The sequence below is a fragment of the uncultured Pontibacter sp. genome, from assembly GCF_947502515.1.
Taxonomy (GTDB): domain Bacteria; phylum Bacteroidota; class Bacteroidia; order Cytophagales; family Hymenobacteraceae; genus Pontibacter.
On sequence record NZ_CANNAI010000003.1, the window covers coordinates 228,881 to 344,223 of the forward strand.

Annotated in this window: 84 protein-coding genes (2 of these 84 running past the window's edge); 30 read left to right on the forward strand and 54 right to left on the reverse strand. The window is 51.0% G+C overall.

The window, feature by feature from the left end:
- The 3 genes from pheT to Q1A54_RS10195 all read right to left on the reverse strand — a co-directional run.
- Nucleotides 1–2,204 carry the 5' portion of a phenylalanine--tRNA ligase subunit beta gene (pheT, locus tag Q1A54_RS10185; protein WP_299987317.1) on the reverse strand. 214 nt of this gene lie to the left of the window's left edge, so 2,204 of the gene's 2,418 nt are visible here — the first part of the coding sequence; the start codon lies at nt 2,202–2,204; its stop codon lies off the left edge, out of view.
- Nucleotides 2,205–2,493: 289 nt separating this feature from the next.
- On the reverse strand, nt 2,494–3,126 hold the full coding sequence (locus Q1A54_RS10190) for a DUF1684 domain-containing protein (RefSeq protein ID WP_299987321.1): 633 nt from the start codon (nt 3,124–3,126) through the stop codon (nt 2,494–2,496).
- 39 nt (nt 3,127–3,165) lie between these two features.
- The gene (locus Q1A54_RS10195) at nt 3,166–4,788 is read right to left on the reverse strand and encodes a glycerol-3-phosphate dehydrogenase/oxidase (RefSeq protein ID WP_299987324.1); all 1,623 of its coding nucleotides are present in this window, start codon (nt 4,786–4,788) and stop codon (nt 3,166–3,168) included.
- Between the two features lie 241 nt (nt 4,789–5,029).
- Between Q1A54_RS10195 and Q1A54_RS10200 the strand changes: the two genes are divergently transcribed.
- From Q1A54_RS10200 to Q1A54_RS10235, 8 genes are all read left to right on the forward strand, one after another.
- Nucleotides 5,030–5,974: a polysaccharide deacetylase family protein gene (locus Q1A54_RS10200; protein WP_299987327.1), complete on the forward strand. Its 945-nt coding sequence runs from the start codon at nt 5,030–5,032 to the stop codon at nt 5,972–5,974.
- A gap of 49 nt (nt 5,975–6,023) precedes the next feature.
- On the forward strand, nt 6,024–7,886 hold the full coding sequence (locus tag Q1A54_RS10205) for a pyruvate kinase (RefSeq protein ID WP_299987331.1): 1,863 nt from the start codon (nt 6,024–6,026) through the stop codon (nt 7,884–7,886).
- Between the two features lie 39 nt (nt 7,887–7,925).
- Nucleotides 7,926–9,617, forward strand: a complete 1,692-nt coding sequence (locus Q1A54_RS10210; protein WP_299987334.1) for a right-handed parallel beta-helix repeat-containing protein — start codon at nt 7,926–7,928, stop codon at nt 9,615–9,617.
- A gap of 140 nt (nt 9,618–9,757) precedes the next feature.
- The gene (locus Q1A54_RS10215; RefSeq protein ID WP_299987337.1) at nt 9,758–9,931 is read left to right on the forward strand and encodes a hypothetical protein; all 174 of its coding nucleotides are present in this window, start codon (nt 9,758–9,760) and stop codon (nt 9,929–9,931) included.
- Nucleotides 9,932–10,022: 91 nt separating this feature from the next.
- Nucleotides 10,023–10,469 carry a hypothetical protein gene (locus Q1A54_RS10220; RefSeq protein WP_299987340.1) on the forward strand — a complete coding sequence of 149 codons (447 nt, stop codon included), beginning with the start codon at nt 10,023–10,025 and terminating at the stop codon, nt 10,467–10,469.
- A gap of 93 nt (nt 10,470–10,562) precedes the next feature.
- Entirely contained in the window at nt 10,563–11,111 is a 549-nt protein-coding gene (locus Q1A54_RS10225) for a GNAT family N-acetyltransferase (RefSeq protein WP_299987343.1), read from the forward strand.
- 73 nt (nt 11,112–11,184) lie between these two features.
- Nucleotides 11,185–11,703, forward strand: a complete 519-nt coding sequence (locus Q1A54_RS10230; protein WP_299987346.1) for a hypothetical protein — start codon at nt 11,185–11,187, stop codon at nt 11,701–11,703.
- Nucleotides 11,704–11,708: 5 nt separating this feature from the next.
- Nucleotides 11,709–11,909, forward strand: coding sequence for a YwbE family protein (locus Q1A54_RS10235; RefSeq protein ID WP_007653953.1), 201 nt, complete (start codon nt 11,709–11,711; stop codon nt 11,907–11,909).
- A gap of 128 nt (nt 11,910–12,037) precedes the next feature.
- Here the strand turns inward: Q1A54_RS10235 and radC are convergent, their stop codons facing one another.
- Nucleotides 12,038–12,736 carry a DNA repair protein RadC gene (gene radC / locus Q1A54_RS10240; RefSeq protein WP_299987350.1) on the reverse strand — a complete coding sequence of 233 codons (699 nt, stop codon included), beginning with the start codon at nt 12,734–12,736 and terminating at the stop codon, nt 12,038–12,040.
- 186 nt (nt 12,737–12,922) lie between these two features.
- Here radC and Q1A54_RS10245 point away from each other — a divergent pair, with 186 nt between their 5' ends.
- The 4 genes from Q1A54_RS10245 to uvsE all read left to right on the forward strand — a co-directional run bounded on the left by Q1A54_RS10245 (nt 12,923) and on the right by uvsE (nt 17,048).
- On the forward strand, nt 12,923–14,158 hold the full coding sequence (locus Q1A54_RS10245) for a metallophosphoesterase (protein ID WP_299987352.1): 1,236 nt from the start codon (nt 12,923–12,925) through the stop codon (nt 14,156–14,158).
- Between the two features lie 367 nt (nt 14,159–14,525).
- Entirely contained in the window at nt 14,526–15,221 is a 696-nt protein-coding gene (locus Q1A54_RS10250; RefSeq protein ID WP_299987354.1) for a hypothetical protein, read from the forward strand.
- Between the two features lie 205 nt (nt 15,222–15,426).
- Nucleotides 15,427–16,074, forward strand: coding sequence for a carboxypeptidase-like regulatory domain-containing protein (locus tag Q1A54_RS10255; protein ID WP_299987356.1), 648 nt, complete (start codon nt 15,427–15,429; stop codon nt 16,072–16,074).
- 80 nt (nt 16,075–16,154) lie between these two features.
- Nucleotides 16,155–17,048, forward strand: coding sequence for a UV DNA damage repair endonuclease UvsE (uvsE, locus tag Q1A54_RS10260; protein ID WP_299987358.1), 894 nt, complete (start codon nt 16,155–16,157; stop codon nt 17,046–17,048).
- A 6-nt stretch (nt 17,049–17,054) separates the two neighbouring features.
- Here uvsE and Q1A54_RS10265 read toward each other — a convergent pair whose 3' ends face one another.
- The 14 genes from Q1A54_RS10265 to Q1A54_RS10330 all read right to left on the reverse strand — a co-directional run bounded on the left by Q1A54_RS10265 (nt 17,055) and on the right by Q1A54_RS10330 (nt 36,912).
- Complete coding sequence (locus Q1A54_RS10265) at nt 17,055–17,552, reverse strand: DUF4112 domain-containing protein (RefSeq protein WP_007653943.1); 498 nt, start codon at nt 17,550–17,552, stop codon at nt 17,055–17,057.
- Between the two features lie 67 nt (nt 17,553–17,619).
- On the reverse strand, nt 17,620–17,850 hold the full coding sequence (locus tag Q1A54_RS10270; protein ID WP_299987362.1) for a hypothetical protein: 231 nt from the start codon (nt 17,848–17,850) through the stop codon (nt 17,620–17,622).
- Nucleotides 17,851–17,997: 147 nt separating this feature from the next.
- A complete protein-coding gene (locus Q1A54_RS10275) occupies nt 17,998–20,844 on the reverse strand; it encodes a M16 family metallopeptidase (protein WP_299987364.1) in 2,847 nt (948 codons plus the stop codon).
- 268 nt (nt 20,845–21,112) lie between these two features.
- Entirely contained in the window at nt 21,113–21,493 is a 381-nt protein-coding gene (locus tag Q1A54_RS10280; protein WP_299987366.1) for a hypothetical protein, read from the reverse strand.
- A gap of 521 nt (nt 21,494–22,014) precedes the next feature.
- A complete protein-coding gene (locus tag Q1A54_RS10285) occupies nt 22,015–23,313 on the reverse strand; it encodes a sugar MFS transporter (protein WP_196117397.1) in 1,299 nt (432 codons plus the stop codon).
- Between the two features lie 123 nt (nt 23,314–23,436).
- Nucleotides 23,437–25,776, reverse strand: coding sequence for a glycoside hydrolase family 20 protein (locus Q1A54_RS10290; RefSeq protein ID WP_299987369.1), 2,340 nt, complete (start codon nt 25,774–25,776; stop codon nt 23,437–23,439).
- Nucleotides 25,777–26,112: 336 nt separating this feature from the next.
- Nucleotides 26,113–28,077 (reverse strand): glucosamine-6-phosphate deaminase, encoded by a 1,965-nt coding sequence (nagB, locus tag Q1A54_RS10295; RefSeq protein ID WP_299987907.1) that lies wholly within the window; start codon nt 28,075–28,077, stop codon nt 26,113–26,115.
- Entirely contained in the window at nt 28,074–29,327 is a 1,254-nt protein-coding gene (locus tag Q1A54_RS10300) for an ROK family transcriptional regulator (RefSeq protein WP_299987371.1), read from the reverse strand. The genes nagB and Q1A54_RS10300 overlap by 4 nt, the downstream gene beginning before the upstream one ends.
- Before the next feature lie 375 nt (nt 29,328–29,702).
- Nucleotides 29,703–30,911, reverse strand: coding sequence for a C40 family peptidase (locus tag Q1A54_RS10305; protein WP_299987373.1), 1,209 nt, complete (start codon nt 30,909–30,911; stop codon nt 29,703–29,705).
- Between the two features lie 83 nt (nt 30,912–30,994).
- A complete protein-coding gene (locus Q1A54_RS10310; RefSeq protein ID WP_196117387.1) occupies nt 30,995–32,254 on the reverse strand; it encodes a DUF819 family protein in 1,260 nt (419 codons plus the stop codon).
- Nucleotides 32,255–32,314: 60 nt separating this feature from the next.
- A complete protein-coding gene (locus Q1A54_RS10315) occupies nt 32,315–33,397 on the reverse strand; it encodes an aminotransferase class I/II-fold pyridoxal phosphate-dependent enzyme (RefSeq protein WP_299987375.1) in 1,083 nt (360 codons plus the stop codon).
- Nucleotides 33,397–34,416, reverse strand: coding sequence for a dipeptide epimerase (locus Q1A54_RS10320; RefSeq protein WP_299987377.1), 1,020 nt, complete (start codon nt 34,414–34,416; stop codon nt 33,397–33,399). Before Q1A54_RS10320 ends, Q1A54_RS10315 begins: the two co-directional genes overlap by 1 nt.
- A 203-nt stretch (nt 34,417–34,619) precedes the next feature.
- Entirely contained in the window at nt 34,620–35,969 is a 1,350-nt protein-coding gene (locus Q1A54_RS10325) for a D-alanyl-D-alanine carboxypeptidase (protein WP_299987379.1), read from the reverse strand.
- A 28-nt stretch (nt 35,970–35,997) separates the two neighbouring features.
- Nucleotides 35,998–36,912 carry an N-acetylmuramoyl-L-alanine amidase gene (locus Q1A54_RS10330; RefSeq protein ID WP_299987381.1) on the reverse strand — a complete coding sequence of 305 codons (915 nt, stop codon included), beginning with the start codon at nt 36,910–36,912 and terminating at the stop codon, nt 35,998–36,000.
- Nucleotides 36,913–37,621: 709 nt separating this feature from the next.
- Between Q1A54_RS10330 and Q1A54_RS10335 the strand changes: the two genes are divergently transcribed.
- The 3 genes from Q1A54_RS10335 to Q1A54_RS10345 all read left to right on the forward strand — a co-directional run bounded on the left by Q1A54_RS10335 (nt 37,622) and on the right by Q1A54_RS10345 (nt 43,161).
- Nucleotides 37,622–40,669: a glycoside hydrolase family 3 N-terminal domain-containing protein gene (locus tag Q1A54_RS10335; RefSeq protein ID WP_299987383.1), complete on the forward strand. Its 3,048-nt coding sequence runs from the start codon at nt 37,622–37,624 to the stop codon at nt 40,667–40,669.
- Between the two features lie 51 nt (nt 40,670–40,720).
- Nucleotides 40,721–41,896 (forward strand): DUF5009 domain-containing protein, encoded by a 1,176-nt coding sequence (locus tag Q1A54_RS10340; RefSeq protein ID WP_299987385.1) that lies wholly within the window; start codon nt 40,721–40,723, stop codon nt 41,894–41,896.
- 521 nt (nt 41,897–42,417) lie between these two features.
- The gene (locus Q1A54_RS10345; RefSeq protein ID WP_007653912.1) at nt 42,418–43,161 is read left to right on the forward strand and encodes a DeoR/GlpR family DNA-binding transcription regulator; all 744 of its coding nucleotides are present in this window, start codon (nt 42,418–42,420) and stop codon (nt 43,159–43,161) included.
- 74 nt (nt 43,162–43,235) lie between these two features.
- Here Q1A54_RS10345 and Q1A54_RS10350 read toward each other — a convergent pair whose 3' ends face one another.
- The 15 genes from Q1A54_RS10350 to Q1A54_RS10420 all read right to left on the reverse strand — a co-directional run bounded on the left by Q1A54_RS10350 (nt 43,236) and on the right by Q1A54_RS10420 (nt 67,479).
- Nucleotides 43,236–46,043 carry an FAD-binding and (Fe-S)-binding domain-containing protein gene (locus Q1A54_RS10350; RefSeq protein WP_299987388.1) on the reverse strand — a complete coding sequence of 936 codons (2,808 nt, stop codon included), beginning with the start codon at nt 46,041–46,043 and terminating at the stop codon, nt 43,236–43,238.
- A 94-nt stretch (nt 46,044–46,137) separates the two neighbouring features.
- Nucleotides 46,138–47,664, reverse strand: coding sequence for a sodium:solute symporter (locus Q1A54_RS10355; RefSeq protein WP_299987390.1), 1,527 nt, complete (start codon nt 47,662–47,664; stop codon nt 46,138–46,140).
- 121 nt (nt 47,665–47,785) lie between these two features.
- Nucleotides 47,786–48,598, reverse strand: coding sequence for an N-acetylmuramic acid 6-phosphate etherase (murQ, locus tag Q1A54_RS10360; protein WP_196117368.1), 813 nt, complete (start codon nt 48,596–48,598; stop codon nt 47,786–47,788).
- Nucleotides 48,599–48,651: 53 nt separating this feature from the next.
- Nucleotides 48,652–50,514, reverse strand: a complete 1,863-nt coding sequence (locus Q1A54_RS10365; RefSeq protein WP_299987393.1) for a PQQ-binding-like beta-propeller repeat protein — start codon at nt 50,512–50,514, stop codon at nt 48,652–48,654.
- A 294-nt stretch (nt 50,515–50,808) separates the two neighbouring features.
- A complete protein-coding gene (locus tag Q1A54_RS10370; protein WP_299987396.1) occupies nt 50,809–51,426 on the reverse strand; it encodes a peptidoglycan recognition family protein in 618 nt (205 codons plus the stop codon).
- A gap of 34 nt (nt 51,427–51,460) precedes the next feature.
- Nucleotides 51,461–52,168 (reverse strand): polysaccharide deacetylase family protein, encoded by a 708-nt coding sequence (locus tag Q1A54_RS10375; protein ID WP_299987399.1) that lies wholly within the window; start codon nt 52,166–52,168, stop codon nt 51,461–51,463.
- A gap of 2 nt (nt 52,169–52,170) precedes the next feature.
- On the reverse strand, nt 52,171–54,030 hold the full coding sequence (locus Q1A54_RS10380; protein ID WP_299987402.1) for a glycoside hydrolase family 9 protein: 1,860 nt from the start codon (nt 54,028–54,030) through the stop codon (nt 52,171–52,173).
- A 4-nt stretch (nt 54,031–54,034) separates the two neighbouring features.
- Entirely contained in the window at nt 54,035–55,576 is a 1,542-nt protein-coding gene (locus Q1A54_RS10385; RefSeq protein ID WP_299987405.1) for a family 10 glycosylhydrolase, read from the reverse strand.
- A gap of 206 nt (nt 55,577–55,782) precedes the next feature.
- Nucleotides 55,783–56,589: a DUF4397 domain-containing protein gene (locus Q1A54_RS10390; RefSeq protein ID WP_299987408.1), complete on the reverse strand. Its 807-nt coding sequence runs from the start codon at nt 56,587–56,589 to the stop codon at nt 55,783–55,785.
- A gap of 15 nt (nt 56,590–56,604) precedes the next feature.
- A complete protein-coding gene (locus tag Q1A54_RS10395) occupies nt 56,605–58,206 on the reverse strand; it encodes a SusD/RagB family nutrient-binding outer membrane lipoprotein (protein WP_299987411.1) in 1,602 nt (533 codons plus the stop codon).
- Between the two features lie 11 nt (nt 58,207–58,217).
- On the reverse strand, nt 58,218–61,325 hold the full coding sequence (locus Q1A54_RS10400) for a SusC/RagA family TonB-linked outer membrane protein (protein WP_299987414.1): 3,108 nt from the start codon (nt 61,323–61,325) through the stop codon (nt 58,218–58,220).
- A gap of 595 nt (nt 61,326–61,920) precedes the next feature.
- Nucleotides 61,921–63,189 (reverse strand): DUF1343 domain-containing protein, encoded by a 1,269-nt coding sequence (locus Q1A54_RS10405; RefSeq protein WP_299987417.1) that lies wholly within the window; start codon nt 63,187–63,189, stop codon nt 61,921–61,923.
- A gap of 278 nt (nt 63,190–63,467) precedes the next feature.
- The gene (locus Q1A54_RS10410; protein ID WP_196117351.1) at nt 63,468–65,045 is read right to left on the reverse strand and encodes a sodium/sugar symporter; all 1,578 of its coding nucleotides are present in this window, start codon (nt 65,043–65,045) and stop codon (nt 63,468–63,470) included.
- Between the two features lie 95 nt (nt 65,046–65,140).
- The gene (locus Q1A54_RS10415) at nt 65,141–66,175 is read right to left on the reverse strand and encodes a UDP-glucose--hexose-1-phosphate uridylyltransferase (protein WP_299987421.1); all 1,035 of its coding nucleotides are present in this window, start codon (nt 66,173–66,175) and stop codon (nt 65,141–65,143) included.
- Between the two features lie 152 nt (nt 66,176–66,327).
- The gene (locus tag Q1A54_RS10420) at nt 66,328–67,479 is read right to left on the reverse strand and encodes a galactokinase (RefSeq protein ID WP_366915801.1); all 1,152 of its coding nucleotides are present in this window, start codon (nt 67,477–67,479) and stop codon (nt 66,328–66,330) included.
- Nucleotides 67,480–68,012: 533 nt separating this feature from the next.
- On the opposite strand from Q1A54_RS10420, the gene Q1A54_RS10425 reads away from it, so the two are divergent.
- The gene (locus tag Q1A54_RS10425; RefSeq protein ID WP_299987427.1) at nt 68,013–69,596 is read left to right on the forward strand and encodes a hypothetical protein; all 1,584 of its coding nucleotides are present in this window, start codon (nt 68,013–68,015) and stop codon (nt 69,594–69,596) included.
- A gap of 70 nt (nt 69,597–69,666) precedes the next feature.
- Here Q1A54_RS10425 and Q1A54_RS10430 read toward each other — a convergent pair whose 3' ends face one another.
- From Q1A54_RS10430 to Q1A54_RS10440, 3 genes are all read right to left on the reverse strand, one after another.
- Nucleotides 69,667–70,296 carry a dienelactone hydrolase family protein gene (locus Q1A54_RS10430; RefSeq protein WP_299987430.1) on the reverse strand — a complete coding sequence of 210 codons (630 nt, stop codon included), beginning with the start codon at nt 70,294–70,296 and terminating at the stop codon, nt 69,667–69,669.
- A 33-nt stretch (nt 70,297–70,329) separates the two neighbouring features.
- Entirely contained in the window at nt 70,330–71,265 is a 936-nt protein-coding gene (locus Q1A54_RS10435) for a ring-cleaving dioxygenase (protein WP_299987432.1), read from the reverse strand.
- A gap of 130 nt (nt 71,266–71,395) precedes the next feature.
- Complete coding sequence (locus Q1A54_RS10440) at nt 71,396–71,932, reverse strand: YceI family protein (protein WP_299987435.1); 537 nt, start codon at nt 71,930–71,932, stop codon at nt 71,396–71,398.
- 889 nt (nt 71,933–72,821) lie between these two features.
- Here Q1A54_RS10440 and Q1A54_RS10445 point away from each other — a divergent pair.
- Nucleotides 72,822–74,468 (forward strand): UxaA family hydrolase, encoded by a 1,647-nt coding sequence (locus Q1A54_RS10445; protein WP_299987438.1) that lies wholly within the window; start codon nt 72,822–72,824, stop codon nt 74,466–74,468.
- Nucleotides 74,469–74,578: 110 nt separating this feature from the next.
- Here Q1A54_RS10445 and Q1A54_RS10450 read toward each other — a convergent pair whose 3' ends face one another.
- The 17 genes from Q1A54_RS10450 to Q1A54_RS10530 all read right to left on the reverse strand — a co-directional run bounded on the left by Q1A54_RS10450 (nt 74,579) and on the right by Q1A54_RS10530 (nt 99,200).
- Nucleotides 74,579–75,277: a LamG-like jellyroll fold domain-containing protein gene (locus Q1A54_RS10450; RefSeq protein ID WP_299987441.1), complete on the reverse strand. Its 699-nt coding sequence runs from the start codon at nt 75,275–75,277 to the stop codon at nt 74,579–74,581.
- A gap of 40 nt (nt 75,278–75,317) precedes the next feature.
- Nucleotides 75,318–76,058: a rhamnogalacturonan acetylesterase gene (locus Q1A54_RS10455; RefSeq protein WP_299987444.1), complete on the reverse strand. Its 741-nt coding sequence runs from the start codon at nt 76,056–76,058 to the stop codon at nt 75,318–75,320.
- A gap of 126 nt (nt 76,059–76,184) precedes the next feature.
- The gene (locus tag Q1A54_RS10460; RefSeq protein ID WP_299987446.1) at nt 76,185–76,595 is read right to left on the reverse strand and encodes a VOC family protein; all 411 of its coding nucleotides are present in this window, start codon (nt 76,593–76,595) and stop codon (nt 76,185–76,187) included.
- A 21-nt stretch (nt 76,596–76,616) separates the two neighbouring features.
- The gene (locus tag Q1A54_RS10465; RefSeq protein ID WP_299987449.1) at nt 76,617–77,858 is read right to left on the reverse strand and encodes an alpha/beta hydrolase family protein; all 1,242 of its coding nucleotides are present in this window, start codon (nt 77,856–77,858) and stop codon (nt 76,617–76,619) included.
- Between the two features lie 37 nt (nt 77,859–77,895).
- The gene (locus Q1A54_RS10470; RefSeq protein ID WP_299987452.1) at nt 77,896–80,379 is read right to left on the reverse strand and encodes a glycoside hydrolase family 95 protein; all 2,484 of its coding nucleotides are present in this window, start codon (nt 80,377–80,379) and stop codon (nt 77,896–77,898) included.
- 77 nt (nt 80,380–80,456) lie between these two features.
- Nucleotides 80,457–81,275: a rhamnogalacturonan acetylesterase gene (locus tag Q1A54_RS10475; protein WP_299987455.1), complete on the reverse strand. Its 819-nt coding sequence runs from the start codon at nt 81,273–81,275 to the stop codon at nt 80,457–80,459.
- Between the two features lie 106 nt (nt 81,276–81,381).
- On the reverse strand, nt 81,382–83,127 hold the full coding sequence (locus Q1A54_RS10480) for a glycoside hydrolase family 28 protein (RefSeq protein WP_299987458.1): 1,746 nt from the start codon (nt 83,125–83,127) through the stop codon (nt 81,382–81,384).
- A 10-nt stretch (nt 83,128–83,137) separates the two neighbouring features.
- Nucleotides 83,138–84,844, reverse strand: a complete 1,707-nt coding sequence (locus Q1A54_RS10485) for a glycoside hydrolase 43 family protein (RefSeq protein ID WP_299987461.1) — start codon at nt 84,842–84,844, stop codon at nt 83,138–83,140.
- A gap of 27 nt (nt 84,845–84,871) precedes the next feature.
- Entirely contained in the window at nt 84,872–85,858 is a 987-nt protein-coding gene (locus Q1A54_RS10490; protein ID WP_299987464.1) for a pectinesterase family protein, read from the reverse strand.
- A gap of 25 nt (nt 85,859–85,883) precedes the next feature.
- Nucleotides 85,884–87,113: a glycoside hydrolase family 88 protein gene (locus Q1A54_RS10495; RefSeq protein WP_299987467.1), complete on the reverse strand. Its 1,230-nt coding sequence runs from the start codon at nt 87,111–87,113 to the stop codon at nt 85,884–85,886.
- 47 nt (nt 87,114–87,160) lie between these two features.
- Nucleotides 87,161–88,129, reverse strand: coding sequence for a pectinesterase family protein (locus Q1A54_RS10500; RefSeq protein WP_299987470.1), 969 nt, complete (start codon nt 88,127–88,129; stop codon nt 87,161–87,163).
- 3 nt (nt 88,130–88,132) lie between these two features.
- Nucleotides 88,133–89,566: a pectate lyase gene (locus Q1A54_RS10505; RefSeq protein ID WP_299987473.1), complete on the reverse strand. Its 1,434-nt coding sequence runs from the start codon at nt 89,564–89,566 to the stop codon at nt 88,133–88,135.
- A 64-nt stretch (nt 89,567–89,630) separates the two neighbouring features.
- Nucleotides 89,631–90,908 carry a DUF4861 domain-containing protein gene (locus tag Q1A54_RS10510; protein ID WP_299987476.1) on the reverse strand — a complete coding sequence of 426 codons (1,278 nt, stop codon included), beginning with the start codon at nt 90,906–90,908 and terminating at the stop codon, nt 89,631–89,633.
- A gap of 17 nt (nt 90,909–90,925) precedes the next feature.
- Nucleotides 90,926–92,416, reverse strand: coding sequence for a pectate lyase (locus Q1A54_RS10515; RefSeq protein ID WP_299987479.1), 1,491 nt, complete (start codon nt 92,414–92,416; stop codon nt 90,926–90,928).
- Nucleotides 92,417–92,475: 59 nt separating this feature from the next.
- Nucleotides 92,476–94,074 (reverse strand): DUF5123 domain-containing protein, encoded by a 1,599-nt coding sequence (locus Q1A54_RS10520; RefSeq protein ID WP_299987482.1) that lies wholly within the window; start codon nt 94,072–94,074, stop codon nt 92,476–92,478.
- A gap of 35 nt (nt 94,075–94,109) precedes the next feature.
- Nucleotides 94,110–95,921: a RagB/SusD family nutrient uptake outer membrane protein gene (locus tag Q1A54_RS10525; RefSeq protein ID WP_299987485.1), complete on the reverse strand. Its 1,812-nt coding sequence runs from the start codon at nt 95,919–95,921 to the stop codon at nt 94,110–94,112.
- A gap of 21 nt (nt 95,922–95,942) precedes the next feature.
- Nucleotides 95,943–99,200, reverse strand: coding sequence for a TonB-dependent receptor (locus Q1A54_RS10530; RefSeq protein WP_299987488.1), 3,258 nt, complete (start codon nt 99,198–99,200; stop codon nt 95,943–95,945).
- Between the two features lie 440 nt (nt 99,201–99,640).
- Here Q1A54_RS10530 and kduI point away from each other — a divergent pair, with 440 nt between their 5' ends.
- From kduI to xylE, 13 genes are all read left to right on the forward strand, one after another.
- Complete coding sequence (gene kduI / locus Q1A54_RS10535) at nt 99,641–100,480, forward strand: 5-dehydro-4-deoxy-D-glucuronate isomerase (protein ID WP_299987491.1); 840 nt, start codon at nt 99,641–99,643, stop codon at nt 100,478–100,480.
- 7 nt (nt 100,481–100,487) lie between these two features.
- Complete coding sequence (locus Q1A54_RS10540) at nt 100,488–101,276, forward strand: gluconate 5-dehydrogenase (RefSeq protein ID WP_299987910.1); 789 nt, start codon at nt 100,488–100,490, stop codon at nt 101,274–101,276.
- A 36-nt stretch (nt 101,277–101,312) separates the two neighbouring features.
- Nucleotides 101,313–102,338 carry a LacI family DNA-binding transcriptional regulator gene (locus Q1A54_RS10545; protein WP_299987494.1) on the forward strand — a complete coding sequence of 342 codons (1,026 nt, stop codon included), beginning with the start codon at nt 101,313–101,315 and terminating at the stop codon, nt 102,336–102,338.
- Nucleotides 102,339–102,511: 173 nt separating this feature from the next.
- The gene (locus tag Q1A54_RS10550; protein WP_299987497.1) at nt 102,512–103,939 is read left to right on the forward strand and encodes a tagaturonate reductase; all 1,428 of its coding nucleotides are present in this window, start codon (nt 102,512–102,514) and stop codon (nt 103,937–103,939) included.
- 126 nt (nt 103,940–104,065) lie between these two features.
- Nucleotides 104,066–105,499 (forward strand): glucuronate isomerase, encoded by a 1,434-nt coding sequence (uxaC, locus tag Q1A54_RS10555; RefSeq protein ID WP_299987499.1) that lies wholly within the window; start codon nt 104,066–104,068, stop codon nt 105,497–105,499.
- A 6-nt stretch (nt 105,500–105,505) separates the two neighbouring features.
- On the forward strand, nt 105,506–106,525 hold the full coding sequence (locus tag Q1A54_RS10560; protein WP_299987502.1) for a sugar kinase: 1,020 nt from the start codon (nt 105,506–105,508) through the stop codon (nt 106,523–106,525).
- Nucleotides 106,515–107,180, forward strand: a complete 666-nt coding sequence (locus Q1A54_RS10565; RefSeq protein WP_299987505.1) for a bifunctional 4-hydroxy-2-oxoglutarate aldolase/2-dehydro-3-deoxy-phosphogluconate aldolase — start codon at nt 106,515–106,517, stop codon at nt 107,178–107,180. The genes Q1A54_RS10560 and Q1A54_RS10565 overlap by 11 nt, the downstream gene beginning before the upstream one ends.
- On the forward strand, nt 107,180–108,241 hold the full coding sequence (locus Q1A54_RS10570; RefSeq protein WP_299987913.1) for a TRAP transporter substrate-binding protein: 1,062 nt from the start codon (nt 107,180–107,182) through the stop codon (nt 108,239–108,241). The genes Q1A54_RS10565 and Q1A54_RS10570 overlap by 1 nt, the downstream gene beginning before the upstream one ends.
- Before the next feature lie 12 nt (nt 108,242–108,253).
- Nucleotides 108,254–108,748, forward strand: coding sequence for a TRAP transporter small permease (locus tag Q1A54_RS10575; protein WP_196117296.1), 495 nt, complete (start codon nt 108,254–108,256; stop codon nt 108,746–108,748).
- A gap of 23 nt (nt 108,749–108,771) precedes the next feature.
- Nucleotides 108,772–110,070, forward strand: coding sequence for a TRAP transporter large permease (locus Q1A54_RS10580; protein ID WP_299987512.1), 1,299 nt, complete (start codon nt 108,772–108,774; stop codon nt 110,068–110,070).
- Between the two features lie 87 nt (nt 110,071–110,157).
- The gene (locus tag Q1A54_RS10585) at nt 110,158–111,642 is read left to right on the forward strand and encodes an FGGY family carbohydrate kinase (RefSeq protein WP_299987515.1); all 1,485 of its coding nucleotides are present in this window, start codon (nt 110,158–110,160) and stop codon (nt 111,640–111,642) included.
- Nucleotides 111,643–111,675: 33 nt separating this feature from the next.
- The gene (xylA, locus tag Q1A54_RS10590) at nt 111,676–113,007 is read left to right on the forward strand and encodes a xylose isomerase (protein WP_299987517.1); all 1,332 of its coding nucleotides are present in this window, start codon (nt 111,676–111,678) and stop codon (nt 113,005–113,007) included.
- A 34-nt stretch (nt 113,008–113,041) separates the two neighbouring features.
- Entirely contained in the window at nt 113,042–114,496 is a 1,455-nt protein-coding gene (xylE, locus tag Q1A54_RS10595; protein WP_299987520.1) for a D-xylose transporter XylE, read from the forward strand.
- A 193-nt stretch (nt 114,497–114,689) separates the two neighbouring features.
- Here the strand turns inward: xylE and Q1A54_RS10600 are convergent, their stop codons facing one another.
- Nucleotides 114,690–115,343: the 3' portion of a rod shape-determining protein gene (locus Q1A54_RS10600; protein ID WP_299987523.1), read on the reverse strand. It continues 369 nt past the right edge of the window; only the last 654 of its 1,023 coding nucleotides appear in the window; its start codon lies beyond the right edge, outside the window — the gene reads right to left on this strand; it ends in the stop codon at nt 114,690–114,692.

A 115,343-nucleotide genomic window follows, 5' to 3' on the forward strand; every position in this document is an offset into this window, starting at 1 on the left:
TGCTTCAGCTGCTCAAAGGTCAGGTTCCTATCCACTACCAGTGACAGGTCGCGGCGCACTTCCGGGAACTTCGGCAGTTCCTCGGCTACGAGTTTGTCTTTGTATTTCTTTAGGAGATAGTCCCAGTTGAGTTCGGCGTACCATACCTGCTCTTTCACATCGACAACTTTGGTCACGGCCGCATCCAGCAAACCAACCTGCGCGATCACGGTGCCGTTCTTCACATAAGCTATACCCTGGCGCATGTAGCGGCTCTGCTCAATGGCCTGCACTTCGTAATCGGCGGCGTTGAGTTTCTGCAGCACATTCTGCACCACACTGGCCAGATCATGGAAAGCCACTTTCTGTGCAGGCTGCTTCCAGCTTTCGGCTGTGGTGTTGCCTACCATATAAAGCGCCAGTTTACGGCTCTCCTTGTAGCCATCTTCCAGCTGCTCGTATACCTTGCCGAGTTCGTATACCTTCAGGTCACGCTGACGGCGGTTGATGTTGTAGCGGAGCACTTCCAGACCCGAGAACACCATGCTTTTGCGCAGCACGTCGAGGTCCTCACTATTGTAATTGAGCACCTTCACCAGTCCGGCCGTCTCCCCGTCTCCGCCAGCGGCATAGTATTTGGAGTTGGTGATGGAGTTAGTGATGATCTCGTGGAAACCGTTTGCCGAGATGTAGTCCAATATCGTCTTGTTGACATCTTCCGGATAAGGTTTCGGGAAGCTAGCCATGTACATAGTGGCCATGTGCTCGCTCACCTCGATGTTGTTGAAGCCGTAAATGCGCAGGATCTCCTCCACCAAGTCAGCTTCGCGGGTCACATCGACTTTAAACGGAGGCACCGATACGTGCAGCTTCTCTTCCGTTTCGCCGGTGATTTCTATACCTAAATCGGTCAGGATAGCTTTCATGCGCTCGGCACCGATGTGCTGGCCGATAAGCGAATGGGCTCGTTCGATGTCCAGCGTCAGTTCTAAGTTTTGAACAGGCTGTGGGTATACATCCACAATTTCAGAGCTGATCTCACCGCCCGCTACTTCCTGCACCAGCAATGCGGCACGTTTCAGAGCAGTGATCACCATGTTTGGATCGGTACCACGCTCGAAGCGGAAAGACGCATCAGTTTTAAGGCCGTGCGCCATACCTGTGCGGCGGATGTAGTCAGGTGAGAAATAGGCACTCTCAATGAAAATGCTTGTCGTTTCGTCTGAAACACCAGACTCCTGTCCACCAAACACGCCGCCAATGGCCATTGGCTCTTCAGCATTGCAGATCATCAGGTCATTAGCCTTGAGCTTACGCTCTACACCATCCAGGGTCACGAACTTGCTGTCAGCCTCGGCGGTCTTCACCACAATCTTATCGCCTTTGATCTTGTCCGTATCGAAAGCATGCAGGGGCTGCCCCAGCTCGTGCAGCACGTAGTTGGTTACGTCCACGATGTTGTTGATCGGAGCCAGGTCGATGGCACGCAAGCGCTTCTGCAACCACTCAGGCGAAGGGCCTACTTTCACGCCGCTCACCGTTACACCAGCATAGCGCGGGCAAGCTTCTATGTTTTCAATCTCCACCTCAATCGGGCGGGACGTGTTGTTCACTGTGAAATCTTCTACCGAAGGCAAGGTATAAGGCACACGTAACAGGGCTTTCAGGTCGCGGGCCACACCCAAATGCGAAGCGGCATCGGCACGGTTTGGCGTCAGGCCGATCTCGAACACCTTGTCAGAGCCCAGCCCGAAGTACTCAGCGGCAGGTGTACCGTTTGGCAGGTCGGTGTCAAGCACCATGATGCCAGCATGCGAGGTCCCTACGCCAATTTCATCTTCGGCACAGATCATCCCCTCGGAAGCGGCACCGCGTATCTTCGACTTCTTGATTTTGAAAGCCTCTCCACCTGTTGGATAGAGTGTGCTGTTCACGGTCGCCACCACCACTTTCTGCCCGGCGGCCACGTTGGGCGCACCGCACACAATTTGGCTCGGCTCACCGGTACCGATGTCCACAGTGGTTACACTCAGACGGTCAGCGTCAGGATGGCGCTCACAGGTCAGTACTTCGCCTATCACGATGCCCTCCAGGCCTCCTTTTACCTGATCGAAGTTATGGATTGCCTCCACCTCCAGACCTGCGCCTGTCAGCAAGGCACCTGTTTCTTCAGCGGTTTTATCTATATGAATGAGTTGTTTCAGCCAGTCGAATGAAATCAGCATGGTTATTTCTGTTGTTCTGTAAGGTATAGCCCCGTTCGGTTGAAGCTAATTCCCAAAATTAAGGATTTTTCTTTGCTCTTCGACAAAAGACATCAGTACAAAAGCCTACATGTGAATAGAATTTTGGCCCAGGGACAGTTTCCGAAGCCATGTCACACGAGATGCACTTCGTAATTAGCCCAATTGCTCTACTCCTGCCGCTCCTCCCAACACTGTTTCGGATTTACAGGTCTTTGTCAGTTCATCGAAGTCAAGCCAGGTGACAAGCTTCATTTCTGGCTAAAAGCCACTACTCCACCACCGGATGTACTTTTTCGTAGTTTTTCTCACCAGCCTCTACCGCAACGCTCAGGCGGTTCTCTTTGGGTGGCACGGGGCAAACGTACTCAGGATTGTAAGCACAGAAAGGGCTGTAGGCGCGGTTAAAGTCGAGCGTAGCCGTTGTAGCCCCTTCCTTGAACGGCACATCCAGGTAGCGGCCGCCGCCATAGGTGTCGAAACCGTTTGTTTTGTCAGTGAAGGGCACAAATAACTTTTCCTCCTGCTCTTTTATTTTCTTATAGAGTGTAAGGCGCTGCGGCTCACCGTGCAGCTCGAAATTGGCAAAAGCGTAACGCAGGTAGGCTTCGGTGCTGCCGTTGGTCATAGGCATGTGAAGCGTGTCTTTGGGCTCAATATCCTCTAGCTTCACCTTCACGCGGTAATCCAGGTTGGGTTCGTAATACACCAGGTTGGTGAACATCCTGCGGTCGGCTTCCTCAAAAGGACTGTTAGTGCGGCTTCGGAACGACAGGTCCTTGTCTTCTCGCTCTTTCTGCAGCGGAATCAGGTAATTGTCGTCACTCATAAAGGACTCACGCACAAAATAAAAAAGTACCAGCGCGATGCCGGCTATGATAATGAGCTTAATAGGTCGTTGCATTGGGTCAGGTGATTTTGCTGCAATTTCGGAAAAATTTCGTCAAAGTGCCCGCACGGCAGGCTTTTCAGTGGCTTGCGGCAGGTAGTACTTCGCCAGCAACTCGAAGGCTGTCACCTGCTCCCGCTGCCATACCTCATCGTGACTGAGTTCCCGAGCCAGAACAGTAGCTACAACAGGCGCTATTTCCAAGGCGGCACGTGCATCCAGAAACAGTACTCTTAATCGCCTCGCCAGCATATCTTCCACGGTGCGGGCCATTTCGTGGCGCACCGCCCAGACTACTTCAGCCAAGGTATAGCTAAAGTCAGGGTGCAGCTTTTGCGCCAACTCAGGCTCAGACTGCGTCAGGGCTTGCAGATCAGGCGCATCGCTGCCGTAAGCAGACAGCCCGGATAGCGGTGAACTGCTCTGACCGCTTTGTTCAGGTATAGCACCATGGATAGGCAGCTTTTTGGTAAGACAAGTTTTATCAGGCAAACCCGCTACCTGAATAGCCGCATTCACGGTTTCTTCGGCCATCTGGCGATACGTGGTCCATTTACCCCCTGTGATAGTGATTAATCCTGAAGATGCCACCAGCAACTTATGACTGCGGGAAATCTCTTTGGTATTGCCTGTTTTGCTGTCGGGAGCAGCCAGCGGGCGCAGTCCGGCATGCACACTTAGCACATCTTGCCGCGTTGGGGCTTTCAGTAGATAAGTACCTGCAGTTTGTAGAATAAAGTTGATCTCGGCATCGAGTGCCACAGGTTCCAGGCTCAGTTCCTGCAGCGGTGTGTCGGTCGTGCCAACCAGCACCTGGCCTTGCCAGGGAATGGCAAAAAGCACGCGACCATCAGGCGTTTCAGGTATCATCAGGGCCGTGTCGCCTGGCAGAAAGGACTTATCGAGCACCACGTGCACGCCCTGACTGGGCATCAGCAGCGGTTTTTGGGCAGGCTGATCAAATTGCAAAATCTTATCCACGTACACGCCTGTGGCATTCACTACCGCTTTGGCCTTCAAGGTATAGAGCTGGCCACTTTCCAAGTCTTGTGCTTCTACCCCGGTCACATTTCCATCAGCACCTTTCATTAAGCCAGTCACACGAACATAATTCAGCACCGTGCCGCCCTGTTCGGCACAGGTTTGGGCGATGTTCAGGGCCAAGCGGGCGTCGTCAAACTGCCCGTCGTAGTACACAATGCCGCCTTTCAGATTTTCGGATTTTATGGTGGGCATCTGCTCCAACACTGTTTTGCGGCTCCACCAGGAGGTGCGACCCAGGCTATACCTGCCCGCCAGCAGATCGTAGAGCGTCAGGCCCGTGCCATAGAAAAAACGTTGCCACCAACTGTAACAGGGGATAACGAAGGGCTGCACCGACACCACATGCGGGGCGTTGCGCAGAAGGAGTCCCCGCTCCCGAAGTGCTTCGAACACCAACCGAATATTGCCCTGCGCCAGGTAACGCACCCCACCATGCACCAGCTTGGTGCTGCGACTCGAGGTGCCCTTGGCAAAGTCGGACTGCTCGAGTAAGAGCGTCTTATACCCACGCGAAGCAGCATCCAGAGCTGTTCCCAAACCTGTGGAGCCGCCGCCGATCACGAGCACATCCCACTCAGGCACCTCAGCAAGTTGCCGCAGCATGGCTTCACGGTTAAAGGGTGTAGCTGGCATTGATTTTTAGGTATAGTAGGTAGATTTTGGAGACATGATAGCTCCATCAAGATAAGTAATTTTCGCTTTATAAACCTTTCTCAATATTAGGTTTTGAAAGGCACTTCGCAATTCAACTGTATACTAAGCCTTCCTGCTTGCAGACATGCATCTCCATCGAACTTCACTATAAATTATCAGAGCGAATGACGTGGAATCAACACAGAAAATCGCTAACATTATACCGCTTACAAATCTTACCATGAACTACCCTTACTCCCGCCTTCGCTTACCAATCATCACCTTTTTATCCACTTTTCTGATCAGTCTGCCATCTTGTATGCAGGGGGGTAAAACTGCCGAGGCTCAGTCGCCAGTTGGAGCCGCTATACCTGTTGATTCCGATGCAGGGAATAATGCTATACCTGCTCCTGACACTCTGACTTTACAGGCAGCTATGCCCGAACAATCGGTCCAACCTGCTGCTGTTGTGACAAGCTCCATAGCCGATGCCGAAACCATCATTGCCCGCAAGCAGGTCCCGATTCTGTGCTACCACCAAGTGCGCGACTGGCGCGAGAAGGATTCCAAGCAAGCCAAAGATTATATCATACCGGAAGAACGCTTCAAAGAACACATCAAAATGCTGGCCGATAGCGGCTACCAGACCGTACTGCCTGACCAACTCATGGCTTACCTGACCACAGGCGCCCCGCTTCCCGAAAAGCCCGTGATGCTCACTTTTGATGACACCAGCCTGGGACAGTATACCGTGGCCGCACCTGAACTCGAGAAGTACGGTTTCAAGGGAGTTTTCTTCATCATGACCGTGTCGCTGGGCCGACCCAACTACATGAGCAAGGCGCAGGTAAAAGAGCTTTCGGACCGCGGGCACGTGATTGGCTCGCATACCTGGGACCACCAGAACGTGAAGAAATACCAAGGCCAGGACTGGGTAACGCAGGTGGAAAAACCGTCACGACAGCTCACCGAGATTACAGGTAAACCAACGGAGTACTTTGCCTACCCTTTTGGGCTTTGGAACCCTGAAGCTATACCTGAACTCAAACAACGGGGCATGGCCGGAGCTTTTCAACTCGCCGGTAAGCGTGATTCGCAGGACCCGCTGCACAGCATCCGCCGCATTATCGCCAGCGGGTATTGGAGTGCGCCATCTTTGCAAAGGGCCATGATCAACAGTTTTTAAAAAACCCTACCCGCCTCTCTTCAGTTTGATAGTATGCCATACCTCTACCATGATGCAGACAGACGAGAAACACCTTCAGGAGATGATCACGCAGCTCGACCAGCTGCACCACGACGCCCTTGAACTGGAAAAGAAATTTGCCAGCGCCATTAAAGGCGTGCATCCGTCTTTCCGTAAAAGTGCCCGCAACCTGCTGCACTACCTGTCGCTGCGGCAGCACGACATTCGGCATTTGCAGGAGAGCCTATCCCGCATGGGCCTGTCATCACTGGGTCGCGCTGAGGGGCATGTGCTGGCAAGCCTGCAGGCTGTGCGCGACATGCTCTGTCAGTTGCAAAGTTGCGAGGTTATCAAGAAGCCTGTTCCTGTTTCATTTGATGAAAGCAGCGAGTTACTTGAGAAGCACACCAACGATTTGCTTGGGCCCTCTCCTAAAAAGCACGGCACCCGCATCATGGTCACCTTCTCGACTGACCTGGCCCATGACCACGAATTGTTGAAGCGCATGCTGCTGGCCGGTATGGACTGCGCCCGCATCAACTGTGCCCACGACAACGAGCAAGTGTGGGAAGCCATGGTGCAATCCGTCAGAAAGGCCGAGAAAGAAACAGGACGAAACTGCAAAATACTGATGGACCTGATGGGGCCGAAACTGCGCACGGGTCCGCTCAAGCCTGGCCCTGCCCTGTTGCCTATCCGCCCCATCCAGAACGAGCTGGGCCAACTCGTATCGCCTGCCAAGGTATGGCTCGCACCGCCCGGCGAAGAAAGTGAAGTACCTGTAGATGCCAGCCTGCCACTCGACGAAGCCTGGGTTGCGCAGCTGCAACAGGGCGACAAACTCAGGTTCAGGGACACCCGTGGTCGCAAGCGCACCCTTACCGTCATGCAGCGCAAAGAAAAAGGTGTGATCGCGCACCTGTTCAAGACCTCCTACATGGGCACAGGCACCGAGCTCACCATCAAAAAAGAAAGTGCCCTGGAACGCTCCGCCAAAGTAGGCCAGTTGCCTGCCAGCGTAGTGCCCATCTACCTGCGTAAAGACGATCTGCTGGTACTCACCAAGGAGCAAACGCCCGGCGAACCCGCCCTCTACGATGCAGAAGGGCACGTCGTGAAGCCTGCACACATAGCATGCACCTTGCCGGAAGTGTTCAGCCGCGTGAAAGCAGGGCACCCGATTTTGTTTGATGACGGCAAAATTGCGGGTACGATCATGGAAGTGAATGAGGACAATCTGCTGGTGAAGATTACGGAAGCAAAAGAATCGGGTAGCCGCCTGCTGTACGACAAGGGCATCAATCTGCCAGAAACTAAGCTGAACCTGGAGAGCCTTACGCAGCAAGACCGCAAAAACCTGGCTTTTGTGGCAAAGCATGCTGATGCCGTGAGTTTGTCGTTCGTGAATCAGCCTGAGATGATTGAGGCACTGCACCAGGAGTTGAAAGAGCTGCAGGCTCCGCAACTGGGCATCATGCTCAAAATAGAAACCAAAGAGGGCTTCCGCAACCTGCCCCGATTGCTGCTCACCGTCATGAAAAACCATCCTGCCGGTGTGATGATAGCCCGTGGCGACCTGGCTGTGGAATGCGGCTGGGAGCGGCTGGCTGAGGTGCAGGAAGAGATTTTATGGCTCAGTGAGGCAGCGCACATACCCGTGGTATGGGCTACGCAGGTGTTGGAGTCGCTCTCTAAAAAGGGACGCCCGTCACGCGCCGAGATTACCGATGCGGCCATGTCGCAACGGGCTGACTGCGTGATGCTCAACAAAGGGCCTTATGTGCTGCGTGCCATCGAACTTTTGGACGATATTCTCAAGCGCATGCAGGAGCACCAGCATAAGAAAACATCCATGTTGCGTTTGTTGCACGTATCGGAGCTGGAGATGCCCTCCAACGATGCTACCAAATAAACCCTGACAGGTATAGCTACTAACCTGCCATACCTGCAATTGAAGAACTTATTAATGAAACAGGCCCTGGCGCTTATTTTTTATACCTGCCTATACCTTTGCACAGCCCCCTATACCTTGGCGCATACCTATTATCTAAGTTCCAAAGGCGACGATGCCAACCCGGGCACCTCGCGTGCTTCCGCCTGGCGCAGCATCGCCAAAGCCAACAGCCACAGATATAGCGCAGGCGACACGCTCTTGCTCGAGGCTGGCCATACCTTTGCAGGCGGGCTTTATTTTCATCCGGACAACTTTCAGGGCAAAGGCGCTCCGTTAGTCATCAGCTCATTTGGTGATGGTCGTGCTACCATCGATGCTGATACGAGTTATGCCTTCTACGCGCATAATGTGGCAGGTATAGAAATCCGCCAGCTCAACTTCAGAGGCAGCGGCCCCGACAGCAACAGCAACAGCGGCATCCTGTTTTACAACAATTTGCCCGGCGACATAAAACTGAAGCACATCGTAATCGACCAGGTAGAAGTGACAGGTTTTCGCAAATCAGGTATTACCATAGGATCATGGAGCGGCAACAGCGGCTTTGAGGAGGTGCGCATTACCCGCGCCGTGGTTCACCACATTGGTTCGGAGGGCATCAACACCTGGGGTGAGTTCGACCAAAACAAAAAAGGCTACGCACATCGCAACGTGTACATCGGCCACTGCCATGTGTACCAGGTATACGGCCTGCCCCTGACCGACAAGCACAGTGGCAGCGGCATTGTGCTCTCGGATGTGGACGGCGGCACGATAGAACACAGTGTGGTGAACAGCTCCGGTATGGGCAACACAAACTGCGGAGGCCCGGTTGGTATCTGGGCCTGGGATGCCAACAAGGTGACCATCCAATACAACGAAGCCTACAACATGAGCGCAGGCAGTGGCTGCGACGGCGGGGGGTTCGACCTGGACGGGGGCGTCACCAACTCTGTTATGCAGTATAACTACTCCCATGACAATGACGGGGCAGGCTTCCTGATCGCCCAGTTTGAGTGGGCACGGCCAATGCACAACAACATCATCAGGTATAACATCTCTGAAAACGACGGCCGCAAAAACGACTACAAGGGCATCACGCTTTGGGTAGCGGACCAGTACCACAAGGGCGGCAACCGCGACTTGTTGGTATACAACAACACCGTATTTGCCGACAAAGCAGTAGCGCCAACGGGAGGAGGCGTGTTTTTCAAAAGCGGTCAGCACCACAACGTGCACTTCTTCAACAACATTTTCTACACCCGCAGCGGCGCTCCACTGCTGCTTGCCGCCGACACGGCAGCACTCGACGTGCATTTTCATAACAACGCCTGGTACAGCGAAGACGGCAGCTATACCTTTGTATGGGGCGATGCCAGGTATACCTCTTTGCAGGACTTCCGTACCGCCACCGGTCAGGAAACTGATCAGAACCAGCCAACAGGTATAACTGCTGACCCAAAGCTTACAGCACCAGGCACAGTAGGCACCTTGGGATACCCGCTCAACCTGCAATCCCTGCAGGACAGGTATGGCTTGCAGAAAAAATCACCCCTTATCGGGCAAGGTATAGCTGTTGCCCTGCCAGCACCATTCATCCCTGCTGAGCAGGACATCCTTGGCCATCCCATTCATGATGCTGCAGCACCCGACATGGGTGCCATAGCCTATACCCGACCAAAGTGGTTAGAGTGGCTAAGAGAGCTTTTTTGAACTCTTGGGATGGAGAGTTGGGAACTAAAGGGGCATAAGGTTTGGAAAGGAATCTTAAAATGGAGGAATTATATAGGTAATTCTATGTATATTTCTGCAAGCAAGCTCTGTATATTGTTTATACCTATACCTGAAAAACAATGAAATCTTTTAACCTGGCAGGCATCGTTGCGGTGGTCCTGGCCATTGCGGGCCTGGTCATCAATGTCGGACATTTTTTCGAGAGCAGGTATATTGGCTGGGCCTTTATAGGAGCCGGTTTAGCCTTGGCTGTAATCAATACATGGCTGAGTATCCGAAAGCATAAACGGTAGGTACGGCAGCTAATTCGCATATCAGAAAATATACTTGCTACATTCCACTCAGCACCTCAAAACATCTCGAACATGAACCAAACTTGCCACCATGCATAGATCAAATGCCTTATATTCGGTCGTGCTGCTTCTGCTGCTGCTCACTTTCACCCATTGTACCACCAGTAGGCAACGTCTGCTCAAGCAGCAATACAAAGAGATTTATGTAGAAGAGTTTAAGTTGATTTATTTTCAGAAACTCCTCCAGGCTGGTTTCAATAACGCAGAAGAAGTGAACAGTCTGATAGCATTTGACAAGAGCGGTTTTACGGAACCAGTCCTTTCGTCCGAAGATTATCAGTTAATTGAGCGTATGGTACAGGCGGACCAGCAACAGATGCGAGCTGACTCTGTAGCGAGGATAGGCCGTGTGGCGGAGGGAGCAGAAGGCAAGCAAGTGTTTAGTTACATGCTTCAAAAACTGGAAGGCAAGTGGCTGGACAGTCCGGCGAAAGAGCGCTACAAGCTTTCTTATTTCCGGCATATGGCTACACCATGAAACATGCTTTTCACGCACTGACAATTACATAAACGAGCGCATATTTAGCATTTTATTACTCCTCAGCCGAAATTTGACCATATTTCAATATAAATGTCATTTAGCACACAACCCACATTAGAAAACGACAAAGCCATCCTTTACCCTTTGCAGGAAAGTGATTTCGAAGCTTTGTATGCAGTGGCGTCTGATCCTAAAATCTGGGAGCAGCATCCCAACAATGACCGCTGGAAGAAAGATGTTTTCCGGATTTTTTTTGACGGCGCCATGAAGAGTAGGGGCGCCTTTAAGATCGTAGATAAAGCAACCGGCAGTATCGCTGGCAGCACTCGCATGTACGATTACAATGCACAAAACAATAGCATACTGATCGGCTATACCTTCTATGCCACCGCCTATTGGGGCAAAGGGATCAACCATGCCGTAAAAGCACTCCTATTGGACTACTTGTTCCAACATGTGATAGAGGTATACTTTCATATTGGCGCAAACAACATTCGTTCTCAGATAGCTATAGGCCGCCTGGGTGCCGAAAAGGTTTCGGAACAACAGGTGGCGTATTTCGGAGAGTTGCCCAAACTAAACTACGTATATAAGATCGCGAAGGAAGATTGGCTCGCCAGAAAACAGTTCGCATCCTGAGCAAAATCTGTTATCTGAAGCTTGTTAAACTCAGGCCTTATGCTGAACACCACATTTAGTTAAACACTTTGTTATGAAAAAACTTATCTTCTCTTTACTATTTGCCGCTTGCAGTCTGCAGGCCTTTGCGCAGCAAGAACTCATCCATCCCAAGGAGCAGCAAAAGCAAGGAATCGTGCAGCAACCACAACCATACATTGAGGTTGATGGCAAGCAGGTAGCGCAAGCAAGTCTGGTGCTTATTGCAGCCAGGCACATTGAAAGCGCCGAAGTACTGAAGGATGAAAAGGCTACAGAAAAGTTCGGCGACAAAGCCAAAGATGGAGCTGTTCTTCTGAAAACTGACCCTACAGCGAAGTGGGTTACCATACAGGATATCTACACCCACTACCGTATACCTGCTACTCAGCAAAACCTGCGTGTGATCATCAATAACCAGTTAGTCAAAGACACCAGTCTGATACTTGCCAACCTGGAACAGATCGAAAAAGTAGAAGTGAAAAAGCAGGACATCATAGCCCCTGTACGCTGGAGCCTGAACGACGAAGAAGAATTTCTACACATCACCTCAAAACCGCAGACCAAGAAATAAATAGCATGGACGGCACCAAACGCAGCAACATCAAGATAGGCTCCCACGTGAACATCGTGCTTAAGGAAGACCAACGCACCGGCGACTTAACCGAGGGTTACGTGGAGGCCATCCTCACCAAGTCTCCCAACCACCCGCATGGCATCAAGGTCAGGCTCGAGACAGGGGAAGTCGGACGCGTCAAAGAAATTTTAGAAGAAGATTAATCAACTCTGTCATTTCGAACGCTAGTGAGAAATCTGTAGTAATGACGCTTTATACCCAGATTTCTCACTAGCGTTCGAAATGAAAGAGTTGTCCGTTCTTAATTTTCAAACTTCTTAAACCTTCTAACTCATAACATTCCCTCATCGGCGAAGCTGTAGTAGTCGTTGTCGGTAAAGATGATGTGATCCAGGATCGGCAGATCGAGGAACTGGCCGGCTTCTTTCATCTTTTTGGTCAGGGCGATGTCGGCGCCGCTTGGCTTGATATTGCCGCTCGGGTGGTTGTGCACCAGTATGATAGAACTTGCCAACTGTTCGATGGCTTTCTTGAAGATCATTTTCGGGTCGGCCACTGTACCCGCTACTCCCCCGCTGCTGATGCTCTCTTTTTTCATGACCACGTTGGCGCGGTTTAGCAAAATCACCCAGAACTCTTCGTGTGGCAGGTCAAGCAGTTGGGGTTTGATGTAGTTGTAGATGTCGGTGGAGCAGGTGATGCGGGTTTTGGCAGCAGAAGCGGTTTCTTTGCGCCGACGGCCCAGTTCCAGCGCACTCACAATCGAAATGGCCTTCGCTTCGCCTATACCTTTTATTTTGGTCAGGTCTTTTACTGTCAGTTTGGCCAGTTCGTTCAGGTCGTTGCCCACAGCCGCCAGTATGAGCTTGGCTACGTCCACAGCAGTCAGTTTTGGGGTACCAGATCCGATCAGGATGGCAATCAGCTCAGCGTCGCTCAGGGCGGACTTGCCTTTGAGCAGGAGCTTCTCGCGCGGACGGTCTTCTTCGGCCCAGGTTTTGATGTTGAGGGTGGCGGTATCGTATGCCAAAAGTGCAGACGTAGCTTCTTCTTTCACTGCGGTACAGATTTTGTTAGAGAAATGATTGCTAAGTGAATCTGTTTCACCTGAAAATAGTTCAGAGTAGGTGGGCGGTTTGCTTACTTTTTTATCATATTATCCAATTTTAAACAAAAGCTGCCACGGTCTGTTCCTAAGCAGCTATTACCATACAACATGCAACGATTCTTTTCAATAGGAATAGTCATTTTCATCCTATTCCTGGTGGACTTTTATGTCTTTCAGGCCATCAAAACAGTCAGTCAGAACCTCTCGGCCAGTACGCAGCGCATTATCTATATTTTGCACTGGGTTGTGTTTGCCATTACGGCTGGCACATTTGCACTGGCTTCATTTACTCGCGGCACGCCGCCAGATGCCTTTAAAACATACCTGGCCAGCACACTTTTCATCATCTTTGCTTCTAAGCTGGTAATTGTGCTTTTCCTGTTCGTGGATGATGCGCTTCGCCTGGGCAAGATGGTGTTCAACAACGTAAACAGCGGAGAAACGACCTTTGACCCTTCGCGAAGCAAGTTCCTAAACCAGATGGGCCTGCTCGTGGCTGCGGTGCCTTTTTCAGCTTTCATTTACGGCATGGTGAAAGGCGCTTATGATTACCGTGTAAAGCGCATTACACTCCGCTTCCCTAACCTGCCGGCGGCTTTTGAAGGCTTCAAGATGCTGCAGATCTCAGATATGCACACAGGCAGCTTTACCTCTACGGAACCGTTGAAAGAGGCTGTGCGCCTTATCAACAAACAAGAGGCGGACCTGGTATTCTTCACGGGCGACCTGGTGAACAATGTGGCCACAGAGCTGATGCCGCATGTAGACACGCTGAAGGAAATCCGGGCGAAACAGGGCGTTTTCTCAGTTCTCGGCAACCACGATTACGGGGACTACGTGAGTTGGGAGAGCCGTGAGGCGAAGACGCAGAACCTGCAAACATTGGTAGACACTCAGCGCCGCATGGGCTGGGACGTGCTGCTGAACGAGAACCGCCGCATCGAAAAAGACGGAGAGCACATCTCGATCCTGGGTGTGGAGAACTGGGGCAACCGGGCGGGCTTTCCGAAATATGGAGACCTGAGTAAGGCCTACACTGGTGCAGAGAGCAGTCCGTTCAAAGTACTGCTTTCGCACGACCCTTCGCATTGGGATGGTGAGATCAATCAGAAGTATGATGACATAGACCTGACTCTTTCGGGTCATACCCATGGCATGCAGTTCGGGGTGAACATACCTGGTTTGAAATGGAGCCCGGTGCAGTATGTGTACGAGCAGTGGGCCGGTCTGTACAAGCGTGGCAGACAGCACCTCTATGTAAATACCGGACTTGGTTTTATCGGCTACCCGGGTCGTGTGGGCTTCCTGCCCGAGATTACAGTTTTTGAACTGAGAAGGGCCTAAGAAATAATTAACTACAATAATCACATAGAAAGAGCCGGCTTAACTGTCGGCTCTTTTTTTATATCAGCAGGTATAGCTCCACGTAAGCCATACCCAAATATATGTTTTATCATATTTCCACCTTTCCCTTCAATTGAATTACCGATCATGGCTTTCCATAGATAACATCTTTTTTAAACAGGCTTCAACCGCACCAAAAAACATCTCCAAACAAATTTTAACAACAGCCATAAGCAGCTATTACAAAGCGCCATATAAACCTATCGAACCATCCGCCGTAAAACACTAGAGCAAGCCATATTTGTTTTATACTATTTCAAAGCAAATACAACAGGCTTTTATAAGTTTAATTTTAGAGTATAAGAAGATGAAAAAGATATTTTATTCGATAGCTGTAGTGAGTGCCATGATGTTTGCGTCTTGTAGTGAAGACAGGGGCAGGACTTATGAAACAGCAGACGCAAACCAGGACGAAAACGTAAACCAAAGCCATATCAGAGGCAATGAAACAGCCATGGGCACCACAACAGATATGTCAAACTCTGATGCCATGTGGCGCAGCAACTCTGAGCGTATAGCCGGCCAGATGGCTACGGATATGCGTCTCGACACGGCGACCCAGAATCAAGTACAGCAAGTACTGTATGAACGTGAGCGTCGCCTGAGTGAGCTGGAGTACAACTACAATGAAACCAACCGTATGGGTGGCCAGGTAGCGGAAGATGTAGACAACACAGCTACTACTAACAAGGACCGTTATGACATGGATGGAGGCACGATGACCGACACCCGAACCAATATGAACACGAACGCACAAAACAATGCGGCTGGTACAACTGGTGCAACAGATTTGGACACGGAGCGTGAGCGCATCATGCAGGATACAGACCGTGAGTTACAATCCATCCTAACCCAGGAGCAATATAACCAATATCAGGAAAAACGCGCCAACTATTGGGGTATGAGCAATGACGGCACTAACCAGCTCGATAACTCAGGCAGCAATAACAACTTGCCTAGAAGCAACTCAAATGCTGGCAATGGCACAGATAATAACCAATAGGTTATCTGGCCGTATAAATAGTATTGAAAGCCCATAGCGCCCGTAGCTATGGGCTTTCGCTTTTAGTGCACGCTTTCCGTTAAATTTTGTAATTTAGCACCATGCCGCAGCGCAGTTATATATTTTGGCGGCGGCATACTTTTTAGCCTTTTCCGGCGTATTGACATTAACCCCTTGCCACCGCTAAAGTGGCCGCAGCTGAAACATGCCCTTATACCTGCTACGACTACTGCTTCTTTCTGCCCTGTTGCTTGTGAGTGCACTCCCGGCACTGGCGCAGCGCAATATACGCGTGAGCGGTACCGTACTCGAACCCGACAAAACCACCCCTATACCTGGCGCAGGAGTTATCCGCTATGGCACGAACTATGGCGTTATTTCTGACGCAGAAGGCAAGTTCCTCATTGATATCAACCAGAGCGATACGCTGCTGATCCGTGCCGTTGGCTTTAAGCCTCTGCTATACCTGCCCCGTAACCTGCCCGTTTCAGAGCTCCGCGTCAACATTGTGTTGCAGCCTGACAGTGTGATGCTCGGTGAAGTGGAGATCACCAGCCGGCCATCCGAGGAAATGATACAGCGGGCGCTGCGCAACATGAAAACGGAAGAGCCAGAGTATGTAAAGCGCAAAGGCTATCGTCCTGAACTAGAGCCTGGTCCTCCACCTCCTCCTGTTGCTCCTACCCCACTCAGCCCTATTTCGCTGTTGTATGATATGTTTTCTAAAGAAGGAAAGCAAAATCAGAAACTGCAGCAATTGCTGCTGATCCAGGAACTGAAGCGCCGCAGAGAGGAAAAAGAGAACTACAACCGCTTCTTTAAGGACAACACCGGCTACGAAATAGACCGGTAAAGTATCTCTTCCTGAAATTAGATTTCACCAAAACCATTTGCTTGTGCGTAGGTTAAGGTATAGCCATACCTCTATACCTTATGAAAATCGGATATCCTTGCATTAACGAGACCCTGGACTGTTCCTCTTCCCGCACATTTCGGTTAGCCTCTTACTCTGAAGAACGTTTAATTCAGACAGTGGAGCAAAACCTGAGCTGTCTGCGCCGCATACTGGAATTCAATGTAGAGCATGGACTGTACTTTTTCAGGCTCACATCCGATCTGGTGCCTTTTGCATCGCACCCTGTCAACACTTACAACTGGCAGGAGCACTTTAAACTGACCCTGCGCCGGCTCGGTGATTACATTAAGCGCCACAACCTGCGTATATCCATGCACCCTGATCAATTTGTGGTGCTTAACTCCCCTACCCCTCAAACAGTGCACAACAGTATAGCCGAACTGGTATACCAGGGTAGCATCCTCGACCTGATGGGACTGGACACTACCGCTAAGTTGCAGATACACGGTGGCGGTGCTTATGGTGACAAGGAATCTGCGCTCAATCGCTTTGCAGAGGTATATCACACCATGCTGCCTGAGACGGTTAAGGCACGCCTCTGCGTAGAGAACGACGACCGCACCTACAGCCTCACCGACTGCCTGGTGCTGCACGAACTAACAGGTATGCCTATCATTTTCGATAACCTGCACCACGAGTGTGTGAACAATGGTGAACCGATGCGGGAGGCAGTGATGCTGGCTGCCCAGACCTGGCAACCCGAACGTGACGGTGTACTGATGGTAGACTATAGTGCCCAATCGCCTGGAGAGCGCAAAGGCAAACATGTACAAAGCATCGGCGAGCAGGCTTTCCACGATTTCCTGGTGGAAACTGAGGGCATCGACATGGATATCATGCTGGAGATAAAAGACAAGGAAGCCAGCGCACACAAGGCAGTAGCTGTGGCAAAGGCGCTTGGCAGAATATAAGTCTGTTTAGAACCAGCCCTGCACCAGCTGGTACACAAAAGCCAGCAGCTCCCAGATGGCCCATATTAGCAGAATGAAGATCACGACAATGCCGATGACAACCCCCAGAATGATGTTTTTGCCACTGCCCTGGTACTTGCCCTCTTCGTAATGCGCCCGGAGCATGCGCACATTACGTTCATTTGCTTTGAAGGCAAAGTCAAAGATATTTCCAAGGATAGGTATACTGCCAAACAGGGCATCCAATGCCACGTTGAGGAGCATCAGGGTGACCATCTTACCACTGGCGCCATAGCGGGCCATGGTGAGGATCAGCATAGCCGACACACTAAACGAAGCCAGGTCGCCCACCACAGGAAAAAGCCCCAGAATGGGGTCCAGCCCAAATCGCCAGTTAGTGCCAGGCAAGCGGAACTGGTTGTCCATCAGGTGGGTGATCCGGTCAACCCATTTCAGGTTTTCGGTGCGGGGTGTGCGTGTATAGTGCGTGTTTGCCGTTTCCATAGCTGCCTATACGCAAGCTGTATATAAATGTATCAGCAACACCTTCTGATAGCTTCTTTTGAAAGATCTACCAGTCAGCATTTCTGCGTGTCGCTACTTTGTTATTCTTGGGCTTGTAAGACGATTTTGCCTTCCACTTTTTGTGCACTCTGTCCGGCTTGCCTTTGATGTAACGCATGCTGCCCCTATCGTCCATCAGAATAGCATTAGAGCTTCTATTTAAAGATGAACAGGAGTAATTAATTGTAGTCCCCGTCAGCATAACTAATAGAACCAGGTATGGAAGTACTCTTTTCATAAGCTTTCCTAATTTTATAACTAATATAATTTATTCATTTTACATGAATAAATTATATTAGTTATAAAATTATACAAAAAAGGTGCTGCATGCAGCAGGTCGAAACCATGCTACATGCAGCACCTTAAGTTTTAGTGATGGACTTGCTTACTGTGCAGGCTCTGGATTCATCACTACTTTAATGTAGTTATTCATTTTCAGATAGCTCTTAGCGGCCTTGCTGATATCTTTGGAATTAAGCTTCTCCACCAGTTCCAACTTATCGTTGATGGCAGTAGGCTGCTCACCGTAATAGTAAGCGTTTTCAAGTGAGCTCAGCCAGGCACGGTTTTCACGCATGCTGGTTTCGATGCTGCGTCTGTCCGCCTCTTTTACTTTGGCCAGATCAGCCTCGATCGCACCGCTCTTCTGCAGCTTCTGGATCTCTTCGAAAGTGGCAGCTACCAGCTTGTCAACATTTTCGGGAGCACAGGTAAAGCTGATGTTGAAGGCGTAGTTCTGGTAAGGTATCCGGCTTGTGCTGGCAGATACGCTGGTTCCATATACGCCGCCAATTTCCTCACGAAGCTTCTCTGTCAGCCTGATCTTCATTACCTCAGACAGGGCAGCCAGATGATAGCTCTTCTCTTTGCTATACTTGGTCTGGTCACGGAAGCTGATCATCACATTGCTCTTCTGATCGGTGCCTTTCACCAGATCTTTGGTAACAACACCTTTTGGCGCACGCTTGCCTACATCCTTGAAGTTCTCTTTGCGGTTAGTAGATGGCAGGCTTCCCAGGTATGTCTGCAGCATCGGCTTCACCTGCTCTACATCAAAGTTGCCCACAAATACAAAGGTAAAGTCGCTGGCATCACTGAAACGATCTTTGTAGATCTCGAAAGCCCTGTCCAGGTTTACTTTCTGCAGATGCTCTACTGTAGGTATACTGCCAGCGCGCAAGTGGTCCTGCGTCATGATGCGGGCTACCTGGTCAGAGAAATAGTTCTGCGGACTGGCCATCAGGTTAGGCAGGATGCCATTATACTGCGTCAGGAACGCCTGGAAATCCTGCTCGCTCTTGCGAGGAGCCGTAAACTTCAGATGTGTCAGCTGCAGCATAGTCTCCAGGTCCTTAGGCGTCGCCATACCTGAGAGTCCTTCGCGCAACTCGGAGATGAAAGCATTGACGTTGGCACTCTTACCAGCCATTACCTTGCGCAGATCCACTGCCGACATATCCTTCAGGCCGCTGCGTGACACGATCTCGGAAGTAAACGTCGCGGTGTGGTAATCGGCGTCGCTGTAAAGCGAGTGACCACCGTGGCTGTAAGCCGACATCAGGATCTCATTGTCTTTGAAATCGGTTGGCTTCAGCACAATACGTACTCCGTTGGAGAGCGTTAGTTCTGTTACGCCAAGTTTCTCGATTTTGCTTTCTTTGGCGATCGTACCGGCCTTAGGTGTTTCTTCCATCAGGGCGGTTGCTGTCATTTTATCTTCGTAAGGCTGCAGGTCAGCGGTAGAGGCTTCTTTCAGGATGGCCAATACCTCCGCTTCTGTTGGCAACTTAACAGTTTCCTTATCAGGTGCGGTGATCACAACCACACGGTTATCCTCTGTGATCCACTGAGCAGCCAGCTGGTTTACTTCTGCCAGCGTGATGCCTTCCAGATGTTTCTTGATGAACTCGTACTGGAACTCTATACCTGTGGCCGGCATGTTGTCAAGGAAGTTGGCTACGTACTGGTTCACGTATACCCCCGAGTTCGTTTTGCTGCGCTCGTTATAGGCCCGTTCGTAAGAAGCAAGCATCTGGGTTTTGTAACGGCTCAGTTCAGAGTCCGTAAAGCCATGGTGTTTAACACGCTCGTTTTCCTCAGCCACTGTTCGTAGACCACGCAGCACGCCCGTTTCGTTTGTGGTTAAGTAAGATGAATAAGCGTCTTTTGCGCTCAGGCCCTGCAGTGACGTATAAGATGTGCTGGCAAACAGGAACGGCGCATCGGCCTGCTGCTGCAGTTCGCTCAGGCGCTGGTTAAGCATGCCGTTGTACATGTCGCGGGCCAGCTTGTTACGCATATCACCCAGTGTCTTCAGCTTCTGAGCGTCTTTCTTATAATGCAGTTGCAAGCCAGGCATGGTTGCTTCCTTGTCGCGTACAATCGCAACAAGTGTTTCTTTGTGACTAGGAATCTCAAAGCTCTTACGCTCTTTTGGATTGGCTGAAGCCTTATACTTGCCGAAGCTCGCTTTTATCTTCTGCTCCATCGCATCCACGTCGATGTCGCCCACTACTACCACGGCCATCAGATCGGGGCGGTACCAGTCTTTGTAGAAACGGCGAATCTCCTCGTGCTTGAAGGTCTTAAGCACCTCGTCAGTGCCGATTGGCAGACGCTGCGCATACTTGGAGTCTTTGAAAAGCACCGGGAAGTACTGGTAAGCCATACGCATACCTGCCTCCTGCCGCGAGCGCTTCTCTTCCACGATCACGCCACGCTCTTTGTCGATCTCCTCGCCTTCGAAAGTCACATTAAAAGCCCAGTCCTCCAGGATCAATAAGCTCTTGTCGATGATCTCCTCCTTATCGGTAGGTATAGGCAGGATGTACACCGTTTCATCGAAGCCGGTATAGGCATTCAGGTGGGCGCCAAACTTTACCCCAACAGACTGCAGGTAGTTGATCAGTTCGTTCTTTTTGAAGTTTTTGGTGCCGTTAAAGGCCATGTGCTCAGCAAAGTGGGCTAGCCCCTGCTGGCTGTCATCTTCCAGAATAGAACCAGCGTTTACAGCCAGTCGCAGCTCGGCGCGCTTCTCAGGTGTACCGTTTTTCTGAATGTAGTAAGTCAAGCCATTGGCGAGCTTACCGGTACGCACATTGGGGTTGAGCGGAATAGGTTGATCCAGTTCTGCTACAGCTGTCGTCACCGGCTTCTGAGCCAGCACAACCTGTTCTACTGACGTCCCCAACAGGATGGCGGTCAGAGCCAGGGTGTAAAACTTCTTGTTCATCTAAAAGATTTTTTAAATTAAGGTTGTTATTCATTGCCTGGAAAAGGCGGCACATATCTATCCTGCACAATGCGTCATAGGATATGTTATAAACATAGTCATTTTAATTTCATAACACAGGATATTTATACCTATTTCCGTTTTCTATATACAAATCCTACTATTCTCACGACCAAACCCTGCCTACAGACTCCTGAGAATAAAAAAAGCAGGTCCGAAACCGGACCTGCCTATACCTGACAGTAGCAGGATGCAAGCGTGCAGCGGCTTATTTCTTGCCGCCTTTTCCTTTACCCTGATTTCCTTTGCCCTGACCACCTTTTCCTTTTCCGCCATTATGGTGATTGCCATTACCCGGCTTTCCTTTGGGAGCGGCCTGCTTCACAGTGGTATTGTTGTTATTGACGATGATCACAGTGTTGCCTCCCTTCCCCTGCTTGTGCTTGGTATGGCCTGGGTTAGTGGTGCGTGGGTGATGCGGGTTATTTGTATTCTTGGTCCAGCCTCTTTTATAGCCTCTATGTCCGGCTTTGCTGTCTTTGATAATAACTACTTGTCCGGTGTTGCTGTTTTTCTTGCGGGAGGTGGTACAAGATGCCATCGTGGCAACAGACAGTACAACCAGGAATAAGAGTTTAAGACGTTGCATATTAAGTTTATTTTATAATTGTGAGAGATAAAACCTATTTGGCAGGTACAAATGTATGTATTCACCTGAATACCTTGTCATGCCTGTGTCTGTATTTAGTGCTATTGTTTTAAAAACTAAACTATCCATAGCTTCCGTCCTATAAAATTAATTTCTTCAGCTTTGGGTACTTCGCCTCAACTAAGCTGCTGCCACCTGCGTACTACTCCAAGTGCCAAACTCCTGGCACTGTAAACTTGAGAAGCCATGCTGAACAGACTATACGGGGTGCTGCTGCTGACCCTACTCATCCTCGCCTTATTCAACTCCTGCGACGATAACAAGGCCCAGGCTGCAGATGCAACTACTGCAACAACAACTGTAGCTGCAGAATCAACAATCTTGCCAAATACTATATAGTAAAACGATATACCTGGGCTATACCTGCTGATATTAAGCATCGCAGCAGATTGCCTATACCTCATAAACAGCGACAGGAGCCTCTTTCGGGGCTCCTGTCGCTGTTTATGAGGTTCTAAAAATTATCTTGTTCTGATCTTATGCCCGGCCATCGCATAGTACAGGATGAACAGGTAGCAAGGCACCATGATCCAGTAAGCCTGCTGCGAATTGATGATATCGGCGAGGGCACCATATACGAGTGGCAGAATAGCACCACCGGCTATACCCATCACCAGCAGCGAAGAAGCGGCTTTGGTAAAGCGGCCCAGGTCAGCCAATGCCAGTGGCCAGATGGCTGGCCACATCAGAGAGTTTGCCAGACCAAGCAGGGCAATGAAGCCTACTGAAACGTAACCTGACGTGAAGATGGCTCCCAGCGAGAACGCTATACCTAAAATGGCACAAAACTTCAGCGCATTCTCCTGCTTGATATACTTTGGAATGGCAATGATACCGATGATGTAACCGACTACCATCGCAACCATGGTCGCGCTGGCAAAGTACTGTGCTGTGGTGAGTGCAATGTCATAAGATACGCCGTAGCTAATAATCGAGTCAACAGCAATTACCTCCACACCCACATATAGGAAGAGTGAGAATACGCCCAACAACAGGTGTGGGAAAGCAAATACGCTCTTCTTGCCGGTGTTGGCAGCTGCTACTGTTTCATCTTCCGCATCGGTGTCTATTTCAGGAAGGCTGGAGCGATAGATCCAGTATCCGAGTATCAACAGCACTACTACAATGCCAATATAAGGAGGTATCACCTGCAGCGCCATTTCATTCAAAGCCGCCTCACGAGCGGCGTCCGTCATACCCAGCACCTCTGACTTCAGCTTATCTGCATCTTCCAGGTTCAGGAAAAAGCCCAGGATAATCGGAGCAGCCGCACCAGCCATTTTGTTGCAAATACCCATGATGCTGATGCGCTTGGCAGCACTTTCGGCAGGACCAAGGATCGTGATATAGGGGTTAGAAGCCGTCTGCAGGATAGCCAGACCACAGCCAATGATGAACAGGCCTGCCAGGAACATCAGGTAAACGCGGGTCATAGCGGCAGGTATGAATAGGGCCGCCCCGACCGCCATCACGACCAAAGCCACCGACATGCCATTCTTAAAACCAAACTTCGTCAGCACTCTGGTAGACAGCGGCGCCATGACCAGGTAAGCGATGTAGAAAGCAAAGGTTACGAAGAAAGACTGGAACTTGGTGAGTTCACAGGCAATCTCCAGGTAGGGAATCAGCAGGGAGTTCAGCCAGGTAACGAAGCCGAAGATAAAGAACAGCGCACCAATAATGATGATCGAGCGCATGTACCCACCAGAAGCATTTTCCTGCCCGGTTTTGCTATTTGTGGAAGGGGCTACTTTAGTCATGATAAGTTTAGGTATAGATAAGGTGCAAAACTGTTCCCGAAGATTAAGCCCGGGAATAAGGGTACAATATAAAATTTATCTCGCTTATATCAGGTGTTATAACCTTTAAATTTGAGCTACAGATTACTCCACCACGATCTCGTCCAGCATCAGCCAGGTTTTCTGTCCGGCTGAAGGGTACTTATCAGGGCTCACGCCTACACTTCGGACCTTCACTTTTACAAAGCGGGCACGGGTAAGTGGCAGTGTGGCAGCGACTTCGTGGGTCGTGATGCCCTCTGCACCCAGTGGGTTTGGATCGTCGATCGTGTCTACGGTCACATACCTGATGCCATCCACTGACAGCGCATACTCTACCTGCACCGGCAGGAAAATACGGTAGCCAATGTTTTGCATAAAGTTCGTGCTTATTCTTTTGATCGGCTGCTCTTTCCCCAGGTCGATGATCGCCTCCACATCTGTGTCCAGGAAGCCAACCCAGTGACCATCGTACTGATCGGTCGAGCCTTTCAGGCCGTCTACCAGTTTTGCTTTCTTAGCGAAATTCTGATGAGCCGGCGTAGTGAGTGTGATGGTCTTGTTAAAGCCTTTGTGCGCCTCAAACGTACGGGTGCTCACCTTGCCCACCAGCTTGCCATTCACAAAAGACCCGGCTTTGATAGTTGAGGTTCTGTTGAGCGAGAACGGTCCTTTGTATACCTGTGATCGAGTGCTTGGCTCCGATCCGTCCAGGGTATAGTGGATGGTCACATCAGCCGCATCCGTATCGAAGGTCACAGTGGCCCGATTGCTTGTCGAGTCTACCTGCAGTTGCTGGTTCACATTGAAAGCACTGCGGGCGTAATTGACTCCCAACGCATCATAACGCTTGTACTGCTGGGTCATGCGGTTCTGGAAACTTTTCCAGTCTTTCAGTTTGGCAGGCGTCCACAGCACTTCACTCAGTGCTGCTATGCGCGGGAACACCATGTACTCTATGTGCTCTTCAGTGGAGACATACTCAGTCCACATGTTGGCTTGCGCACCCAGGATGTACTTTTTCTCCTCAGCAGACAGTTCGCTTGGCGTTGGATCGTAGGCGTATACCTTGGAAAGTGGGTTATACCCGTGTATGGTGGTTGGTTCGAGGTCACGCTCGCCCTGGTAGTAGTCGAAGTAAAGAGGCGTACCCGGCGACATCACGACGTAGTGCTTTTCTTTAGCAGCAGCTATACCTCCTTTGGTGCCGCGCCACGACATCACGTAAGCGTTCGGTGCCAGGCCACCTTCCAGAATCTCGTCCCAGCCGATGATGATGCGGCCGTTCTTGTTAGCGAACTTCTCCATGCGCTGCACAAAATAGCTCTGCAGTTCGTGTTCGTCTTTCAGGCCTTCGTCCTTGATGCGCTTCTGGCATTTCGGACATACTTTCCAGCGGGTTTTTGGAGCTTCGTCTCCTCCTACGTGAATCACTTTGCTCGGGAAGAGCTCCATCACTCCCGTGAGCACATCTTCCAGGAACGCAAACGTCTGCTCGTTACCGGCACAGAAAATATCAGGAAAAATACCCCACTTCGACTCTACTTTGTGCGGACCGCCCGTGCACGAAAGCTCCGGATAAGCAGCCAGCGCCGCCAGCGCGTGACCAGGCATCTCAATCTCCGGCACTACGTTGATAAAGCGGTCCTGCGCATACTTCACCACCTCTTTGATCTGCTCCTGAGTATAGTAACCACCGTGACGGCGCTTGCGGTAAGTCTGCGGCAGGTCCCAGTAGTGCCCGATCAGGGTACTGTCGCGGTAAGCGCCCACCTCAGTCAGCTTTGAGTATTTTTTAATCTCGATGCGCCAGCCTTGGTCGTCCGTCAGGTGCCAGTGGAAGCTGTTTAGCTTGTGCATGGCCAGGTAGTCGATGTACTGCTTCACAAACTCCACCGGGAAGAAATGGCGGGTTACGTCTAGGTGCATGCCGCGCCAGGTATAGCGGGGCTTGTCCACGATCTGGAGCGCAGGTATAAGCGCCGACTCTGACGTTTTCTGAGCTGGCAGCAGTTGACGCACAGTCTGCATACCCAGAAAAGCACCGTGTGCTTCCTTTGCAGCCAGTGTTATGCGGCCTTGGGTAACGCTCAAGGTATACCCCTCCGCACCCAGCGTGTCGTTATCTGTCTTCAGCGTCAGATGAATCAGGTTCGTCTCTTTTTTCTTTGGTTTCTTCTGGATTACCTCGGGCCTATGTCCGATTGCGTCCTCGATGTGCTGCGCCAAAAATTCGCCTACACGCAGCAGATCGTCATTTTTGGGGTCCACATATACCTTGGTGGAGGGCTGCACCAGGAAGCCTCCTTTCTGGGTGGTCAGCTTCACGGGCTGCGGTATCAGTGAGAGCGACTCGGGTTTTACCTGTGCCTGAGAAAGCGTAGCTATACCTGCCGTGCAGAAAATCGAAAGCAAAAGGGTGAGAATGTTTTTTCTGAAAGTCATGTCAGAAACGGGTGTTATGGTTGGGTTGGTTAATGGCGATGTAATAGCTATTTGTATGTTACTGAGACTCGGCTCCAACTTTCATATGGTGATAAAAAGCCGTCTCCAACAAAGATAGACTCTATACCAATGTTAAAAAGCTCAAACCCAGCTCCGTACTCTAAAAATGTGCAACTGCATGATAAGGCTTTAACTTCAAGAATCTAAGCCGATGCCACTTGCCAACAAGATCCTTACGGGATGACAAAAATAGAAGCAGTTACCTCTCTCCGGAATAAAAAAAACAGCTAAAACAAAGCTAAGCAATTTGCTTCGTTTTAGCTGTCATTGATCAAATTAGAATTTCCATTTCACGAAAGCTTCCATCGCTTCGTAGTTGGCAAGGCCCAGGTCATCGTAGCTCTTGGCGGTCTCGCGGTTGCGCTCTTCAGCACGTACCCAGAACTCGCGGGCGTCATCACCCGGGAACACCGGACGGTCTTTCTGCGACTGGTGCTTGAAGATGGCGTTGCGTTTGCGCTCTACTTCCTGCGGCGACAGCGGCACAGCCATCTCGATCTCGTGGGTAGCGAACTCATGCCAGGCGCCGCGGTACATCCACAGCCAGCAATCTTTGGCCCAATCCTCTGTCTCACGAAGGCGAGAGAGAGCCGCTAGCACAATATTGAAGCAAACGATGTGCGTACCGTGCGGGTCAGCAAAGTCGCCGGCGGCAAACACCTGGTGCGGCTTCACCTGCTGCAGCAGTTCCATCGTCAGTTCCACGTCAATATCAGTCACCGGCTTCTTCACGGTCTTGCCTGTTTCATAGAAAGGCAGCGCCATGAAGTGGATGTGATTGTCGTCCAGACCGGCATAACGGGCACCGGCAATAGCTTCGCTTTTTCGAATAAAGCCCTTCACGTCACGAATTTCCTGTGTGTCGAGCTGATTTGGCTGCTTGTTATCAATAAAGCCGCGCATGTCTTCGTAAATGTTTTCCAGGTGATCCGTTTCCTGGCCGATGCTTTTGTTGAAGTCGATGGCAAACTCCATGTAGCGCAGCACATCGTCGTCCCACACGGCGGTGTTGCCAGAAGTCTGGTAGGCTACGTGCACATCATGCCCCTGGTCTACCAGGCGGATAAAGGTACCACCCATCGAGATCACATCATCATCCGGGTGTGGCGAGAAGATCACTACACGCTTGCGGGCAGGCTCGGCACGCTCCGGACGACGCTTGTCATCGGCATTTGGTTTACCGCCTGGCCAGCCGGTGATGGTGCTTTGCAGTTTATTGAAAATATCGATGTTGATTTCGTAGGCAGTGCCTTTCTCGGTGATCAACTGAGCCATGCCGTGGTTGTTGTAATCCTCCTCGGTCAGCTTCAGGATCGGCTTCTTCACCGTCTGTGACAGCCAGATCACCGCTTTTTTGATCAGGGCATCATCCCATACGCAGTCTTTCACTAGCCATGGCGTGTTGAAGCGAGTCAGATCCGAAGCGGCGTCCATATCCAGCACAAACTCCACATTGTCGGACAGTTGCAGGTAAGTAGCCGGCACGTCGCTTGACATCTCGCCTTCCACGGCTTTCTTGATGATCGGTGCTTTCTTTCCGCTCCAGGCCATCAGGATGATCTCGCGGGCTTTGAAGATGGTACCAATACCCATAGTGATGGCTTTGCGCGGCACATTTTCTTTACCACCAAAGTCACGGGAGGCATCGCGACGAGTCAGGTCGTCGAGCGTCACCAGGCGTGTGCCTGAGTTTGGCGCAGAGCCCGGTTCGTTGAAACCGATGTGACCTGTACGGCCTATCCCCAGCAGCTGCAAATCCAGTCCGCCTACGGCTTCGATCTTGCGCTCGTACTCCAGGCAATAGTCATGGATTCTTTCCTGCGGCAGGGTGCCATCCGGTATGTGCACGTTGTTTTTGTTGATGTCAATGTGGTCGAACAGATTCTCGTTCATGAACGTCACGTAGCTCTGCACCGCTGTCGGCTGCATCGGGTAGTACTCGTCCAGGTTGAAGGTGATCACATTGCGGAAGCTCAGGCCTTCTTCGCGGTGCAGGCGCACCAGTTCGGCGTATACCTTCACCGGCGTGGCACCAGTGGCCAGACCGAGCACAGCCTTCTCGTTGCGCCCCTGCTTGTATCGGATCAACTCCGCAATGCGCTGCGCCACTTTTACGGAAGCGACATATTCATCGGAGTAAACAGTAACCGGAAGCTTTTCAAATCGGGTTTCTTCCAGAAGATTTAATCGTGCCATTTTATTTGTGCTATAATGTGATGTTGTGTTTCGTTGTTCTGCTATTTCGTTGATTCAATGCGGTGCTCAAAAATGCGCTCCATTACCGTGGCTACCGGCCCTAGTATACCTGCCTCCTGCCCCAATTTGGAGAGTGCTATTTCAGTGCGTTCGCGCAGCTGCGTCATGCAGTACGTGTTGATCGATTGCTGTATCGGGGTGGTGAGGTACTGCCTGGCTTCGGCCATTTTGCCCCCGATGATGATCAGCTCCGGGTTAAACAGCTGGATCAGCATGGCGATGCCTTTGCCCAGGTTGCGGCCTGTTTCGGCCAATATGTTGATGGCGTACTGGTCCCCTTCGTTTGCCGCCTGTATGATGGCCTGCGGTTCAATCTTCTCCGGCTCGTGGTCAGACAGCGCTTTAAGCAAAGTTCCCTGTCCCGCCTGAAGCCCTTCGCGGGCCATACGTGCCAGCGCACTTCCCGAAGCCACCGTTTCCAGACAGCCCCGCTTGCCGCAGTGGCACAGCACGCCGTTGTCGATAAAAGGAATGTGGCCGAACTCGCCCGCAAAACCGGAGGTGCCCACACGCAGCTTCCCGTCCATGATGATGCCCAGACCGATGCCCCAGTCCAGTGTGAGCACCAGCACGTCGCGTTTGCTCTGCGCTGCCCCAAAGCGGTATTCTGCCAGGGTGATGCTTTTCACGTCATTTTGGATGTAGACTGGCTTGCTGAACTTCAACGCCAGCAGATCCTGCAGGGGCGTTTCGTTCTGCCCCGTGAGCAAATAGGTATAGCTGTCACCTTCGCGTGATGACACAAGGCCTGGCATGCTTAGGCCAATGCCCATCAGTTTGTCAGTATCTATACCTGCCGAAAGCACCAGGCTGTTGGCATGCTGGTACAACTCCTCAATAGCGTTGAGATCTTTTGAGAGAATTAGTGGAAAGGTATGGATACCGGTGATGTTGTTATTGTTCCCATCAAAAATGGCCATGCGGGTACTGAACTTCTCCATTTCAATGCTCAGCACGAAAAGAGAATTATTGCGCAGTCCATACAGCTCCGGCTTTCGCCCTCCTACTGATTCGCCGCGCCCCTGCTTCTCCACCAGCCCTTCAGCCATCAATTCGTTTAGCAAAGCCATGGAGGTTGGCGAACTGATATTGAAGCGGTTACAGATGTCAGCATTAGAGCGAGCGCCCTTTACATACAAATGCCGCACGATCTTGATCTTCTGCAGATGCTTCTTCCGCTCCACGTGGTTCAGCTTCTCCAGATATCCTTCTTCCAGTGCCAGGAATGCGCTCATGCTATCAGTTTTGGTGTTATACTATAAAGTACGAGGATTAAGAGATTATATCCAAAAACTTTTGTTAAATTTTTATTAAAGTATAAATCAATTAAATAAAAAATAATTTAACAACCTGCGCCCAGAGTAATTTTTAATAAAACTCAATCTATTGCCGAGGGTTAAATACATCTCTTACCTAGGTTGAATTCATATTGAAGTAGTCGGCGAGGTTACCCTAGGCGATGTCGCGTACTTGTCCCACCTAGGTTGAACTCCTATCCTGAGACAGGCCCACTCCATCTACAGTCATAAGACTTGCTATTTCAATAAATCACACCACAAAAAAAGGCAGTAGCTCTCGCCACTGCCTTTCTATTGGTCCTATGCTATACCTTATTCATACAGCGGCTTCTGACGCAAATCTACCAGCGTTGCTTCCGGTGATATACGCTTGGCACGCAGGAAGCGAGCCAGTTCGGAAGCATCATGATTTTCAGCCGATGGGTTCATACTGTTGATACGCACACGTCCGGCGGAATGAATGAATTCCTGATTCCCACCAATCCACATACCAACGTGTACCACACGCTCCGGCTTACCGTCTTTGGCAGGTACGCCAAAAAACAACAGGTCACCTGGACGCAATTCATCCCAACCCTTGTCAGTCGGCACCAACTCGCCAATGTGCACCTGCTGCGATGCATCACGCGGCAGCACCAGGCCGTTCATAAAGAAGATGGTTTTGGTAAAGCCGCTGCAGTCCATTCCTTTCACGGAAGTGCCGCCCCACAGGTATGGCATACCCAGCATCTCTTTGCTGGAAGCTACCAGGTTCTCCTCAGTCGGTTTACGGGTGGCTACCCACTCCTTGAAGTCCATGGCTTCGGCAGCAGATACAAATCCGGTTCGGCCATCCGGGAAAGCCACTTCATAGAAATCTTTCGTTTTGTTCTTCAACACCATCACGTCGCCATACACCATATCCGACACAATGGTAGCGTTCTTGTCTCCCGTGGCGTGCGCAAAACCATAGGTTTTGGTGTAAATCAGCTTTTTGCCCTGCTGCCAGTTGTTGAAGGCTGTTTGGTCCATCAGGGCCACGCCACCATAGTCTACCCAGGCCAGGTACTGGTCAGGCGTCTGTACCAGGTACCAGCCATTTTGCTTCTTCCATACCTTGAGCGGAGTACCCATGGTCGCCTGTGTGGCCAGTTCGGCTGAGTGCTTTGGCTGAGAACGCAGGTTGGCAACCGAGATCGTTACGATGGCCTGGTGCTTCCCTTCCAGTTCTGCTTCCGGCAGCACCTGTATACTGTCTACAAACGAAACATTGGCCGCCTGCAGACGCTTGAGCAGATCCGCTTTGGCTTCCGGCATGTTGGTTTCGCCACGTAGCACGTTGCCATTAGGCTCCACATCAAACAGCGCCACACGCTTATCAGGGGCGAACTGCTGACGCACTGCATCAATGTGCACCTTGGCAGGAGAAACAGCGGTAGCAGCGCTTGCGGTAGTTGCATTTTCAGATGTCGTGGTTTGTGTGCCCGCACAGGCCGAAAGCACCAGTGGGAGCAACAACGCAAAAAGACTCTTTCTAATCATAGTATAGGTTTTAAAACGTGGGCAGGCGCCAAAGCCTGACAACAACATTACATACTGAACATTAATACATTAACAATAATTCGCTACTCTGCTACGAGCTGCATGAGTATACCTGAGATATAAGCCCCATAGGTACCCACGGCATAGCCCAGAATAGACAATAGCACGCCAACAGGAGCCAGTGCCGGATGGAAGGCCGCCGCCACAATCGGAGCCGAAGCCGCACCTCCAACATTCGCCTGACTACCCACAGCCAGGAAGAAGAACGGTGCCTTGATGAGCTTGCCCACTATAAAGAGCAGCAACATGTGCATCGAAATCCAGATAAGACCGACCAGGAACAAACCCGGCTGACTCACGATGGCCGTCACATCCATCTGCATACCGATAGTCGCCACCAGGATGTAAAGGAATATACTGGCAACACGCGAAGCACCCGCGCCTTCCAGGTTACGGGCTTTGGTAGTTGAAAGCAGCATACCAAAAGTGGTAGCCAGCACCACCAACCAGAAAAAACCGGAGGTGAGACTGAAACGAGCCAACTCTGGTGCATTCGCCTCAATCCAGGGTGCGATAATATCCGCAAAGAAGTGCGCAAGCCCTGTCAAACCAAAGCCTATACCTGCTATCAGCATCAGATCAGGCATAGTAGGCACCCGCATGATACTCTTGCGGTATTGCTCAATCTTATTTTTAAGGTTAGTTACTGCCGAACTGTCGGCCTTAAAGAAAGCGTCTATTTTTTCTGATCTCCCTGATCCGTACAACAATACTGCCATCCAGATATTAGCCACGATCACATCCACGGCAATCACGGCAGAGAACAGGTTCGGACTAGGCTGGAAGATCTCGTACATCGCCAATTGGTTGGCACCGCCGCCAATCCAGCTGCCTGCAATGGTGGTCAGTCCACGCCAGACGGCATCAGGCCCCGCTCCTCCCACCACATCGGGTGCAAAAGTGGAGACAATAAGGATTGCCAGCGGACCACCAATCACAATACCGACCGTACCGGTAATGAACATAAGTCCCGCTTTGTGGCGCAGTTTCCAGATCTCTTTCAGGTCGAGGCTGATAGTGAAGAGCACTAAACTCGCTGGCAACAGGTAACGTGAGGCCATCCCGTACAGTGCTGAGGTTTCACCAGAGATAATGTTCAGGGAGTTCAGCAAACTCGGAATAAGGTAACACAGCAAGAGCGAAGGCACTACCGAGTAGAATTTCCTGAAGACGGTGCGTTCGCTGGATGATGTCTTGAATATGATCGCTAATATGACGACGAGAATGCCCAGCACGACGGCATCGTTGGTGATAAGAGGTGCTGCGGCGGTAGTTTCTTCCATGCAATGTTTGATTTCCCTTTACAAAAGGAATTAGATTAAAATATTGATAAGCTTAGTGCTTTAGCCATTTGCCTGCTGCTCCACAGAGTAGCGATTGATCAACTCTGCCAGCCGCAACACATCACCTTCTTGGTGCGCACTGCTCAGGATGACTCTGGTGATCGGGTCATCGGCCGGTGTCGGATACCGGAAACTGGAGATAATCACCCCGTGCTCCTGCAGGTACGCTGCTAAGCGATGGTCATGCACCCCGAACACCGGGTATTTTTCAAAGTAACTGAATTGATCCGGTCGCTCCAAATGCTGCAGGAAAAGGGCAATGTTTGAAAAGAGCTTTTGACGTGCTGCTTTGAACAAAGACTCGCACTGCAGAAAGGCATACAGGTAGGCAGGTATAGCCGGTGACGCTCCACCGAAATAGTGACTGTGTCGCAGCTTATCCACCAGCTCCTTGTTACCCAACACGACTCCCGCAGGTATACCCAAAGCTTTGCCCATCGAACTCGCCACCACCAGTTGCACATTAGCCTGCAGACGGGCTTTCAGCTGTGCGAATACGCCTGTACCATCTTCTCCCGTTACCCCAAAACCATGCGAATCATCCACGATCAGTGTGATTTGCTTGTCAATCGGCAAAGCAGATAGCCAGCTGAAACCGTGGTTGCGGGCTTTGAGCGGGTCGAGGGAGTTGCAGACTAATATAATGTGCTTTTCCTTCGAATCCTTTACCTGCTGTAGCATAGGCCCCACCCACGCGTCATAATCGCCGGTGACTTCATCGGAGGTGCTGCGCCAGAGGGCTGGATGTGTGTTGGGAGCATAGATGAAATGGCCACTCCCATGCAGAGTCTGCACCAGCGCCTGCCCGGCAAGATAGCCTGACGACATGGTGAAAGCTGCTTCGGCTCCCGTATACCTGGCCAGATACACTTCCACATCCCCGAACACCCGCAGTTGCAGGTTGGAGTTGCGGGAGCTTGAGTAGTTAGTGCCATAGCGGGCCATCCCCTCCAGCACGCAGTTTCTGAAAGCCTCGTTGACAGGTATACCAAGGTAGGAGGTCCCGCTAAAGAACAGGAACTCCTCACCGTCTACCACCAGGGTGCGGCCCGGCAGCTGATCTGTGTATACCTTGTTTGCCATTATGCTATAAGAGCGGCGCCCGTGCCGTTCACATTTTCGCTATAGCTCACCTTGCCTTGCTCGATGGTCACGCCAGTGGCAATGTCCTTGCTCAGCAGCAGGGCTCCGTCCATGTCCACATAGTCGAGCATCGGGAGCAGCTGCGCAATGGCCGATATACCTACACTGGATTCGGTCATGCAGCCTACCATTACTTTCATGCCCAGGCTCTTGGCCTCGGCAATCATACGACGGGCAGGCGTCAGGCCGCCACATTTCACCAGCTTGATGTTCACGCCATGGAACAAACCGTGGCATTTGGCTACGTCAGACTCGGTAATGCAGCTTTCGTCGGCGATCAGGGGTAGTTCGGAGCGTTCGTATACCTGCTTCATTCCTTCCAGATCGTCGGCTTTCATGGGCTGCTCGATAAACTGCACGCCGAGTTCCTTCAGTTGCTTTGAGTTCTCGATCGTCTCTTCCACACCCCAGGCACAATTAGCATCTACACGGAAAATGGCATCAGTGTGCTTGCGCAGCTCCTTGATGATGGCCACGTCCTCTTTTGTACCCAGCTTGATCTTATAGAGCGGCCACGGCATTTCCTGCAGCTTTTTCACCATGTTATCCACCGAATCGATACCGATAGTATAGTTGGTGAGCGGCATGTTCTTCGCCTCTAAACCCCACAGTTTATAGAGCGGCTGGCCTTTCATCTTGCCGAACAAATCATTGGCAGCCAGGTCCAGTGCGCAAAGAGCAAAAGGGTTGTCAGCCAGATGTGGCTGCATCTGCGCCCAGAATTCTTCCGGTGAAGTCAGCTCGGTCGATTCAATTTGCTCACGGATATTCTCCAGCGCTGCGGTCATGCTCTCGATGGTGAAGCCGTAGTACGGATTGCTGGTCGCCTCGCCATAGCCTTTGTGCTCACCGTGCTGCAGCTCCACGATCATGGTTGGCTGCACATCGCGTGAATCGTAGGAAATGGTGAAGGTATGCCGTAGCGGCAGGTCAAAAGAGCGTATCGTTAGTTTCAACATAGTATTGGTTTGTTTATGTGGTCAGGTATGGGTTGATTGTTGTTGATTGCTTGTTATTAATTGTCATTTTTAAGCCCTTGCTCGTACCCCGCAGGTGGAAGCTATCGAGCGGACTCTGGCCCCTTTTTTCTGTGCCTGGTGGCACAAGTGCCCGGACGCCACTGAATAGCGTACACTCGCGGGACGCGAGCGAGAGCTATTAATTAATACTTTTCATGCACCTCCGTCATAATACGCTCCATGGCGCTTCTTATTTCTGAGGATGATGTTTTAAAGTTGTTGTTCATAAAGCTGTACATCAACAGTTTGCCGCTCTTCGTAATGATATAGCCGCTTTGGTTGTGTACGTGCGAGAGCGTACCGGATTTACCGAACACGAAGGGCACATCCGCTTTGTAGATGTTCCGGAAAGTACCGGGTCTGCCTCCGACCGCCAGCATGGGGAGCAACTTTTCTCTTGGACGCTCAGCATGCAGCTTCTGCAACAGCGCAATTATGCTGCGTGGTGTGAACATGTTCATGGAAGACAGGCCCGAGCCATCAATCCATACCGGCGCATCCTGTAAATCGGACAAGTAAGTTTTCACGGCATATCGGATAGCCCGTTCTACTGACAGGGTATCCGAAAAAGTACCGGAGCTCAGCATCATCAATTGCTCGGCCATTAGATTGTCGCTCACCTGCAGCATACGTTTGAACACGGTATCGGCGGGCAGGCCGTATAGAATTTGTCCCCCCGCAGGTATAGATCGCTTCACCAGTTTCACAGGACGTTTCAGGGTGTCAGCCAGTAGCTGTACCGTCAGCTCAGGCGAAGTGATAAAAGGCACTTCCTGTGAGAAAGCGATTGCAGCACGCTTTGGGTTGTAGGCGATGTCGTTGCTGCGCCATGCCCTGCGGAAGGTGTCGCGGTGGGCATTCCTGGAAGTATCGGGCTTTACTTGCCCCTTAAAAAAAGCTGGTGTAACGGTATAGGCTGAGGTGCTGTCCTTTTTAAACTTTATGATGTTGCCGTGAATCGGGAAAGGGCTGCGCTCCGGTTGGTAATAGTAGTTGTAGTCGTCCCAGCCCCAGTTGGTGGCGTAGGGCGTGCTGGTCATGGGCGCCTCGATGTAGTAAAGTTTCTCTTTGCGGTTCTTCAGGAAATCGTAGGCGATGTTATTTTGCAGGTCCATGTGCGTAAAGGTCGGGTCGCCGGTACCCCAGAAAATCAGTGAGTCGCCCTTGGCCACATACTTGAGCGCAGGTATAGAGTCGCCCAGCATTTTGGAAGCCGCATAAAAGGTAAACAGTTTCGTGTTGGAAGCCGGCACGAAGTACTTGTCAGCATTGTGCTCCACCACCGCTTTGCCCAGTTCAGGGTCATACAGCACAAAGCCCACAAAGCTCTGTTGCAATGCCGCCACTTCCATTACCTGCCGCTGTATCTCCGCCGGTCCGTAAGGCGCAGTCGTTTCCGCTACGGGTTTCGCAGCGCTACAGCCAAGCAGAAAGAGCAAGCTGAGACAAGGTATAAGGCGCAGGGTATAGCGGGTGAGTAATGGTTTGGTCATAGGGTGGGTGTGGTTTGATTATCCCAATTTACAAATACTTCTGATACAGGTTATACAGAATCAGTTTCTCATCCTCTGTCAAGGGAGCATTTACATCCGTCTGGATAAAGTGAATTTTGAAAGCACGTACAGCAGCCTCCGGATTACGCACATCATAACCGATGATACGCAAGGCGTCGAGTGGGTTGAAGTGCTCCGGCAATACATATTTGGGCACCGTATCCATCACCAGCAATGGACTTTGATCGCCTTCACCACCTACTGGCACTTCGCGCAACACCTGTTCTTTTTCCAGCACGTCCTCATCAAACCATAAACCAAATCCATTATCAGCAAGCGTCTTCCACGGGAAAAGCGGACTTGGGTCTACCTTACGCACCGGAGCGATGTCAGCGTGACCGATGAAGTTTTCCGCAGGTATACCATGCTCTTTTTTGAGCTTACCCAGCACGGCGATCAAACTATTAATCATTTCCTCCGGGAACGGTTCAGAGCCGTTGTTATCAAGCTCTATACCTATCGAAGATGAGTTGAGATCGGTGTTGCTTCCCCACTTGCTGTTGCCGCCATGCCAGGCGCGCATGTGGTCGTGTAACATCTGGTATACCTTGCCGTCGCGTCCAATCACATAATGCGAACTCACCTTCGTGGAGGGCATCGTGAAGGTTTTCAGGGTATGCTCCGTGGAGTTCTGCGCCGTATGGTGGATGATCACGAAATTCGGCTTGCGCAGGTTAAAGTTCGTCGTGCCTACCCAGTAGTCGCCCTGCGGATAGGTGTGCTCGCCTTCCGGTGCCGCAGGTATAGCTCGCAGCGACTTGGCGTAGGCTCTGGCCTGTTTTTTATACGATTTGTTGGTTGTGGCATAAGGGTTAGTGGCGCAGCCTGCCAGTAGGCTGGTGCACAGCAGTAGGCCGAATGCCTGAGTGAAAATTCTTTTCATTTTTACTTATCCAGTAAAGTTGTTTGTTCGATTTGGCTATACCTGTTAGTTAATGGGAATAACTTATCTATACTTCTTTATACTTATTTGTACTGCAAGCTTAGCGTCAGCGCAAATGTGGTGACGCATGGGGCCGGTTTTTAACTGGCGTACCGGCGGCATTTGCAGGCATAGCAACCTGACCTGTTCTATAGCTTCGCCTATGCGGCGGGCACGGTATGCCCTGGCCGGGCGGGCCTTACTTTTTGTCTTGACACAAAAAGTAAGCAAAAAAGTCAAGACGCTCCAAACTCGCTGAACGCTCAAACAGTGGAGCGCCGAAAAGCGCACTTGGCGCTGTGGTCTGTTTCATGGCCAGCGTGCGAGTTAACCTTGCTATACCTGCCAGTGGTGTGTAACAAATACTACAGAGCTTATACCTGCTAAACTTTTGATGCGTAGATTCCCCTCTCGAGAAGGGCAGGGGCGTGTTAATCGTTCATAAGAATCCTGTCATCCTTTAATCCTGAAAATCCTGATTCTGACAACACCTCCAACTTATAGGTATACCCGCCGCAACATCGTATATTTGACTTTAGCCTTTTATAAATTGACGCCCCTAATATTGCTTTTATTTGCAGGAATTTAAAAAATTACCGCAAATAAAAATACATATACCTGAAAACTGTTAAATTGCAGTATATCTGATATTACAAAAACCTATATCACCTTGAAACCATCCTATTACTTCTCGTTGGCCTTTGTTCTGGTGCTGATTTTCGGCACAAACAACCTGCAAGGCCAGACCAACAAAGCAAAAACAGGCAAGGCTGCCGCTAAGAAAGCAACTGCTGCCAGCTATACGCCGGGCCGTGATGCTGAATTCCTGCAGTACGTGAACAGCCGTTGGGTTGATTCTGTCATGAAAACCCTGACGCCGGAAGAGCGCATCGCGCAATTGATCTCGATTCCGGTGTACTCCAACAAGAACCAGGCGCACATCGACTCGATCAGCAATATCGTGAAGACCTATAAAGTCGGCGGTATGATTTTCTTTCAAGGTGGTCCGGTGCGTCAGGCCAAGATGACCAACCGCTACCAGCAGGAAAGCAAGGTGCCATTGATGATATCCATTGACGGGGAGTGGGGTCTGGCCATGCGCCTGGATAGCACCATCCGCTTCCCTTACCAGATGGCGCTTGGCGGTATCGATAACGAGCGCCTTATCTATGAGATGGGTGCAGAGATTGCCCGTCAGTGCCAGCGTCTGGGCGTGCATGTAAACTTTGCACCAACTGTTGATATTAACAACAACGCCAACAACCCCGTGATCGGCTTCCGCTCTTTCGGTGAAGAAAAACACAATGTGGCCAGCAAGTCACTGGCTTACATGAAAGGCATGCAGGACAACCACGTGCTGGCCAGTGCCAAGCACTTCCCGGGCCACGGCGACACCAACGTGGACTCGCATTACGGTCTGCCGCTGATCAACTTCTCCCGCATCCGCCTCGACTCTATCGAACTGCACCCTTTCCGTGCACTGATGGACAAAGGCCTGGGCAGCGTAATGGTCGCGCATATGAACATTCCAGTGCTCGATAATACACCAAACCTCGCCTCTACTCTTTCCAAGCCGATTGTAACGGACCTTCTTAAAAACGAGCTTAACTACAAAGGACTGGTGTTTACAGACGCTCTTAACATGCAGGGTGTAGCTAAGTTCTATCCTCCGGGGGTGGTAGATGTAAAAGCCCTGGTAGCTGGTAACGATGTGATGCTGAACACAATGGATGTAAAAACAACCATTCAGGAAGTAAAAAAGGCCATCGCTAACAAAGAAATCACGCAGGAAGAGATTGACTTCCGCGTTCGCAAAGTGCTGGCCGCCAAGCAATGGGTAGGACTGGACAAGTGGAAGCCGATCGAAACCAAAAACCTGATCGCCGACCTTAACAATCCGCATGCGCAATACCTGAACCGTCAGTTGACTGAGGCTTCGCTCACGCTTTTGCGCAACAAAAACCACATCCTGCCGATCCAGACGCTTGACACGCTCAAAGTGGCGGCACTGGCAATTGGTACAAAAAAAGAAACTGCTTTCCAGCGTGACCTGGCCCGCTATACGCAAGTAGACACCTTCTTCCTGCAGCCGACCAACTCTATTGAAGAACTGTTGGCTATGAAGGAAAAACTAAAGGACTACAACCTGATCATCGCAGGTGTGCACTCCCTGCAGCTCAAGGCGGGCAGTAGCAATTTTGGTATCACAGCCGAAATGAACCTGTTCCTGAAAGAGCTTATCCGTAACAAGAAAACAATCGTGAGTGTGTTTGGCAACGTGTATAGCCTTGCCGAGATGGAGAGCCTCGACAAAGCTGACGCCGTTATTGCTGCTTATCAGGAGAATGCCACCACGCAGGACCTTGTTTCACAGATGATTTTCGGGGGGATAGGTGCTACAGGCAAATTGCCGGTGACAGTAAGCAATGCCTTTAAGATTGACGACGGTTTGCTGACACGCGGCGGCTGGCGCATGGCTTACTCCATGCCGGAAGCGGTAGGTATAAAATCGCAGGATCTGGCAGGTATAGACTCGCTTGTGCACCAGGCTATCCGTGAAGAGGCTGCCCCAGGTGCGCAGGTACTCGTGGCCAAAGACGGCAAAGTGATCTATCACAAAGCTTTCGGATACCATACCTACGACAAGGAGCAACCGGTTCGTGTAGACGATATCTACGATCTTGCTTCTGTGACTAAGATCAGTACCTCCATGGCTGCACTGATGCGCCTGAAAGGGGAAGGCCGCTTTGACGAAAACCAGACGCTAGGCACCTACCTGCCAATGGCTGCAGGCACGAACAAAGCCGACCTCAACTACCGCGACATCCTCACGCACCAAGCCAGGCTTAAGTCCTGGATCCCGTTCTGGAAAGAGACCGTAAAGAAAAGCGGTAACTTCAAATGGCGTACGTTTAAGGCGGATTCTACAAGAAGATTCCCTATCAAAGTAGCCAACAATCTGTACATCCACCGCAAGTACGCCGACAGGATTTACAAGGAGATCATGGAGTCGCCGCTGAACGAAAAACCAGGCTATGTATACAGCGACCTATCGTTTATCCTGGCTCCGAAAGTAGTAGAGAACATCACAGGCGTGGGCTTTGAAACCTATCTGCAGAACATGATCTACAAGCCAATCGGTGCGACAACTTTGACATTCAATCCATACAAATATTATCCTGCCTCTCGTGTAGTACCAACCGAATTTGAACCGCACTTCCGCAAGCAGCTTCTGCATGCCACTGTGCACGACGAAGGTGCTGCTATGCTGGGTGGTGTGAGTGGCCATGCTGGTTTGTTCGGCAACTCCAATGACGTAGCCAAACTGATGCACTTATACCTGAACGACGGCCTGTATGCCAACAAGCAAATTATTGTGGATGGTGTAGTAAGCCAGTATAGCAAGTGCCAGTTCTGCGACCAAGGCAACTACCGTGCACTTGGCTTCGACCGTCCGGCCAAACCGGGTGCCCCGAACAGCAATGCCGCTCCAAGTGCTCCGGCAGAAAGTTTCGGTCACTCAGGCTTTACCGGTACTTATACCTGGGTTGACCCGGTGAACAACCTGGTGTATGTGTTCCTGAGCAACCGCGTGAACCCTACCCGCGAGAATAACAAACTGAGCAAACTCAATACCCGCACCGGTGTGCTGCAAGTGGTGTATGACGCTATGGGCAAGAGCAAAGAGAAACAGCCTGCAGAAGCTTCCGCGAATTAATTTATAGGTATAGCCGTCCCTCAATAGGGGACGGCATTATTTTTAGAACCCATGACTAAACTCTCGACCGCCCCTCCCCTGACAGACGCTGGTTTACTCAGACCGCAAACGTATGAGCGTTACCTTTCACTTGATGTGCTCCGTGGCCTCACCATCGCCTTGATGGTCGTGGTGAACAATCCCGGCAGTTGGGGTAGCATCTACGCGCCTTTCAAGCATGCTGCCTGGCACGGCTTTACGCTGACAGACCTGGTGTTTCCGTCCTTCCTGTTTGTGGTAGGCAACGCCATGAGCTTCAGTATGCGCAAGTTCGAAAGGCAGTCCGACAGTGTGTTCCTGCGCAAGGTGTTCAAGCGCACGGCCCTTATTTTCCTGATCGGTCTGTTCCTGAATCTCTTTCCATTTGTAATGCGCAATCCGGAAGGCGCCATCGTAATGAAAGATTTCACGGCGGTTCGAATTATGGGTGTGTTACAGCGTATAGCGCTTTGCTATTTCATCGCTTCGCTGGCGGTGCACTACCTCAAGTTCAAGGGGGCTGCCATTTTCAGTGTGGTGGTACTGTTGGGCTACTGGGCTGTGATGTACTTCTTCGGCGATGCTGCTGATCCGTACAGTCTCGCTGGCAATGCCGCCCGCAAGTTCGATGACCTGATCATACCTGAAACAAACCTCTACAAAGGCTTCGGTATACCTTTTGACCCGGAAGGATTGCTGAGCACACTGCCAGCCACCGTGAATGTGATAGCGGGTTACTTTGCAGGTCTGTTTATCCAGAAAAACGGCAATAACCTGAGCACCGTCTTCAAACTCAACCTGGCTGGGGCTGCCCTAGTGGCCATCGCTTTTGTGTGGGATTTTGCTTTCCCAATCAACAAGCCGATCTGGACAAGTTCTTATGTGCTACACTCAGTGGGTCTAAGTGTGATGTTGATCGGTGCGCTGATGCTGGTGATCGAAGTATTAGGCTTAGTGAAATGGTCGTATTTCTTCGAGGCCTTCGGCAAAAATCCGCTCTTCATCTTCGCTTTTGCGACACTGGTCATCAAGCTGCTTAACTTCATCCGAATAGATGATATGAGCTTACAGAAGTGGCTCTATACCCATCTTTTCCTGAGTTGGTCTGAAGGGAAAACAGCATCTCTCCTGTTCGCACTAGCCTATATGTTAACCATGTGGGTAATCGGATTCTGGATGGATAAGAAGAAGATCTATGTGAAGGTATAAGGTATAGCTTGCCTTTTTTGAAAGCCTGTCCCATTAGTGGGGCAGGCTTTTTAATTTGTCTGAATCAGGATTTACAGGATTAAAAAGGATACACAAGATTTATATACCGTAGGGACAGGTCGCGACCTGTCCGCGCGATGACTGTGCAATGAAACAGGATTGTTATATACAGTGAACTACAGCTGACTCGGACATCCTTGTCCGAATCCTATTCTGCTGCGGACTTTCTAGTCCGCGTTTACAAGCACATGGGGACCAGGAAGTCCCCTACAGTGGGGATAGGGCCCCTGTATAAAGCTTCGGGACATGGATGTCCCGAAGACCATTTGTAATCATCAAGTTTTTTGCTGGTGCACGATTGGACAGGTCACGACCTGTCCCTACACATTAAACATTCCATTCCATAAATCCTGTCAATCCGTGGGGATAGAGGCCCTCTTGAATCCTGAAAATCCTGATTCAGACAAAATAATATCAGAAAAAAATCTATATTTGATTTTTACTGATTAAATACGTCCAGAATGCTTAAGGAAGAACGGCAGGCTTTTATCATAAAGCAGATCAATCTGCACAACAAGGTGCTTTCATCAGATTTGAGTTTGAAGCTCAATGTATCGGAAGATACGGTTAGAAGAGACTTGAACGAACTGGCAGAAAGCGGTCAGATTCTGAAGGTACATGGTGGTGCTTTGTCGAAATCCTTCCATTATCCATTCAGTCAGTCGGAGGTATACGCCAAGGAGTCGAAGAAGGAAATTGCCCGCAAGGTAATTGACCTGCTAAAAGACGGCATGAGTATACTGGTAGGTGGTGGTACCACCATGATCGAAGTAGCCCGTATGATTCCGGATACCCTGCGCTGTACCTTCTTTACGGTGAGTCCGCTGGTAGCACTGGAGTTGGCCGAACGCCCAAATATCAACGTGATCCTGCTGGGCGGTCAGCTTTCGAAGAACTCCCACATCATGATCGGTGCTCAGGTGGTAAACCAGCTTTCTGAGATCAAAGTGGATCTCTGTATATTGGGCACCAACTCCCTATCCGTAGAAGACGGCCTCACCGATTCTGACTGGGAAGTAGTGCAGGTAAAGAAAGCGATGATCCGATCTGCCAAGAAAACCGCCATCATGAGTATCGCCGAAAAACTTGGCTCCGACCAGAATATGAAGGTATGCGATCTCAACTCAATCCACTACCTGGTGACAGATCTGAACCCTGAAGATGCAAGTCTGAGAGAGTATGCAGCCGTAGTCGAAACAGTCTAAAAAATCATACACAGCATAAACAAAGAGGCCCGTCACTTGAACGGGCCTCTTTGTTTTATTATGAATTAGACTTTCTACAAACACTCATCCAGCAGATAAACGATCGACTCGTAGTTACGACCAACTGCTTCTGTCATGGCCATTTCACAGGTCTTGCCTGAAGAGTAATATCCATCATACTCCCGCTGCTTCACCTCTGCTGCTTCAGGGGCAGTAGCAGACGCAGTAAGCTCCGGCACCAGGAAACCACGGTCGCCGGCCATACCGCAGCAACCGGCGTGCATCGGCACGGTTACTTCCTCGGCCAGTTGCCTGGCTATACTTACAAAACGCCCTTCAAGCCCCATTTTCTGCAGGGAGCAAACGGGGTGTAGCACCACATTTGCTTTCTTGCGCTGCACAGTGGCATTCGGTAGTATAAAATCAGCGATGTAGTCGATGCTGTCGATGATCTTGATGCTGTCGAACTTCTGCTTGTTCTCAGCGGTGAGTACCGGACGGCAGCTTTGCAGGGTTTGGGTGCAGGAGGTGATATCGAGCACTAGCGGCAGGCGGCCTTTATCGGTCCATTGCCATACCTTCTCTATTGTTTCATTGGCAGTGTAGGCGAATGCCTTGCTGTATCCTTTCGAAGAGAAGATTTGTCCGCAGCAGGCGCCTTGCACATCCTGCGGGATCATGAACTTCAGCCCTACCTTGTCTGATACACTTCTGAATGTGTCAATGATGTTTTTCTTACCCGGCTCAGCGGCACCCATCGTACGTGAGATACAGGTAGGGAAGTAAACCACAGCAGCTTCTGCCACAGGAGCCGTCCCATAGGCAATGGATTTGGCTATACCAGGGGCCGGGGCCAGTTGCTTTGTCCAGAGCGGGAAAGAAGGGATCATATCTTTCACTTCCTCTGTCAGCCTGGAGATTGTATTGGCACCCAGGACCTTGTTCACACCTGCTCCTGCCTGCAGTCCGAACTTCACGGTCGCAGCAACGGGTTTGAAGTTCTTGGCCACCATCAGCGCCACTTGGTTGGCCAGTTCGCTGTGGTTCTCACGGCGCAGGCGCTTCACCAGATCACCGGTATTGATATCAACCGGGCAGGCAGTGGCGCAGAGACCGTCAACAGCGCAGGTATCCAAGCCGTCGTACTGGTACTGGTTCAGCAGTTCTTTGTGCTCTTTCTTCTTGCCTCTGCGTTGCAGATTCAATAATTCCCGGCGCACTACAATACGCTGACGCGGCGTCAGTGTGAGGTTGCGGCTCGGACACTTATGCTCACAGAAGCCACATTCCATGCAGCGGTCCACTTCCTCTTCCACCTTCGGCAGGTCCTTCAGGTTCTGGATGTGTGCGTTCTGGTCGTGATTGATAATCACGCCGGGATTGAGCAGGTTCTCCGGATCCACCACCTGTTTCAGCGCCTTCATGATGCGGTATACCTCCGGTCCCCATTCGGTCTCCACAAACGGCGCCATGTTGCGGCCCGTGCCGTGCTCGGCTTTCAGGGCACCTTCGTATTTCTTCACCACCAGCTTCACCACCTCTTTCAGGAAGCGGTCGTAGCGGGTTACTTCTTCCGATGTGTCGAAGGCCTGCGTGACTACAAAGTGGATGTTGCCATCCTTGGCATGACCAAAAATGATGGCGTTTAGATAACCATGTTTGCGGAAGAGCTCCTGCAGGTCGAGGATGGCATCGCCAAGTTGTGCAACCGGTACAGCTATGTCTTCAAGCAACACAGTGCTACCGCTGGCCCGTACAGCACCTACCGCCGGGAACATACCCTTGCGCACCTTCCATAACAAGCCTTGTTCGATTGGGTTGGTTGTGAACACAGGTTGCTCCAGCAAAGCCAGCTCCGGCGACAGCGTCATAAATTTCAGGATCTTCTCCTGCACCTCTTCGTGCGTGTTCGCCTGGAACTCTACAAGCAAAGACGCCGCGGTGTCAGGTAAGGTCTTGATCACAGCCGGCACGCCCGCCATGTGCTCAATAGAGCGCAACGAGGCGCGGTCCATCAGCTCGACCGCCTCGGCACCCGCCTCTGTGAGTGGCACGATGGCCTGACAAGCGGCATAGATATCAGGAAAATAGAGTAGCGCAGTCGACTTAGCCGGATAATCGGGCACAGTTTGCAGTACAGCCTCAGCAATAAAGCCGAGCGTACCTTCTGCTCCTATCAGCAAATGCGCCATGATGTCGAGCGGATGCTCGTAGTCAATGAAAGCGTTGACAGAGTAGCCAACCGTATTCTTAGTCTTATACTTGTGCCGGATCAGGTAGTGCAGTTCCGGGTTGTTGCGAATCTGCTGCTTAATCTTTTGCAGGGTCAGGTATAGCTCCGGGCACTCCTCGCTGAAGCGTAGGTAGTCGATCTGTTTTTCGGTGGTGAAGCACTGGCCGCTGGGCAGCACAAAGCTGATATACTTCGTGGTGTGGTAGGAGTTCTTGCTCACGCCGCAGCACATGCCGCTGGCGTTATTCGAGAGAATGCCGCCCATCATGGCCGAGTTGATGCTGGCCGGATCCGGACCGATCTTGCGCTTGAACGGACGTAGATGCGCATTCACGATGGCACCGATCACACCGGGCTGCACCCGTACCTGCGCCCCCTCCTTCTCTACCTGTACCTTGTTCCAGTACTGACTCAGGTCAACCAGTATGCCATCTGTTATCGATTGCCCTGAAAGGCTGGTCCCGGCTGTCCGGAAGGTCAAAGGCACCTTGTGCTGGTGCGAAAAAGCGAATAACTGTTTGATCTCCTCCTCCGACACCGGCTGCACCACGGCCTTCGGCCTGAGGTAGTAAAAGCCCGCGTCAGAAGCGTAGGACACGACATCGATCAGGCGTGCCCGTATGCGCGCTTTTGGTAAAACACTCTCCAAAAGCAATGCTATATTCATAAGCATGAGGACAAAAGAACTTTAGATAAAGGACAAATACTGTCCCACTCACTGTATACCCGTTACAGGTATAAGCTTAATAAGTTGTCTGTTTTACTTTAGGGCCGCGTTCAGCTTCTTCCAAAGCATCCATCATCATGCCGCCGCCTGGTTTGCTTGTTACCAGCAGCAGGATAAATGTAATCGCGGCATTGATCACGATCAGTTCAAAACCCATCGCATAGCCTGTCCAATCTACAGAATTGCTGTCCAGAATATAAGTCAGCACTGGCGAGATCACGCAGATGTACGGCACTAGTTTGTCTGCCACGGCGCGTTTGTTAGCCATACCGAAAGCAAACAAGCCCAGCAACGGACCATAGGTATAGCCGGCCGCTTTGAAGATGGCGTTCACCACGGAGTCGTCGTTGATGATCTTGAACACGAGGATAACCAGCAGCATGACTACCGAGAAGCCAATGTGTACCATGTGGCGGGTACGGATCAGTTTAATGTCGTCGTGGTTGGCTTTTTTGGTGAAGTTCAGGAAGTCCACGCAGAAAGACGTAGTAAGTGCTGTCAGTGCTGAGTCAGTGGTGGCAAAGGTAGCTGCCGTAAGGCCGAGCATAAAGATGATGGCCGGAATCATAGCCATGTGGTTCAGGGCGATTTCCGGGAACAGGTGGTCAGGCGTCGCAAGGGCCGTTACGTCGATGCCGTTCGCTTCTGCATAAATGTACAACAGGGCTCCCACGCTCAGGAAGAAGATGTTGATCGACACGAAAACACCCGTAAACGTCAGCATGTTTTTCTGCGCTTCGCCGATGTTTTTGCAACTTAGGTTCTTCTGCATCAGGTCCTGATCCAGGCCCGTCATCGCAATAGTCACAAAAATACCGCCGATGAAATGCTTCAGGAAGTGGCTCTTCGTACCCAGGAAATCCTCCCAGAAGAACATCTTGGAGTAAGAGCTGTTTTTCACCGCCTCAAAGGTCTGCACCACGTTCAGGTCGAGGCTGCTGGCGATAAAGATGATCGAGAAAATAACCGAAGACACAATGAAGAGCGTCTGCAGGGTATCCGTGATTACGATCGTTTTAAGGCCGCCCTTGTGGGTATAGAGCCAAATAAGAATCAAACAAATCGCCACAGTCGCCACAAAAGGCACGTTCCAGGCATCGAAGATAAAACGCTGCAGCACAATGGCAACCAGGTACAGACGGAAAGCGGAGCCAATGGTGCGCGACACCAGGAAGATCATGGCACCCGATTTATAGCTCCAGTAGCCGAAGCGCTTCTCCAGGTAGGTATAAATGGAGATCAGGTTCATGCGGTAGTAAAGCGGCAGGAGCACAAAGGCGATCAGTACAAAGCCGACCGTGTTACCGAGCACAAACTGGAAATAGCCGAAACTACTGTTCACCACCGCTCCCGGCACCGAAATGAAGGTTACGCCCGACAAAGCGGTACCGATCATACCAAAGGCTACGAAGTACCACTTTGAGTTGCGGTTCGCGATGAAGAAACTGGAGTTGTCTGATGATCCTTTCGAAGTAAAGTAGGATATACCTATCAGCACCGCGAAGTAGCCTATCAGAAACGATAAAAGAACGATTGGAGACATAATAAGTTAATTAACCATCAGAGGGTTAGAAAGAAAAGCAGCAATCGCTCTCCTTTCTTGACCACATAGGATGGTAAGTTACACAGATTTGCCGAATTGGCGGCAATATTGGCTGGCGGTACTACTTCGACACCAGCACACTGGCTACAGCCTTGCGTACACTGCCATGTTTCTCCAGCAGTGCAGCCGCTGTTGTTTCGTCAGCACCTGTCTCAGACATGACCATGCGCACGCCGCGGTGGTAAAGCTTGTGATTCGTCAGCTGCATGTCCACCATCTTGTTGCCACGCACGCGACCCAGTTGGATCATCACGGTGGTGCTGAGCATGTTGAGCACCAGTTTCTGAGCCGTACCGGCTTTCATGCGGGTGCTGCCTGTCACAAACTCTGGGCCCACCACTACCTCTACCGGATATTGCGCCTCTGCCGCTACCGGGCTGCCGGTGTTGCACACGATACAGCCTGTCGCCAGACCGTATTCATTGGCCATGCGCAAACCACCGATCACGTAAGGTGTCGTGCCAGAGGCGGCTATACCTACAATGACATCGTGCTCGTCAAGGCCGTATTCTTTCAGGTCTTCCCATGCCTGCTCCATGTCGTCTTCGGCAAACTCAACGGCTTTGCGAATGGCTGTGTCACCACCGGCGATCAGGCCAACTACCATATCAAAGGGCACACCAAAGGTCGGTGGGCACTCAGAGGCATCCACTACACCCAGACGGCCGCTGGTGCCGGCGCCGATGTAGAATAACCGACCGCCTTTTTTCATGCGATCTGCTACTACTTCAGCCAGTTTTTCAATTTGTGGAATTGCCTTTTCAACGGCAAGGGGTACGCTTTTGTCTTCACGGTTGATGTTCTCCAGCACTTCCCTCACCGACATCTTTTCCAGGTTGTTATAGTTCGAGTCTTTCTCGGTTGTAATCTCCATGTTGTGTTTTAAATAATTCCTTCTAAATCAATCGCTATACCTGTCCCTATACCTTATTTGGCAGGCACATACTCCAGGCAGGCGATCTTCCCATCCATTGTGCTCACAACCACTCTGTTTTTGCCGAGCGGCATCACCGGGTTCATGAGACTGTTTGAACTCTTGTATTTCCAAAGTACTTCCCCACTCTGTCGGTCCAATGCGCTGACCAGACCTGAGTGCGAAGGCACCAGTACGACATTCTTATGCTCGATTATGGCTGAAGGGGCCAGCTCGTAAGGCAGCTGCAACGTCGATTTCCAGTCTACCTGCAGGGCATTTGCTGAGGTAGAGACGCCGTATACCTGCCCGTCCATGGTCTTCACGTATGCCAGCTTGCCGTCATTAGATATCCCCATCGACTCGCGCACGCGGCCTTCTTTCATTTGTTCACGCCACACTACTTCACCTGTGTTGGCGTCCAGTGAGGTCATAAAGCGGTCAGGGGCCACAATAAAGATGCGGCCATTGGCGGCTACCGGGTAGCAGGCAGCCGGTGAGAACATCCGGTTGCTGGAGCCGTTGCTCCACTTCCAGTCCAGCTGACCAGTTTTGGCGTCGAGGGCGTAAAACTCATTTCCCCAGCTACCGAAGTATACCTTGCCCTGGTAAAGCAGCGGTTTGGTCACTACGAAATTGTTCACCTGGTCAAAATCCCACAGCAGCTTGCCAGTCTTCAGTTGCAGTGCCCGGAAATGCCCATCCGAAGCACCTACGTAGACTACCCCTTTCTCGATAAGAGGCGAACCCAGCACAGGTCTGTTGGCTTTAAACTTCCAGGCCAACTTGCCTGTAGCGGCAGAGAGGCAGTAAATATGGTCATCCGAGGAGCCTACCACCACATAGCCATTCGCCACAGCCGGAGTAGAGTAGATTTTGCCATTGGTGCGGTAAGTCCACCTGCGCTTTCCGGTTTTACTATCCAGCGCATATACCTGGCCAGTCGTGTTTGTGGCAATGATCAGATCTTTATAAACAGCCGTACCTGCCCCGACATCGCTATCATCCTGGTATTCCCATACCAGTTTCACATTTGGGTATAACTTGTTTACGGCAAAAGACGGACGGTGGTGCTTTGTCGGGTCGTTGGCGAAATCATGCTTTACCAACGGCACTTCTATCCATCTCGGCAAGGATGCTATACCTGGCTTCCGGATTTCAAAACTGGCTTTTCCATCGGCGAAGGTCACGATATTATACCCTCCCACTTCTTCTTTTGCACGCAGATTAGAGCGTCCCATCACGGCAGGGATACCGTCGTAGCGGTATTCGCGGTTGTTGTGGCCATGGCCGTGCAGGATCAGCTGGGTGTTGTAGGAACGTAGCTTGTCTGTTACGTCGTACCAGTTGTTCAGCGAAGAGTCCTGTGGGTAGTGGTTGAGGAAAATGACCGGCATTTCCGGATCGGGCATGTGCTTGAGCACCGAGTCCAGCCACACGATGTTCTCGCGCGGAATCTGCCCCGGCCCCATTCGCATGTTTGGTCCTGAACCAGTGCCGGCAAAGAGGTAACCTTTGTGAGTAAATGCAAAAGTCTCTGCTCCGAAAACCACCCGAAAGCTATTGCTGCCGCTTTCTGACCAGTTCGTATCGTGATTGCCGGGCACAATGTACCAGGGCTTTTGAAGGGTATCAAACAGCTTTTCAGCCAATTTTAGTTCTTCATCGGAACCAAACTCGGTGATATCGCCGGTGATCACTACAAACTCAAGATTGGGGTTAGCGTTAATGTCAGCGATTGTACGCTCAAGGTCTTCCTGTGCAGTGGGATTGCCGATGTGGGTATCGGATACAAAAGCAAATTGGAAAGACTGACTATAGCCAAGGTTGGCGATTAGAAACAGTGCTAACAAAGCGGCATACTTCCGTAAATTCATCTGTTTATTTCCTCTTGAAGCAAAAAGACCGATGGCAGCACTTAGAGTAGTTGTACCCATTCTGCTCATGCTGCCTTTTGTTTGGTAAACTAGCGCAGAAACCGCACAAAAGCGCACGAGCAAAACGAATACTGTCCCTTTATTTTGTATAAAACTAAGCACTTGTTCGTAAAGTTCAAACTATTTCGCAAGTTTTTTTCTAAAACCGGCAAAAACACGCAAAAAACCTCTTTTTATTAATCTGTACATTCCGGTACTTACCCCGGGCTTGTGTTTAGCTATTGATGCCGGCATTTAATTGCCTTTCACTAATTGCCTGAATCGTGGCAGCTCCGCATACAAGCCAGCGCCCGGACAGCTGGTTTCAGCAAAATCCTTGTGCGCCCCCAGGCTATCGGCAGGTATACCGAAGCGCTTCGCCAGGGCTGGCACTAGTTTTTCGAGCGTTTTCAGCTGTGCCTCCGTGATCGCCTCTTTTTCAAAATTACCCTCTACCACTACCAGCAGGTGTCCGGCCGGATCGTAACTGGTGTTCGAATCACCGGCATAGTTGAGGTCCCGTGCCTCCCCTACAGCCCCATGCACATCCACATACAGGTGGTAAGGCACATCCGCCCAGGCCGGTTTCATGCGACCATCCGCCAAGGGGCTATCTTCCTGTGAGAACTTCTGCAGATTGCGCAGCTTGTCCATCAGGCTACGGTCAAACAACTGCGGCACACCGGTATGATGGATCGTCAGCCTTGTCAGCTTATGCGGTCGCATCGGCAGCACAGGGGCATTAGCCCCCCACTCCTCCCGCGACAAGTAGGTTATACCTTCCGGTATTAGCGGTGTATCCGAGGTGGTAGCAGGTTGCTGGCAACCAACAAAGCCGGCAAGGGCGCACACCAGTATCAGTATCTTTTTCATTTGTCTCTAATCTTTAAAGCGCAGGTATAGCGCCTTATTTTTTCCCCTCCAGCAAGTCATCCAACCGCACGAATTGATAGTTTTTCTCTTTCAGCTTCGTGAGCATTTCGTCCAGCCGATTGTAAAATTTGTCCGTTCGTCTCGGGTCAGTGCCAATGTGCAGGAGCAGCATAAAGCCGTTCAACCCGTTCCTGTCTTTCGCCTCGTACCTCATGATCGACTGCAGCACCGTTTCCGAGTCCACATACCGGTTGCCCATTTCGGGGTAGGTATAGTCGGCGGCAGAACGGGTACCGGGCGAAAAATTAACCAGTTGCAAACCTTCCTCCGATGTCCAGTTGCTGATGCTGCGGTTATACCATTCGTATGGCGGCAGAAAGTAAGGCGCGTCTTTCATCTTCACACCAAAGGCCTCCATGCGCTGGTAATTTTTCCGCAGGTCTTCCCTGAACTCTTCCCGCGTCACCAACAGACTGTCCCGTTTTGTCCAGTCGCAATAGAGCAGGTGCTCGTCGGAATGCGCTCCCAGGTAGTGGCCCTCTTTCTTCAGCTCCCTGATCAAGGGCCTGAAAGCGGGATTGCGGTAAAAGCGCCCCGTTAGAAAGAAGGAAGCTTTGGCCCGGTGCTTTTTCAGCACATGGCTGATCACTTCTCCTCCGTCCGCAAACTCATCCCCGGTGAAGATTAGCGCGATCTGCCGGACTGTCGTGTCACCCCGGATGATCGCTCCGTGGCTATCCACTATTACTTTTTTGCCTGGCTCCCCTCCCGTGAGCTATACTCTTTGGATGCCAGCAGGTAGATCAGCGAAGCGGTACCGTCCATGGTCGGCTCGTTGGTGCTGTAGTCGCCGAAGTCATCGTGGTATACAGCCAAGTCAGACTGAAACTCGGCATAGGCATCCTCGCTGTATAGCTTCAGATGTTGCAGGTTGTTGAAGATGCTGCCATACACCGGACCATCCACCAGCCCTCCATCAATCGGGTACTTGTTCAGTCTGGTGAAGGCAGAGTGCGGGTCTGTTGGCGTATCGCCGTGTGCTGGCAGGCCATATACCATGCTCGTCCCCCAAGGGTTCGTGCCGAACAACCAGTCTAAGTTTGCCTGCTCCAGCTCAGCGTACGTCTGGTCACCGGATAACTGGCGGTACAGGAAGCTTTGGATAGCAAAAGAGGTGGTCAGATTGTTAGAGCACCAGATGAACGGCACGCCACGGTAAAAGGCATTCTTCTTTGCCTTGGCGTATACCTTTTCTATACCTTCCTTGTAGAATCCGATCAACTCCACCTTCGTCTTGTCGTCAGATTTTTTGGCCAGCTCAAAGTGACCGAAGTTGTGGAACGGGTACCACTGGTAATGGCGGGCTGTATCGGCCCCCATCCAGGGCGTTACTTTTTCCTGAACTCCATAGTTGTAGGCTTGCTTGAAGAATTCCTGCTTGCCGGTCAGCTGGTAAAGCGCCGCTGCACCCAGTTGCATGTCGTCTACCCAGTTGTCTTCCTCATAGAAATAAGGCGCCCTGTTAGGAGCGGTCTGTGCAACGCCTGGTTTGGCTAGGCCCAGTTTGTAGGCAGACTGTGCTTTTTGGCCAAAGAGATTAGAAAGGCTCTGATCTTTGGCGCTGTAAATCTGAGCGGCCAACCCGAAAGCACTTGTGAACTTCCCGGCAATAGAGGCAACGCCAGTCGCACGGTTCTGGTACTTGCCCAGACCTTGCGGCTCCCCGGAGGCAAAGTATACCGGTCGCGGACCTCCATTGCCCATGCCATAGTCAACAGGGTCATTCGTTGGGAGCCGCATGCCCTGGTGATCGCGGTCGTCAGCTAGTTGGTTGAAGAGCCAGTCTTCACGTGGGTGCATCTTCACAAGCCAGTCCAGTCCCCACTTTGCCTCGTCAAGCACGTCGGCTACACCGTTCGTACCTTCGAGTCCATTGGCCTGGTGCTTGTCAGTGAACACTCCCGGGAAGTCGCGGTAGGCAGCTAGCAGGTGGTAAGTCGCATTGGCTGAAGTAGTGGCATACTGCAGGTAATCCGAAGCGTCGTGCCAGCCACCCGACACGTCGATGATGGTGCTGTCGGGCATCGGGCCATACATGGTATAGCCGTCCTGGGTATGGCAGGAGTCTTGCAGGTAAGGGTTGAAGCCGCTGCGTTGCTGGCGCATATAACGCAGCGCAAAATCAGCGGTACCTTTGTACACGTCGGCGTCAATCCGGAACTCGGGCGACTTAGCACTGCCGGCCTGCAGGTAGTAAGTACCCGGCTTGTTATAATCGGTGAAGTTCAGGCGGTAAGATTCCTCAAACGGTCCGTAAGCACCAAAAGCATCACCAGCTTTGCCTTTGAAGACTACTTTGCCAGTACTAGCGTCCACCAGCTGAAAGCGGCGAAGCTTTTCTTTAGATTTACTTCCCCATACGGCTACTTTTATACCTTGAGGGGTATAGCCTAGCTGGTTAATGCGGATCCAGGCAGGACCTTTGGCGACTATACCTGCCTCCTCGATAGCAGGAGTAGCTTTGTTCGAGAACGCAATGGCGTTGGCCGCCACGATCATCGTCGTCAGCACCAGCGCCAGTATGGTCTTTTTCCTGTTCTTCATAAGGCTAGCGTAGTTTTTTTAAGTAAACATTAGAAGGCTTACTCTCATTTTTCAACCTGTCGATGGATGTCACCACATACTTGTAGGTCTTTCCGCGTTCGGCTGTCTCGTCATGGAATCCCAGTTCGTAATCGTTGAATTGGATGTGGCGAATGTTGCGGGCATGTTCCAGGTTGATCGGTTCGTTTTCGTCGAAGCGGTATACCACAAAACCATACACATCCTCTTCCTGATCCGGGTAATCCCATTTAATGATTGCCTTGCGAAGTCGCGGTAAGAAGAGCAGGAACTTGTCTTCGCGCAGACTAACTGGCTTGGCAGGTTTGGCCATACCTAACCAAGGCATAATCGGCTGCAGGGCTGGATAGCGGTACAGGTCGTGTTGCAGGGAATCGCGGAAACCAGCCAGGTTGTTGGTAAGGGAGCGTGAGCTGAAATACACACTGCCCTGCACGCGCGGGTTTTCGCGCAGGTAGCGCACCTGGTTTGGCAGCTGTTGCCTGTCGCGCCAGCCTTCGCGGTCTTCCATGGCACGGTATGCACCCTGGCCTATGTATACGTGCTTGCCGCTGGCATTGTCGGCCCACCAGTCCAACAGTTTTTCGTAAGGTGCCGGGGTATAGCCAAAGGGGAAGTACAGCTGCGGGTTGATATAATCTATCCAGCCTTCCTGCACCCATTTGCGGGCATCGGCATACAAGGCGCTATACCCTGACAAGCCATTGCTCTCAGAGCCCTGCGGGTCCTGTGACTTGTTGCGCCAGATACCAAACGGGCTGATACCGAACTTCACATGTTTCTTCTCTTTCTTGATCGCCTCTGAGAGGTCTTTGATCAGCTGGTCCACATTGTTGCGGCGCCAGTCTTCAATGTTCTTAATGCCTTGCTCATGCAACATATAAGTGATGGAGTCTGGCAGGGCAGTTTTGCCCGGATAAGGGTAAAAGTAGTCGTCGAAGTGGATGCCGTCGATGTCGTAGTTGCGCACCACATCCATGATCACATCCACGAGGTAGTGACGCACCTCAGGTATGCCGGGGTTAAAGTATTTTTTGTCGCCGTAGGTAAAAAACCAGTCCGGCTGGATACGGGATATGTGCTCGGTGCTTACCAGCGAGTCTACGAGGCTGGTGGAAGCCCGGTAGGGGTTGATCCAGGCATGCAGTTCCATGCCGCGTTTATGCGCCTCTTCAATGGCAAACTCCAGCGGATCGTAAAATGGCTCCGGCAGCGTGCCTTGCTTGCCGGTCAGGAACATGCTCCACTGCTCACGGCCTTTGGCATAGAACGCGTCGGCCGAAGGACGCACTTGCAGCATCACAGCATTTATACCTGTTTTCTGATGGGTGTCGAAGATGTCGACCAGTTCCTGCATCTGCTGCTGGGAGTCTACCCCCTGCTTTGGCTTGGAAGGCCAGTCGATGTTCTGCACCGTGGCAATCCACACGCCTCTGAACTCACGCTTGGGAGGATCTTTTGAAACCTGTGCAAACAGGCTGACTGAACTGAGTAGCAGGGCGGCTAAAAGTGTAAAGTTTCTAATCATTGTTCCGGTTGGGTATAGGGTGGCTAAAAAAAAGCCCTCCAATAGGTTTAGTAAAGGAGGGGCTCTTTCATGTTGATAAAACTATTCGTAAGCTAATCTATCACTATTTGTACTAGGATGCAAGCCAGGGCTGAAACCTACTTGCCTTATGCAGAAAGGAAAAGTGGGAAATAACCCGGGACCAGCGCTGCCCCGGGTTTACCACCTTATCTCTCTCTCCAGTAATCAATGTTGCTGGTTGCAGGCTTCTCGGTGTAAGTGCCTCTGATCTGGGTCGAATATACACGACCTAAACTTGCCAATGTTACTGAGTTTTGAATGAATGCTGGCGTAGTAGCCGGATCATACTCAGTGCCTGATGGAAATACCTTGAAAGTATAAACACCTCTCTTCAATTCTACATACTGGCTATAACCTTTGAAGTCGATATTCTTACCTAGCTCAACTATTTCCATAGGTTCAGCAGGGGAGTTATCTGTTGCTGGAATTGCCGCACGCACGGCGTAGGCGTCTACTGCAAAAGGGATGTTAGCCATGGTATTTACAAACCTCCACCAAATTTTGGTGTTGTCAGCTGGTGGCAGTTCATCTTCAATCACGAAGGCATCAAAGTTAGGCTTTGTACCAACTAAATAAGCAGAATAGAACTTATTGTTAGCAAGGTTTACAGATGTGCTAGCCAAAACATCTGCTGTTCCTTTTCCTGTCGTAACAGTATCGATTACGCTCATAGAATATGAACCTGCAGGCAGTAAAGCATAGGCATTACTTGGGTAGACAGAAGCGTAAGCATTCCCTAAAACCTGTCCTGCTGTAGTAGGTGCAACCCCAGTAACTTTATTGTTGTCCAAATAAAAGTTAGATCGAGGGGCATCCTGAGCATGAAAGAAGAATTTAACATAAGTTCCCTCTCCTACCGGCTTCGCTACTTCAGGTATTTCATTTTTCTCACAGGCAGCTAGCATCAGGCTCGCTCCTATAAATAACATTGCTCTATTTAATATCTTTCTCATAACGTTTCAATCTAATTATTGACGTTTGCTGAACCAAGTTTCATATGTATGGTAGTCCTCCTCAAAGCCACCCATTGCACGAAGCGCTTCCTGGTTCCACATATAATCTGAATTGTATCTCGGACGAGCTCTGTAAGCAGGTTTGCCCATATTTGCTACGTTCAGTGTGTTAGGCAATACAAAATCAGTATAAACTTCTTCGTCTTGGTTGTAGTGATATCTTCTCATATCAGACCAGGTCTCAAGGAAACCCCAACCCCAAGTCGCGATATACTTCTGCAGCATGATCTTAGAAAGTGTTAAACCGGCAGATGTTGATGGCATCATAACCTCACTGGCCAAATATGCTTCCTTACGCTCATCATACACAGCAGGATCGGGAGCGTAAGTGCGTGCAAAATCGATATGCGCAATTACACCATTTCTGTATGCTTGAAGAGCGATGTCCTTCTTACCAGCAATCCAAGCGGCTTCAGCCTTAATAAACTGCAGCTGTGAATAGGTCATCAGCGGGAATCTGGCTGCATTTGCGAAGAAATAGATTTGAGGACCAGTTGGCACAGTAGAAACTCCTGTCGCATTCCACAGGTTTTTAGGAATGCGCGGATCGGTTGAGTTAGGAAACTCAGACAGTCCCAAAGTAGGAGTAATTCCTCTGTACTCGCCATCCGGAGAAGGAGCCAACATGGCTGTGATGCGTGGATCCTTCAAGTGCTGGCCTTCGAAAATAGGATCTGCACCCTGCAAACCACTATCGGTCAGCTCAGAGTTAGTACCATCCAATAATCCAACGATGTATTTTGTCTGGCGATTGGAAGCTATGTTATTACGAAGCGGACCAAAGAAGCTTGTGTTCGCGCTAACAGTTCCTTCGAAGCGAATCAAAGCATTGTCAGCGTTGCTGGCAAGTGCCTGATCTACGTACTCGATTACTTTGTTCGGGTCATAAGAAGGCTTGTTTGTCAGGCGGTGTGCATTGATAGCTAGTAGGCCGTATGCAAAACGCTTCCACTGCTCACGATTACCTCCATAAATCAAGTCGCTCTTAGATAAGCCAGAGCTTGCAGCATCTAGACCATCTGTACGCTCCAGGCTCTTAATGCCTTCTTCCAACAGACGCTTGATTTCAGGGTATACAACATCCTGCTCATCGTAGTTGAACACACGTTTGTCAGGGTCAAAAGCCTCTGTCATGATCACCGGACCATGGTAATCGGTCAGGTTTTGCCATCCGTAAGCGCGCATAACATGTCCAACTCCTACAAAATCGTACTTCTTGCTGCGCTCGCCGCTCTCAATCATGTCTGACAGGTTGTAGCCCATGCTCCAGTACACCGCTCTCCAAAGCTGCGCATAAGAATCTGACAGTGGGTTACCATGCTGATCAACAGCATTGTTTGTCACAGTTGATGCCCAGTTCTGCACATACTGACCGGCAAAGCGACCATCCCACTGCACGGCTACTGCCATTTCAGACTGTATCTGAGGGAGGAACAGCTCCGGCTGCAGCAAAGCATCCGGACCGTTCGGGTTTGTGTTTACATCTAGGTAATCTTTACAGCCAGATGCCGAAAACACGCTGGCCGCTATAAGAGAAGCAAATACTATCTTTCTCATTTTCATCTTAATTAAAATCCTGCTCTAATTCCAAAGTTAATTCCTCTTGGCAACGGGAAGTTACCATAGTCGAGGCCACCACCACCGGCGCCACCTACTGCAGCAGAGTTACCGTTTGCTACCGGATCCAGACCAGAGTAGTTTGTGATCAGGAACAGATCTGTACCAGTTACAAACACGTTCAGGTCTTCGATGAACTTCACACGCTGCATGATACTAGTCGGCATACGGTAGTTCAATGTCACGTCACGCAAACGTACCCAGTTCACATCCTTCTCGACGAAATTTTGGTGCGGGTAGATAGAAGCCCAGTAATCGGAGTTTCTGTGAAGATCAATCGGAATGTTATTCTGCGTTGGGTTGGCAGTATTTTCCAAACCATCTCTAAGAACACCAGTCACAATACGCGGTGTCTCACGATCTAAAGTGCGTTTGCTCAAACCTGTTACTGTTAGGTAATGCTCTGTTGCATTATACACGTCACCTCCTTTGCGGATGTCAAGCAGGAAGTTAAGCGACAGGTTCTTGTAAGTAAATGTGTTTGTCAGACCGATGTTGAAATCTGGGTTACGATCACCTACCACTACCCACTCGCTCGTGTTCAACAAAGGCAAACCAGTAGATGGGTTGATCAATACATCACCGTTGTCGTTGCGCTGATAGTCATAACCTGTAAAGGTTGTAAGCGGACCATCCAAACGGGAACCTACACGCACGTTGCCATACAACCAGGTGTCAGAATTGTAGAACTCCTGCACATCGCCAGGCAGTTTCGTCAGCTTGCTGTTGTTCTTTGTGTAGTTCAGCAATACATCCCACGTGAAGTTGCTGTTCTGCACCGGCGTACCGTTCAACTGGAGCTCTATACCTGAGTTCTCCATCTCACCGGCGTTGAAGGTCATCAATACAAAACCTGTAGCGTAGCTCAGACGCAAGTTCTGTACGATCTGGTCAACAGATTTCTTCTTGAAATAGGTCGCATCGATACCGAAACGGTCGTTGAAGAACTTCAACTCTGTACCGAATTCGTAAGAAGTCGTCATTTCCGGACGCAGGTTCAGGCTTGGGCCTGTGAAACCGTAACGGAAGCCACCACCCGTAGTCTGTGCTGATTCATAGAACGGACGCAGACTGTATGGCCTTGCATCTTTACCTACCTGGGCAATAGAGCCTCTCAACTTACCGAAAGAAAGCACATTTTTAATACCCTGGAATGGCTCCAACTCGGTGAACACAAAGCTCAAAGCGGCTGATGGGTAGAAGAAAGAATTGTTTTCAACCGGAAGCGTAGAGCTCCAGTCATTACGGCCCGTCAACGTCAAGTATACTATGTCGTTGTAGCTGGCGTTGAAGCTGCCCCAGGCACCTACCAGACGACGCTGCGTCAGGTTGTTGTAAGCACGCTGTGTGGTAAGAGCTGTGTTGTTGATCGAGTACAGATCCGGGGCCATGAACTGCTCACCAGTAGCGGCAGCACTAAATGTGTTCCAGTCGTACACTGTACTACCCACTTTCAGGTCAGTACGCAGCTTGTCGTTGAACAGCGTAGGTGCCGTGAACTGAGCATAGTACTGGAACGTCAGGTTACGGTTTGTAACTACCGCCTGGTCGAAGATACCACCGAACGAGCGACCAGCATTTGACTCTGGGTGACGTACGATCGTGTTTTTCTCGGTATAGTAGTCAACACCTGCCTGACCAACGAGTTTCATCCAGTCTGTCACATCCGCCGTAAGGCTGGCGTTCAGTCTATAACGGTCTGTCAGAGAGTTGAAGATGTTCTTATTTACGTTGAAATATGGGTTTTCAACAGCTGTTGCGAATGGAGCATAGTCTCTTCTGCCTCCACTTGGAGTTAGGTAGTTGCTGGCGTCGTCAGTAGATGGCCAACGTAGCAACTGAAGCAATGGACCACCGGCACCTCTGAAAGCCTGGTCGTTGTCAGAACGGGTATAGTCGAAAGTTACATCTGTTGACAGATATTTGCTCAGTTTCGCTGTGATCGCTGAAGAAAGGGTAATACGCTCTAGTCCTGTATTTGGAATGAAGCCTTGTGCATCTGTGAAAGAACCGGAGATGCGGTACTGCGCCGCTTCATTGCCACCAGTAAAGGCCAGGTTATGCTTTTGTGTGAAAGCGTCCTGGAAGAAGTTCTTCACGTTGTCATAAAACTGAACTTCTGATGGATAAGGGGCACCGAAAAATCCGATACTCTCACCTTGCTCAACTGTATAGCCATTAATACCTCTGTCGTACTTCTGCTGAATTTCAGGGTAACGCACGATACGATCCAGACGGAAACTGTTGCTGTAGTTGATACGGGCTTTGCCAGCCTGACCACGCTTGGTTGTGATAACGATCGCACCAGAGGCAGCCTCGATACCATAAAGAGCGGCCGCTTCAGGGCCTTTCAGAACTGTGATGCTTTCGATATCCTCTGGGTTGATGTCAGCTGCACGGTTAGTGAAGTCAACACCTCTGTTCTCGAATGAACGGGAACCGGCACCGATAGAAGAAGCAAACACGCCTGTAGAAGTTGTGTTGTTGCTGATCGGAAGACCGTCTACTACGAACAGTGGCTGGTTGTTACCGCTTAGGGAGCTGATACCACGGATTACGATAGAAGAAGAAGAACCTGGCAGACCAGAAGAAGCGTTTACTTCCACACCAGCCACACGACCGGCAAGGCCGTTCACGAAGTTCTCGCGCTGTGTCTGTGCAATGGTAGCACCTTTAACCTCTGTTACGGCGTAACCGAGCGCTTTCTTTTCCTGCTTGATACCAAGGGCTGTTACAACTACTTCGCTCAAACTCTCAGCATTGGCTTGCAGTGCAACATTGATTACTGTGTTAGTACCCACAGGTCTCTCAGCAGGTTTCATACCGATAAAGCTGAACACCAATACATCAGAAGGTGTCACAGAAATGGAGAATTTGCCATCCGTGTCGGTATTCGTACCACGCGGCTGGCCTTTAACGGCTACCGTCACTCCAGGTAGCGGGGTATTGTCGGAGGCGGCAGTTACCGTGCCGGTCACAGTCGTGCTCTGGGCATTGGCTGTAAAGTGAAACAGGAGGAAACATATCCCCCATAGGTAACAATGTAATTTTTTCATCATAACTACGTGGCTATTGGTTAAGATTATTGTGGGTAGATTGATTATAGGTTATAGGTAAAACATAGAATAAACTCTCTCCAACTCTCCGGCTAAGCATCACAGCAAATCATATCAACAAAATACAATTCAGCCAGCTACATTAATATCCCTGTATGTCAGTATATATTAAACTCACATTAAAGCTACTAAAAAAGGAATACAGCACACAGGTTATTGCAATGATTTTAACTAAAAAAGAAAAAAGCAGCAATATGATACTATACGCAAAAACGCAAATTCATGCATATAAAAATAGATTTATTTAATATAATTTTTAACAATAAATCTAATTACGCCTTATATGCAACAGAAACCTGCTCAATTAGCTTTTAAAACAGCATCCCCACTGATACAGCTAGCTAGGCCACTTGAACAAACATGCAAACTTCGGCAAACCCATCACAAACAAAACCTTCATAACATAAGGCTACAAACCGTGTTATCGCAACTGATTCCAGCAACCTGTTAACCCATAACATATTACACAAGCTTCTGATCAGGCTAACAGCAACTGTACTTATGTCTCGAAATTTTTCAATCCGGCCGGTTTCCGGCATCAAGGATATAGCAGATACTTTTTGCGCTTCTCTTTGTACTGGCTCAGCCCTGGCTCCCAGCTCTGCCGAATCTCTTCTTCCGAGACACCTGCTATGATCTGTTCTCTAAACTTTTTAGTTCCTGCCAGCCGGTCAATGTTACCGATCTGATTGCTCTGCGATTGATCAAAGAACCGCTCCTTATCCGGATAGGCTTGATAAAGCTCGATCATCCAGCTCAGGTTGATTCTACCTGTTTCCCGGAAGGTGTTTACATCATAGTTGCGCAGATCCAGCCCGTAACACACCTTGTCCTGATGCAAAGGCGTTTCAGCCATGCCTTTTATACCTGTGGGGGTATAGCTGAAGGAGTATTTATCTTTCATGATTGGATGACCCAGCACTGTAAAAGGAAACATCGTACCACGACCGTGGTTGAAAATCGTGCCTTCAAATAGGCAGGTGGAAGGGTATAACAGAATGGACTGCTGTGTGTTAAGATTTGGAGACGGCCATACGGGCAAGCCATAAGGCATGTCATGGTCGTAGTTTTTAACCTTCACAACCTTGAGCTTACAATGCACGCCATTTGCCAGCCACTTTTCGCCGTTGATCATTTGGGCAAACTCGCCCACCGTCAGGCCATGCGCAATAGGTATAGGATGTATGCCAATCCCTGATTTGTTCTCAGGCTCCAGAATCGGACCATCTATCAGGAAACCATTGGGGTTAGGTCTGTCCAGCACCATCAGCTCCACACCGTTTTCGGCGCAGGCTTCCATCACACGGTGCAGCGTAATGGTATAGGTATAGAAGCGGGTGCCTACATCCTGTATATCAAAAATCATCAGGTCTACATCGGCCAGGTCTTCTTTTGTAGGCTTGTTGCGCTTACCATAAAGCGACACCACCGGTATACCTGTTTTGGGGTCCACACTATCCTCCACCTTAATGCCAGCACTGGCATCACCTCTGAAGCCGTGTTCAGGGCCGAACACTTTCACAATGTTCACTCCGAGCGCATGCAAACTATCTACGCTTAGTTTATTGCCGATAATGGAAGTCGGGTTCACCACCATGGCGACACGCTTGCCTTTCAGGTAAGGCAGGTAGGCTTCGGTTTGGTCAGCACCGGTCACAATCGGAGCCTGCCTGGCTTCCGGGGCTGTCGCAGTGCTTTGTGCAACTGGCGTGGTTTCGCTCTGTTGCGGCGCTTTGCAGGATGCGGCCGCCAGCACTAAAGCTAGTGCGCTGTTTACCAGCACTTTTACTTTGAAGGAAGTATACATAGTTAGTTAATTACTCCGGCAACCTGACCTGCTATAAAGGCCAAGTGATAATCGAAATACGCAGCTTTGTGCAAGCTCTTTTGCTATTCCTGCTTTTTCCTTCACTAATTAACTCATTTATATTTATATATACCAAATTTTATGCTGACTATTTTATCAAATCCGCAAAAACATGCATAAAAACCGGGAACATATTATCAATTTGATAACCGATAATAACAAAGGGCAGGTATAGTCTCGCTATACCTGCCCTTTGCAATTGCTGGTTCTATATTAGTTTACCAGAAGATAATGTAGATCGCAGCCAGAGTCAATACGATAGCAAAAGATGCTACATTGAAGATCATGTCTGTTCGGAACAACGACCTGTCATACTGGATTGGATTGGCCGGCACGATGCCGCGCGATTTGTTCTCATAAAGTGAGTACACAATCATCAACGTAGACAGCAGCAGGAACACCAGTCCCATCTGGTCCAGGAACGGCATGGTCGGGAATAGCTGGTCGATGGCAATACTGAAAGGTACCGAAGCGATAGCCGTGGCAAGCGCGGCATTGGAAGTCGCCTTTTTCCAGAAAAGACCAAACACGAACAGCACCACAATGCCCGGACTCACATAGCCGGTATACTTCTGGATGAACTGGAAGATCTGCTCCTCCCCGCCCAGCAATGGCTCTGCCACCAGTACGGCAATGATAATAGCTGTCAAACTAACCAGTCGCCCGATCACAACCAATTGCTTTTCGTTGGCGTCCGGCTTAAGGTGTGCTTTGTAAATGTCCATGGTAAAGATCGTGGCCGTGGAGTTCATCATAGAACTGAGCGAAGACAGGGCCGCCGCCATCAGGGCAGCAAATGCCAGACCTTTCAGGCCTGTCGGCACCAGGTTGCTGAGCAACCAAGGGTAGGCCTCATCATAGCGGCTGATCTCGGCATTCAGGGCAAAGGCCGCTATACCTGGAATCACCACCACCAAAGGAATCAGGAGCTTCAGGAATGCGGCGAACACCAGGCCCCACTGCACTTCTTTCAGGCTTTTGGCAGCCAGGGCACGCTGCACGATGTACTGGTTAAAGCCCCAGTAGCTGATGTTGGCAATCCACATACCTCCAAAAAGCACGGTCATACCTGGCAGGTCTTTGTAGAAAGGGTTCTCCTCCGAAAGGATCATATCGAACTTCTCCGGCGCCTGCTCAAACAGCATGGCCATACCGCGCATAGGGCCTTCGCCACCACTCACGGCATCGAGTGCCAGAAAAGTAGTTACCAAACCACCCAATATCAGGAACACCACCTGGATCACGTCAGTCCAGGCTACCGCCTTAAGACCACCGTAAATCGAGTACGAAACTGCTACCACAGCAAGGCCGACGATTGCCCACATCGTGCTCACGCCGAATACTACGCTCAGGGCCAGCGCCGACAGGTATAGCACCGTGGTCAGGTTCACGAAAATGTAGAGCATGATCCAGAAAATGGCCAGACTGGTGCGGATGCGGTCATCGTAGCGCAGCTTTAGGAATTGCGGCATGGTGAAGATGCCCTCTTTGATATAGATCGGAAGGAAGAATTTGGCTACAATGATGAGCGTGGCCGCTGCCATGAACTCGTAACTGGCTATACCTAGACCAATGGCAAAACCGGAGCCCGACATACCGATGAACTGCTCGGCCGAGATGTTGGAGGCGATGAGCGAAGCCCCGATCGCCCACCAGGGCAGGGACTTACTGGCCAGGAAGTAGTCCGTTGAGTTTTTGATGTGGCCTTTCTTTTCGCGGGACACCCATATGCCGACCGCTATAATGAGCACACAGTAGCCAATGAAAATGGCAAAATCCAGTGTAGAAAAATTCATTGCATGGTTATTTAGAATAGCTAATATAGAATATTAGATTCAATAAATAGTACATGCAGAAGCAGTAATTTTCGTTCAGCTCCTGTTAGTTGAATCTATGCCGACTTCACGAGGTCCCGCAGCACTTTGGCAGCCGCTTCGGGCGTGATGTCGCGCTGCGGATTGCCCATCATCTCGTAACCTACCATGAACTTCTTGACAGTGGCCGAGCGCAGCAGTGGCGGGTAGAAATGCATGTGAAAGTGCCAGCCTGGATATTCATGTCCGTCGGTAGGACTTTGGTGGATGCCCGAAGAGTAAGGGAATGACACCCCAAACACCCGGTCGTACGTGGCCGTGAGCGACTGAATGATCTGACTGAAGCCATCCTTCTCTTCATCAGCCATCTGCCCGATGTGCTGAAAATGGCGTTTGCTGATGATGATGGTTTCGAAAGGCCACACCGCCCAAAATGGCACCAGCGCAGCGAAGTGTTCGTTCTGCACTACGATGCGCTCTCCTTGCTCCAGCTCCAGTTGCAGGTAATCAGCCAGCAGACTGTGCCCGTGCTTTTCAAAGTATTGGGCCTGTTGCGCGGTTTCCTTGGCTGGCTCTACCGGCACTGTGCTCTGCGCCCAGATCTGCCCATGCGGATGCGGGTTGCTGCAACCCATAATGCTCCCTTTGTTCTCGAATATCTGTACGTAGTTGATGAAGTCCAGACTCCTGAGTTCGGCATACTCCTTTTGCCAGAGGTCCACTACCTGGCGGATGTCAGCAGCTTCCATGTCTGCCAATGTCAGGTCGTGCCTTGGCGAGAAGCAGATGACCCGGCAAATCCCACGCTCGCTCTCTGCTCGAATCAGGTCGCCCACCACATAGGCCCCCTGCGGTACATCAGCCTGCAAGGCACCGAAGTCGTTGTCGAACACATAAGTGGAGGTATAAGCAGGGTTCTGCTCGCCGTTGGCGCGGGTATTGGTGGGGCACAGGTAGCAGCTGGGATCATACTCGGGGCGTGTCTCGCAACTCTCCTCCTCCTGCTGTCCCTGCCAGGGGCGCTTGGAACGGTGCGGCGATACCAGCACCCACTCACCGATGAGCGGATTGTAGCGGCGATGCGGATGCTCTGCCAGATCAAAAGTAGCCATGGTCTGTTTAATTAGATTACTGCTTCGAGAGCAAGTCCATTTTATTTCTTTGTCATTCTGAAAGAATCCTGGTGGCAGCAGCCCCTGGTGGCAACAGTTAGATACTAAACCTACTGCCATACCGGTTATTCATTTCACCAAGGTTTTAATAATTACGCTTGTACCATACTTGTCCCATCCACAATCTCGGCCACATAAGTTTTCAGGTTAATGCCGAACCGCAGCTTGTAAGCTTCCTCCATATTCTGCGTAAAGACCTCTAGTGCGTCCAGCTTCACGAGGTTAATGGTACAGCCACCAAAACCACCGCCCATCATACGGGCTCCCATCACCTCATCCATGTCACTCGTTTGGTCTACCAGAAAGTCCAGTTCCTGACAGCTCACTTCGTAGTCGTGCTGCAAACCATGGTGCGAGGCGTACATCTTTTCACCAAAGGTATGCAGATCGCCCTGCTCCAGTGCCCGACAGGCTTCCTCCACACGGATGTTCTCGTACACGACATAAGTGCATCGCTTGTATACAACCGGGTTAAACTCTTCCTGGTGCTGCTCCAGCATAGCTACGGTAACGTCACGCAAACAGCGCACCTGCGGGTAGTGGTGCTGCAGCAGGGCTACACCGGCTTCGCACTCCTGCCGGCGGGTGTTATACTCCGACGAGGCCAGGCTGTGCTTTACCTGCGTATCACAAAGCACGATGCGATAGTCCGCCATGTCCAGCGGGTAGTAGTCGAACTCCATAGAGCGGCAGTCGAGCTTAACGGCGTGCTGCTGACGGCCGTACATGCTGGCAAACTGGTCCATGATGCCGCAGCGCACCCCGGCATAGGTATGCTCGGCCATTTGCGCCATCTTCACCAAGTCAAACTTAGGTATAGTATAGCCGAAGACATGGTTCAGCCCAAAAGCCAGTCCGCACTCCACGGCCGCTGAAGACGACAACCCGGCCCCTATCGGAATATTACCGCCGTACACCAGGTCGAATCCTTTCACTTCGTATCCGGCCTGCTGCAGCTGCGCGATCACACCCAGCAGGTAATTCGCCCAACTCAGATCTGTCCGTTTTACCTGACTCAAATCGAACTCCGCTTCCTGCTGCAGGTCGTGAGCGTATACCCGAAACGTGTTGCTGTTATTCGGAGCCAAAGCAAAGTAAATCTCCTTGTTGATAGCAGCTGGCAACACAAAGCCCTCGTTGTAGTCCGTGTGCTCGCCGATCAGGTTTACCCGACCGGGTGAGCGGACCACTACTGGTTCTTCTTTAAAGCGCGCTCTAAATTGAGTAATAATTTCCTGCACCATATTCATGTGTGGTTAAGTTCAGGTATACATCGGCCACCTACATAACTGCCTCGAAATGCAGCACAAATTACCCGTACCGCACATCAGCTTTACAGGCCTGACTTCAAACGTAAAAAACTTTCAGGTGTTTAGCAGGGCTGATGATAACAGGCTCCTAAATATACAAACTCTACGGACACACTTCATCACGACCCAGACCTATACCGCACATCTTAACACCTGGTATATTACAATTATGTATCCTATTTTTCCCTATCACTATTCAGAACAAGGCTGCCTGAAATTTTAGAAGAGAGCCTGCTTTGATAAACGCAGAAGTCTTTGCTAACTTAGAGGCTTCTAAAAGAGCATGTTCAAACTTTGTCTTTCATATAGCACCCACTTTGCAGCGGAAGCCACGATTCGCTATCTCAGGACGCGCTGCGCTGCTATGCGGCTTTAGTACCATTCTGAAGCCTTGCTCCTACCCGATCCTAAGGGCCGAATAAAAGTTTAAGCATTCTCTACGCACCTTATTGCACAATTCACCTTATATGAAAAAGAGTCTACTTCTTTTTTCTCTCCTGATACTACTTATCAGCCAAGCAATTGCCCAGGACACACCCTCCGGCAAATCTTCCAGATCATCGCCTATCAAGCTGCAGTTCCCCACTGACCCCGGTTGGAACGTGCTCAAAGAGGGACAGAAGCTCGAATTCGACGTGCAGGCCAGCGGTGGCACGGGCACCGATTTCAGGTATAGCATCAAACAAGGCAAAGTCGATGGCATGGTCTTCGACTCAACCGGCTATTTCTCCTGGACGCCCAGCTACGATTTTGTGGACCGCCTGAGTGGAGGCCGTGTGTTGCAGGTGATCTTTGAAGTCCGCAACGAAAAAGACGAGAGCGCCAGCCAGGTCGTAGACTTTAAAGTAGAGCACGTGAACCGGCCGCCAGTGGTGGGCGAACTAAAGCCGCTTTATGTACGCTACAATACCCAGAATACTTATACCATTGAGTCAGCGGCGGTACAGGACGAAGACGAGGACCCGATCGTGTTTGTAGCCATTGCGGACGGTATGCCGGAGGGTGCCAAGCTTTCGGCGCAGGGCGAGTTTACCTGGAAGCCTTCGCTTACGCAGTTCAACCGCCTCCGCAACAACCCGATCAAAGTAGAGTTTTATGTAGAAGACCAGCCAGCCAAGGCCCGTACCCGTGGTTCGTTCAAAGTGGAAGTAACACAGCAGGACCTGCCCCCTACCCTACAGATGATCCCGTCCCAGAAGCGTTTTGTATACAAAGAGGACGCTACTGTGAACATCAAGTTCCAGATCTATGACCCGAACGGGGAGGCTGACATCGCCTCTTTCAGCTTTATATCAACGAACACCAACGTGCCGGCTTCAGCCCTGGTAAAAAATACACCTTCGCAGTATGAATTCATATGGCGGCCGGGCTACGAATTTGTGCGCGACCCGCTCGACTCTGTGGCTTTTGAGATGACCTTTTTTGTGCTGGACAAATCCAACAAGCGCGACGAGCGCACCGTGTCTATCACCATTATCAATGCCGTAAACGAGGGCGAAAAAGACCAGAAGCTCTACAACGAGTATCGTGCTGCCCTGGTGCGTGCCTGGGACTTGATGGAGCAGCTCAAGGAAACTGAAAAAGACCTGAAGAAGAAGTATAACCGCGCGCGCAAAGGCAAAAAAGGGCGCTCCTTGGCCAATGCCTCGATGGGCGCTGTAACGGGCGTGGCCCCTGTCATCATAGACGAGCCAGCCACCAGCAAAAAAATCACCACCATCGGCGGTACGACTGTCATGACAATCGGCACGCTGGAAGCGACGGAGGTGATCGGTCGCTCCACCAAAGACCTGGTAGAGCGACTGAATTACATCATCGAGAAGCGCAACGAACTGCAGACCAAAGGCGATGTCTTCGCCCGTAAGTATGCACTCAAGTCATCCCGCCGCAAGCCGGATTTTCTCAAAGATGTAGATGATTTTGTAGCGGTGATGAATCTGAAGGGCTTGGTCGCCCTGGAGCTGGATGCCAGCTGGAAGAACAAGAGCAAAGCCAGCGACGAGAATATCGCCAAGACGTTTAAAGACTTTGGCTACGAGAGTCAGAATTAGTATACCTTATAAAACGAGAGAGCCGGAAGCTGATGCTTCCGGCTCTCTCGTTTACAGCTAAACAATTAAACTATTCTTTAGAAGCCAGTATCTTTTTGGCTAGCTCTAACTCTTCCTGCAAGATGGTGTGCGGGCGTCCCGGGTATACCTTGCGGGTCACACTTGCGCCCATACCTTCCATTTGCTTTACGGTTTCATCTACCCTACTTACCGATACATGCGGATCAGGGTCCCCTGTAGAAATGAACACCGGTGTACCTTCGAAATCGCCTTTGTAGTTACGCGTGTTCAATTCCTGACCGATCAGCCCGCCCGTGAAGATCAGCAGACCACCGAAGCGCTGTGCGTGCCGGGTAGCATACTCTGCTGTTAAGCAGGCGCCCTGCGAAAAGCCGAGCAGGTAGATATGCTCGCTGGCTATACCTTGTGACTTTATGCTTTGCACCGTTTCGTCGATCAGTTCCAGGGCCGAGTCCAAAGCGGGTTGGTTCTGATCGGCCGGAGCCATGAAGCTGTAAGGATACCAGGTGTTGTTGGTGGCCTGCGGCGCAAACAAGGTAAAATCATCCGCTCCCAGTTCCTGCGCCAAGGGCAATATGGTCGCCGCTGTAGCTCCTCTCCCATGGATCAGGATCAGCGCCTTGCCAGTTTCAGACAGGGATTTGCCCTGCGTGCGTACTTGCTTTTCGTGTGTGTACATGCTATACCTTTCGTTCAGTTTAAGATGACTGCATTAGTCCAGACTTGGCAGAACCGCTTCGATTTTGGCTCTGTGCGGCTCGTACTGCGGTGGCAGCAGGAGTTTCTGACCCAGTTCTTCCACCGGCTCGTCTATCGCAAAGCCAGGGTTGTCGGTCGCGATCTCGAAGAGCACGCTGCCCGGCTCCCGGAAGTAAAGCGAGTAGAAGTAGTTGCGGTCGATCTTCTCAGTGATATTGAAGCCTTTGCTGGCCACTTTTTCACGGAATCGCATCAGCACCTCTTCTTCTTTCACCCGGAAAGCGATGTGATGGTTGGTACCTGCTCCGCCTTCTCCACGACTTACATTCGGGTTTTCCACGATGTCAATGTTGTTGGCGCCTTCCACCGCATCGGTGCTATACCTGTAGCTGTTTCCTGTCTGGCCCTGCAAGGTATAGCCAAAGATGTCGGTCAGGATAGCCGCCGTCTTTTCAGCCTTACCCAATGTCAGCGTCACGCTATGGAAACCTTTGGTTGCCACGTCTGCTTTCACTTCGTCGGTTTCCCAGGGCTTGCGGTTGTCAGTGTTCTTAGGGATCACCAGTTCCAGCAACAGTCCGTCCGGGTCCTGGAAAGGCAGGTACTGCTCCCCGAATTTCTCCGCAGGGCGACCGTAGCTTACTCCATGCTCCTTGAAGCGTTTCATCCAGAAGTCGAAACTGCCCTCGGGCACAGCGTAGCCAATGTGCGTGGCCATACCTGTACCAGCCTTGCCACGACGTGCACCTGCGTAAGGGAAGAAGGTCAGGATGGTTCCCGGACTGCCCGCCTCATCGCCATAATAGAGGTGATAGGTGCCGGGGTCGTCGAAGTTAACCGTCTTTTTGAGCAGCCTTAAGCCGAGCACTTTGGTATAAAAGTCCAGGTTGCTTTTTGCTGAATCAGCAATGGCTGTGATATGGTGAAGTCCTAAAATTCTGTCTTCCATGGTAATATTGTTTAGCTGTTAAAAGGTATACGCGAGGTGGGAGTTAAGATGTCATTTCGGATGTAGTGAGAAACTTGAAGGCATTTATTATCCGGATTTCTCATAGCATCCGAAATGACAATGTGCAAACTTAGCCCTGCTTCACCAGCTGTATTTCAGCCTGCAGCTTGATCTCGTCGCTCACTACCACGCTGCCGGCTTCTGTTACCGCGTTCCAGGTTAGACCGAACTCTTTACGGCTGATCTTACCAGTTACTGTAAAGCCTGCTTTGTGCTGTCCGTAAGGATCTACTACCGTACCGCCAAACTCCACGTCTACTGTCACAGGCTTGGTCACGTCGCGGATAGTCAGGTCGCCATGCAGTTTAGCTTCCCCATTGCCGTTAAGCTCATAATTCCTGCCTACAAAGCGAATCTCGTCGTGCTTCTCTACATCAAAGAAATCGCCTGATTTCAAGTGCGTATCACGCTGCTCATTGTTGGTGCTGATTGAGTTCACATCGGCCGTGAACACAATGTTGCTGGCACCGTTGAAGTTCTCGTCTTCGCTCTCAGCTTCTACCGTGAATTTTTCAAAATAACCTGTCACGGTCGTGATCATCAGGTGCTTTACTTTAAACTGTACTTCGCTGTGCGTTGGGTCTACTGACCATTTTACGATTGCCATAATCTTATCTTTTATTTGGGTTAAAATGTTTTCTACTACAAACTTACAATAAATGTATAGACTTTAAATGTATATACATCAATTATTTTAAAAAGGTTCGCCTCACCGTCATTTTTATGTACCGCAGAGTACTGTTGAGAATGCATAACGGGTACACTAGGCGCAGTAGAGCTATACTATTTAAATAAATAGAAAGAAATTTTCTCTGATCTACCGGGAGCTATATACCTGTACGCTATACTCTCCTTAATCCTGCTGGTCATGCTGGCCTATGGCTTTTGGCAAACTCCCCTCAAATTCAGATTTCCTCCTTTTTCATCTTACTCAAGCTTCTTTCCCAAACCGTTTACGAAAGGGTGCCTATACCTAAACTATTTCACGGCTGGGTTCAAGACATGCATAGAAGGAGGCAAGCGTAGCGAGAGGGCAATGCCGTCAACTGAAGGAATCTCTGTTATTTCGACTTGGGATAGGAACCCTCTATTGGGGAGAAATCTAGAATAGTGCCTAGGTTTTGAAAAAATCCAGATCTCTCCAATTGTCGAGATGCAGCTTGGAATAAGCATGGCTTCAGTTGCGGCATTTGATTTAGCATCCCTGATGGTTTAGGTTCGCTGAATCTGAGAAATCCGGGTTACGCCGGAACAATATTATTATCCCAGATTCCTACTAGCACACTAGCTCGTATCAGCTCATGCTATCAGAATAGTTGAATTAGCCCGACAGCCATTGCAGTGACTGCGTTGAATTTTATCATTATGGAGAAGAAAAGAGCTCCCCTCCCTTTTATATAAGCAAAACTTCTGTCTTAAAATTTTTCATTTCCCAAAAAACTTATGTATAATTGTCTTAGTGCGCAATCGATTGCACACAAGAGCATTTTATAAGCATGGCAAATAATACTTTAAAGATTCATCCGGAGGATAATGTGCTGGTCGCCTTGACAGACCTGCAGGCAGGTGAGGTGGTAGAATTCAATGGCAGACAGATCGGGATTGTGGCGAATATACCTGCCAAGCATAAGTTTGCCGAACAGCAACTGACGCCGGGCCAGGAGATCATCATGTATGGCTCGCTGGTGGGCAAGGCTGTGGAGGCTATACCTGCCGGCGGCATCCTGACTACCGGCAACGTCAAGCACCAGGTATCAGGATTCACAGGTAAGACCAAAACCATTGGCTGGCAGGCACCAGACGTATCGAAGTGGGTGGACAAGACTTTCCTGGGCTATCACCGCAAAGACGGACAGGTAGGCACAGGTAACTACTGGCTTGTGATACCGCTGGTATTCTGCGAAAACCGTAACGTGGAAACCATCAAGCAGGCTTTCATGGAGACGCTCGGCTTTGGGCACCAGGACCTGTACAAGTCGTATGTGCAGCAGATGGTGGATCTTTACCAGGCCGGCAAGACACACGAAATAGCCAAACTACCGCTCAATTCAGTTGCTTCTAACGGACAACAGCGCATCTTTGAGAACATCGACGGCATCAAGTTCCTGACACACGAAGGCGGCTGCGGCGGCATTCGTCAGGATTCGGATATGCTTTGCGCCCTTCTGGCCGGCTATATCCACAACCCGAATGTGGCAGGCGCTACGATTTTGAGTCTGGGTTGCCAGAATGCGCAGGTGCCTATTCTGGAGGAGCGTATCAAAGCTCTTAACCCGAATTTCACGAAACCGCTCATTATACTCGAGCAACAGAAAGAGGGTACCGAGCAGGAACTGCTGACACTGGCCATACGTCGCACCTTCCTGGGGCTGGTAGAGGCCAATAAACAAAAGCGTGAGCCCGCACCGCTCAGCAAACTGGTGATCGGACTGGAGTGCGGTGGTTCTGATGGCTTCTCTGGCATTTCGGCTAACCCAGCGGTCGGCCATGTGTCGGACCTGGTAGTGGCATTAGGCGGCAAGTCCATGCTGTCGGAGTTTCCGGAACTATGTGGTGTTGAACAGGAGCTCATCAACCGCTGTGTGAGTGACGAGACTGCTGATAGGTTCGTGCACCTGATGCGTGCCTATGCGCGTGCTGCAGAAGCAGTAGGCTCTGGCTTCGACATGAACCCAAGTCCGGGCAACATCAAAGACGGCCTGATTACAGATGCGATCAAGTCGGCGGGTGCGGCCAAGAAAGGTGGTACCTCCCCTGTAGTGGATGTACTGGACTATGGAGAATATGCAACCCGTCCGGGTTTGAACCTGCTTTGCACGCCGGGCAACGATGTGGAAAGCACAACAGCCATGGCTGGGTCGGGCGCCAACATCATACTCTTTACAACAGGGCTCGGCACGCCGACTGGCAACCCGATCGCTCCGGTGATCAAGGTGTCGTCCAACACGAAACTGGCCCAGCGTATGCCAGACATCATTGATGTGGACACAGGCCCGGTGATAGCCGGTGAGAAAACCATTGAAGAGATGGGTGAGGCGATGCTGGACTATATCATTGAAGTAGCCAGTGGCAACATCCAGTCTAAAGCCCAGCAGTTGGGTCAGGATGACTTTATACCTTGGAAACGTGGCGTATCACTGTAATACGCCTGATTGATAATAGATTGTTATTGCGTTTGTTAAATGAGGTGAAGGCCGGTTCTTCTTAGGAGGAACCGGCCTTTTTTATATACCCAAGCTTAGCAGGTGATAAATTACTTTGTGCTGAAACGTACAGTTTTGATCGCACCCTTGAACCAGGAGCGCTTATCCATGCGGGTGCCAATGGAAGTGCTGGCAGAAGGACTTATGGGCAGGTAAGTAATCTCTCCCGACACCTCTTCAAATCCATTTACAAAGCCTTTCATCTGACCCTTGCTGTAATGTAGTTTGATGGTTGCCCATTCATTAACCGGATGGGTCTTGGTAGAGTCGATCAGGGTAAGGGCTGCGTTTTCGGTCCGCATGAAGAAGTCGGCATACCACTGTTGCCGGTTATTGAGCCGAAGCTCGATCAAAATTCTCCGATCCGGGTTAGCAGGGTCCTGTATGTGCAGAAAGCGCTGCTCCACGTTTTCAGGATAGCCAGCAAAGGGCTTAAACTCCACCTCTATTTCAAACTCCTCTGCTCCGGCAATCGGGTTAGAGTTAATCAGCAACCCATCGTCTATACCATCAAATGCAATCGCCAGTCCATGCTCCCCTGCATTGATTACCTCTGGGCTCCCCCACACAGTCGGCTGATGCCCCGCAATCGACGTCAGAGAATTCACTTGCCATACCTTTACATCAGACTGCGATGCCTGTGTACTGAGACTGAAACAGCTTATACCTGACAGGCAAGTGATGCCGAGCATCACACCTGCTACAGCGCATTTCCACCGCGGCCGCGGCTGTTTATCTTTCTCTCTCATACCTATACCTGGCAGCATTTAGATCTGAAGTATCAGCCAACTACTTCTTTACGATTCTATCTGCCAGCTCCAACTGCTGGGATTTTACTTCAGCCAGCACCAGCTGCGCCATCTTCCGGGCCCCCAGTTCACTGAAATGGGTGTTATCATCTTTGCCATCGGGATAATTTGGGTGTTCGCCGGCTTCTAGTTGCAGAAACAGGTGCTTTGAGGTCTCTACGCCGAACTGCTGCAGCAGCTCCTGACTTTTCTTGTCCAGATCGATAAGAGGCACTTTGTGCTTCTTCGCTACCTCCCGTACAATGGCCGAATAGGTGTCATGCGTTCCGACGATCTTACCAGCTTCGTCGAACTGGCGACGGGCTGCTGGCGTGATCAGCACAGGTATAGCTTTCTTCTTTCTGGTTTCATGTACGAACCGTGCCAGGTTAGCGCGGTATTGGACCTGCGGGGTGTAGCTTTTTTTGGTCTCCACTTCGTCGTTGTGCCCAAACTGGATAAACACATAGTCGCCAGCCTGCAGGTTTTCGGCTACAGGTTGCCACAGGCCTTCTTCTATAAAAGTGCGGGTGCTGCGGCCGTTTTTTGCCCGGTTGTCCACTGTCACGCTCGAATCGAAGAAATGCACAAATGGCATTCCCCAACCCGTCTCCGGATAGGCTTTCGTTTCTTTGATGGAGATGGTGGAGTCACCGATCAGGTATACCTTGATGGGCTGCTTCTGTTGGGCAGGAAGCAATGCCATTAGTAATGTAGTCGCCAACAATAGGAATATTTTCATACGATCACACTAAATTATTTTAACATCTGTTACTTTAAAATCAGGGCCTTCCCAAGGGTGGGTGCTGTAGCTGTTATAGGATGAATGCAACAGTACTGATGCCCTGAAGAGCCTAAATTCTAACGCCTATACCTTCGACGAACGTTCTGTCTCAGCCAGCATTGGTACTCCCCTTTTACAAAGCTGTAGGGCCAGGCCCCAAGGATCGCGCAGCATCACCAGATGCGAACCATCTTCCAGGTGCTGTTCGGAGGCAAGTGTGGCTCCAGCTGCCATCAGTCGGTTTTTATCTGCTGTCGGATCTTCAGAAACAAAGGCCAGGTGCACCAGCAGCGGGTTCATTTCCCGGTAAGCCGGCACTTCGTCAGCCGGGTTGAGGTATATCTCCACCATAACCCTCCCGCTGTCATCGGCCAGAAAGGTCATAAAAGGCGCCTGCTCCATCTGCCGCACAATTGTCATACCCAGGTACTCTACATACCAGGCCGCCATGGCTACCGGGTCTTCTACATTCAGCGCAAAGTGCTCTAATTTCATAAAGGTATTCTCTCTTCGTACTTATTTCAGCCACTTCTCCAGCCACTCAAAAGCATCGTTCTGCATGGCGATGGTCATGGAGTGCGGCACGTCGTAATAGCTAGCCTTGAATTTATCTGCAGCCTTCATTTTGCTGTAGATGCCGGTCAGTTTTGTTTCTGCAGCTTTCATACCAACTGGGTTGAATAGCTTGTCCTGCTGACAGTTCTGCACCAACAGCGGACGGGGTGCATTCAGCGAAGCCACATCGGGCAAGTCCAGGTATTGGTACTGCCTCGGCACATATATCATCCAGGTATGGCGCACATGCTCCTGCAGCATGTGCTCGTAGGTAGTCGAAAAGGCCGCCACTACACCTGTCTTAATCCTGGCATCGAGACCAAAAAGGTACGTGCTACGCAATCCGCCCAGCGACAAGCCGATGCAGCCAATCCGTTCCGGGTCTACCTCCGGGCGCGACAACAGGTAGTCAATCGCTACTCTGTCGCTGTGCACGATCATGCCGAGCCAGGTGGTTCCGGCTGTCAGGATGGTCTTGTTCATTGGTATCTCCTGTTCACCGGCAAACTTGTTATAAGCTTTGATGTTCTCGCTCTCGTCTTCCGTGACTTTGTCATAATAGGACTTCGTGTTTCTATCGCTTACCAGTTCCGGGTCCAGCTTCTGCGAGCCAAAATATGGCGCGTCCGGCGAGAGCACCACAAAGCCTCTTTTGGCCAGTTCGTCGGCATAAGCTCTGCCTTCGTACAGGTTCTGAATATACGCTACCAGCACCTCCGGCTGATCATCAGTGATACTGTGTTTTTCTTTCCCGAAAAAGTAAAAGCCGCCATGATCGTGTAAGGCAATGATGGCCGGAGCAGGTTTGGTCAGATTATCAGGTATAAGCAGAAAGGCTTTTGTCTGCTGGCCTGAGCTTACGTTGTAGCGCACCAGGTGCTGGGTATAGCCATCGCGCTTGGTGGTACTAAGAACTTCACTCTGCAATGGTACAGGGTCCGGGTTGTAAGCCAGCAACTCCTGCAGTTTTCCCTTCGCTTCCTTCCGCCACTTTTCTGTATTGCGGTGCTTACTGTTCAGGTATGAGAGGCTGCTGTTATTTTTAGCAGCATGAGATTGGAGCAGCGGATAAAAGTTACCCACATCTGACTTCTGTGCATCGGCAGTGGCAGCTACCAACAGCAGCCATACACATAAGTATACCTTCGCTATTAGTTGCCATCTCTTGCTCAACATCTGGTTGATTACCTTCACAATGTACACGTAAGCAGGTATAAGCGTCCCTGACAGGGGCTATATCTTAGTTTAATTTCAGCAAATAAGTTTTTCCTTTTTCAGTAGCCAGGTCAAGCTCCAGCACACCGGCTATACTTCCCTCATGCAGCTGTGCTTTATCTGACACCAATGGCTCTTTGATAGCTGCTCTCTGGTAAAAGAAGTTTGGATTTTCACCAGTCGCTTCTTTCAGGTTACCCTTACCAGCTAATTGCAAGAGTTCGCTTGTTCTGATACGGCAGTTGCCACCGAGTTTGGAATGGATTTTTACTGTTTTCACTTTTCCTGCCTCCCAAGCCATGTCTATCACAAAACCGCCTCTTGCTACCAGTCCTTTTACCTCACCGTTTTGCCACACATCGGGCAGGGCCGGAAGCACATGCAGCGCTCCATCATGACTTTGAAGCAACATTTCAGCTATACCTGCCGTGCAACCAAAATTACCGTCAATCTGGAAAGGTGGGTGTGCGTCGAACAGGTTCGGGTAAGTGCCTCCACTCTCTCCTTTGCCTTCCAGTCCGGCAGGTGTCAGTTGGTCCTGTATCAGTTTATAGGCACGGTTGCCATCCAGCAGCCTTGCCCACAGGTTCACTTTCCAACCCATTGACCAGCCTGTAGATTTGTCACCCCGGTAAACAAGCGAGTTTTTGGCAGCTTCAAACAAATGAGGATGGCTATAAGGCGAAACCTGATTGCTCGGGAATAAGCCATAAAGATGGGAAACGTGTCGGTGTTTATCATCTTTCCGATCTAAGTCCTGCAACCACTCCTGCAATTGGTTATGCTGCCCTATCTGCATAGGAGGCAACCTGTCTTTCATGGTGCGTAGTGAGTCGGCAAAAGCCAGATCAGTATGCAGCACTTCGGAAGCTCTAATCACATTGCTGAAAAGATCGAAGATAAGCTGGTTATCCATGGTGGTTCCGGCGGCAATAGACACTCCGCTCTGATGTTTGTTCTCCGGCGACATAGACGGACTTACCACCAACCATTTGTTCGTTGGTTCCTCTTGCAACACATCGGCGTAGAACATGGCTGCACCTTTGAGCACCGGGTATACCTCTTTCAAAAAAGCCTGATTGCCGGTATACAGATAACGCTGCCACAGATGCTGCGTCAGCCAGGCTCCTCCCATAGGCCACAGACCATAAAAAGCACCATCAATAGGGCCGGTCATCCGCCAGATGTCCGTGTTATGATGCATCATCCAGCCGCGGGCCCCATACATTTTGGCAGCACTTTCTTTACCGGCCTGCGAGAGGTCTTTCAACATGCCAAACAGGGGTTCGTGCATTTCTGAAAGATTGGTTACCTCAGAAGGCCAATAATTCATTTCAGTGTTGATATTGACAGTATACTTGCTATCCCAGGACGGTGCGATTTTGTCGTTCCAGATGCCCTGCAGATTAGCGGGCTGCGTACCTGGCTGTGAGCTGGAAATAAGCAGGTAGCGTCCAAACTGAAAATACAGTGCCGCTAAATGCGGGTCGTTCGAACTAGCAAAAGCAGCCAGGCGTTTGTCCGTTGATTTCTGCATAGCTGCTGTCGTGCCCAGGTTCAGAGAAGCACGGTCGAAGTAGTTTCTGTAGAAGGCAATATGCGCTGCCTTTGCTTTCTTATACCTCTTCTTAACGGCACTGGCCAGTAAACTTGCTGCTTTTGCCTCGCTATTGCCACTCAGGTCTTTGTAGTTTTTAAAGTTTGTACCGATGGAGATATAAATCGTGGCGGCATTGGCTCCGCTAACCCGTACGCCTTCCGCTGTGCTGGATATCTTGCCTCCCTCCGCTGCAGGTTTAACACGCGTCTCAAATTTAACTTTCCCTTTTTTGTTGTCTGCATCACCCGAAACACCGCTTAGAAAAAGCTGGTTATCCTGTGTTCTTACCATGTAACTTTTGTGTGGACTATCGGCTGTGAGTGTAAAGTTTATACTTTTAGGCTTATCTGCTGTAAGCCGCACGATCACAACATCATCCGTGAATGATGAAAATACATCCCGCTTGAACGTGACGCCGTTTACTTTGTAAGAGACGGAGGCAACAGCCTGCTGAATATCCAGGTCGCGGTAATAGTCTGTGGCTTGCTCGTGGCCCGGAAAGGAAATAAACAGATTCCCGACTGGCTGATAAGGCATACCATAATTGTTATCGGCGGCAGGTTGGCGGGGAATCTTTTCATAAGCCAGATCATGCGCTTCCTTATGCCTCCCTGCCATAATAAGTGCTCTGATTTCGGGCAATGCGCTATGTAGAGCAGGCAACACATTATTACCCGGTTCACCGGCCCAAACTGTCTCTTCATTTAGCTGCAACTGTTCCTGTGCCGGCTGGCCAAAAACCATGGCTCCTAATCGCCCGTTTCCAAGTGGCAGAGCTTCATTCCAGTTGTTGGCAGGCTGTTTATACCAAAGCTTGTGGTACATACTGGCTTCGTTTTGGGCCGAAGCGCTACTTACACCAAACCAAAGTGAGATTACAAGCCATAAGAAGTGTCGTCTGATGTTCATATCATCCAATAGGGTTATAGGTCAATGATTCCATGCTCTCCACGGGTATAATAGCCCGGAGCCGTAACTCAGTTGCGTTACTTCTTCGCTGCAGCGTCTCCTTTCAAACTCTTCATCCCGTTAAACACAAGCTGTGCAACCGCTGTAGCACCCTCACCTTTAAAATGCGTGTTATCCTTCTGCCCGTCAGGGTATGCTACATATTCACCGGGCGCCAGGTGCATGAAATAATGCTTTGTTACATAATCCTGACCTTTGGCAGTGAAGTGGTCAATGGAAAGCTGCGTCAGATCGATTAGCTGCACGTTCAGTTCCTTAGCAACATCTTTTACTGCCTGTGGGTACTCGCCGTGCACATTGCTTAACTGGCCATCTTTCCAAGGGTAGTTGCGGTTCACCGGTGTAATCAGAATCGGAATCGCTTTCTTTTGGCGGGTCTGGTTCACGTACAGGCGCAGGTATTCTTTGTAGGCTGTTACATTGGTGTAGCGCTCCGGCTTGTTCTCGGCAGCATCGTTGTGCCCAAACTGAATCATGACCAGATCATCTTTCTGCAGCGAGCGAACAACCGCCGACCAGCGGCCTTCTTCAAAGAAAGTACGTGTGCTGCGTCCGCCTCTTGCTCTGTCATCTACCACCACACTGTCTGCCTTAATCAGGTGCCGGAGTTTGGCAAGACTGTCAGGCCGCATGAAAGGTTGAAACATCTGCCCCCAGCCGGCCACCGGGTAGCGCTTGAGCATATAGTCTTCCTCTTCATAATCGCCTGTATAGTCAGCCACGGTGGAGTCGCCGATCAGGTATACCGTCACTGTTTTCTTCTTGAAAGGAATAAAGGCCATCAGCGCCAGGCACAGTGCCAACACTGCTAATGTGCTTCCTGTTTTTCTATTCATCTTTTTCTTCTTTTGAATGATGTGCTATAGCCAGAGCGTTTGAGAATGATAAAAAAGCATGGCTTAAAAGAAACCATGCTTAGTAATTTTCAAATGAAAGTCTTTGCTACTCCAGATTGAGCGCAGTGCTGTTTAGGTCTTTGCCTTTCGAAACCTGATTGGCAGCGTCCTTAAAGTCTTTTTTATCAAGTTTTACATTGCTTGTCTTCGGGCCCAGCACCTTTACCACAGGCTCTTTGCTCGCGCTGTAGGTAAACCCGGTGATATCAATGTTCTTGCTGTTGAAAATGGTTAATGCTGGTCCTTGTTCTGCTTCTACCTTCACATTTTTGAGCACAATGCCGTCAGAATCTACCGCCGTTATCCCTTTCTTGGCTTTCAGTACGGCATTTTCAATGTTCACATTTTGCAGGTTCATCTCCGGCAGTCCTTGCAGCGCCAGCGCCTCGTCAGCTCCTGCCACGCGTATATTTTTCATGTAGATGTTCTTGAACGATGGTGTCTTTTCTGTCACCGGCTCCAGCTTTTCTTCCTTCTTAGCCCCGCCTTGCTCGGCATCCATGGTAGGTGAGTTACCGCCATAGAATAGATTAAAACTGATGGCCTGTGTGGGGATGTTTATCATGTCGATGTTGGAGATCCAGATGTTTTCCACCACACCGCCACGGCCGCGTGTGCTTTTGAAGCGTAGTCCGATGTCGGTGCCAATGAACGTACAGTTAGACACGTGTACGTTTTTTACGCCGCCAGACATTTCGCTACCTACCACAAAGCCACCGTGGCCATGGTAAACCACGTTGTTTTTCACGATCACATTTTCGGTGGGCATACCGCGATCGCGTCCGTCTTTGTCTTTACCGGATTTGATGCAAATGGCGTCATCACCTACGTCGAAGGTGTTGTTATACACCACGGCGTTCTTGCATGACTCCAAGTCCAGACCGTCGCCGTTCTGCGAGTACCATGGGTTGCGCACCGTCAGGTTGCGGATGGTCACATCTTCGCACATAAGTGGGTGCAGGTTCCAGGCAGGTGAGTTCTGGAAGGTAGGTCCGTCCAGCATCACTTTCTTACTGTTCACAATGCTCAGGAGCACCGGGCGCATGAAGTCTTTTATCGGCTCAAATTGTTCTTTCTCCGTCAGATCAAGTGGCACGTTGAAATTGCCGGTTGTAGCCCCGTTCTTTGAGCTTTGAGAAGGATACCAGATCTTGCCATCGTCGCTCAGCACACCACCGGAATTCACCAGGTTCTTCCACTGCGCGTCGGTCATTTTGCCTTTCTTCACCGGGCGCCAAGCATCGCCATTTCCGTCAAAAACGCCTTTACCGGTAATAGCCACATTCTCCAGACCATATCCTGAGATCGGTGACTGGCAGCGGAAAGTATTGAGTCCTTCGAAGCTGGTCTTCACAAGCGGATAGTCGTCGAAATCTTTGCTGAACAAAATCAGTGCACCGTCCTCTGCATGCAGGTTGATGTTACTTTTCATCACAATCGGGCCCGTGTACCACATACCACGTGGTATCACTACCGTGCCGCCACCTTTGGCGGACACATCGGCAATGGCTCTTTCAAAGGCTTGTGTATTTTTAGTGAGGCCATCGCTTACAGCCCCAAAATCAGTGATGCTGACACGGTAGCTGCCGAACGTTGGCTCCTGCACACGCGGCATATCGAACTCGATGCCTTCGTATACCCAATCGGTGTTGGCAGTGCTGGCTGCTGCTACAGGAGCAGTGGCATTGGCTGTAGCTGTAGCGGCTGGCTGTTGCTGGCAACCGAACTGCAGGGTGCCGGCTATACCTGCCAACAGGAACAAGCGATTTTTTAAGAACTTCTTCGTAATCATATCTTAAGCGTTAATCTCTTATTGAAATTTTAGTCGTATTTGGGGTGATTCGGAACCAGTCTACATCAGCAAAGCCGGAGTCGTTTGTTTTGCCGGGGCGGGTCGCGAACAAGCCTACTTTGGCTCCTATCCAGCGGCCGGGTACAGCCGTGAAAGGAGCGCCCACATTTTTAAAAGCACTGCCGTCTTCACTATAGCTGAATTGGCACGTTGCGTCTTTGCCCACGTTCACCCGAAAATAAACCTCACTGCCATTCAATTTGCCCAACACCTCCTCTTTCTCCGGTGTGCCTTTATCGGATTTAATAGCCGTGTTGTAAGTCAGGTATAGCCCGTCCGGTTTGCTCAGCAGTGATACATAGGCGTAGTTCTCGCCCATTACGATCAGGCCGGTGCGCTCGTCCTGCAGCTTTGGGTTTGGCGTGAATTTGAGTTTGGTAGTAGTCGTGAAGGTCTCTGCCGGGAACTTCTGCAGCAAAAGGTTCGGCACATCCCAGTAGTTCTTGAAATCTTCAGGAAGCTGCTCCGTGAACAGGCGCAGCTGTCCTTTGGTGCCGGTTGGGAAGGCCCAGGTTGATTTTGGGTTGGCATGCCACTGCCACTGCAGTCCTAAGCTATGGCCATCGAATTCGTCAGACTCAGGAGGTGTGGCCACCGGGTATACCTTGCCTACGTTTGGCTTCTGGTAGGTCAGCACAGGCTCACCTTTTCCGTCGCCGTCTTTGTCTATACCTATCACCGGCCAATCATTCACCCACTTTATCGGGTTCAGGTGCACCACACGGCCATAGGCTTCTATGTCCTGAAAGTGAATAAACCAGTCTTCGCCTGTCGTGGTCTCTACCCAGGCACCCTGGTGCGGACCATTGATCGGCGTAGTGCCTTGGTCCATCACGATCTTTTCTTCATAAGGACCATATACATTCTTCGAGCGCAGTACTAGCTGCCAGCCAGTAGACACGCCACCGGCCGGTGCAAAAATGTAATAGTAGCCGTTGCGCTTATAAAACTTCGGCCCTTCCACGGTCGGATGCGCGTCATGCCCATCAAATATCATCATACCCTCGTCCAGCACTTCCGTGCCATCCGGCTTCAGTTTGTTAATGGTGAGAATACTTTTTATACCTGCCCGGCTACCTGCCCAGCCATGTACCAGATAGGCTTTGCCATCTTCGTCCCAAAGCGGACAAGGGTCAATCAGACCTTTGCCTTCCTTCACCAGCACCGGCTTCTCCCATTGTCCGGCGGGATCTTTGGTCTTCACCATGTAAATACCGAAATCCGGATCGCCCCAGTAGATGAAAAACTCACCGTTATGGTGCCGGATAGCAGGCGCCCATACCCCGTTACCATGCTGTGGCTTTGAGAAATGATCGTAAGGCGTATTGCGGTCGAGTGCATAGCCGATGATGCTCCAGTTCACCAGGTCATTGGAGTGCAGAATCTGCAAACCAGGTATAGCATTGAAGCTCGAAGAGGTCATGTAATAATCTGAACCCACCTGCACCACATCTGGGTCGGAGTAGTCGGCGTACAGAATGGGATTCTTATACCTGCCATCGCCTAGATCAGACACCCATACCTCTGAAATGGCACTTGGTGTTTGCTGTATTGTCTCTGCAGTTGCGTTTGTACTTTCTTTCTGCGCCAGGCCTGAACAGGAACTGAGCAGTACGGAAAAACAAACGGCAGCATAAAGTACAGGTTTCTTAGTCATAGCGAAGGGGTTTAATGTTGCAAAGGTTTATTTACTGGCCGCGACGTAAGGTTGTCCCGGTATCCAGCCATTGAATATTTTTTCTAAGGTATAGTCATCGAGTTGTCTTTTCTTGAGCTGATGAGCCCATTTCACTCGTTTTCCGGCTTTGGCACCCGGCCCTTTGGAATTGTACTCGGCATAAAATGCTGTCTGCTCTGCCTCAGGTTTGCTCCAGTTGTGCCAGCCCTCCGGCTTGATGTGCGACCCCATGTAACTGTTGATGAATACCGTTTTGGCATGCGGCCTCCAGGGGCGGCCCAGGTAGTAAGAGCCTTTCGGGGCGTCGCCGGTGAGGCGACAGTTTAGGAAAACAAAACCATACGGTGCTCCCTCCACTGTTGAGGCAGCGGTCACATAGCTGCCCCCTTTCTTACTGTAGATTTCGCAGTTGTCGAACACAGCCGTTGACCAGCCAAAGATAAAGTCGGTAGTGCCTTCGATGTAACAATTCTTGTAATACTGGCGGCTCTTCTCGCCATGCGGGTATAGCGTGTCCTGGTTACCCAGAAAGCGGCAGTTGGTAAACATCACCCGGTCGCCGTCGATGCGCACCGCCACCGCCTGCCCTACCGGGCCAGCGGAGTTCTCAAAGGTGATGTTCTCGGCTGAAAAGTCGTCCCCGAACACAAAAAAACTGGTAGAGCCTGTCGTGCCCATCTCCTCGCCAAAACGGTTCTTTTTAGAGGCGTAGTCGTCATAGGTCAGGATGGTATGCTGCACATCCTCTCCTACCAGTTTCACCATGGTTTTAGAGGTAGGGAGCACCAGTTTTTCTTTGTACACCCCGTTTTTAATGAAGATCGTCGTGGTGTTCTTGCGGAAATCCGGTACGGCATGGACAGCTTCCTGAACCGACCTGAAATCACCGCTGCCGTCTTGGGCAACGACAAAATCATAGGCAGAAGTCTGTGCCTTTGCCAGCGCAAATTGAAAGAGTAAAGTGATCAGTAACAGGTAAGTTTTCAATGTCATGCTTGCTTTATGCATTTGCTATACCTTATCGTGCAGCAGCCGCGCTTTTCAGTTCTTCAAATTCAATGGAGGCCATGATGAACGGACCTACCGCCTTGGGGTCGTTATCGCGTTTCGGCTCGGAGATGTAGTACTCGTAGGTGCCTTCGCGGTAAGGTTTGCCACCCAGCCCGGCCACAGCGCAAACTTCTGTGATGCTGATGCCGCCGTCTGCATCCTGACGGATGAAGTTATCCAGTATACCCTGATAGCCCTTGGTAGCCGCCTGCATGTAGCGCTGGTCGAGGTAGCCCTTCTTGCTGGCTTTTACCAGAAAGTAAGTGAACATGCTCGAAGCCGAAGATTCCAGGTAATTGCCCTCACGACCGCCCTGATCCACTACCTGCCACCAAAGGCCGGTTTTGGGATCCTGATACTGCACAATAGCCTTTGCCAGCTTTTGGGTGATCTGCAGAATCTCGGCACGTTTCGGGTGGTCCTGCGGAAAGTGGTCCAGCACATCGACCAGTGACATAGCAAACCAGCCCATGGCGCGGCCCCATACCTCCGGCGAACGGCCAGTCTGTGGATCTGCCCACTGCTGCTCGCGGCTCTCGTCCCAACCGTGGTGGTAGAGACCCTTTTCCGGATTCCAGGTATACTTGTCAACTAAAATGATCTGCTTGGCCACATCATCAAACAAAGCGGGCTCGTTATATTTGGCGGCATACTCTGCCAAAAAAGGCGAAGCCATATACAGGCCGTCGAGCCACATCTGGTGCGGGTATACTTTCTTGTGCCAGAAGCCGCCTTCACTCGTGCGCGGGTGCGTGCGCATCTGGTCGCGCAGGTTGTCAAATGCTATTTTATACCTTTCGTCGCCCGTTTCCTCGTAAAGCTTGATCAGGAACTTGCCCGGGTTCACACGGTCAATGTTATAATCCAGTTTCTTGTAAGTGCGGATAGTGCCGTCTGCCGTGATCATGGTGTCGGCGAAGGTCTTGATGTAGTTGAGGTATTTCTCGTCGCCGGTCTTCTTCCATACCCGCTCGAGGGCGCTGGCAAACAGACCCTGGGTATAGTCCCACTTCGGCTTCGGCTGAAAATCGATCATCCAGCCCTCCGGACTGCGCTTCATCTCTGAGTCGGCCATCTGCACGAACCATGGTTTAGCGTCCTCCTGTGTCACAGACTGTTGCTGTTGCGCCGTGTCGCTTGTTTTGCAGGCGGTAGTCAGGAGTATCAGGGCGGCTATTGTATAGCGTATCAGTTTCATAAGTTTGTTGTATTGCGTAGGCTTTTCAGCTTCCTTGTTCTTTCTAATTATTTTGTGCTTGCGGCGCTTGCCTTCTTCAGCGTGGGCTTCCAGTTGTCTTTGCCAGCCAATATTGTTTCCACGGTATAGCGTTTGGCTTCTTTATCCGTCAATTGTTTTGCCCATGCCACTCGTTTCTCAGGCATAGCACCGAGTCCAGAGGAGTTGTACTCAGCATAAAAAGCCGTCTGCTCCGCCTCCGGTTTGTTCCAGTTGTGCCAGCCTTCCGGACGAATGTGCTGCCCGAGCTTTGTATTCAGAAAAACTGTCTGCGCAAAAGGCCTCCACGGGCGACCTAGGTATACCTTGAGTTTGTCGTCAGCTGCAGTCACCGTGCAGTTTAGAAAGACAAATCCGAATGGCTGCCCTTCGGGTGTAGAAGCCGCTGTGATGTAAGAGTTCTTCTTGCACTGGATGGTGCAGCGCTCAAACACCGAGGTGGCCGGCCCGAAAATAAAGTCAGTCGTACCCTCGATGTAACAATCCACGAAGTATTGCCGGCTGCCGCCCACGCCCACATAGAGCGTGTCCTGGTCGCCGACAATGCGGCAGTTCCGGAACACCGCCCGGTCGGCCTCCACGTGCAGCGCCACGGCTTGGCCTACCGGTCCGGCAGTGTTCTCGAAGGTAATGTTTTCGGCCCTGAAGCCATTGCCCTGCACCAGCACGGTATAGGAGGTAAAGGTATTGATATCGCCTTTGCCCGAATAATCGTCCCAGGCAATGATTGTTTTATGTTTGTCTTCCCCAATCAGGTGGATGTCTGTTTTCCAGGAAGGAATCACTACCTTTTCCCGGTAAGTGCCGTTCTTCACAAACACTTCCACACCCCCAACTGGGAAGGCAGGTATAGCATCGATCGCCTCTTGCACACTGGTATAGTCGCCGCTGCCGTCCTGGGCCACCACCAGCTTTTTGTGCTGTGCCTGTGCCGCCCAGAGGCTAAGTGAAAGTAGTATGGTCAGGAAGTATTTCATTTACTACAATTCGGTTGTCGGTTTTACTAAACTGTTCAGGTATACCTCCAAGTTGGTGTACTGCTTGTCTAAGGAATAGCCAGCCGCATCAGCCGGGTCATTCGGGTTCAGGTTGTGCTGCAATTCCCAGGCATCTGGCATGCCGTCTTGGTCCTTGTCTTCGGGTGCAGGCGCTGACTTCAGTTCCGGCCATCCACCTACATCCTGCTGTGAATCGATGATACCGTTTTTCTTGCTGCCGCTGGTTGGTTTACCGGAGCGCACATCAGCTACCACCCGGACATCCACCGCGTCTCGCTTATGACTGGCTCCGGCATGGGCCAGCACCAGTTCGTAGGCCTGTGCGGCGCTTTGTTCTTTGATGGCTGCCACCTCAAAAGGATTAACCGCTCGGGCAGAATCCGGGTGATTAGCCTGCACACCGCCTGCCCAGTTGTTTTTGGTGATGGCCGGGTATCCCTCTACATGGTTTCCATTTACATAAAATTTCCCGTATGGCTGCGAAGGGTTTACGATGCGATCTTCTTTGGAAGAGTTCGTAGCCGGGCCTGCCTTGTAGTAATTGTTCACCATGTTATAGCGGCCTTTCTCCCCTCCGTATGAACTGTTGTGCACCCAGTTGAAGATGACGTTGTTTCGGAAATCCACCAGTTCTTCCGGGCTGTTCGGCGTGGATTTGGAGCCGGAGAAACGCGGTGTGCGGCTGCTGTGGTTAGCGATCAGGTTGTGGTGAAAGCTGGCGCGCTCTCCTCCCCAGATGCCACCATAACCATGGTCTCCCTTGGCATGCACCGATCTATTCAGGCTCTCTGAAACAATGCTCCACTGCAGTGTGAAGTTCTTGTTGCGGTAAAAAGAAGCGCACTCGTCTGTGGCCCAGCTCATGGAGCAATGGTCAATGATGATGTTGCTTCGGCCTTTGTTGCCACTTAAAGCGTCTTCCTGCTGCTCTGTCACGTCTCCCAACCGGAAACGCAGGTAGCGCAGAATCACATTATCGGCCTTAATGCTCACTGGATAGTTGCGGATGGTGATACCATCGCCCGGAGCCGACTGGCCAGCAATGGTTACATCGCCATTGTTGATGTCAAGTGGCTCTTTGAGCGCTATCGTACCTGACACGGCAAATACAATTATGCGTGGGCCTTTTTTCTGGATGGCCTTGCGCAAACTGCCTTCCCCACTGTCTTCTAAATTGGTCACGTACACGACCTGTCCGCCACGGCCTCCGGTCGTGTATTTGCCAAAGCCCTCCGCCCCCGGAAAAGCCAGTGGCTTTGTGTCAGCAGGTATAGCCGGACTTGTGGATGCTGTTACTGTATCTCCGGAAGACCCGACAGGTATACCTGTCGGGTGCGATGCGCACCCGGCCAGGCATACTACCAATAGCGCCACGCTATTTGATATCAGTTTCTTTAGGTCGTTTCGGGTTATCATGCTGTTAATTTCTATGCTTCAGGTATAAGTGTTCTTTTCAGGGCTATACCTTATTTGTCTTTCTTTAAAACTTTACCTGCACCGGATTTGCCAGCTCACGAGCTGTTCTGTCCAGGTACTGCAGGAAAGCGGCTTCATCTTTTATACCTTCCGGCTCCAACTCCCAGGCAGCCAGGTAGTAGTACTCGAGCTTGTTGCCGTTTGGCTTTAGCTTCACCACATGGCTGTGCTCATCTGTGGTAAATTCCATAAAATCCTGCGGACGGAAAAGCACGGCTATACCCAAGTTGTCGCCTTCGCCGTTCAGACTCTGCTTGCCATATGTGGCGATATAGCCCCATTCGCCGCTGCCGCCATTTTTAGTGTGCAGCTTAGCTCGTTTGTCTTTGATCAGACCGGTGGCCAGATTCTGCGGCTCGTCACCCGCTATACCTACCTGGTGGTGCGTCAGCCGTGTGCCGGCGTGTATGTTGATGTTGGAATTAATATTGAGCTCCATGTCGGCAATTTTCCAGCCGTAGTAGTTTGTTCGGATGGACGAGTAAACCGGCCCGTTTTCAGTGATCACGCTGATCATGCTGTCGGTTTCGGCCATGCGGTTAGCGGCCCCATTTTGGAAGTGTGCCAGTGTGCCCACCCCCAGCGACTTGGCTACTTTCAACACATCCATGCCCCAGTCCTGCAGTTCGTGGTACGAGTCATAACCATCCTGCCCTGCTTTGTGCAGCACCATGTCATGGGTGGTTTTGCCAAACACATCGGTGCCATTGCGCCAGTCCAGGTAAAAGCGGTAGCCGACTTTGTCAGACTCCCAGCCCGGACCCTCGTAGCGGATGTAGTAAGAGTGGTCGGTCACTTCGTCCGGCACCCGCAGCGAATCCACGTTCTGGAACGTGCCCCCAATGTACTTGCGGTCTTTGAACGCACCGCCCACTTTGTGGGATAGCTCAGCCTGCGTACGCTTGGTATAGTTGCGGCTGGCCTCTCCGTTCTCTTTGTAGCGCACTGTCAGGGTACGGCTCGCTTTTGGGGCCATCTTATCAAGCACCAGGTATACGCCCGGCTTATCGCCGTCTTTGTGGTTGTACTGGCTTGCTATTTCTGTCTTGCCATCGAGCACAACAAATGCTTTTGGATTAAATGCCGGATACTTCTTCTGCAGCTCCTGCGCATTCAGGTATACCGGAGCGCTTTCACGCTCCTGGCTCATCGGGTTGGTCACTTTTACAGTGAAGGACTTTGGGTATTCTTTGCGCAGATCCTGCGCCGAAAGGTTCATGCTCAACAGGGCCGCTGCTACGAGCAGAGCTCCCTTCTTCCATACCTTATTCTTGTATTTCATCTTCTTTGCTATCGTCTTTATTTCACCTGCTCTTTTATGATATCGCTCACCAGGCTGTTGATGTACACTTCGATATCGTCGTAGGCAGTGCTTAGATTTCTTTTATCCTGCGGCTTACCCGGATCCAGTTTGTGGGCAATTTCCCAGTCGTCAGGTATTCCGTCACCGTCTGTGTCTTTCGGGGCAGGCTTTGATTTCAGCTCCGGCCAACCGCCCACATCCTCCTGCGAGTCGATGATGCCTTTGGTGCTGCCGTTAGAACCCGGCGCCGTGAATGAGTTGTTGCGCACATTGTCGATCACCCGTTGGTCCACTGCGTCGCGTACCAGCGATGCACCACCATAGGTCAGCACTCTTTCATAAGCAACCTCAGCCGTATGCGTGGTCACATTGTTGTTGATCGGATGCGGAGATTCCAGGCGCATAACGGCCTTGTCGGCGGCAGAAACGGTGCCGTAGCTGCCATGAAACTGGTTGAATACCCCATAGGTCCAGTTGTCGTTCGTGGCGCGGGCACTTCCCTCCACCACATTGCCGTCGATGTAGAACTTGCCCCAAATATCGTATACCTCCGTGCCGGGTATCTTATTTTTATCAATAGAGAAAATGCGTTCTTTTTTGGTGGTGACAGGCCCTGGCTTGTAGTAGTTGTTTACAATGTTGATGTTCATGCCCTCGCCGCCATAGGCGCTGTTGTTTCCCCAGTTAAAGGTCACATTGTTGCGCATGTCCACCAGGTCGGTCAGGGCAAAGGCTTTGCCGGCTTCCTCACCGAAGCGTGGGTTGCGGCTGTCGTGGTGAGCCAGCAGGTTGTGGTGAAACGAAGCGTTTTTGCCGCCCCATATACCACCGTAACCATGTGCTCCTTTTGCGTGGGCTGAGTTGCGCAGACTCTCCGAAATAATGCACCACTGCAGCGTAAAATTCTCGTTGGCGTAAAAAGACACACACTCGTCAGTCGACCAGCTCATGGAGCAGTGGTCGATGATGATGTTCTTGCGAAATCGTCCTTCCAGCGCGTCGGCTTCCTGTCCGGCCGTGTCTCCCATCCTAAAGCGCATGAAGCGGATGATCACATTATCGGCATTCACCACCACCGGGTAGTTGCGAATCGTAATACCGTCGCCTGGGGCTGTTTGTCCGGCAATGGTCAGATCGCCGTTGCTGATGGTCAGCCTGGAGTTCAGAGCGATTGTACCGGATACTTCAAACACGATGATCCTCGCACCCGGCGTAGCAACTGCGGCCCGCAGACTGCCTGTACCCGAGTCATTCAGATTCGTCACTTTGATCACCTTGCCACCTCGTCCACCTGTCGCATCTTTCCCGAAACCTTCCGCTCCCGGAAAGGCTAGCGCTTGCTCCACCACAGGCACAGGTCCCTCGGCCGTAGGCTCTTCCACCTTTGGCTCGGGCTCGGGCTTGCTTTTGCAGGCCGCAAACGACAAGGAAAGCCCTAAGGCAGTCAGGCATACCCACAATCCTGTTTTGGAAGCACTTCGAGACATGGCAGGCTAGTGTTAAAGTTGGTGTGGCCTATTACAGGCCACACCTGTTTTGTTATTCATTATCTCCAGCGTGGGTCACCGGCATTGTTACGGCCCTGGAAGCTATTGTCGATCAGGGTAAAATCTCCGTTTCTCGGGTTTCTGAACAGATCGAAGGTAGAACCGCTGTAGGTTGACACTCCTGGTATTTCGTTTGAATTCACCACCAGGTCAGACGTTACGTGGGTGCTGCCTGACTCTATCAGGGTATTACTGCCGGCCCTTATACCTGACACAGCCCTGTTGCCTCCCGCACTCTTCCCGATTCCGAAAATGGAGTTGTTCACTTTTATACCTCCTGTTACATCATTTGAACCATAGTCGATCAGGTAGCGACCGCCTTCCGGCACTTCGCTGAAGGTGCTGTGCTCTATCAGGATAGATCTTGAAGGCGCCTTGCTGGTCATGAAGCGCTCTATCTTGTAGAAAGTACTGTTCTTAAAGACGATGTCTTTCACATCAACACCCGCATTATCTATCGTCAGCAAGGCATAGTTAGACAAACTGTCTACCACACTGTTCAGAATCTGGAACTTGTCTACTGTTGTGCCAGCACTCGTCAGGCGCACCAGGCCTCTAAAGATCTCGGCATGGCAAGACTCAAATTTGATCTTACCAATTGTGAAAGGCTTGTTCACGTTCATCACGTAGCGGCTTGAGTAGTTGTCGCTGCGCATGGCCACACTCTTAAATACCACCGAATCAATCTGGCTACCTTCCACAAAGTTGAAGTTGCTGGTGAAGTAGATCTCGGCCAGTTCCGGGTTGAAGCTGTTGGCACTCATAATAGTAACCGATCGGTCCAGGTTAGTAGTAGACGAGATCGTATAGCGTGTACCCCGCTTCAACAGCACCGTGCTGCCCGACGGTATCTGTGGCAGTGTGTCCTGCAGCACAGATGGGCGGTTTGTAATACCCGTCAGGTCAATCACCTCGCCTGCAAATGAAGCGGCTTTTGTAGTAAAGTTGCGTGTGCCTTTAGAAGAGTTGTTTCGGAAGATCTCAGCCGTATACGCCGTACTCGGACGGAGCCCCTCTATCAGGATCTGCCGCGCCTGTACATCAGCCTCTATGAGTGGCACTTCAATCGGGTTGCCGGCAGGTGCCGTCGGTGTTAGCACAATTCGGGTTAGCCCCGGTGACTCACGCCATTTCAGGATCACAGCATTCTCAATCACATCCGAATCGAACATGGCCTCAAAGATCTGCTCTCCTCTGATTCTGAACCGGTTACTCACTACCGGCTTGGACTCAGGTCTTTCCCCAAGCGCATTTGACCGAATGCGGGCATAGTAATCGACTCTGGCATCCAGCTGATCATCGTTGAAAACCACACCCGAAGTATCTGTTTGCACCGTGAGTAAAACTGGCGTTGCAAAGAGTGTATCCGCGGCCACTTCCACGGTATAGGTCACGCCGCTGCTGGCTGTCGTGTACAGCGATGGGTTCCAGGTCAGTTTCACTTGTTTCTCCCCGCTTACGGACTGTATCGCACCTGCCGGTGTGAACATGCGCATCGGTTCAAGTGAGTCCACTTCCTTTTTACAGGCCACAGTCACAAGCCCCAGCATCAGTACAGGAACTAGCGTACCGGATATTTTCTTTAAATATTCTTTCATCTCTTGATAGCTTAATTTCTTGATCTGATTAAAAATTAATATCCGTAGTCCTGCGTGAGCCTGAAGTTCTGGTTAAGCACACCAGAGTAGATCGGGAACAACTCAGACTGTCCTGGCTTGAAAGCAACCGCAAATTCCTGTGGATAGGTCTCGCTCAGTGCGGCACGCCAGTTCTTGCGGGTATAGCCCTCAGGAGTAGAGGTTGGCGCTGGGGTATACATCGCTTCTGATACAGAGCCTCCAAACAGATCCAGACCTGCCATCTCCTGGGCTACAGTTGGGCTGTTGCGGAATGGTGTCAGCTTCACGTACACGTAGTTCGGCACATTGGCATACTTGCCTGTCCCGTTTCGGAATTCCACCAGTTTAGCGCGTGTCTGATTGATCACGCTCTCCAGCTGGTTCCAGCGAATCAGGTCATACTTGCGGATACCCTCCCCACCGAATTCCAAGAAGCGCTCTTGCACCACCGCCTGGAAAAAGCCCTGCTGGTCGGTTGGCGTCACACCCATTCTGTCTTCATTTCCGGCAAAGGCTCTTCTTCTTACCGCTTCATAAGCAGCCACAGCTTCACCGCTCGGTGCCCCATTCAGTTCGTTATCGGCCTCAGCAAACATCAGCAGCACATCAGCATAGCGCAGGATCGGCCAGTTGATGCCCAGGGTCTGGTTCGTGCCGGTTATACCTGTCCAGTACTTTCTGAATTTACCGTCACGCATTAGTGTGGAGGTAGACAGGTCGATTTGATCATCTTTGTTGATGGAAAAATAGGCAATCGTAACATCCCTTCTGGTGTCCCCTACCGGGTCGAATTCATAGAAGTATGTCGGGATAGCCTCCAGCTGACCGTTTGCCTGACCGTAGCTGGAACTGGCGTCTATGCGGAGACCATTTGAATAACCCAGTTTACTATCTGTTCTGGCATTTCCACCATAAGCACCTGCCTCAAAAATACGCTCCCCTGTTGGGTCCATGGAGCTGGTGTGCAAACCGCGGAAGATGTTCTCGTAACTTGGGTTCAGACCATGCTGGCCGCTTTGTATAATGTCCCGGGTTTCGTCACGAGCAATTTGATAATAGTCTTTGTAATCAGCCCGGCGCTCCATGGCACGGCTATCTCTTCTGAGTGAGTAGCCGCCACGGGCCAGGGCCAGTCGTGCGCGCAAGCCTTTCACGGCACCCTTTGTTACACGGGTACTTGGGTCACCAGACTCTGAGCGCCACGGCACCAGCTCTGCAGCCAGTTTCAGGTCGTCCAGCAAACGGTCATAGATCTCATCGCGGTCAGTCTTTGGTAGGTTGAGGTCCGGAATATCAGCAGAAGGCTCAAATTGTGCCGGCACGTCACCCCAGTTGCGGATCAGCTCGTGGTAGAAAACAGCACGAAGCGTGAGTGCCTCACCGTGTAGCTTCCGCATGGCAGCCTGCTCGGCTGCTGTACCGTTGGTATACAGGTTAGAGGCAGGTATATACTTAATGGCAATATTGGCTCTTTCTATACCTGAGTAGAGCTCCAGAAAGGGTCTGAAGAGCTCCGTGTTATCCGGATGCACCCCGAAGCCACTGATGCCTCTTCGATCAAGCGGGTTGTAGGCACCGCCCACCCGGAAGTCATCGGAAGCATTGGGGTATAGGGTAGAGATGCGGCTGCCATAGGTGTTGTCGCCCATCAGCCTGTTGTAAATGCTGATAACGGCGGAATTAGTATAGGATACACTGGAAAACACGGCGTCCTGCGAAATAGTAGAAGGGTTCTCCACATCCAGATAACTTTCACAGGATGTAAATGTCAGGCTTCCCCCCATGGCAAGGAACAGAACAAGTGACTTTATATAAGACTTTTTCATCTTTGCTAATGCTTTAATATTCTAGAAAGTAACATTTACACCACCCAGTATAAAGCGGCTACGCGGATAAGCAGCGTAGTCTACACTCGGCGTAAGCGGGTTGCCGCGACGGGTGTTCGCCTCCGGGTCGTAGCCAGAGTAGCCCGTAATGGTGAGCAGGTTGTTCACAGTGCCATACACGCGGAACTTAGAGATGAACCCTGTGCGCTTCAACAGACTTTCAGGCAATGAATAACCCAGTGTCAGGTTGCTGATGCGCAGGAAAGAACCGTCTTCAATAGCGAATGAGTGCAGGAAGTACTGACCGCCAGCCGGCGTCCAGTATTTTGCGCCCTGGTTCATCTCGGCAAGTTGGTCTGGGTTTGTCACCAGCTGACCAGCGTCATCATACCACTGCCATCTGTCATTCATCAGGCTCAGCATGTTGTTGTCGCGGTACAGGTACTGGGTCGTGAACTCTACTTTGTTGGCATTGTACACCTTGTTGCCATAAGAGAAGTTCATAAAGATGCTCATGTCGAAGCCTTTGTAAGCAAACTGCTGGTTAAAGCCACCGATGAACTTTGGCTGGGCATTGCCTAGCACGGTTCTGTCTTCTGTCGTGATCAGCATGTTGCCATTGTCAGACAGTTTTTTCAGTTTCAGGTCACCTGGCTGCGGGGCTCTGTTGCCCAGCGCAACAGCACGGCTGTCCGGCACATTTTCTTTCAAGGTATAGGTCCAGGCTCCGGTCGCTTCGTTAAAGGTATGATTGAAGTCATCCAGGGTATAGTAACCGTCGGTAACGTAGCCATAGTACTGGCCAACTGGCTGGCCAACCTGCACAATAAAGTCCTGCAGGCTATTTACCCAGCCAGACTCTACGAGGTATGAGTTACGCGGCGTTCCGCTTGGGTCAAGGCCCAGACTCACAATCTTGTTTCTGTTGAAAGCGATGTTGAAGTTAGAAGACCAGGTAAAGTCCCTGGTGTCTACCACGATGCCGTTCAGCTGTACTTCCAGACCCTTGTTCTCTGTCTCACCGATGTTCTGGAACTGCCACTCGTAACCACTGGTCTGCGGAATGTTGGCGCGAAGCAACAGGTCTCTGGTGCTGTTCTTGTACAAGTCGATGGAGGCGCTGATGCGGTTGTTGAGCATAGAGAAGTCAAAGCCCAGGTTTCTGGACAATGTAGTCTCCCACTTCAGGTTTGAGTTAGCCAGGTCATTGGCAGCAAATCCAGGCGTGATCGCCTCGTTGAAGGCATACCCATCGTTACCGGATGCCACGAACATGGTTTTCCAAAGGTCCACTCCTACCCGGTTGTTACCTACTTCACCGATACTGGCTCTTATCTTCAGGTCAGACAGCCATTTCTGAGAAAAGGCCATGAAATTTTCCTCGCCAATGTGCCAGGCAACAGACGCTGATGGGAAATAACCTACTCTGTTCTCAGGTGAGAACAGCGAAGAAGCATCACGGCGAAGGTTGAATACAGCGCGGTACTTGTCGTTGAAGCTGTAGCTCAGACGACCAAAGTAAGAAAGAAGTCTTTCGGAGGACTCAGCAGTGGTGGGAGCGTCCTGAATAAGACCTGCCGGAGGGGTTGCTTTCTGTATACCTGCAAAGGCCTGCTCTGGCGTGATATCAACTGGCAACCACTTGGTAGTAATGTTGCGGTTAGAAGTTTCCCGCTGCCAGATCTCCTGTCCGATCAGGGCGTCAAACTTGTGCGCGTCTGCTACGGTGAAGTGATAGTTCAGCGTGTTGGAGTTTGTAATTGAAAGTGCCTCACCTGCCTGCAACTGCACCACTGGCATACCAGCGTTCTGACGCGCTATACCTGTTACCGGACCATTGAAGATGTTCACATCACGGTTGTTCGACGTGATACCGAACACGCTTCTGGCCGTCAGGTTTTTGATGATGTCAAAGCTCGCCCAGCCATTCAACAACAGGTCGTTACGATAATCATGCTTCAACTCCTGATTGGCCAGCAATACCGGGCTGGTCAGGTTGGTTTGATTCGCAAACTCCGGATCAAATTCGTCGATCACGTTTTCCTGGCCTGGGGCGACAAATGGTCTGAAACGAACTGAGTTTCTGAGTCTGTTCGTGCTTTGAGAACCTGTGCTGGAAGTGCCCACGCCATCAATTCGCTGGCGGCTGTAGCGGCTGTTCACCCCTACTTTCAGGCGGTCACTTATTTTGTGATCAAACTTAAAAGAGGCCAGTGTCCTCACGAAGCCCGAGTTCAGCATGATCCCATCTTCGTCGGTATGGTTCAGCGTTACATTAAAGGTAGTGGTTTTAGAGCCACCCGATACGCCTACAATGTGTGTCTGGCTATATGCGTCACGTCCGAATACTTCATCCTGCCAGTCAGTGAAAGGCATGTTACGGTAAATATCGATATCCTCGTAGCGACCATAGCGCGTCACGAAGTTATCGCGTGTTTCCTGGTTTGTGTTGAAGTTGTAGATCTGGTACTGGTACTTTACGAAATCATAAGGATTCATCACATCCAGCTTATTCACAATGCTGCGAACACCGGCAAAACCATTGTAAGTCACCTGCGTCGGCATTTCCACACCGCCCTTAGTTGTGATCAACACGACGCCGTTGGCACCTCGGGCACCGTAGATTGCGGTAGAAGCCGCATCTTTCAACACGTCAATTGTTTCGATCTCCTGAGGAGAAAGCACCGAAAGCGCATTCTCCATCTGGATACCGTCTACTATATATAAAGGAGAGTTGTCCTGCGTAATGGAACCACCGCCCCGCACCCTGATCTGGATCTCAGCACCGGGCTGTCCTTCAGAGGTGGTCACCTGCACACCTGCCAATCGACCGGCAAGCGCCTCAGCTGCCGTACTCACAGGTATATCGCTTAGCTGCTTGGCACCGACAGACGAAACAGAGCCCGTCAGTTCTTTGCGCGACACCTCCTGGTAACCAATCACCACCACTTCCTCCAGTGCTTTCGCGTCTGGCTGAAGCCTCACGTCTACTGTGCTGCGATTGCCTATCTGCACTTCCTGCGATTGGTAACCGATGAAGCGAAATACCAGCACACCGTCTCCACTCGGAGCAACCAGCTTGTAGCTACCTTCTACATCCGTAGGCGCTGCTACCGAAGTACCCTTCACGAGGACGGTCACCCCGGGCAACCCCTCCCCTTTCTCATCCACTACTTTGCCCGTAACATTAAAGCCTTGGGCAAACGCGCCGGCAAAGGCGGCGAAGACAAACGATACCGTGAGCAGGTATTTCATCTTCTTTAGTAAAACATGTTGCATAGGTATAGATTAGTTTGTTATAATAAGGACTATTTTTATTCTTCAGGTTTAAAACCTTGTGCATGTATTTTCACTTCGCAGCTGGCTGAACTTAAATTCCAGGAAGAGCAGCTTTATTGCACTACATCAACCTAAACTTCTGCCTTGCTTGCACAAACAATTTGCGCAACCGATTGCATTTTAATAACTCTCCTCAAAAAAAACAATAAAAAGTTCTTTTATTTTTCAAAAAATCATTTTTTGAAAACCTTGTTTAAACATTTTTAAAAATTACCTAATAATTAAGCCAATTCATTGACATTTTAAAACATCCCTTCTCAAATCTAATTCTCATCTCACTAACATATACAGCAGATATTTTTTCTAAATTATTTATTGTTGTGTAAAAAATTTCACTACTTTGCGCAAACGATTACGCAAATTGAGAGTATAAAATAGCCATGAGCATATCCTATACAGTAAGACACGCCACCCACCCAACCGACAGCCGGAACTATGACACAGCAAAGCTGCGCGAGCACTTCCTAATCGAAAAATTGTTTGAAGCGGATACTGTGCACGCCACCTATACCTTGCATGACAGATTGGTGGTGGGAGGCGCCCATCCAGTGGAGCAGCCTTTGAAGCTAGAGACCTTCCCTACGCTGCGTTCTGAGCACTTTCTGGACCGACGGGAGCTGGGCATTATCAATGTTGGAGCGGCAGGAAGTGTAACCGTGGATGGGGAGACCTACGAACTGGCACCAAAAGAGGCCCTTTATATAGGAAGAGGCGCCAAGGAAATTTACTTTAACACAAGTGAAAACGGGAAGGCCCTTTACTACTTTAACTCTGCCCCTGCACATCACGCCTACCCTACCCGCAAAGTGTCGCTGAGCGAAGCCGAGACAGTAGAGCTGGGCGCACTGGAGAATTCGAATCACCGCATCATCCGAAAAGTGCTTATAAACAGTGTGGTCGAAACCTGCCAGTTGCAGATGGGCATTACAGAGTTGCAGCCGGGCAGCGTGTGGAACACCATGCCGGCGCATACCCACGACCGGCGCATGGAGGCGTACTTCTACTTTGAGTTGCCGGAAGACCAGGCCGTGTGCCACTTCATGGGAGAGCCGGAAGAGACGCGCCACCTTTGGGTGAAGAACAACCAGGCTATCATTTCCCCACCGTGGTCTATCCACAGCGGCGCCGGCACCAGCAACTATACCTTTATATGGGGTATGGCCGGGGAGAACCTGGATTACAACGACATGGACAAAGTAGCACCCACTGAACTGAAGTAAGATGAGTATGAACGCACTGTTTGACCTGACTGGACAAGTTGCCCTGATTACCGGTGCCACCCATGGCTTAGGTATGGCCATGGCCACTGCACTAGGCAAAGCCGGTGCCACTCTGGTAATAAACGGCAACACACCCGCCAGGATGGAAGCCGCCCTGAAAAGCTATGCAGCAGATGGACTGAAAGCCTATGGCTACTTGTTTGACGTTACAAACGCAGAGCAGGTAAAGCAAAACATTGCACAAATAGAACAGGAAGTCGGCCCGATCAACATCCTGGTAAACAACGCGGGCATTATCAAGCGCATACCTGCGCTGGAGATGGACGAGGCTGATTTCCGGCAGGTGCTCGACGTAGACCTGACGGCCCCATTCATCGTTTCAAAGCAAGTGGCCAGGTATATGGTGGAGCGCCGCCAGGGCAAGATCATCAACATCTGCTCTATGATGAGCGAACTGGGTCGCGATACGGTTTCGGCCTATGCGGCTGCCAAAGGCGGCCTGAAGATGCTGACGCGCAACCTCGCCACCGAATGGGCCAGGTATAATATACAGGTGAACGGCATCGGTCCCGGCTACTTTGCGACAGAGCAGACAGCTCCAATTCGAGTGGACGGACATCCGTTCAATGACTTTATTGTGCGCCGCACACCAGCTGGTCGCTGGGGCGATCCAGAGGATTTAGGCGGAACGGCAGTTTTTCTGTCCAGTAGGGCAAGTGATTTTATAAATGGCCAGATTATTTATGTAGATGGTGGTATATTAGCAACCATCGGTAAACCGGCCAACGAACAGTAGGGCACCGTAATCCGGTAAAAGCTCTAAGAGACAGATATGTCAACAAAGACGAAAGTAACGATACATGATATTGCAGAGAAGCTGAACATCACGGCTTCTACGGTGTCGCGTGCGCTTAACGACAACCCACGCATTAGTGACGCCACCAAAAAGGCGGTACTGAAAGCCGCCAAGCAGCTGAACTATCAGCCGAACAATATTGCAGCGGCCCTGCGCCATGGCAAGAGCTACATCATTGGTGTGATCGTGCCAACGGCTGACCGCTTCTTCTTCGCCTCCGTGGTACGCGGCATCGAAGAAATTGCTAACAACCTGAATTACAAGGTGATCATCTGTCAATCGTATGACAACTACGAGAAGGAAGTACAGACGATTGAGGCCTTACTGAATGCACGGGTAGACGGCATCATAGCCTCCATTGGCAAGAACACCGAGAACTTCGACCACTTCAAAAAGGTGCAATCGAAAGGTATACCGCTGGTGCTGTTTGACCGCACCACCGACGAACTGGAGGTAAGCCAAGTGATGATTGATGACTACCTGGGCGCTTACAAAACAGTGGAACACCTGATCCAGCAGGGCTGCAGGCGCATTGCGCACTTCACCAGTCCGAAGAAGGTGAGCGTTTTTAAAGAGCGCCTTCGAGGGTACATGGATGCCCTGCGTGACTACGAGATACCCTATGACGAGCAATTGGTAATCAAAAGTGATTTGCAGCTGGAAGACGGCAGAGAGAGCATGAAAAAGTTACTCAAACTGAAGCAAAGCCCGGATGCGGTATTCTCAGCCAGTGACTATGCCGCTATGGGTGCTATGCAGGTGCTGAAGGAGCGTGGCATTCAGATTCCGCAGGAGGTGGCACTGGCCGGATTCAGTAACGAACCTTTTACCTCGTTCACCGATCCGCCGCTCACGACCGTAGATCAGCGCAGTATCAAGATGGGCAACATCACGGCGGAGCTCTTTTTTGAGCATTTCAAGGACGGGGAGAAAGGCATTGTGTCGCAGAAGACCGTGCTGAAACCTGAACTAATCATCCGGAAGTCGACGCTGCGCAAGTAGTTGAAGGCGCCGGAAGCCAGGCACAAGCCGCTGTAAAAGGCGGCTGTTTTTTAGAAGCAAAATACAATCGATTGCACAGTTTTCAAGAAAATACCGTGCTCTCAGGATTGACAGAAATATCAAATACAATTATAAAACAACAGGGGCTTACACCTATTCAAAACCAGATCATTATGAAGCAGCTCAACCGTCGTACAGCCAGTTTGCCGCAGCGGCACCCGGTGAAGGTATTGCAATTTGGCGAAGGTAATTTTCTTCGTGGTTTTGTAGACTGGATCATCGACTTGCTCAACGAGCGCACCAATTTCGATGGCCAGGTACAGATCGTACAGCCACTGGATAAAGGGATCGTGCATCTGCTCCAACATCAGGAGGGGCTGTACCATGTTTTGCTGGAAGGAATACAGGGTGGCGAAACGACCCGCGAGCTGCGCCTGATCAGCTGCATCGCGGATGCCACCAACCCATACGAGAACTACAAGGCATACCTGGCCCTTGCTGAAAACCCGGACCTGCAGTTTGTCATTTCCAACACCACAGAGGCAGGTATCGCTTTCGATGAAGCCGATACAGGTATGGAAACTTTGCCTAGCAGTTTTCCGGGTAAGCTGACGGCTTTGCTTTATCACCGTTTCCGTCATTTTGAAGGCGCAGCAGACAGAGGGCTATACCTGATTCCTTGTGAGCTCATCGAGAAAAACGGGGAGGCCCTGCGCGACTCTATACTAGCATACGCGAAGCACTGGAACCTTCCGGCCGACTTCGCCGCCTGGATCGAGCAGCACAATCATTTCTGCAACACGCTGGTAGACCGTATTGTGCCGGGCTTCCCGAAAGACAACATTCAGGAGATACAGCAGGAGATTGGCTACCACGACAACCTAGTTGTGAAGGCCGAACCATTCCACCTGTGGGTAATTGAGGCACCTGAAGCTGTGAGAGCTGCCTTCCCGGCTAACGAAGCAGGTTTGCAGGTGAAGTTCGTAGAAGACCTCACCCCTTACCGCACCCGCAAAGTACGCATCCTGAACGGAGCACATACCGCGCTTGTGCCAGTAGCCTACTTGCAGGGACTGCGCACCGTGCGCGACGCCATAGAAGACAAAAAGGCCGGTGATTTTATCCGCAGAGCCATCTTTGAAGAAATCATCCCGACACTTGACCTGCCGCAGGAGGAGCTGGAGCAGTTTGCCAACGATGTGATCGAGCGTTTCCAGAACCCGTTCATCCGCCACGAGCTGATCAGCATCGCCCTCAACTCGGTATCGAAGTACAAAGTGCGTGTGCTGCCGTCGGTACTGGAGTACTACCAGCGCAAAGGTCAGTTACCGAAACGATTGCTCCAATCGCTGGCAGCGCTTATCCTTTTCTACAAAGGCGAGTGGAACGGCGAAAGCATTCCGTTGAACGACACGCCAGAAGTGCTGGCTTTCTTTGAAAGGACCTGGCAGCAGGAATCTGCTGACGAAGTTGTAACTGCCGTGCTGAGCAACAAAGACTTCTGGGATACTGACCTGACCCTAATTCCAGGACTAGCAGACTTAGTAACAGCAGAACTGGAGGCCTTGCAACTAGCAGAGAAACAGGCAAACATAGCCTAGCAATGTCAGGTATAGCCCGGCTATACTTGACATTGCTAGGCTATGTTTCATTTTTCCTGAAGGCCTCTAAACCAGGCATCTAATTATACATTTGACTTTACCAGGCGCATTGCCTACACCATACCCATGCGAAACACAATTACGGACACTTACACCATTACCCCATTTCTGGACGAGAATTTCCTGTTGCAGACAGAGACGGCACGTAGGCTATACCATGAGCATGCCAAAGACATGCCCATCATTGACTACCACTGCCACCTGTCGCCGCAGGACATTGCCAACGACCGCAAGTTTAAAAACCTGACCCAGATCTGGCTGGAGGGTGACCATTACAAGTGGCGTGCCATGCGCACCAATGGGGTGCCGGAGCATTTCTGCACCGGTGATGCCGACGATTACGCCAAGTTTGAGAAGTGGGCCGAGACTGTGCCCTATACCATGCGCAATCCGCTTTATCACTGGACGCACATGGAGCTCAAGCGCCCTTTTGGAATCGACACCATCCTGAAGCCTGAGACAGCGCGTGATATCTACGACGCCTGCACCGACATGCTGCAAACTGACGAGTACAGCGTGCGTGGCATCCTCAAAAAGATGAACGTGGAGATCATCTGCACCACCGACGACCCGATCGACACGCTGGAGCACCACCAGAAGATAAAGGCTGACAACTTTGGCATACAGGTACTGCCGGCTTTTCGTGCCGACAAAGTATTGGCTATTGACGATGAAGCCGTGTTCCTGCCATACCTGCAGAAACTGGCTGAGGCGGCAGGTATAGCCATCGACAATTACCAAGGTCTGTTGGACGCCCTGCAGCAGCGCCACGACTTCTTCCACGAGAATGGCTGCCGCCTATCGGACCATGGTCTGGAGACGATCTACGCAGAAGCCTATACCGAACAGGAAGTAAAAGCTATTTTCGAAAAAGCGCTGCAGAAGCAGTCGATTACAAAAGAGGAAGTGCTCAAGTTCAAATCGGCCATGCTGATGCAGCTGGCCCTGATGGACCACGCTAAGAACTGGACACAGCAGTTCCACCTGGGTGCGCTACGCAACAACAACACCCGCATGATGCGTGAACTGGGCCCGGATACTGGCTTCGACTCGATCGGTGACTTTGACGTGGCGCGTCCACTGGCGAAGTTCATGGACAAGCTGGATAACTCCAACCAACTGGCTAAGACGATCCTGTACAACCTGAACCCAAGCCAGAACGAGTTATACGCGACCATGATTGGCAACTTCAACGACGGCAGCACGCCGGGCAAGATCCAGTACGGTTCGGCCTGGTGGTTCCTCGATCAGAAAGACGGTATGGAGCGCCAACTGAACGCCCTGAGTAACATGGGCCTGTTGAGCCGATTTGTAGGTATGCTCACTGACTCCAGAAGCTTCCTTTCTTACCCACGTCACGAGTATTTCAGAAGAATCCTGTGCAACATGATCGGCAACGATGTGGAGAATGGTGAGCTTCCTGCCAGCGAAATGGCTTGGTTAGGCCAAATGGTGGAGGATATCTGCTACAACAACGCAAAGTCATACTTTAACTTCTAATCAGGTATGGGCAAGGTACTTTCTTTTGGCGAGTTGCTCCTCCGGATATGCCCTGACGAAGGCGGACAGTGGCTGCAGGAAAACAAGCTCCCCTTTTACGTGGGCGGCGCTGAGGCCAATGTGGCAACAGCCCTGGCCCTATGGGGCGTTCCTTCTGCCTACCTGACCGCCCTGCCCGACAACTTTGTGGCTGAGCAGCTTGTTGGCTACCTCAACGGCAAACAGGTACAGACCGATAGCATCGTATACCTGGGCAACCGGGTTGGCCTGTATTACCTGCCCAAAGGAAAGGACCTGAAGAATGCCGGTGTGATCTATGACCGCGCCGGCTCTGCTTACGCAGAACTGAAGCCGGGCCTTATCGATTGGGACACAGTATTCCAGGGTGTTGACTGGTTTCATTTCAGCGCCATCTGCCCGGCTATTAACCAGTCGGTAGCTGATGTGTGCGAAGAGGCCCTGAAAGTAGCAGCGCAGAAGCACATCACTATTTCCCTGGACCTGAACTACCGCGCCAAGCTCTGGCAATACGGCAAAGATCCGGTGGAAATAATGCCCGCTCTGGCCCAATACTGCGATCTGATCATGGGCAATATCTGGGCGGCCAACAAAATGCTGGGTATATCTTTGGATGAAGAACTCATCGCTAACCTGAGCAAGGAGGCCCTGCAGGAACACGCAGAGGCAACATCTAAAGCCATTCTGGAGAAGTTTCCGAAGTGCCGCACGGTTGCCAATACATTCCGATTTGATTATCAGCAAGGTATTCGATATTTTACTACCCTGTTCGAAGCGGGCACACTGTATACCTCGCACGAATATCAGGTAGAGCAGATCCTGGACAAGGTGGGAAGTGGCGATTGTTTTATGGCAGGTCTGATCTATGGTTTCTACCACCAGCTCCCTCCTTCCGAAACGCTTGAGTTCGCTACAGCCGCCGCCTTCAAAAAACTGTTTATTCCGAGTGATGCCACAACCAGCACGGTTGCGGAGATCCAAGAAACGATTTCAGCTTATGCAAACTAAAGAGAGTGCCCTGCAAGCCATTCTGGACCAGGGTCTGCTGCCCCTGTTTTTCTATGAAAACCCCGAAGTGAGCCTGGAGGTTGTAAAGACCTTGTATCAGGCTGGCATCCGGACGCTGGAGTATACCAACAGAGGGCCGGCAGCACTGGAAAACTTTAAATACCTGAAGCAAGAGCTCGGCCAGGTATACCCTGACCTGCACCTGGGTATTGGCACTATTAAAACAACAGCAGAGGCACAGGCTTTCATTGAAGCAGGTGCTGACTATATTGTTTGCCCCATCGTGAACCCGGCAGTGGGTGATCTGACACACGAAGCAGGATTGCTGTGGATACCGGGCTGCTTTACGCCGACAGAGATTCACACAGCTCAGCAACATCAGGCGGCGCTCATCAAGATCTTCCCAGCCAATGTGCTGGGGCCAGGCTATGTGTCGTCCATCAAAGAGCTCTTTGCCGGACAGCTGTTTATGCCGACTGGCGGTGTGGAGATCGACAGGGAAAACATCAGCACCTGGTTTAAATCAGGAGTTTGTGCAGTAGGTATGGGCTCGAAGATGATCAGCAAGGACATCCTTGAAAACAGAGACTACACCAAACTGGATGAACTGACGAGAAAGGCAATCGAAATCGTGAAAGCAGTCAGGAGGAAATGATGAAACAGTTGTATCTATACCTTCTCTCCCGCTTCGCTTACAGGTATAAGCGTTTCGCATATTGTGCTCCTCTCCTAGCCATACTGCTTATTGTCAACTCCTGCCAGAAAATAAGCAAAACCACCGAAGTCAAACTAGCCCATACCCTTGAGGTAACACACCCGGTACACAAAGCCATGGTGTATATGGCCGAACGGGTAAAAGAGAAATCAGGCGGCAAGATGACGATCGACATCTACCCGAGCTCCCAACTGGGCAGTGAACGTGAAAGCATCGAACTCCTGCAGATCGGCAGCATCGGCATGACCAAGGTGTCGGCCGCTGTCATGGAGAGCTTTTCGCCTAACTTCAAAGCATTGAGCCTCCCTTATGTCTTCCGGGACAAAGCGCACTATTATGATGTGCTGGACGGCGGTATTGGCGACGATCTACTGAAAGAAGGCGAGAAATACTGGTTGCGGGGCCTTTGCTTCTACGACGCCGGCAGCCGCAGTTTTTACAGCACCAAAAAACCAATAGACTCCCCAGCCGACCTGCGCGGCATGACCATCCGGGTACAGGCTAGTAACACCGCCTTCGGCATGATCAAAAGCTTTGGTGGTGCCGCTTCGCCCGTATCGTGGGGAGAACTTTACACAGCCCTGCAGCAAGGCGTGGTAGACGGTGCGGAGAACAATCCGCCGAGCTTTTACCTGTCGCGCCACTACGAAGTAAGCAAATACTACTCCTTGAACGAGCACACCATGATCCCGGACATTTTGCTGATCAGCACGGTAGTATGGGATAGCCTGACGCCACAGGAACAGCAGTGGCTGCAGGAGGCGGCCGACGAATCGGCCCAGGTACAGCGTGAACTTTGGGAAGAAGCTGAAATAGAAGCCCTGAAGGCAATAAGAGACGCCGGCGTAACGGTGAGCACACCAGATAAGGCTCCTTTTGCCAAGCTGGTAGAGCCTATGTACGAGAGCTTCAAAAATGAGCCGGAGGTATACAGCCTGATCCAGCGCATCCGCCAGACGGGCAACCAAAAAGAGGCTATTGTAACTGCAACAAAACCTTAAAAACCAGAACCTATGAAAATCAGGGAAAAAGTTGATAAAGCCTTATTCTGGTCACTCGTGGTGCTAATGGGTCTGATGGTGCTGAACGTATTGTGGCAGGTGGCGTCCAGGTACTTGTTCAAGTCTCCTAGTTCCTTCACCGACGAGCTTGCCCGCTTCATTCTGATCTGGGTCGGTCTGTTGGGAGCCAGCTATGTAACAGGCAAAAAAATGCACCTGGCCATCGATATTCTGCCGTCTAAAATGCATGGCCGAAAAGCCCGGAACCTGAGCATCTTCACGAATGTGGTAGTTGCCCTGTTCTCTTTCCTGGTGCTGGTATGGGGCGGTATTAAACTGGTCTATATTACCCTTAAACTGGAGCAGACATCCGCAGCGCTCAATATTCCCCTTGGCTATGTGTACACGGTGCTGCCTTTGAGTGGACTGCTGATTGTGTATTACAGCCTGGTGAACCTGCGCCTGCAGGGTGAAGAGCCGGAAGAAATTGGAAAAGAGTTGGCTTAGCAACATATTTATAACAGGAGCTTATGGAATTTCTTGAGATCATCGTACTGATTGTCAGCTTTATTTTCCTACTGATCATCGGTGTACCCATTGCCTTTTCCATTGGTATCTCTGCCCTGCTCACCATGCTGGTTAGCATTGCACCGGTACCTGCCTTCACCACGCTGGCACAGCGCCTGGCTACCGGCCTCGACAGCTTTGCTCTCCTGGCTATACCTTTCTTTATCCTGGCTGGTCAGTTGATGAACCGGGGAGGTATCGCTACCCGCCTCATCGACTTTGCAAAAAGTCTGGTGGGCACCTTACCCGGCGGACTCGCCTACGTGAACATTGTGGCGAACATGCTGTTTGGCGCTATTTCAGGGTCTGCTGTAGCGGCGGCTTCGGCTATTGGTGGTATCATGAACCCACGCATGGTCAAAGAGGGTTACTCCCGCCCATTCAGTGCTGCAGTAAACATCACATCAGCCACCACCGGCATGATCATTCCTCCGAGCAATATCCTGATCGTGTACTCACTGGCAAGTGGGGGTGTGTCCATTGCCGCACTTTTTGTGGCGGGTTATGTACCAGGCATTCTGCTAGGCCTGTCGCTTGTAGGCGTGGCCGGGTTTATGGCTTATAAAAACAAATACCCGGTAGGCGATCGCATTCCGCTTAGCGTGGTTTTCAAAAAGCTGATCGATGCGCTTCCTAGCTTGTTTCTGCTCTTTATTGTGATTGGTGGTATCATAGCGGGGGTTTTCACAGCTACAGAAGCCTCGGCCATTGCGGTGCTTTACACGGTTGTGCTGTCGATGGTAGTCTACCGTGAAGTAAAAGTAGCTGATCTGCCGGACATCCTGATCACAACAGTGATCACGACAGCTATTGTCATGCTACTGATCGGTACTTCGATGGGCATGTCTTGGGTGATGTCGTTTGAGAACATTCCGCAGGCAGTGAGTGAGGCGCTGCTTTCCATCAGCGATAACAAGATCATCATCCTGATCATCATTAACCTGATCCTACTGTTCGTGGGGATTTTCATGGACATGACACCGGCTGTACTCATCTTCACGCCGATCTTTCTGCCAGTCGTAACAGCCCTGGGCGTTCATCCGGTACACTTCGGCATTCTGATGGTGTTCAACCTCTGCATCGGCCTTTGCACGCCGCCGGTTGGTTCGGTGCTCTTTGTGGGCTGCGGTGTGGCTAATATCAGTATCAGCAAAGTAATCAAACCGCTGGTGCCGCTCTTCGTAGCCATGTTGGTAGCCCTGCTGCTGGTCACCTATGTGCCGGCCCTTAGCCTCTGGCTGCCGGAGGTATTCGGACTGTAATCAGCAGCCATAAAAGTTGGCTCCGTTACGCCGCACCAGGTAGCTATACCGTACACCTGTTGATCACCTTTAAGCTGTTTAAAACATATGCTTCTATTAGGTATAGACGTAGGTACTTCTTCGATCAAAGTCTCGGTGGTAGATGCCCAGACGCAGGATTGTCTGGCTTCGGCCCAGCACCCGGAGGAAGAGTCAGATATCCTGGCCCCACAAGCGGGCTGGGCAGAGCAGGCACCGGAGATGTGGTGGGAACACGCCAAGGCCGCTATTCGGAAAGTGAACGCGACGGGCAGGTATAATCCGAGGGATATCGGCGCCATAGGTATAGCCTACCAGATGCATGGATTGGTAGTGGTGAACAAAGAGCAGCAAGCTCTTCGTAACGCCATCATCTGGTGCGACAGCCGCGCCGTGGAGATCGGCAACCAAGCTTTCAAAACGATCGGTGAAGAACGAAGCCTGTCACGACTGCTCAACTCCCCCGGCAACTTCACAGCCTCAAAGCTGGCCTGGGTCAAAGCAAACGAACCCGAACTATACGACAACATCGACAAGATCATGCTGCCCGGCGACTACGTGGCCATGAAACTGACCGGCAACATCACCACCAGCGTATCAGCCTTGTCGGAGGGTGTCTTCTGGGATTTTCAGGAGAACGAACTCTCCAGCGATGTACTTGGCTACTACAAATTCGACAAGCATCTTATACCTGTTATCAACCCGGTTTTCTCAGAACACGGCACGGTCACAAAAGCCGTTGCCGACGAACTTGGCCTCAAAGCAGGTATACCAGTTACCTATAAATCAGGAGACCAACCCAACAATGCCCTTTCGCTGAACGTGCTGCAGCCCGGCGAGGTAGCCGCTACGGCTGGAACATCTGGCGTGATCTACGGTGTGAGCGACAAGCTGCTTTACGATCCGCAGTCCCGGGTGAACACTTTTGCGCACGTGAACTATGCCGACTCAGATAAAAGGCTGGGCATGCTGCTCTGCATCAACGGCACTGGCAGCCTGAACCGCTGGATGAAGAACATAGCCGGGCCAGGTATAAGCTATGCCGACATGAACCAGATGGCCGCTGCTATACCTATCGGCAGCAATGGCCTGCGGGTGATCCCTTTCGGAAACGGAGCCGAGCGCATGCTCAACAACAAGATCGTGGGCACCCATTTCCACCACATTGACCTTAACCTTCACACTAAGGCGCATATGTTCCGGGCGGTGCAGGAGGGCATTGCTTTCGCCTTCCGCTACGGACTGGACATTATGCGCGAAAGCGGCATGAATCCCAGCATCATCCGGGCGGGCCAGGCCAACCTCTTCCTGAGCGAGTGCTTCACGGAGGCTTTTGTGAACGCTACCCACGTCCCTGTCGAGCTATACCTGAACGACGGCAGCATAGGCGCTGCGCTGGGTGCCGGCATTGGGGTGAAAGCCTTCACCTCCGAGAAAGAAGCTTTTACAAACAGCAAAAGGTTGCGGGTGGTGGAGCCCAAAGCCATTGATCTGTACGAGCCGGCCTACCAGGAATGGAAAACATTACTCGAAAAACACCTGAATGACGCATAAACTAAATCGCAAACAAGCTAATCCCTATACCTTATGGCAAACACGACACTAACCCAATCAGAATATTTCAAAGGTATAAGCGCCATCAAATTTGAAGGACTCGAGTCTGACAATCCGTTGGCCTACCGCTGGTACGACGAGAACCGTGTAGTGGCCGGCAAAACGCTGAAAGACCACCTGCGCTTTGCCGTGGCCTACTGGCACTCCTTTAATGCCGATGGTTCAGATCCTTTTGGCGGGCCGACCCTGAAGTATGGCTGGAACAAGAAGGAGGACGTTATTGAAAGAGCGAAAGGCAAAATGGATGCGGCTTTTGAGTTCATCACCAAACTCGGCCTGCCCTACTACTGCTTCCATGACGTGGACTTAGTAGACTATGGCAACGACATTCGGGAAAACGAGCGCAGATTGCAGGCAATTGTGGAATACGCCAGGCAAAAGCAGCAAGAGACCGGTGTCAAGCTGCTTTGGGGCACGGCCAATGTCTTTTCGCATAGCCGCTACATGAACGGCGCCGCCACCAACCCGGACTTCCATGTGACAGCCCATGCGGGTGCTCAGGTTAAAGCTGCCCTGGATGCGACGATTGCACTGGGTGGTGAAAACTACGTGTTCTGGGGAGGCCGTGAAGGTTATATGACGCTGCTCAACACAGACATGAAGCGGGAGCAGGAGCACTTTGCCAGGTTTCTGCACATGGCCCGGGACTACGCCCGCAAGCAGGGTTTCAAGGGCACATTCTTCATTGAGCCAAAACCAATGGAACCGACCAAGCACCAGTATGACTACGACGCCGCCACTGTTATTAGCTTCCTGCGTCAGTACGACCTGCTAGACGACTTCAAGCTTAACATCGAAGTGAACCATGCAACGCTGGCCGGCCATACCTTCCAGCATGAGCTGCAGGTGGCAGCTGATGCCGGACTGCTCGGCTCCATCGACGCCAACCGCGGCGACTACCAGAACGGTTGGGACACCGACCAGTTCCCCAACAACGTCAACGAGCTGACAGAGGCCATGCTGGTGTTCCTGGAAGCAGGCGGCGTGCAGGGCGGCGGCATCAACTTCGACGCTAAGATCCGCAGAAACTCCACCGACCCGGCTGACTTATTCTACGCCCACATCGGCGGTGCCGACACCTTTGCCCGCGCCCTTATTACGGCTGACAACATCCTGCAAAACTCCGATTACAAAAAGCTGCGCCAGGAACGTTACGCCTCATTCGACAGTGGCAAGGGCAAGGATTTTGAGCAGGGTAAGCTGACTCTGGAAGAGTTACGCGACTATGCGATCGTGCATGGGGAGCCAGAAGTAAGAAGCGGCCGTCAGGAGTACTTGGAGAACCTGATCAACCGCTTCATCTAAGCAGTAGCATCTTCCACCCTAACCCTGCTTCACCATGACGGAAAACACAAAGGATTATAGTGCCAGCAACCTCCCTTACATTGCAGGCATTACCCTGATCGCCACACTCGGCGGTCTGCTATTTGGGTATGACACGGCCGTGATCTCGGGTGCCGAGAAATCGGTACAGGCCTACCTGATCGAAGGCCTTGGGCTGAGTACCTGGGTGCATGGGGCTACTATTTCCAGCGCTCTGATCGGCTGCGTAATAGGAGGAGCGATCTCCGGTTTGCTGGCCTCAGGTATAGGCCGCAAGAAAACCCTGCTGGTAGCCGCTTTCCTGTTTTTCATTTCGGCCCTTGGCTCAGCCTATCCGGAGTTTCTGTTCTTTGAGCAGGGTGAACCGACCATGGGACTGCTCTACCTGTTCAACTTTTACCGTGTATTGGGTGGCATTGGTGTAGGTCTTGCCTCTGCTGTGAGCCCGGTGTACATTGGTGAGATTGCACCTGCACACCTCCGGGGCCGCCTGGTGTCGCTCAACCAGTTTGCCATTATCTTTGGGATGCTGGTGGTTTACTTTGTCAACTGGGGTATCGCCAGCGGCCAATCCATCGAGTGGATAAACGAAGTGGGCTGGCGCAGGATGTTTTTATCGGAGGCTATACCTGCCGGACTGTTTGCGTTGCTGCTGTTCTTCGTCCCTGAAACGCCACGCTACCTGAGCATGGTGGGCCGGGATGAGGAGGCACTGAAAGTCCTGACGAAAGTCAACGGCCCGTCAGTGGCCAGGCAAATTTTGGCTGACATTAAAAATACAGTGGAGCACCACTCCGGCAAGCTTCTCTCCTATGGCCGCATTGTTATCGTGATCGGCATTTTGCTTTCAGTTTTCCAGCAGTTTGTAGGTATAAACGTGGCCCTCTACTATGCACCCCGCATTTTTGAGAGCATGGGTGCCGGCAAAGACGCTTCTATGCTCCAAACCGTGGTGATGGGTGTGATCAATGTTCTATTCACGGTGCTGGCCATTCTTACAGTGGACAAATGGGGTAGAAAGCCGCTGCTGATGATCGGCTCGGTAGGTATGGCCATCGGCATGTTCGCCATCGCCGGACTCTCCTACTTCGAGATTATCGGGATCAGCACACTGGTGTTTATCATCATCTACACAGCCTCATTTATGATGTCCTGGGGGCCGATCTGCTGGGTGCTGATCTCCGAGATTTTCCCGAATAAAATTCGGGGCAAAGCCGTGGCAGTAGCCGTGGCGGCACAGTGGGCGGCGAACTACTTCATCTCCTCTACTTACCCATCCATGATGGAGTTCAGCGGCGCCTTCACCTACGGTTTTTATGGCGTGATGAGTGTGCTCTCGCTGTTGTTTGTCTGGAAGATGGTGCCGGAGACCAAGAACAAGTCGCTGGAGGAAATGCAGGCGCTGTGGACCGGAGAGGCAGCCTCAGTCCAACACAAGGCACCTGCTATGGCAGCAAAAGCCAAGGTATAGCAATCCGTGCCAACGATCAGAATAAATTTAAAGATTATTTCATAATGAAGCTATTCGGGCAGTGGCTATAGACTTATACATTCCGGTAATTTCTTATAAAAAGAGCCCCGCCAGTTTATTTCCAGCGGGGCTCTTTGTAATGCTGCTATATGACCTGCCAGGGCATACCCTGTTGCACTAATTTGCCACTAACTCAGCGCATCAAAAACTGGAAGCGGTCGATATTTCGCATCGCAGTGCCCGTGCCCCGCACCACAGCGCGGAGAGGGTCTTCCACCACGTGGGTCGGCAGTTTCGTTCGGGCAGATATCCGCTTGTCCAGACCGCGCAGCAAAGCACCGCCACCGGTCAGGTAGATGCCCGTCTGGTGTATGTCTGCGGAGAGCTCTGGTGGCGTCATCTCCAATGTCTTCATCACCGCTTCTTCAATTTTAGAAAGTGAGCGATCCAGAAAAAAAGCGACGTCCGTATAGGAAACGTGTATCTGTTTCGGCAGACCTGTGAGCAGGTCACGGCCTTTGATGGCCACATCAGCCGGTGGATCCTGCAGTTCAGGCAGGGCAGCCCCTACTTCCAGCTTGATTCGTTCGGCGGTAGACTGCCCGATCAACAGGTTGTGGTGTTTGCGCATGTAGTGCACAATATCGGCGTTAAAGCTTTCGCCCGCTACCTTCAGGGATTGGTCGCAGACAATGCCGCTCAGGGCAATCACGGCGATTTCGGTGGTGCCTCCTCCAATGTCCACAATCATGTGCCCGTTCGGTTCCTCTACATCCAGTCCGATGCCAATGGCCGCAGCAATTGGTTCATGCACCAGATATAGCTCCCTTGCCCCAGAAATAACGGC

Bases quoted from the DNA above. Each gene is read 5' to 3' on its own strand.
- xylE (WP_299987520.1), top strand. From the start codon at position 113,042: ATGACGGAAAACACAAAGGATTATAGTGCCAGCAACCTCCCTTACATT.
- Q1A54_RS10410 (WP_196117351.1), bottom strand. From the start codon at position 65,045: ATGAATTTTTCTACACTGGATTTTGCCATTTTCATTGGCTACTGTGTG.
- Q1A54_RS10300 (WP_299987371.1), bottom strand. From the start codon at position 29,327: ATGAGCGCATTCCTGGCACTGGAAGAAGGATATCTGGAGAAGCTGAAC.
- Q1A54_RS10250 (WP_299987354.1), top strand. From the start codon at position 14,526: ATGAAAAAGATATTTTATTCGATAGCTGTAGTGAGTGCCATGATGTTT.
- Q1A54_RS10385 (WP_299987405.1), bottom strand. From the start codon at position 55,576: ATGATTAGAAACTTTACACTTTTAGCCGCCCTGCTACTCAGTTCAGTC.
- Q1A54_RS10525 (WP_299987485.1), bottom strand. From the start codon at position 95,921: ATGAAAAAGTCTTATATAAAGTCACTTGTTCTGTTCCTTGCCATGGGG.
- Q1A54_RS10190 (WP_299987321.1), bottom strand. From the start codon at position 3,126: ATGCAACGACCTATTAAGCTCATTATCATAGCCGGCATCGCGCTGGTA.
- Q1A54_RS10445 (WP_299987438.1), top strand. From the start codon at position 72,822: ATGGCAAATAATACTTTAAAGATTCATCCGGAGGATAATGTGCTGGTC.
- Q1A54_RS10455 (WP_299987444.1), bottom strand. From the start codon at position 76,058: ATGAAAATATTCCTATTGTTGGCGACTACATTACTAATGGCATTGCTT.
- Q1A54_RS10200 (WP_299987327.1), top strand. From the start codon at position 5,030: ATGAACTACCCTTACTCCCGCCTTCGCTTACCAATCATCACCTTTTTA.
- Q1A54_RS10390 (WP_299987408.1), bottom strand. From the start codon at position 56,589: ATGAGAAAGATATTAAATAGAGCAATGTTATTTATAGGAGCGAGCCTG.
- Q1A54_RS10450 (WP_299987441.1), bottom strand. From the start codon at position 75,277: ATGAGAGAGAAAGATAAACAGCCGCGGCCGCGGTGGAAATGCGCTGTA.
- Q1A54_RS10395 (WP_299987411.1), bottom strand. From the start codon at position 58,206: ATGAGAAAGATAGTATTTGCTTCTCTTATAGCGGCCAGCGTGTTTTCG.
- Q1A54_RS10270 (WP_299987362.1), bottom strand. From the start codon at position 17,850: ATGAAAAGAGTACTTCCATACCTGGTTCTATTAGTTATGCTGACGGGG.
- kduI (WP_299987491.1), top strand. From the start codon at position 99,641: ATGAGCATATCCTATACAGTAAGACACGCCACCCACCCAACCGACAGC.
- Q1A54_RS10560 (WP_299987502.1), top strand. From the start codon at position 105,506: ATGGGCAAGGTACTTTCTTTTGGCGAGTTGCTCCTCCGGATATGCCCT.
- Q1A54_RS10345 (WP_007653912.1), top strand. From the start codon at position 42,418: ATGCTTAAGGAAGAACGGCAGGCTTTTATCATAAAGCAGATCAATCTG.
- uvsE (WP_299987358.1), top strand. From the start codon at position 16,155: ATGAAAATCGGATATCCTTGCATTAACGAGACCCTGGACTGTTCCTCT.
- Q1A54_RS10280 (WP_299987366.1), bottom strand. From the start codon at position 21,493: ATGCAACGTCTTAAACTCTTATTCCTGGTTGTACTGTCTGTTGCCACG.
- Q1A54_RS10580 (WP_299987512.1), top strand. From the start codon at position 108,772: ATGGAATTTCTTGAGATCATCGTACTGATTGTCAGCTTTATTTTCCTA.
- Q1A54_RS10215 (WP_299987337.1), top strand. From the start codon at position 9,758: ATGAAATCTTTTAACCTGGCAGGCATCGTTGCGGTGGTCCTGGCCATT.
- Q1A54_RS10495 (WP_299987467.1), bottom strand. From the start codon at position 87,113: ATGAAACTGATACGCTATACAATAGCCGCCCTGATACTCCTGACTACC.
- Q1A54_RS10480 (WP_299987458.1), bottom strand. From the start codon at position 83,127: ATGATTACGAAGAAGTTCTTAAAAAATCGCTTGTTCCTGTTGGCAGGT.
- Q1A54_RS10490 (WP_299987464.1), bottom strand. From the start codon at position 85,858: ATGACATTGAAAACTTACCTGTTACTGATCACTTTACTCTTTCAATTT.
- Q1A54_RS10425 (WP_299987427.1), top strand. From the start codon at position 68,013: ATGAAAAAGAGTCTACTTCTTTTTTCTCTCCTGATACTACTTATCAGC.
- Q1A54_RS10365 (WP_299987393.1), bottom strand. From the start codon at position 50,514: ATGAATTTACGGAAGTATGCCGCTTTGTTAGCACTGTTTCTAATCGCC.
- Q1A54_RS10275 (WP_299987364.1), bottom strand. From the start codon at position 20,844: ATGAACAAGAAGTTTTACACCCTGGCTCTGACCGCCATCCTGTTGGGG.
- Q1A54_RS10355 (WP_299987390.1), bottom strand. From the start codon at position 47,664: ATGTCTCCAATCGTTCTTTTATCGTTTCTGATAGGCTACTTCGCGGTG.
- Q1A54_RS10415 (WP_299987421.1), bottom strand. From the start codon at position 66,175: ATGGCTACTTTTGATCTGGCAGAGCATCCGCATCGCCGCTACAATCCG.
- Q1A54_RS10575 (WP_196117296.1), top strand. From the start codon at position 108,254: ATGAAAATCAGGGAAAAAGTTGATAAAGCCTTATTCTGGTCACTCGTG.
- Q1A54_RS10430 (WP_299987430.1), bottom strand. From the start codon at position 70,296: ATGTACACACACGAAAAGCAAGTACGCACGCAGGGCAAATCCCTGTCT.
- Q1A54_RS10435 (WP_299987432.1), bottom strand. From the start codon at position 71,265: ATGGAAGACAGAATTTTAGGACTTCACCATATCACAGCCATTGCTGAT.
- Q1A54_RS10370 (WP_299987396.1), bottom strand. From the start codon at position 51,426: ATGAAAAAGATACTGATACTGGTGTGCGCCCTTGCCGGCTTTGTTGGT.
- Q1A54_RS10245 (WP_299987352.1), top strand. From the start codon at position 12,923: ATGCAACGATTCTTTTCAATAGGAATAGTCATTTTCATCCTATTCCTG.
- Q1A54_RS10220 (WP_299987340.1), top strand. From the start codon at position 10,023: ATGCATAGATCAAATGCCTTATATTCGGTCGTGCTGCTTCTGCTGCTG.
- Q1A54_RS10475 (WP_299987455.1), bottom strand. From the start codon at position 81,275: ATGAATAGAAAAACAGGAAGCACATTAGCAGTGTTGGCACTGTGCCTG.
- Q1A54_RS10225 (WP_299987343.1), top strand. From the start codon at position 10,563: ATGTCATTTAGCACACAACCCACATTAGAAAACGACAAAGCCATCCTT.
- Q1A54_RS10290 (WP_299987369.1), bottom strand. From the start codon at position 25,776: ATGACTTTCAGAAAAAACATTCTCACCCTTTTGCTTTCGATTTTCTGC.
- Q1A54_RS10505 (WP_299987473.1), bottom strand. From the start codon at position 89,566: ATGATAACCCGAAACGACCTAAAGAAACTGATATCAAATAGCGTGGCG.
- Q1A54_RS10420 (WP_366915801.1), bottom strand. From the start codon at position 67,479: ATGGTGCAGGAAATTATTACTCAATTTAGAGCGCGCTTTAAAGAAGAA.
- Q1A54_RS10285 (WP_196117397.1), bottom strand. From the start codon at position 23,313: ATGACTAAAGTAGCCCCTTCCACAAATAGCAAAACCGGGCAGGAAAAT.
- Q1A54_RS10265 (WP_007653943.1), bottom strand. From the start codon at position 17,552: ATGGAAACGGCAAACACGCACTATACACGCACACCCCGCACCGAAAAC.
- Q1A54_RS10235 (WP_007653953.1), top strand. From the start codon at position 11,709: ATGGACGGCACCAAACGCAGCAACATCAAGATAGGCTCCCACGTGAAC.
- Q1A54_RS10500 (WP_299987470.1), bottom strand. From the start codon at position 88,129: ATGAAATACTTCCTGACCATACTACTTTCACTTAGCCTCTGGGCGGCA.
- uxaC (WP_299987499.1), top strand. From the start codon at position 104,066: ATGCGAAACACAATTACGGACACTTACACCATTACCCCATTTCTGGAC.
- Q1A54_RS10550 (WP_299987497.1), top strand. From the start codon at position 102,512: ATGAAGCAGCTCAACCGTCGTACAGCCAGTTTGCCGCAGCGGCACCCG.
- Q1A54_RS10510 (WP_299987476.1), bottom strand. From the start codon at position 90,908: ATGAAATACAAGAATAAGGTATGGAAGAAGGGAGCTCTGCTCGTAGCA.
- Q1A54_RS10530 (WP_299987488.1), bottom strand. From the start codon at position 99,200: ATGCAACATGTTTTACTAAAGAAGATGAAATACCTGCTCACGGTATCG.
- Q1A54_RS10440 (WP_299987435.1), bottom strand. From the start codon at position 71,932: ATGGCAATCGTAAAATGGTCAGTAGACCCAACGCACAGCGAAGTACAG.
- Q1A54_RS10400 (WP_299987414.1), bottom strand. From the start codon at position 61,325: ATGATGAAAAAATTACATTGTTACCTATGGGGGATATGTTTCCTCCTG.
- Q1A54_RS10315 (WP_299987375.1), bottom strand. From the start codon at position 33,397: ATGGCAAACAAGGTATACACAGATCAGCTGCCGGGCCGCACCCTGGTG.
- Q1A54_RS10405 (WP_299987417.1), bottom strand. From the start codon at position 63,189: ATGTATACTTCCTTCAAAGTAAAAGTGCTGGTAAACAGCGCACTAGCT.
- Q1A54_RS10470 (WP_299987452.1), bottom strand. From the start codon at position 80,379: ATGAACATCAGACGACACTTCTTATGGCTTGTAATCTCACTTTGGTTT.
- Q1A54_RS10565 (WP_299987505.1), top strand. From the start codon at position 106,515: ATGCAAACTAAAGAGAGTGCCCTGCAAGCCATTCTGGACCAGGGTCTG.
- Q1A54_RS10230 (WP_299987346.1), top strand. From the start codon at position 11,185: ATGAAAAAACTTATCTTCTCTTTACTATTTGCCGCTTGCAGTCTGCAG.
- Q1A54_RS10320 (WP_299987377.1), bottom strand. From the start codon at position 34,416: ATGTTGAAACTAACGATACGCTCTTTTGACCTGCCGCTACGGCATACC.
- Q1A54_RS10195 (WP_299987324.1), bottom strand. From the start codon at position 4,788: ATGCCAGCTACACCCTTTAACCGTGAAGCCATGCTGCGGCAACTTGCT.
- Q1A54_RS10545 (WP_299987494.1), top strand. From the start codon at position 101,313: ATGTCAACAAAGACGAAAGTAACGATACATGATATTGCAGAGAAGCTG.
- Q1A54_RS10540 (WP_299987910.1), top strand. From the start codon at position 100,488: ATGAACGCACTGTTTGACCTGACTGGACAAGTTGCCCTGATTACCGGT.
- Q1A54_RS10485 (WP_299987461.1), bottom strand. From the start codon at position 84,844: ATGACTAAGAAACCTGTACTTTATGCTGCCGTTTGTTTTTCCGTACTG.
- Q1A54_RS10330 (WP_299987381.1), bottom strand. From the start codon at position 36,912: ATGAAAAGAATTTTCACTCAGGCATTCGGCCTACTGCTGTGCACCAGC.
- murQ (WP_196117368.1), bottom strand. From the start codon at position 48,598: ATGGAGATTACAACCGAGAAAGACTCGAACTATAACAACCTGGAAAAG.
- xylA (WP_299987517.1), top strand. From the start codon at position 111,676: ATGGCAAACACGACACTAACCCAATCAGAATATTTCAAAGGTATAAGC.
- Q1A54_RS10305 (WP_299987373.1), bottom strand. From the start codon at position 30,911: ATGATTAGAAAGAGTCTTTTTGCGTTGTTGCTCCCACTGGTGCTTTCG.
- Q1A54_RS10515 (WP_299987479.1), bottom strand. From the start codon at position 92,416: ATGTCTCGAAGTGCTTCCAAAACAGGATTGTGGGTATGCCTGACTGCC.
- Q1A54_RS10255 (WP_299987356.1), top strand. From the start codon at position 15,427: ATGCCCTTATACCTGCTACGACTACTGCTTCTTTCTGCCCTGTTGCTT.
- Q1A54_RS10585 (WP_299987515.1), top strand. From the start codon at position 110,158: ATGCTTCTATTAGGTATAGACGTAGGTACTTCTTCGATCAAAGTCTCG.
- Q1A54_RS10460 (WP_299987446.1), bottom strand. From the start codon at position 76,595: ATGAAATTAGAGCACTTTGCGCTGAATGTAGAAGACCCGGTAGCCATG.
- Q1A54_RS10570 (WP_299987913.1), top strand. From the start codon at position 107,180: ATGAAACAGTTGTATCTATACCTTCTCTCCCGCTTCGCTTACAGGTAT.
- Q1A54_RS10325 (WP_299987379.1), bottom strand. From the start codon at position 35,969: ATGACCAAACCATTACTCACCCGCTATACCCTGCGCCTTATACCTTGT.
- Q1A54_RS10205 (WP_299987331.1), top strand. From the start codon at position 6,024: ATGATGCAGACAGACGAGAAACACCTTCAGGAGATGATCACGCAGCTC.
- Q1A54_RS10310 (WP_196117387.1), bottom strand. From the start codon at position 32,254: ATGGAAGAAACTACCGCCGCAGCACCTCTTATCACCAACGATGCCGTC.
- Q1A54_RS10340 (WP_299987385.1), top strand. From the start codon at position 40,721: ATGACTAAACTCTCGACCGCCCCTCCCCTGACAGACGCTGGTTTACTC.
- Q1A54_RS10520 (WP_299987482.1), bottom strand. From the start codon at position 94,074: ATGAAAGAATATTTAAAGAAAATATCCGGTACGCTAGTTCCTGTACTG.
- Q1A54_RS10380 (WP_299987402.1), bottom strand. From the start codon at position 54,030: ATGAAGAACAGGAAAAAGACCATACTGGCGCTGGTGCTGACGACGATG.